This window comes from Rhodococcus rhodnii NBRC 100604 (assembly GCF_001894925.1).
In the GTDB taxonomy this organism is placed as follows: domain Bacteria; phylum Actinomycetota; class Actinomycetes; order Mycobacteriales; family Mycobacteriaceae; genus Rhodococcus_F; species Rhodococcus_F rhodnii.
Genome location: NZ_BCXD01000013.1, coordinates 1 through 115343, shown reverse-complemented (window position 1 = coordinate 115343; position 115343 = coordinate 1). Strand labels below are relative to the sequence as shown.

Below are 115343 nucleotides of genomic sequence, written 5' to 3'. Positions count from 1 at the left end.
GGCATCTGCGTGCCGCCGTCCCGGAGCGTGCTCATGCCGCCGCCTTTCGTCGGGCGGGCCGGCGCGACCACACCGTGGCCAGCACCAGTCCTGCGATGATGTCCCAGATTCCCCACCAGCCGGCGACGACGGCCATGCCGCCGAGGCCGTCGAAGAATGTGAACACGAGGCCGAGGCCGAGCCCTGCATTGCGGATGCCGACCTCGAACGACACCGCGCGTCTGCTGTACTCGGGCAGTCCGGTCGCCCAGCCGCACAGGTAGCCCAGCCCGAGCGCGATCGTGTCGTGGAGGAAGACCGCGACGAGCACCACCCCGACGTAGGCCGCGAAGTACGACGCATTTCCCGCGAGGGCGGCTGCGATGAAGGCCAGAAGCGCCACGAGGGAGCCGTTCTTGACCCACGGCTGGACGCGTGCCGCGACGGCCGGGAACCGGCTCGCGAGCCAGATGCCGACGACGAACGGGACGCCGATGATGAGAGCGATCTCGGTGATCATGCTCGCCGCGTCGAGATCGACACTCCGCAGCAGTGCGCGCGTGTCGGGATGCAGGCCACCCCAGAACGCGAGGTTGACCGGCATGAGGAAGATCGCGAGCACGTTCGAGACCGCCGTCATCGACACCGACAGTGCGACGTCTCCCCCGGCGCGGTGAGTGAGCACGTTGGAGATGTTCCCCGGCGGGCAGCACGCGACGAGGATCATGCCGAGCGCGATCGACGGCGCGGGATCGAGCGCGAGGGTGAGCACGAACGTCACCGCGGGCAGCAACAGGAACTGGGCGGCGACACCGACCGCCATGGCCTTGGGCTTCGTGAGCGCACGGCGGAAGTCGGCGACCGTCGTGTCGAGCGCGATGCCGAGCATGATCGCGGCGAGGACGATGTTGAGCGCGACGAGCGAGCCCGGCGTGAAGTTCAGTGTCACCGAGTCGATGTCGCTCATGTCCGCGCCCCGTCCGGCACGGGGAGCACGGCATCGCCTGCGAGCCGCTCCGACCAGTCCCGCACCGCGCTCCGGTACGCGTCCTTGTTGACGTAGTACGCCATCCGCCGCAGCCGCAGGTAGCGGTAGCCGCCCGAGAGGTCCGGCGGCGGGCCGTGGACGGCGGCCTCCCAGCGGGCGGCGGCCTCGGGGTCGTTCTTTCGCGCCGCCAGGACGCGGGCGACGAGTTCGGCCTGCTCCGCCCGCCCCTGCCAGCCGAGCCCGGACGCCTCGACCATGCCGAGGACGAACAGCGAATCGTGCACGCGCGAGGCGATGTTGAGGAACAACTCGGGTGCGTCGCCACTCCATCCCAGGTCGGCGGGATCGAGGAAGGGATAGTCCAGCCGGTAGCCCGTCGCGAGGACGACGATGTCGTACGCCGCGCGCTCGCCACCGGCGAAGGCCACGTGGTCGCCGTCGAACCGGTCGATGTCGCCGCGCACGCGGATGTCGCCGTGCCCGAGGTGATGCAGGATCAGCGAGTTGACGATGGGATGCGATTCGTAGATGCGGTGATCGGGCTTCGGGAAGCCGAACCGCACCGGATCTCCCGTGAACTGCCGGAGCAGGAGGGCGTCGACACGCTGTTTGATCCACGGCGGCATCGGCTTTCCCTGATTCAGGGTGTCCGACGGCCGCCCGAACAGGTACTTCGGGACGAACCAGTAGCCGCGCCGCACACTGATGTCGACCGCGTCCGCATGGTGGACGGCGTCGACGGCGATATCGCATCCGCTGTTGCCGGCTCCGACGACGAGAACGCGCTTGCCGCGGAAGATCTCGGGATCGCGGTACTCCGCCGTGTGCATCACCCGCCCGGCGAACTCGCCCGGGAAGCCGGGACGGTGCGGTGTGGCGAGGGTGCCGTTCGCCGCGACGACGCCCCTGTACCGCGCGGTCCGCTCGCCCGCGTCGCTGCGCGTCGTGACGTCCCAGCCGCCCGCCACACGGCGGGCACGCTCGACGCTCGTCCCGAAACGGAAGTCCTCGCGGAGGCCGAAGGCGTCGGCGTAGTCGCGGAAGTACTCGCGCAGCGCGACGTGGCTCGGATAGTCGGCGACGTCACCCGCCATCGGGAACTCGTCGAACTGGGTCGTCGTCTTCGACGAGATCAGATGGGCCGAGCGGTACACGGTGCTGCGGGGATTGCCGATGTCCCACAGCCCGCCGACGTCGCTGTGCGACTCGAATCCGTCGAAGGCGATGCCGTGCCGCTGCAGGGCCCGCGCGGCGGCGAGTCCCGACGGCCCCGCGCCGACGAGCGCGTACCTGTCCTCGGTGCGTCGTTGCATGGAGGGCAGCGTCGCAGATGGTGTGAACAGAGCCGTTCGAATGCAGGATAATTCCACTGTGGCGAGACAAGATACGGAGAACTCACCTCAGATCGATGAAATCGACCTGAGGATAATCAATGCGCTCCAGTGGGAACCGCGCTCCACCTGGCTCGCGCTCGCACGGGCACTCGGCCTCGACGCCGCGACCGTCGCGCGGCGCTGGGCCCGGCTCACCGAGGAACGGCTCGCCTGGGTGACCATCACGCCGGGACCGCGCGTGCTCGATCTGATCTCGACGGCACTGCTCGAGGTGGACTGCGCACCGTCACTGCACGCTGCCGTCGCCGACCGGCTGTGCTCGTTGCCGCATGCCGCGACCGTCGAGACACTCTCGTCCCGGGCGAGCGTTCTCGCGACCGTGGGCGCGCCGTCCTACGCCGCGCTGGTCCGGATCGTCGACGAGGTCCGCGCGATCGAAGGTGTCCACGCCGTGCGGACCGGCGTCGTGACGGAGTGGTTCGCGCAGGGCGGCGACTGGCGGTTGGACGCACTGGCGCCGGACGAACGCGATCGCACACGGGCACCGGCACGCCCCCGGCAGCAGCCCGTGCCGGCGCTCACCGACGAGGACCGGCAGGTCCTCGCGATCCTCGCCCGCGACGGCCGGACCCCGATGCGCGCGCTCGCGGCGTCGGTGGGCGCGGCCCCGCAGGTCCTCGCACGACGGCTCGACCGGCTGCTGTCGTCCGATCTGATCGGAATGCGATGCGAATTCGCCCGTCCGGCAGCGGGTTTCCCCATCCTTGCGACGCTGTGGTGCCGCGTCCCCGCGGTCGACGTCGCCGCCGCGGGCAGGCACGCCGCGCGGCTGCCCGAAGTGCGCACGTGCGTCGCCGTCGTCGGTGCCGACGATCTCGTCGTGCAACTGTGGCTGCACGCCCCGTCCGCACTCGCCGACGTCGAGACGCGGCTCCACTCCGAGCATCCGGCACTCACCGTCACCGACCGTGCCGTCGACCTCCGGCTGCACAAGCTCTTCGGAAGCCTGCTCGACGACGGCGGCAGACGCACCGGCACGATCGCACCGGACGTCTGGGCGCCCTGACGTCCGGCCGCGCACCGAGAAGGTCAGGTGTCAGGCGCGCAGCGCGGCTCCCACCGCATCCGCGGCCGCGGCGACGGCGGTGTCGCGCGCGGCACTCGCCTCGTCCTCGGTGAGCGTGCGGTCGGACGCACGGAAGCGCAGTGCGAACGCGAGCGACTTGTTGCCCTCGCCGACCTGCTCACCCTCGAAGACGTCGAACAGCCGCACGTCCTCGAGCAGCTCACCGCCACCGGCCACGAGCGCCTCACGCACCGACTCCGCGGGGACGTCGCCCGCGACGACGAGCGCGACGTCCTGATGCACCGCCGGGAAGGGCGACACGACGGGCGCCGGCAGGCGCTCGCCCAGCGGAAGCGCGTCCAGGTCGATCTCGAAGGCACACGTCCGCGGCGGCAGTCCCGCCCGTTCGAGCACCGCGGGATGCAGCTCTCCCGCATGCCCGACCAGCGTGTCCCCGCAGTACACGGCGGCGCCGCGACCCGGATGGAAAGGCACGTACTCCGTGGCGCGCAACGACAGTTCCACACCGGCGGCGTCCGCGACGACGCCGACAGCCGCGAACGCGTCCGCTGCCTCTGCCGCCCGTCCCGGACCCCACGGACCGGCGGGCTCACGCAGCCCGGTCAGGACACCCGCGACGTGCACGGGCTGGTCCGGTAGCGACCGCACGAGTTCGGCGATCTCGTCGTCGGTCGGGCGACGATCGACGGGCAGCGCGGGGACGGCGCGCGTCGCGTCGCCCGGCAGCACGACCTCGGCGATCCCGTACAGCGACAGATCCCGCTGACCGCGAGAGACGTTGCGCGCGAGCACGTCCAGCAGTCCCGGCAGCAACGTCGTCGGCAGATCGGGACGATCCGCCTCGAGCGGATTGAGCACCGACGTCGTGCGGCGGCGCGGATCGTCGGCGGCGAGACCCCACACGTCGAAGACGTCGGCGGGCAGGAAGACGGGCGGCAGCACCTCGACGTACCCGTCGTACGCGAGGGCGAGACCGACCGTGCGCTTGCGGCGCTGCGACGGCGTGTACCCGCGGCCTGCGGGCGCCTGCGGCAACACCGAGGGGATGTCCTCGAGGCCTTCGAGCCGCAGCACCTCTTCCACGAGATCCGCGGGCTGCGTCAGATCGGGACGCCACGACGGCGGTGTGGCCGACAGCTGGCCGTGGCCGGTCTCGCTCACCGCGACGTCGACAGCGGCGCCGATCTGGGTCAGCCGCCGTGCCGCCGTCCCGTTCGGGTACTCGACGCCCGCGACCCGATCGGGAAGATCGATGTCCATGAAGATCGGTTCGCGGACCGGGACCTCGCCGATGTCCGTGAGGACGGGCGAGACGGTGCCGCCCGCGATCTCTGCGAGCAGCGCGGCCGCGCGATCGAGAGCGTGCGCCGGGAGCGCCGGATCGACCGAGCGCTCGTACCGCTTGGACGCCTCGCTGCCCAGCTTGTGCCGGCGCACCGTCCGGAAGACCGCCACCGGATCCCATACCGCGGCCTCAAGCAGGACGTCGGTCGTCTCGGTGGACACCTCGGTGCTCGCACCGCCCATGACGCCCGCGAGCGACACCGCGCCCGTCTCGTCGGCGATGACGACGTCCTCGGGATCGAGCGCCCGATCGGCGTCGTCGAGTGTGGTGAGCCTTTCGCCCTCCGCCGCGCGGCGCACGACGAGCTGTCCGCGCAGCGCCGCGGCGTCGAACGCGTGGAGCGGCTGGCCGAGTTCGAGCATCACGTAGTTGGTGACGTCGACGGCGGGCGAGATGGGGCGCACTCCCGACAGCAGCAGACGTCGTTGCATCCACCACGGCGTCACGGCCGTCGCGTCGATACCGGTGACGCGGCGCATCGCGAAGCGGGTGCACAGCGCATCGGCCCGGACGTCGACGTCCCACGCCTCGCCCTCGGCGGGCAGCGCCGGGGCGAGCGCGGGGTCGGCGTACTCGAGGTCGAAACCGTTCGCGAGTTCGCGCGTGAGCCCACGCACCGAGAAGCAGTAGCCGCGGTCCGGGGTGATGTTCAGCTCGACGACGGTGTCGTCGAAGCCGAGCAGTTCCACAGCATCGGCACCGGGCGCAGCCGTTCCCGGCGCGAGCACCATGATTCCCGAATGATCGTTGCCGAGGCCGAGTTCCGACGCCGAGCAGATCATGCCGTCGGACACCCGGCCGTAGGTCTTGCGTGCCGCGATGGCGAAACCACCGGGAAGGACCGCGCCGGGCAGCGCCGTGACGACGAGGTCGCCCTCGGCGAAATTGCGCGCACCACAGACGATCCCCTGCGGCTCGGCGGCACCGACGTCGACGAGGCAGTACCGGATCGGCTTCTTGAACTCGGTGAGTTCCTCGATGCTCGCGACGCGCCCGACCACCAGCGGGCCCTGCACGGCCTCGAGCCGGTCGACCTCCTCGACCTCGAGTCCGACCCTCACGAAGCCCGCATCGAGTTCGTCGGCGGTGACCTGCCACCCGGGGGTCGCGCGCTGCAGGATCTCGGTCAGCCAGGATTGCGCTACTCGCACGTCTGCTCAGCTTTCTCGTTCGTCGTCTCGAAGATCTGGGGTCGGTCAGCCGGTGACGCCGAACGGCAGCGAGAACCGCACGTCGCCCTCGACGATGTCGCGCATGTCCGACAACCCGTTGCGGAACTGGAGCGTGCGCTCGAGTCCCATACCGAACGCGAATCCCGAGTACTCCTCCGGGTCGACGCCGCACGCGACGAGCACCCGCGGATTCACCATGCCGCAGCCGCCCCACTCGACCCAGCCGGCGCCGCCCTTCTTGCGGGGGAACCAGACGTCGACCTCGGCCGAGGGCTCGGTGAACGGGAAGTAGTTGGGCCGCATGCGGGTTCGCGTCTCGGGACCGAACAGCGCCCGCGCGAACGCGTCGAGCGTCCCGCGCAGATGCGCGAGCGTCAGCCCCTTGTCGATCGCGAGCCCCTCGACCTGGGAGAACACGGGAGTGTGCGTCGCGTCGAGTTCGTCGGTGCGGAACGTCCGGCCCGGGCACACGACGTAGATCGGCGGCGTCCGGGTCAGCATCGTGCGCACCTGCACGGGCGAGGTGTGGGTCCGCAGCACCTGACGGGAGCCCTCGGGCGCGATGTGGAAGGTGTCCTGCATCGTCCGCGCCGGGTGATCCGGCAGGAAGTTCAGTGCGTCGAAGTTGAAGTGCTCCGTCTCGACCTCGGGCCCTTCGGCGACCTCCCAGCCCATGCCGACGAAGACGTCGGTCACCTGCTCGGCGATGAGCGTCACGGGGTGGCGGGCGCCGGCGGGACGACGCCGTGCGGGCAGCGTGACGTCGATCGACTCGGCGACGAGGACCGCGGCGTCGCGCTCGGCGAGCAGTACCTCGCGCCGCTCGTCGTAGGCGTCCGCGACCGCGGTGCGGGCGACGTTCACGCGCTTGCCGGCGTCCGCCTTCTCGCTCTTCGGCAGCGAGCCGAGCGCGCGCCGAGCGAGCGCGACCGGCGACTTATCGCCCATGTGCGCCGTCTTCGCGTGTGCGAGCTCGTCGAGCGTCGCCGCCGCAGCGAACGCCTGCTCGGCGTCGGCGACGGCCGCCGTGAGCACCGCCTCGGTCGGTGCGACCTCGGTGGCGCCGGTCGCCTCGTCGGGCGTGGTTGCCTCGTTGTCGGCCACGTTCGGTGCACTCCTCACTCGTTGTCGCCTCACTCGACCCTCGCGCGGCGGGACGGTCGTGCGACGGCGGGTTCGGGTAGTCCATGCTATCGAGCGTGGCCGCGATCCCGGCCACGGGGACTGCCTGCGCTCGGTGGTCGGCGAGGGGGCATCGTGCGCGCCTGTACCCGCGCCGACTGATACAGACAGATCGACGCCGCCGTCGCGAGATTGAGGCTCTCGGCGCGCCCCCGGATCGGGATCGTCACGGCGTGATCGGCCTCCCGCGCGACCTCGGCGGCGAGCCCGTGGGCCTCGCTGCCGAACAGCCACGCGGTGGGGCGCGCGAGCAACTCGTCGGCCTCGTCCAGATCGACGTCGCCGTCGACCGTCGTCGCGAGAACCTGGACTCCCGCATCGCGCAGCGCGTGCACCGCGGCGAGCGGGTCCCGCTCCCGCACGATCGGCACGTGGAAGAGGCTTCCCGCCGACGCGCGGACCACCTTGCCGTTGTGAGGATCGACGGCGTCGCCGGCGAACACGACGCCGTCACCACCCATCGCGTCGGTGACCCGCACGAGGGTTCCGGCGTTGCCGGGCTCACCGATCTCCACCGGAACCGCGAGCAATCGCGGCGTCGCCGCCAGTACGTCGGCCAGCGCGGCGTCGAGAACCTCCGCGACGGCGACGATGCCCGGCGGCGTCACGGTGTCGCTCAGGCCCCGGATCGCGCGATCGGTCACCGGCGCGACGCGGCCACCGGACGCGTCCGCACGCGCGAGGAGCGTCCCGTAGCGGGACGCGGCGCTCTCGGTGTGGAAGACGTCGTGCAGCACCACTCCGGCGTCGAGCGCCGCGGACACCGCGTTCTCGCCCTCCACGAGAAAACGCCCCGTCTTGCGGCGCTCGGCGCCGCGACGGAGCTTGACAGCAGAAACGACCCGCGGCGTGCGCTCGGTGAGCACAGCGTCCGCGGGCCGCTTCGACGGCGTGTGACTCAGGCCGCTTCTCCGGACGGAGCGTTGACGTCCGCCGGCAGTGCGGACTTCGCGACCGCGACGAGCGCGGTGAACGCCGCTGCGTCGGTGACGGCGATGTCGGCGAGGTTCTTGCGGTCGACCTCGACACCCGCGAGACGCAGGCCCTGGATCAGGCGGTTGTACGTGATGTCGTTCGCGCGCGCCGCTGCGTTGATACGCGTGATCCACAGCTTGCGGAAGTCGCCCTTGCGAGCGCGACGGTCACGGTAGGCGTACGTGAGCGAGTGGAGCTGCTGCTCCTTCGCCTTGCGGTACAGGCGCGACCGCTGTCCGCGGTAGCCCTTCGATGCCTCGAGAGTCGAACGGCGCTTCTTCTGGGCGTTGACCGCCCTCTTTACGCGTGCCACTGGAGAAATCCTGTCAATCTAGTCGGACCGAACGCGAGGTCCGATCGGTGGTCGGAAGGGGTCGTCAGATGTCGAGCAGGCGCTTGATGCGGGGAACGTCGGCCTTGGCGACCTCGGTCTTGCCGTCGAGGCGACGGGTGACCTTGCTGGCCTTGTGCTCGAGCAGGTGGCGGCGACCGGCCTTCTGGCGCAGGATCTTTCCGCTACCGGACACCTTGAAACGCTTCGCGGTGCCGCTGTGGGTCTTCGACTTGGGCATGGGGTCCTCGGTTTCCTGTCTACGTTCGTGGCGAACTTCTGTGCCGGCGCTCACGCACTCCCGGATGCCTGCTGGTTCGCGGCATCCGGCTGCGCCTGCGGCGACTGCGTTCGCTTGGCTGCCGCTGCTGCGACACCCTCTTGCGCCTTGGCGCGGGTCTTCTGGCCCCGGTGAGGCGCCAGGACCATGGTCATGTTGCGACCGTCCTGCTTGGGATTGGTCTCGATGTAGCCGAGATCGGCCACATCGGCACCCAGCCGCTGGAGCAGGCGGAAGCCGAGTTCCGGGCGCGACTGCTCACGTCCGCGGAACATGATGGTGACCTTCACCTTGGAACCCGCCTCGAGGAACCGCATCACGTGACCCTTCTTGGTCTCGTAATCGTGGTCGTCGATCTTGGGCCGGAGCTTCTGCTCCTTGATGACGGTCTGTTGCTGGTTGCGGCGCGATTCGCGCGCCTTCTGCGCTGCCTCGTACTTGAACTTGCCGTAGTCCATGATCTTGGCGACCGGCGGACGGGCATCGGGCGCGACCTCGACGAGATCGAGATCGGCCTCGGTGGCCAAGCGGAGTGCATCTTCAACTCGCACGATGCCGACCTGTTCGCCTCCGGGGCCCACGAGGCGAACCTCGGGAACTCGGATGCGTTCGTTGATGCGGGTCTCAGCGCTGATGGGGCCTCCTCGGTAATGCGGCGCTCGGTGACCGCTGGTTTGCGGAACTCGAGCACCGTGGGTTGCGGTACTCGTGACCGCAGGCAGCCCGTACGTCCGATCTCGGCATCCGCGAACTCGCGCCTCTCGCGCCGTCTGCTCACGAGAAAGGCCCCGCTGCGGATGTTCCGCGTGCGGGGCCCGATGCCGACCGATCCGAAGCCGCCGGCGAGAACTCGTCGAAGACCACGCCCCGCATTCCGGCTGACCGGGACGGGGAACCCGATCGGAACGTGACCGCTCCGGGCGGGCGACCGGACCGTGACGCCGCTGTGATGCCGCGTACGGTGGGAGTCGGACTCCACTTGCTGCCTCCGGACATGCCGGAGGCGGTCGTGGTGACAACGGTACCACCGCCGCGCAGGAGGATGCCAATTCCGCACCCGCGCGCCACCGCGCGACTCCGCGATGGGATTCTGTCCCCATGAGCGAGAACACGCACTCCTTCGGCGACCCCGAAGGTCACGCCCCCGCGGCGCCGCTGCCCGGCGAGATCGGCGGGACCGACGACGTCCGCGACCTCGCCGAGGTCCCCGCGGTCGAGGTCATCAGCCGCGCGGCGGTCATGCTCATGAGTTCCGCTGCCGAGAAACTCAGCCTCTCCCACGACGATCCGTACTCGAGCCCGCACTTCGACCTCGACGAGGCACGGCGCATCATCACCGCGCTCGCCGGGCTCATCACGTCGTCGATCGAATGGCTCGGACCGCACGCGGGCCCGATGCGCGAGGGGTTGCAGGCGCTCCAGCGCGCCTTCCGCGAGTCGTCCGCACATCCGGACGAGCCCGGCCAGGGCCCGGGCGAGAAGTACACCGGCCCCGTCTACTGAGCTTCGACCCCGACTGTCGGTGAGCTGCGGCACACTCGTGCCATGACACGACAGCGACACTACGTTCTGGTTCCCGGTTTCTGGCTCGGCGCGTGGGCATGGGACGACATGCTCGGTCTGCTCACCAGTTCGCCGGCCGCGGTCGCGACGGCACTGACCCTTCCCGGCCTCGAGCCGACGGCCACCGCGGAGGAGCGCGCCGCCGTGACGCTCGACGACCACATCGACGCCGTCGTGAACGCCGTGCTCGCGGTTCCGCCCGGTGAGGAGACCGTCCTCGTCGCCCACAGCGGAGGCGGACCGCTCGCGTACGCCGCGAGCGATCGGGTCCCCACCGCGATCTCGCGCATCGTCTACGTCGACACCGGGCCGATCCAGGACGGCGCGACGCTGCGACCCGACGTGGATCCCGACATCGGCGAGTTGCCGCTACCGACGTGGGCCGATCTCGAAGCGGACGGCAACAGTCTCGACGGCCTCGACGGCGAGCGGCTCGCCACGTTCGCCGAACGCGCCGTCCCGCAACCGGCGGGCCCGGCACGTACTCCGTACCGGCTCACCGATCCCCGGCGGCTGACCGTCCCCACGACCCTCGTCTGCACGAGCTTCAGCGCCGCGCAATTGCCGGAATGGGCAGCAGAAGGATTCGGCCCTGCGGTGGAGGCCGGCGCACTCCAGAATGTCGAGTACGTCGACCTCCCCACGGGTCACTGGCCGATGTGGTCGCGCAGCGACGACCTCGCGGCCGTCATCACGACGTGACGGTCACGAACCGACGGTGACGGCCCGGGTCAGCGCACCGGCGAGCCGCTTCGCGAACTCCGCCGGATCCTCGGGTTCGCCGCCCTCGGCGATGACCGCCATCCCGTACAGCAGATGCACCGTGTCGGCGAGCGTGTCGTCGTCGGGACGCTCACCGTGCGCCGCCCGCAGGCCCGCCACGAGCGGGTGATCGGGGTTGACCTCGAGGGTTCGCTTGCTCGCCGGCACCTGCTGTCCCGACGCCCGGTACAGCCGTTCGAGCGCCGGCGTCATACTGAAGGCGTCTCCGACGAGGACCGCGGGCGACGACGTGAGCCGCGTGGACACCTTCACGTCCCGCACCGTCTCGCCCAGCACACCCCGCGCCCACGTGAGGAAGTCCTCGAAGGACTTGTTCCGCTCGTCGCGCTCGGACTTCGCCTCGTCGCTGTCGGCGTCGTCCAGATCGAGCTCACCCTTGGCGATCGAGCGGAAGCTCTTGCCGTCGAACTCCGGAACGCCGTCGACCCACATCTCGTCGACGGGATCGGTGAGCAGGAGCACCTCGAGCCCCTTGGCGGTGAACGCCTCCATGTGCGGCGACGCCTCGAGCTGGCGACGGGACTCGCCCGTGACGTAGTAGATGGTGTCCTGACCCGGCTTCATGCGCTCGACGTACTGCGCGAGCGTCGTGGGCTCCTCCCCCGCCGTCGACTCGAACGACGAGACCGCGAGGATCGCGTCGCGGTTGTCGGTGTCCGACACGAGCCCTTCCTTGAGGGCGCGGCCGAACTGGGTCCAGAACGTCCGGTACTTCTCGGGCTCGTCGCGCTGCATCGTCTTGACGGTCGCGAGCACCTTCTTGGTGAGGCGGCGGCGGATCGCACCGATCTGCCGGTCCTGCTGCAGGATCTCGCGCGAGACGTTCAGCGAGAGGTCCGCGGCGTCGACGACGCCCTTGACGAAACGCAGGTAGCTCGGGACCAGCTCCTCGCAGTCGTCCATGATGAACACACGGCGCACGTAGAGCGAGACGCCGGTGCGGCCGCCCTGCATGAACAGATCGAACGGCGCGACCGACGGAATGAACAGCAGCGCCTGGTACTCGAACGTGCCCTCCGCCTTCATCGGCACGATCTCGAGCGGCTCGTCCCACGCGTGGGAGACGTGGCGGTAGAAGTCGCGGTACTCCTCGTCGGTGACCTCGTCCCGCGGGCGCGTCCACAGCGCCTTCATCGAGTTGAGGGTCTCCGCCTCGAGCGTCGTCTCCTCGGTCGCGTCGTCGCCCTCGCCGACGGTCCTGGTCCGCTCGACCTGCATCCGGATCGGCCACGCGATGAAGTCGGAGTAGCGGCCCACGACGTCGCGGAGAACCCGCTCGTCGGTGTAGTCGCGGAGCTCGTCGTCGGCGGCCGGCTTCAGGGAGAGCGTGACGGACGTGCCCTGCGGAGCGCCGTCGATCTCCTCGATCGTGTAGGTGTCCTCGCCGCTCGACTCCCAGCGCGTCGCGGTCTGCTCGCCCGCCTTGCGGGTGACGAGGGTGACGGTCTCGGCAACCATGAAGCTCGAGTAGAAGCCGATGCCGAACTGGCCGATCAGCTCCTCGGCGGCCGCGCTGGTCTCCGCGTTCTTCGCTGCGGCGAGTGCCGAACGCATCTGCGCTGTACCGGATTTCGCGAGCGTGCCGATGAGGTCGACGACCTCGTCACGGCTCATGCCGATGCCGTTGTCGCGCACGGTGAGCGTGCGCGCCGCCGCGTCGACCTCGAGTTCGACGTGCAGATCCGACGTGTCGACGTCGAGATCCTTGTCGCGGAACGCCTCGAGTTTGAGCTTGTCGAGTGCGTCCGACGCATTGGATACCAACTCACGCAGGAAGGTGTCCTTGTTCGAGTAGATCGAATGGATCATCAGATCCAGCAGTTGCCGTGTCTCCGCCTGGAACTCGCGCTGTTGGGGACCGCCGTGACTCTGGGTGGTCTGGGAATCCGTGCTCATCGCTCCCGATCTCCGTATGGAACTCGTCTGTGGAACTGGTCTCTGCCCGCCGCCGGTCGACCCCGGTGGCGGGCAGAGTCCGATGATAGAACCGGCCGCGTGGTCAGCGGAGCGCGGCCGCCTTGCGGGACGCGCGCTTCGCGGCGGCCTTTGCCGCCGCGGCCTTCGGCTGCTCGGCCGCCGCCTTCGTGGGCTTCGCAGCCTTCGCTGCGCCGTTCTTGGAGCGCGCAGGCTTGGCGGCCGTCCCGGACGACCTCGACTTTCCGGCTCGCCGTTTCGGCGCGGGCTCGAGTACCTCGCGCAGAAACGCGCCGGTGTAGCTCTCGGGAGTCGCGGCGACCTCTTCCGGAGTCCCTTCGGCCACGACGGTGCCGCCGCCGGCTCCGCCTTCGGGGCCCATGTCGACGATCCAGTCCGAGGTCTTCACGACGTCGAGGTTGTGCTCGATGACGATGACCGTGTTGCCCTTGTCGACGAGCCCGCCCAGGACGCCGAGCAGCTTGCGGATGTCCTCGAAGTGCAGGCCCGTCGTGGGCTCGTCGAGGATGTACACCGCGCGGCCGTTCGTGCGCTTCTGCAGTTCGGCCGCGAGCTTGACGCGTTGCGCCTCACCCCCGGAGAGCGTCGTCGCCGGCTGACCGAGCCGGACGTACCCGAGACCCACCTCGACGAGCGTCTTGAGGTAGCGGTGGATCGAGGTGACGGGCTCGAAGAACTCCGCGGCCTCCTCGATCGGCATGTCGAGCACCTCGGCGATGGTCTTGCCCTTGTAGTGGACCTCGAGGGTCTCGCGGTTGTACCGCGCCCCGTGACACACCTCGCACGGCACGTACACGTCGGGCAGGAAGTTCATCTCGATCTTGAGGGTGCCGTCGCCCGAACACGCTTCGCACCGACCGCCCTTGACGTTGAACGAGAACCTGCCGGGCTGATAGCCGCGGACCTTCGCTTCGGTCGTCGCCGCGAAGAGTGTCCTGATCTTGTCGAAGACACCCGTGTAGGTCGCGGGATTCGAACGCGGGGTGCGGCCGATCGGCGACTGGTCCACCTGGACCAGCTTGTCGAGCTGATCGAGCCCCTCGACCCGCGTGTGCCGACCCGGCACCTGCCGCGCGCCGTTGAGCTTGTTCGCCATGACGGTCGCGAGGATGTCGTTGACCAGTGTCGACTTGCCCGACCCGGACACGCCGGTCACCGCGGTGAGGACGCCGAGCGGGAACGCGACGTCGATGCCGCGCAGATTGTTCTCGCGCGCACCGACGACCTTCAGCCGACGCTCCGGATCCACCGGTCGCCGGGACTCGGGCAGCGCGATCGACTCGCGCCCCGCGAGATACGCACCCGTGAGCGATTCGGTGTTCTTCAGCAGTTCGTCGTACGAGCCGCTGTGGACGACGCGGCCGCCGTGCTCACCCGCGAGCGGGCCGATGTCGACGATCCAGTCCGACGCCCGGATGGTGTCCTCGTCGTGCTCGACGACGATCAGCGTGTTGCCGAGATCGCGCAGCCGCGTGAGCGTCTCGATGAGCCGTCGATTGTCGCGCTGGTGCAGCCCGATCGACGGTTCGTCGAGGACGTAGAGCACTCCGACGAGGCCCGAGCCGATCTGCGTCGCGAGCCGGATGCGTTGTGCCTCACCGCCCGACAGCGTGCCCGCGGCACGGGCGAGGGAGAGATAGTCGAGCCCGACGTCGAGAAGGAACCCGAGTCGGGCCTGCACCTCGCGCAGCACCTGGCCCGCGATGGCCTCCTCGCGCGCACCCAGCACGAGATCGTTCAGGAACGCCGAGCACTCGGCGATCGACAGCTCCGCCACGTCGGCGATCGACTTGTCGCCGTAGGTGTCGCTCGCCACGGTGACCGAGAGGATCTCGGGCTTGAGCCGCGCGCCGCCGCAGACCGGGCACGGCACGTCGCGCATGTAGCCGTCGTAGCGCTCCTTCATCTGCTCGGACTCGGTCTGCTCGAGCCGGCGGTGCAGGAACGGCATGACGCCCTCGAACTCGGCGTAGTAGGAGCGGACGCGGCCGTAGCGGTTCTTGTACCGCACGTGGACCTGCTCCGTGCTGCCCTGGAGGATCGCCTTGCGTGCCTTCGCGGGCAACGAGCGCCACGGTGTGTCGAGGTCGAAGCCGAGCGCGTCACCGAGGCCGGAGAGCAACCGCGTGAAGTACTCGGCGCTCTGCCCCATCGACCACGGCGCGATGGCGCCGTCGGCGAGGGTGCGGTCCGGGTCGGGGACGACGAGCTCCGGGTCCACCTCCTTGCGGATACCCAGACCCGCGCACTCGGGGCACGCGCCGTACGGGGAGTTGAAGGAGAACGAGCGCGGCTCGAGTTCGTCGATCGCGAGCTGATGCCCGTTGGGGCATGCGAGCCGCTCGGAGAACCGCCGCTCGCGATCCGCCGCCTCGGGCTCGCGGTCGACGAAGTCGAGCACGACGATGCCGTCGGCGAGGCCGAGCGCGGTCTCGACCGAGTCGGTGAGCCGCTGCTTCGACGTCGGCTTGACAGTCAGGCGATCCACGACGACGTCGATGTCGTGCTTCTCCTGTTTCTTGAGCTTCGGCGGATCCGTGAGCGAGTGGACGGCGCCGTCGACGCGGACACGCGAGTAGCCCTGTGTGTTGAGCTGTTCGAACAGATCGACGAACTCGCCCTTGCGCGTCCGGACGACGGGTGCGAGGACCTGGAACCGGGTGCCGGCCTCCATCTCGAGCACCTGATCGACGATCTGCTGCGGTGTCTGACGCGCGATGAGCTCGCCACACACCGGGCAGTGCGGGGTACCGGCGCGGGCGAACAGCAACCGGAGGTAGTCGTAGACCTCGGTGATCGTGCCGACCGTCGAACGGGGATTGCGATTCGTCGACTTCTGGTCGATGGAGACCGCAGGCGAGAGACCTTCGATGAAGTCGACGTCGGGCTTGTCCATCTGACCCAGGAACTGACGCGCGTATGCGGACAGCGACTCGACGTAGCGGCGCTGCCCCTCCGCGAAGATCGTGTCGAACGCGAGGCTCGACTTGCCCGACCCGGACAGCCCCGTGAACACGATCAGGCTGTCGCGGGGTAGATCGAGATCGATTCCTCGCAGGTTGTGCTCACGCGCCCCGCGCACGATCAGACGATCGGCCACACCCAATTCCCTTCGTTCGTCACGCGCGACTGCCACGCGCGACCGGCACCCACGCGCGCGTCACCGCGCAGCGCTCGGCACCACGTTCCATGCTAGATCCGACCACCGACACCCACGGGTCGCCGCTCGTTCCCGGCGCCCGACGGTAGCCTCCACCACATGACCCAGCAGCCCATCGTGATCGAGGACTCCTACTCCGGGCACGTCGCCGCCGGGAGCGGCGCGGCACGCCGAACCCTCGACGACGCCACGATCGTGAAGATCTCGGTCGGCCCCATGGACAACAACAGCTATCTGGTGCGTTGTTCCACGACCGGCCGTGCCCTCCTCGTCGACGCCGCGAACGACGCGGACCGCATCCTCGGTGCGATCGCTGCCGACGACGCCGCCGTCGAGGCGATCGTGACGACGCACCAGCACGGCGATCACTGGCAGGCCCTCGAGGAGGTGGCCGCCGCGACCGGCGCCCCGACGATCGCCCATCCGCTCGACGCGGACGCGCTCCCCGTCGCACCCGCCCGGCGCGTCGACGACGGCGACGCGATCACCGTCGGCGGTCTCACACTCGGCGTCGTGCATCTCGCCGGCCACACCCCGGGCGGGATCGCGCTCACCCTCACCGAGCCGACCGGACGCGTCCACGTGTTCACGGGCGACTCGCTCTTCCCCGGCGGGATCGGCCGCACCGCCGGTCCGGACGAGTTCGAATCGCTTCTCGGCGACGTCGAACGCAAGCTCTTCGACCGCTTCGGCGACGACACCGTCGTCTACCCCGGGCACGGCGACGACACGACGTTCGGCGCCGAACGCCCGCACCTCGACGAATGGCGCGAACGCGACTGGTGACGTCGCGCCGCACAGCCCGGTCGGCCACCGGGCGATCCCCCCATCACGGCACGGAGCGTCGCTAGGGTGGGTGAGAGCACGAACGCACCCGGTACACGAACACCGCAGGTACACGAACACCGCAGGTACACGAACGTCCGTAGGCAGAAGTACGGAGAGGGAGGCCACTCACATGCTGGTACGGCGAATCGCCCGGCCACTGCTCGGCTCGATCTTCATCAGCAGCGGCATCGCGACGCTGCGCGACGCGCAGGGACCGGCGACCGTCGCCGGGCCGTGGATCGACAAGACGACGGGGGCGTTGCCGGACTCGGTCACCGACTCCGTGCCCACCGACGCCGAGACACTGGTGAAGGTCAACGCGGCGGTCCAGGTCGGTGGCGGCGTCCTGCTGTCGCTCGGCAAGTTCCCGCGGCTCTCGGCACTCGCGCTCGCGGGCAGCCTCGTCCCGACGACCGTTGCGGGTCACGACTTCTGGGCCAAGGAGGACCCGCAGGAACGTGCGATGCATCGCACGCAGTTCTTCAAGAACGCGGGTCTGCTCGGCGGACTCCTGCTCGCCTCCGTCGACACCGAGGGCAAGCCCTCGCTCGGCTGGCGTGGCCGCCGCGCCGCCCGGAAGGCCCAGGAGAACATCTCCTCGGCGCTGCCCGGCGGATCACACGACTCGCCGTCGCTCCCCGAGGTCCCGCCCGCGGTGCACGCGGCGGCCGAGCGCGCACAGGCGGCGAGCGGCGTCGCGGCGGACAAGGGCGCCGCCCTGGTCGGCTCGGCGATCGAGGTCGCGAAGGACCGCGGCCCCAAGCTCGCCGACGCCGCACGCGAACGCGGCGCGGGTCTGGCCGAGGTCGCGAAGGATCGCGGTGCGGAGCTGGCGGAGGTGGCAAAGGACCGCGGCCCCAAGCTCGCGGAGGCCGCGCGCGAGCGCAGTGCGGGTCTGGCCGAGGTCGCCAAGGACCGCGGCCCCGCTCTCGCCGAGATGGCGCGCCAGCGCAGCGAGAAGTGGGCGGCCCTCGCCTCGGACCTCACGGCCGATCAGGGCGAGACGCTGTCGAAGAAGGGCCGCAAGGCACGCGACAAGGCCGAGAAGAAGGCCCGCGCGGCCGTCGCCAAGGCCGACAAGAAGCGCAAGGAGATCGCCGGCTGATCTCGCCGTCGACCCACGTGGGGGCCGCCGATCGTCGATCGGCGGCCCCCACGTCGTCTGTTCACCATCCGTCTCACCTGCGGCTTCTGACGCCACCCCGTGTGTCCGACTAGACTTCTCGGGCACTTTCTCGACGCTCCGCCCACCCCGCGACGGTGGCGGACACCCCTTGGTCAGGAGCACGCGTGACACGATCCGACGAGACCGGCGACGCCACCGCGGAAGCCACCGAGCTCGCGCTCGAACAGCGGTACGTCGATCGGCTCTACGGGCGCCTCGACGATCTGCGCCGCTACGCGCAGGAGCGGCTGCGCACCGTCCTCCTGGAATCCGGTGGGACGCCGCAGGCCCGCAGCGAACGCGAATCGTTCAATCAGCTCTACACCGACGACCTCGCGAAGTACGACGCCGCCGAGAACGGCCTGTGCTTCGGCCGGATCGATCTCGAGCGCGGCGGCGACGGGACCGACGACGGCACCGAGGCGCGCTACATCGGCCGCGTCGGGATCCTCGACGAGCAGGGCGACTTCGAGCCGCTGCTGCTCGACTGGCGCGCCCCGCTCGCGCGGCCCTTCTATCTCGCGACGCCCGCGACCCCCGACGGCGTGACCCGGCGACGGCATCTGCGCAGCCGATCGCGCCGCATCGTCGGCCTCGCCGACGAGTACCTCGACGTCGCCGCCGCCCAGCGCGCCGGAGTCGTCGACGCGTCGACGGGTGCAGCGACCGCGGGCGTCGCCGGTGAGAGCGCGCTCCTGGCGGCCCTCGATGCCGCCAGGACCGGGCACATGAACGACATCGTCGAGACGATCCAGTCGGAGCAGGACGCGATCATCCGGTCCGAGCATCGCAGCGTGCTCGTCGTCCAGGGCGGTCCCGGCACCGGGAAGACCGCCGTCGCCCTGCACCGCGCGGCGTACCTGCTCTACACCTATCGCAAGCAGCTCGACCGCGCCGGTGTGCTCATCATCGGCCCCAACTCGACCTTCCTCGACTACATCGGCCAGGTGCTTCCGTCGCTCGGCGAGACCGGCGTGCTGCTCTCGACGATCGGCGATCTCTACCCGGGCGTCGTCGCGACCGTGGACGATTCGCTGCGCGGCGGCGAGCTCAAGGGATCGCTCGACATGCTCGACGTGTGCAAGCGCGCAGTCCGCGACCGCCAGGAACTGCCGAAGGAACCGGTCCGCGTCGTGTTCGACACGTACGAACTCGTCCTCGACCGCAAGACCGTGAGCACGGCGCGCGGCCGTGCGCGGTCGTCGCGCAAGCCGCACAACATCGCGCGTCCCGTGTTCGTCAAGGCCGTGATCGACGCGCTCGCACGGCAGTTCGCGTCGATCGTGGGCGAGAACCTCGTCGGCGGCGGCAACCTGCTCTCCGGTGAGGATCTCGCCGACATCCGCTCCGAGATGCGCGAGGATCCCGCGATCCTCCGCGAGATCGATCGGCTGTGGCCGACGCTGACCCCGCAGGAGGTGCTCACCGGACTGTGGCGAGATCCGCGCAGGCTCGCCTCCGCGGCCCCCGGGCTCACGGAATCCGATCGCGCCGAACTCGTGCGCACCGGACCCGGCTTCTCCCCCGCCGACGCACCACTGCTCGACGAACTCGCCGAGCTGCTCGGGGTCGACGACTCCGCGGAGCGCGAACGCTCGGCCCGGCGCTGGCGCCAGCAGATCGAGGACGCACAGGGCGCACTCGACATCCTCACCGGCTCGGCGTCACAGGACATCGAGGACGAACTCGACCCCGAGATCCTCATGGCCTACGACATCATGGACGCCGAACAGCTCGCGGAGCGGCAGGACGGCAACCGCAGCCTCACGACCGCCGAACGTGCGGCGGGCGATCGCACCTGGACCTACGGTCACGTCATCGTCGACGAGGCCCAGGAACTGTCGCACATGGCATGGCGGATGCTCATGCGGCGCATCCCGAATCGCTGGATGACGCTCGTCGGCGACACCGCCCAGACCGGCGATCCGGCGGGCACGTCGTCGTGGCAGGAGGTGCTCGAGCCGTACGTCGCGCGGCGCTGGAAACTCACCGAACTCACGGTGAACTACCGCACGCCGTCCGAGATCATGACGATCGCGCACGACGTCCTCGCCGAGATCGATCCGGCACAGCAACTGCCGCGGTCGATCCGTGACTCCGGACATCGGCCCTGGGCACGCCGCGTCTCCGAGGACGGTCTCGACGACGCCGTCGCCGCCGCCGTCGAGGCCGAGACGCAGCTGCCGGGAACCACGGCGGTCGTCGTCCCCCAGGGGATGCGGTCGCGGTTCGCGCACCTCGAATCCGACACCGTGAGTGTCGCGACGGTACGCGACGTCAAGGGGCTCGAGTTCGACGCCGTCCATCTCGTCGAACCGCACGCCGTCGTGGCCGAGTCGCCGCGGGGCACGAGCGATCTCTACGTCGCCCTCACCCGTGCGACGCAGCGACTCGGCGTGCTGCACACCGAGTCGCTGCCCGAGTCGCTGTCCGGGCTCACGCACACCGAATCGCCCGAAGCTGCGAACCCGCGAGGCGGAGAGTAGGTTTCGGTGCACCGACCCGGTGACACCCCGTCCCGGTGAGTGACGACACCGACCCCCGAGGATCATGCGTCCACTTCCGCTCCGCACCAGCAGCCGCGTCCCGACGGTGTGTATCGCGGCGTGTGCCGCCGCCGCACTTCTCGCGGGGTGTTCGGGTCGGGAGTCCTCGGACGCCGCGGCGACGTCGCACACCCCGATCGCGTCCACCGCGGTGCAGAGCGAGGCGGCACCGCAGGGCGGGGCGGCACGCCCGGCCGCCGACCAGGATCCCCGCATCGTGCGGTATCGCTCGCTGCTCTCGGACGCCGGGCTCGCCGTTCCGCCACCCGCCACGCTCACCGCGATCGCGACGGGGGTGTGCGAGCGGCTCGCGGCGGGCGAGCCGCCGGCGACCGTGGCGGCGCACCTGCACGAGTGGGGCGCGTGGGCGGTGCCGGGAACCGGAGATCCCGCTGGGGTCGCGATCACTCTCGTCGACGGTGCGAACGAGACCTACTGCACCGACTGACGCCCCCGCTCGCTCTGCTACCTGACGGTGTGAACGATCAGCACGTCGCACGTCGACTTGCGCGCGGCGTCCGACGGCACCGAGCCGAGCAACCGGCCCGTCAGCGTGTTCAGTCCGCGATTGCCGATGACGAGCAGATCCGCGTCGGTCTCCTCGATGAGCGAGAGCAACGCCTCGACCGGCGAGCCCACCACCGCGCGCTCCGAGATCGACGTCGCGCCACGGTCCGTCGCGCGCTCCCGGGCGCTGCGAAGGATCTCGTAGGTCGGGGTCGAGCCCGTGACCTGGTACGCCTCGTCACCGAGGATGTCGGCCGCCTGCTGGGACTCCTTCGGGTCCGCCGGGTAGTACGCGCACGCGATGACGAGTTTCGCCTCGGCGTCACGGGCGAGTTCGGCCGCCTTGTCCACAGCGCGGAACGACGACTCCGAGCCGTCCGTTCCCACGACCACGGTCCGATAGGCGCTCATTCGTTTCTCCTGTCTGCCACGAGATTTCCCGTGAGACTATCGCCAGCGGGTGCAACGGGGAAAGTACCCGCGCCACACGGCCCGGCGCTGTGACACATCACAACGCCGGGTGGGCTCGTCGCCCGTCTACTTCAGGCCCGCGGCGTCCATGCCGCGCAGCTCCTTCTTGAGATCGGCGATCTCGTCGCGAAGCCGGCCCGCGAGCTCGAACTGCAGGTCGCGCGCGGCGCTCATCATCTGGTCGGTGAGGCTCTGGACGAGGTCCGCGAGCTCGGCGCGCGGCATGGACTTCGTGTCGCGGCCCTCGTAGATGCCCGCCGACACGGCACGGCCCGGCTCGCCCTGGGCACGCCGTCCACGAGAGGAGTTGCGTCCCGACCCACCGACACCGACCTCGCTGTCCTCGGCCTCGACGTACACCTGGTCGAGGATGTCGGCGATCTTCTTGCGCAACGGCCGCGGATCGACGCCCATCTCCTTGTTGTAGGCGATCTGCTTCTCGCGGCGGCGCTCGGTCTCCTCGATCGCGAACGACATCGAGTCCGTCATCTTGTCGGCGTACATGTGGACCTCGCCCGACACGTTGCGCGCCGCACGGCCGATGGTCTGGATGAGGCTCGTCGGGCTCCGCAGGAAGCCCTCCTTGTCGGCGTCGAGGATCGCGACGAGCGACACCTCGGGGAGGTCGAGCCCCTCACGGAGGAGGTTGATGCCGACGAGGACGTCGTACTCGCCGAGCCGCAGCTGTCGCAGCAACTCGACGCGGCGCAACGTGTCGATGTCCGAGTGCAGATACCGCACCTGGATGCCGAGTTCGAGCAGATAGTCGGTGAGGTCCTCCGCCATCTTCTTGGTGAGCGTCGTGACGAGCACGCGCTCGTCCTTCTCGCTGCGCGTACGGATCTCGTGGACCAAATCGTCGATCTGCCCCTTGGTCTCCTTGACGACGACCTTCGGATCGACGAGACCCGTCGGGCGGATGACCTGCTCGACGAACTCGCCACCGGTGCGGCCGAGTTCGTACTTGCCGGGCGTCGCCGACAGGTACACGGTCTGGCCGATGCGACCCGAGAACTCCTCCCACGTGAGCGGGCGATTGTCGACGGCGGACGGGAGCCGGAAACCGAACTCGACCAGATTGCGCTTGCGCGACATGTCGCCCTCGTACATCGCACCGATCTGCGGGACGGTCACGTGCGACTCGTCGATGACGAGCAGGAAGTCCTCGGGAAAGTAGTCGATGAGCGTCGCGGGCGCCGATCCCGCGGCGCGGCCGTCGATGTGGCGGGAGTAGTTCTCGATACCCGAGCAGAAGCCGACCTGTTTGATCATCTCGAGGTCGTACTGGGTGCGCATGCGGAGCCGCTGCGCCTCGAGCAGCTTGCCCTTGTTCTCGAGATCGCCGAGCCGCTCCTCGAGTTCGGTCTCGATGTCGCGGACGGCGCGCTCCATGCGTTCGGGCCCCGCGACGTAGTGCGTCGCAGGGAAGATCCGCAGCGAGTCGACCTGCCGCACGACGTCGCCTGTGAGCGGGTGCAGATAGTAGAGCGCCTCGATCTCGTCGCCGAAGAACTCGATGCGGACGGCGAGCTCCTCGTACGACGGGATGATCTCCACCGTGTCGCCGCGGACACGGAAGCTGCCGCGGACGAACGAGGTGTCGTTGCGGTTGTACTGGACGTCGACGAGCAGCCGCAGCAGGGCGTCGCGCGGCACCTCGACGCCGACCTCGAGCTGGATCGACCGATCGAGGTAGGACTGCGGCGTGCCGAGACCGTAGATGCACGACACCGACGCGACCACGACGACGTCGCGACGCGACAACAGCGCCGACGTGGCCGAGTGGCGCAGCCGTTCGACGTCGTCGTTGATCGACGAGTCCTTCTCGATGTAGGTGTCCGTCTGCGCGATGTACGCCTCGGGCTGGTAGTAGTCGTAGTACGAGACGAAGTACTCGACGGCGTTGTTCGGCAGCATCTCGCGCAGCTCGTTCGCGAGCTGCGCCGCGAGGGTCTTGTTCGGTGCCATCACGAGCGTCGGGCGCTGGACACGCTCGATCATCCAGGCCGTCGTCGCCGACTTGCCGGTGCCCGTGGCACCCATGAGGACGATGTCCTTCTCGCCCGCGCGGATGCGGCGCTCGAGATCGTCGATCGCCGCGGGCTGGTCACCCGCGGGTTCGTACTCGCTGACGACCTGGAACGGAGAGTCGGCGCGCTCGATCTCACCGATCGGCCGGAACTCCGAGTGCGCGACCACGGGATGCTCGGATGCGAATGCCATGACTCCAGGGTAGGCGCAGGTGGCGACACCCCGGGATGCCCGCGCGCCACGACGCCCCCGCAGCGGTAGTTTCCCCGTCATGACGCGTTCGACCGGAACCGCCGGCCACTCGATCCACCCGCCCAAGCACGAGGTGTTCGACCTCGAGGCGATGACGAACACCGACCCCAAGGGATTCGTACGTCCGGTCGCGGAGTACCGGGCCGAGCCGTGGGGCCTCTACATGGCGCGGTCCGCCGACCATCCGTCCTTCGACCACGTGCAGTCCTGGCTGCTTCCCGAGCTCGGTGTGCGGGCGACGATCTTCCGGTTCACCCCCGGCAACGAACGCGACCAGGACCGCTACGTCGACATCGGCCGCTACCGCCCCGGACCGCAGCGGTGGACGTCCGTCGACTTCTACGTCGATCTCGTGGTCCGCACTGGGCGTGAGACGGAGGTTCTGGACGTCGACGAGTTGTTCGACGCGACGGGCAGCGGGCTTCTCGACGCGGAATCCGCGACGTACGCCGTCGAGACGGCGATGCGCGCGACCGACGGCATCGCGGCCCACGGCCACGACTTCGACGCGTGGACGCGGTCGCTCGGGATGCCGATCGACTGGGCGTGAGGCCGCGGCGTCACTCCGGGGCGGCAGCCGCCGTCCACCCCGTCTCGGCCGCCCACTCCCATGCCCGGTGATACGCGAGATCGAACCAGGGCGTCTTCACGTCGAGGTACGCCGTAATCGCCTCGGTGTGATCCGCGAGGTCCGCTGCTGCCGCCGCGGCGCGCTCCTTCACCGCGACGTACTCGTCGCGCGCGGACTCGTCGCTGCGCAGCCAGTCACGGATCAGCAGCGCGAACTCCTGATTCGGCCAGCCGTCGACGCGCAGGTGCACGTTGACCGGCCGCCCCGGGTCCGCCGAACCGTGGAAGCGTTTGGCCCATAGTGCCGGGTCCGTCTCGCCGCCCTGATACGCCGGTTTCGGGTCGTCTCGGTCGATGTCGTCACGCCGCGGGAAGCCGATCTCCGCGAGCGGGATGGCGAGAGCGTCTGCGGCGGCGAGGTCGCGGACGGTGATCTGCACGTCGATCACGTCCTTGGCCGGCACCCCCGGAACCGCGGTCGATCCGATGTGGTCGATGCGCACGGCGGCGTCGCCGCACGCGAGCGCCAGGCGCGCGATCACGCGCCGGGCCTGATCGGGCCATGCCGGGTCGGCCGCCACGAGCACCGGCAGGCTGCGCGCGACGACGCCGTCGCGAAGATTGCGTGCGAACGGCACGAGCCGCTCCGTCCACAGCTCCGCGATCGTGTCGTCGAGAGCACCGGGAGCGCCGCTGTTGTCGAGCCACACGTCGGCGACGGCGCGCCGCTGCTCGTCGCTCGCCTGCGCCGCGATACGGTTCCGCGCGTCGGCCTCGTCCATCCCCCGCAGTGCGACGAGCCGCCGCAGCCGCTCCGCCTCGGGCGTCCACACCACGACGACCAGCGCGAACGCGGGCGCCATCCCGCCCTCGACGAGCAGCGGAATGTCCTGCACGACGACGTCGTCCGGCCCGGCGGCGTCGACGAGTTCCTGCGTGCGCGCCCCGACGAGCGGATGCACGATGCCGTTGAGCGCGGTGCGCGAGTCGTCGTCGGCGAAGGCGATACGGGCGAGGGCGGGCCGGTCGAGCGCCCCTTCGTCGTCGAGGATCTCCGAGCCGAACCGCTCGACGAGCGCCGCCAGTCCCGGTGTTCCCGGCTCGACCACCTCGCGCGCGATCCGGTCCGCGTCCACCACGACGGCGCCGCGCGCCGCGAGCGCGTTCGCCACCGTCGACTTGCCCGATCCGATGCCTCCCGTGAGGCCGATTCTCAGCACGACGTCAGTGTGTCATCACCCGCGTCCGGTCGGCCTCCCGCACTCTCGGTGTGTCCGACTCGCGGGCGAAATGCCAGGACTGCGGCCTCGTCTCGGTTACTGTCGCGGAAATCGGCCCCCGCGAACGGAGCTCGCCATGACCACAGCACCGACTCAGGGACGGCATCGCATCGGCGTCGCCGGCACCGTCTCGTGCCGTGAGATCCCCGAGATCGCGCGGGCTCTGGCCGCCCTCCCCCGATTCTGGTGGGCCGCCCTGCGCAGGCCCGGCCGTCACAGCATCGCGGCGCTCGGCGGATCCGCGGTGCGTCCGCGCACCGCACCGGCGCGCCCGCGCTGGGTGACCGCGCCGGTCGGCTGACGCCGCCTCTGCGACGCCCCCTCGCACGGACGGACCGCCGTAGCGCACAGTCACACCGAACGAACTCCGAACACGAACGAACCCCCTGACCGGCGGCCAGGGGGTTCGTTCGTGGAATCGGAAGATCAGGCGTTGCCCGACAGCTTCTCGCGAAGCGCGGCGAGCTGCGCATCGCTCGCGAGCGAGCCACCCGTCGTCTCGGCCGGCGCGCTGCTGGTCTGCTGCGCGGCACCGGACTCCGAGGAGTAGCCGGCTGCGGCGTTCGCGGCCTCGGCGGCCTCGTCGGCAGCCATCTTCTCCATCTGCGCGGTGTGCATCTTGTGGCGACGCTCCGCCTCGGCGTAGCGGTTCTCCCACTCCTCGCGCTGCTTCTCGTAGCCCTCGAGCCATTCGTTGGTCTCGGGATCGAAGCCCTCGGGGAAGATGTAGTTGCCCTGCTCGTCGTAGCTGTCGGCCATGCCGTACTTCGACGGGTCGAACTCGGCGTTGTAGTCCTCGTTCGCCTGCTTCAGCGACAGCGAGATACGGCGACGCTCGAGGTCGATGTCGATGACCTTGACCATCGCGTCGTCGCCGACGGAGACGACCTGGTCCGGGACCTCGACGTGGCGCTCGGCCAGCTCGGAGATGTGCACGAGGCCCTCGATGCCCTCCTCGACGCGAACGAACGCGCCGAACGGAACGAGCTTGGTGACCTTGCCCGGCACGATCTGGCCGATCGCGTGGGTGCGGGCGAACTGACGCCACGGGTCTTCCTGCGTCGCCTTGAGCGACAGGGAGACACGCTCGCGGTCGAGATCGACGTCGAGAACCTCGACGGTGACCTCGTTGCCGACCTCGACGACCTCGGACGGGTGGTCGATGTGCTTCCAGGACAGCTCGGAGACGTGCACCAGGCCGTCGACACCGCCGAGATCGACGAACGCGCCGAAGTTGACGATCGAGGACACGACGCCCTTGCGGACCTGGCCCTTCTGGAGCTGGTGCAGGAACTCGCTGCGCACCTCGGACTGCGTCTGCTCGAGCCATGCGCGGCGCGAGAGGACGACGTTGTTGCGGTTCTTGTCGAGCTCGATGATCTTCGCCTCGATCTCCTTGCCGACGTACGGCTGGAGGTCGCGGACGCGACGCATCTCGACGAGCGATGCCGGGAGGAAGCCGCGGAGGCCGATGTCGAGGATCAGGCCGCCCTTGACGACCTCGATGACGGTGCCCTTGACGGCCTCGTCCTTCTCCTTGAGCTCCTCGATCGTGCCCCACGCGCGCTCGTACTGCGCCCGCTTCTTCGACAGGATCAGGCGGCCTTCCTTGTCCTCCTTGGTGAGGACCAGGGCTTCGACCTCATCGCCCACGGAAACGACCTCGTTGGGGTCGACGTCGTGCTTGATGGACAGTTCGCGGGAAGGGATGACACCTTCGGTCTTGTACCCGATGTCGAGAAGGACCTCGTCACGATCGACCTTGACGATCGTGCCTTCGACGATGTCGCCATCGTTGAAGTACTTGATCGTCTTGTCGATGGCGGCGAGGAAGTCCTCGGCGGAGCCGATGTCGTTGACGGCTACCTGCGGCGAGGTGACGGTGGTGGAGGGCATGTGGTGAGTTGCTCCGGACACGTTGTAGTCGGTTGATGGAGTTCTGCTGGACGTTGCGCTCGACGGGCGCACGTGCACTGCACACCCGATCGAACCGAGCACACCGATACGAATGCGAAAAAGGTTCCCGCCCGATCGAGGATGCTACGAGTGCGCACGCCGGAAGCCGCAGCACGTCGGAACCCACAGCGGATACACGCCGGTCGACACTCGCGTGACACAGCCTACGCGGTCGTTCTCCGCTCCGGCAAACCACCCCGCACGGCGGTCGCGCCGAGCCGGGCTACTGTCGAGCGATGAGCACCGACCACGGGGCCACGGGCGACCCCGCCACCGGACGGCACCACGAGGCCGAGGTGGCGCTCGGTGAGACGCGCGTCGCGCGGATTCGCGTCGACTCGCGGCAGAGCCGCCGCGCGAGCCGGATGTGGTGGGACGCCGACGCCGGCGACTACCACCGTACGCACGGCGGCTTCCTCGGCGCCGACTCCCCCGAAGGCGAGTTCGTGTGGTGCCCCGAGGGCCTGCACGAGGGCGATCACCATCTGCTGGGCGACGTCGCCGGCAAGCGCATCCTCGAGGTCGGTTGCGGCTCGGCGCCGTGTTCGCGCTGGCTCGCGGCACACGGCGCACACCCCGTCGGCCTCGATCTGTCGATGGGGATGCTGGCGCGGGGAGTCGCCGCGATGCGGCGGGGAGGCCCGCAGGTCCCCCTCGTCCAGGCGGACGCCGAGTCGCTGCCCTTCGCCGACGCGAGCTTCGACGACGCATGTTCGGCTTTCGGTGGAGTTCCGTTCGTCGCGGACCCCGGAGCGGTGATGGCCGAGGTGGCACGCGTCCTGCGCCCGGGCGGGCGCTGGGTGTTCTCGATCAATCACCCGATGCGGTGGATCTTCGCCGACGACCCCGGCCCCGACGGCCTCGTCGCGCGCTTTCCGTACTTCGACCGGTCCCCGTACGTCGAGGTCGACGAGGCCGGCACGCCGGTGTACGTCGAACACCATCGGACGATGGGCGACCGCGTCCGTGACATCGTGGCCGCAGGGCTGGTCCTCGACGACGTCGTCGAACCGGAATGGCCCGAGCATCTCGACCGCGAGTGGGGGCAGTGGAGCCCACTGCGCGGCGCGATCTTCCCCGGCACCGCGATCTTCTGCTGCCACAAGCCCGGCTGACCCGCCGCCGGGCTCTCGCCGGTCGGAGAAATCTGGGTCGGAGAAGTTTCGGTCAGAGAAGCTTCGACAGGAACGCCTTGGTGCGCTCGTGCTGCGGGTTCGACAGCACCTCGCGCGGATCGCCCGACTCGACGACGACGCCGTGGTCCATGAACACGAGTTCGTCGGCGACCTCGCGCGCGAAGCCCATCTCGTGCGTGACGACGACCATCGTCATGCCGTCGCTCGCGAGTTGCTTCATGACGGCGAGCACCTCCCCCACGAGTTCGGGGTCGAGGGCCGAGGTCGGCTCGTCGAAGAGCATGAGCTTCGGGTCCATCGCCAGAGCGCGTGCAATCGCGACGCGCTGCTGCTGACCGCCCGAGAGTTGGGCGGGATAGGCGTGCGCCTTCTCGGCCAGCCCCACGCGCTCGAGGAGTTCCCGTGCGCGTGCTTCTGCCTTCTTGCGGCCGATCTTCTTCACCTGCATCGGCGCCTCGGCGATGTTCTGGAGCGCCGTGCGATGCGGGAACAGGTTGAAGTGCTGGAACACCATGCCGATGTCGCGGCGCTGCTTGGCGGCGGTCTTCGGCGAGAGTTCGTAGAGCTTGCCGTGCTTCTCCTCGTACCCCATGAGGTCGCCGTCGACGTAGAGCCGCCCTCCGTTGACCTGTTCGAGGTGATTGATGCACCGAAGGAAGGTGGACTTGCCCGAGCCGGACGGGCCGACGATGCACAGGACCTCGCCCTTGCCGATCTCGAGGCTGACGCCCTTGAGCACCTTCAGCGCCCCGAAGTTCTTCCACACCCGGTCGGCGAGGACCATCGGGCCGTCGCCCGACGGTGCGGGCACCGTGTCGCCCTTCGCGTTCACTCGCGTCACTTCCGTTCGCCTCCGCGCATGTCGGGCTTGTCGGGGGTGTCGGGCAGGTCGTCCGCTCCGGGCGACGCCACCGGCGTGTTCTGCGCCGCGGCCAGTGCCTTGAGCTGACGCGCGGTGAGCGTCCGGCTCGCACCCTTCGAGTAGTGCCGCTCGACGTAGTACTGGGCGACCATCAGAATGCTCGTCGCCACGAGATACCAGGTGGCCGCGACGAGCAGCAGCGGTACGGGCTGGAAGTTCGCGCCCGAGATGTCACGGACCCGCCCGTACAGGTCCGTCGTCAAGGGCACCGCCGCGACGAGCGAGGTGGTCTTGAGCATCGAGATCAGCTCGTTGCCCGTCGGCGGGATGATCACCCGCATCGCCTGCGGCAGCACCGTCCGCCGCATCGTCTTCGCCCACGACATGCCGAGCGCGATCGACGCCTCCGACTGCCCCTCCGGTACCGAGTTGATTCCGGCGCGCACGATCTCGGCCATGTACGCCGCCTCGTTGAGGCCGAGACCGATCATCGCGAACAGGAACGGCGCCGCCACGAGCGACTGGAGGTCGACGGTGGCGAAGGTCGGGCCGAACGGAATGCCCACGTCGAGCTGGCTGTAGATGACGGGGAACAGACCCCACAGCACGAGCTGCACGTACACGGGCGTGCCGCGGAAGACCCAGATGTAGACCCACGACACGGTCTGCAGCACCGGGTTCGACGAGAGCCGCATGACCGCGAGGATCACGCCCAGCACGACGGCGATGATCATCGCCAGCACCGTCAGCTGCGCCGTCACCGCGATACCCGCCCACACTCTCGTGTCGAACAGGTACTGCACGTACGTGTCCCAGCGGTACGCGGGATTCGTCGCCGCGCCGTAGACGAACAGCGCGACGAGCACGAGGACGACGGTCGCAGCGATCCACCGGCCGGGCCGCCGCAGCGGTATCGCCTCGATCGGCTCCGGCTCGGTGTCTCGGGATGTGGACGGTTCGGTCACGACAGGTGTCACTCGCTTCGGGACGGGTTGTGCGGGGTCGGTCGGCGGATCAGCTGATGGCGCCGTTGATGACCGACTCCTCGATCATGCCGTCCTGGACGCCCCAGTTCTCCGAGATCGTGCGGTACGCGCCGTCGTCGATGAGATGCTGCATGGCTTCCTGCAGGACGGGGGCGAGCGGCGAGCCCTTGGCGACGGGCCACCCGTACGGCGACGCGTCGAAGACGTCACCGGCGAGTTCGAGTTGGTCGCCGCTCTGCTTGACGGCGTAGGCGGTGACGGGCGAGTCGGCCGACATCGCGTCGACCTGGCCGAGCGCGACGGCGTTGGCGGCCTCGTCCTGGCTGTCGTACTTCACGATGTCGATCGGCGGGTTACCGGCGTCGAGGCATGCCTGATTCTTGGCGGGCAGTTCCTCGATGTCCTGGATCGTCGTCGTCTGGACGGCGACGCGGAGCCCGCACGCGTTGTTCGGGTCGACGCTCTCGCCTGCGGGCTGCGCCCACTGCGAGCCGGCCGAGAAGTAGGTGACGAAGTCGACGGTCTCCTCGCGCTCCTTGGTGTCGGTGAACGACGACATGCCGAGGTCGTAGGTGCCGCCCTCGATCGCCGGGATGATCCGGTCGAAGTCGGCTTCGTTGTACTGCGCCTCGACGCCCAGCACGCTCGCGATCGCATCCATGAGGTCGACGTCGAAGCCGACGATCTCGCCCTGTGCGTTCTTGAACTCGTTCGGTGCGTACGGCACGTTCACGCCGACGCGGAGGGTCCCCGACGAGGCGATGTTCTCGGGCAGCTTCGCCGCGATCTCGTCGACCTTCTCGACGGAGACCTCGGTGGCGTCCTCGTTGGGGCCGCCGCCTTCCTCGTTGGTGGTGCAGCCGGCGAGAACGAGAGCGCTGCCGCCGACGAGGGCGCACAGGGCCCGGGCGGTACGCGACCGGGCGAAGAGCGAACGGCTCGACACAGATCCTCCAAAGGGACACGAAGGGAGCGTGACCGCCGCGCGGCCGCGCATCGCGGCGTCACGGACGCCGTCGAACCCCAGAAATGTAGGATACGAAACGCCGCTGCGCGAACCGATGGCGGATTCCGGGCCGCGTCGACGAGCCCGTTGGAGCCCCTCTCACCAGCGCAGCGCGCGCGCCAGCACAGTCTCCGTGAACTCCGTCGTCGACGCCGAACCCCCGAGGTCCGCGGTCGCGACGCCGGACGCGATCGTGTCGCGCACTGCGCGGTCGACGTGGCGTCCCACCACGCGCAACCGGCGGTCGCCGCGCATCTCTCCCAGCCGATCGAACATCATCGCCGCGGAGAGCATGAGCGCCGCGGGATTCGCGACGCCGCGGCCTGCGATGTCCGGTGCGGCACCGTGCGCCGCCTGCGCCATCACCTGCGACGTCGACGCGTTGATCGACGGCGCGAGCCCGAGCGAGCCCGCGAGTTCGGCCGTGAGATCGGACAGGATGTCGCCGAACATGTTCTCGGTCACGAGGACGTCGATGCTCGCACCGTCGCGCACAAGGCGTGCCGCGGCGGCGTCGACATGCATGTCGTCGACGGTGACGTCCGGATAGTCACGGGCAACCTCCCGGCACACATCGCGAAACAGTCCGGTCGTGAGCGTGAGGACGTTCGCCTTGTGGACGATCGTCACACGCCGCCGCCGCTCACGGGCAAGGCCGAACGCGACGCGGGCGATGCGCTCCGTCGCGCGCCGTGTGACGAGTCCCACCGCGAGCGCGACGTCGGGAGTCGGCATGAACTCGCCGCTGCCGGTCGACATGTTGCGGTCGGCGTAGAGCCCTTCGGTGTTCTCGCGAACGACGACGAGGTCCATGCGCGGCGACGTCGCCGCGACACCGGCGAACGCGCGTGCGGGCCGAATGTTGGCGAACAGATCGAAGCGTCGCCGGATCGCACCACCCGGTGCCACCGTGCCGGCGAAGCGTTCCGGATACGAGACGTTGTCGTGCGGCCCGAGGATCCATCCCGGGAGCGCCGCAAGCGAATCCATCGTCTCGTCGGGCAGCGGGGTGCCGTATCGCTCGATCGCGTCGTGGCCGATGTGCAGCGGCACCCACTCGATCCGCAGCGGCTCGGGCTCGTCTCTGTCGGTCGCCTCGATCGCGGCGGCGACGACCTGCAGGGTGGCGGGGACGATCTCGTGCCCGATCCCGTCACCCGTGATGGTGCCGATCCGGATCCGATCCGTTCCCGTCCCCGTGTCGCGCTCGGCAATGTCCCTCGGCTCGGCATGCATGCCAGTCATGATCACCCACATGGTGCACTCGGTGGAACTGCTCCTCGACGACGCGACGGACGCGCACGTCCGCGACCAGTGGGCGACGCTGCAGGAGCACGACATCGCGAGCCTCGCGCGCGTCACCGCCGCATCGAACCGGCCTCACGTGACGCTCTTCGTCACGACCGCACCCGGTCTTCCGCGGGGCGTCGAGGACGAACTCGCGCGGGCGGTGCCGGCGCCCGCCGTCCCGATCCGGCTCGGCGGCCTCGTGTGCTTCGGCCGCCACCATGTGACGCTCGCGCGACTCGTCGTACCGACGACCGAACTGCTCGACCTGCACCGACTCGTCCACGACATCGCGGCGCGTCGGGGCGTTCCGGTCCCCCGGCACATCGCGCCGGGCCACTGGACGCCGCACGTCACGCTGTCACGGCGAATCCCGGTGGGGCGGCTCGGTGAGGCCGTCACGCTCGTCGGAAGCGGCGACGACACCGACGGGACCGGGGTCGCCCTGCGGAGGTGGGACGGCGACGGCAAGCGGGAGTGGCGCGTCTCCGGGTGATCTCGGGCGCGCTCGCCGCGTGACGAGGATCCCCGCCACGACCAGGAGCGCGCCGACCGGTTGATTCCACGTCACGCGCTCCCCCAGCAGCAGCGCGCCGAGCACCACACCGACGACCGGAGTGAGATACGTGACGGTCGAGGCCGCGGTGGGTCCCCATGCCCGCACGACGTTGATGTTCCACACGAACGCGAGGCCCGTCCCGACGGCCCCGAGCCCGATCATCGCGCCGATCACCGCGGGTGTGAGATGCACGGGCGTGGCGGCGACGACGGGAGCCGCGACGGCCATGAGCACGGCGGCGATCGTGATCTGCGCGAACGCGACGGTCGGCGCGTCGAACCCGCGCGGGAGCACGAAGCGCCGGAGATACACGAGGGCGACGCCGTAGCAGGCCGTCGCACCGAGGCACGCGAGTTGCGCGGTGATCGGCCCCGAGAGCGCGAGATTCCAGGGCGCGAGGACGGTGAGCACACCGCCGAAACCGATCGCGAGTCCCGTGGCCTTGGGACCGGTCAGCCGTTCGTCGGCGAGGACGAGTGCGGCGACGGCCGTCGTCATGAGCGGTGTGGTCGCGTTGTAGATGCTGGCGAGGCCCGAGTCGAGGTGGATGCCGGCCCAGGCGAACAGCAGCCACGGCGCGATGCACTGTACGAAGGCGAGCACCGTGAAGTGCGCCCATGCGATTCCCCACGGCGGAAGTCGGCGGCGGGTGATCAGGACCGCGGTGAGTGCCGCCGAGCCCAGCACCAGCCGCGCCACGACGACCTGCGTGAACGAGAGCCCCTCGAGGCCGACCTTCACGAACAGGAAGCTGCTGCCCCAGGCGAGAGCCGTCGCGGTGTACTGGACACCGAGCGGCACCCGCATCACACGGGTGGCCGTTCGTGCGGCACGGACTGCGCGTGGGTGTCGGGGAACCAGTTGGTGTCGGGCCGAACGTGGCCGCGGCGAACTGCTGCGACGACGAGGACATCGACGAGGACGAACGCTGCGAGGAGCACGATCAGAATCATCATGCCTCCCAGCATCTTCCGCTTCCCGACCGGCGAACAGTGGCAGAAACGACCATTTCCGTCGGTTTTCTGCCATACGGGTGGCATACTCGACTCATGCTGCAGAAAGTGGTCACCGTCATGCTCCCGCGCGTCGAGGCGTTCGAGCTGGGCGTCGCATGCGAGGTGTTCGGCGTCGATCGCCGCGACCAGGGGCTTCCGGCGTACGACTTCTCCGTCGTGACGGCGATCCCCGGCGCCGTCACGACCCGGTACGGCTACACCGTCGACGCCCCGCACGATCTCGATCGCATCGACGACGCCGACCTCGTCATCGTCCCCGCAGGCTCCGACAGAGTCGATGCCGAGTTCGCCGTCTGCGACGGCCGAGCACCCGGCCTCGAACCGCTGTACGCGAAGCTCCGCGATGCGCACGCGCGCGGCGCGATGATCGCGAGCGTGTGCTCGGGGGCCTTCGTCCTCGGCGACGCGGGCCTGCTCGACGGGCGGCGCTGCACGACGCACTGGATGCACACCGCCGAACTCGTCGAACGCTTTCCGGCCGCTCTCGTCGACCCCGACGTGCTCTACGTCGACGACGACCGCGTCCTCACGAGCGCCGGGACGGCGGCCGGAATCGACCTGTGCCTCTACATCGTTCGCCGTGAGCAGGGATCGCGGGTCGCCAACACGATCGCGCGCCGGATGGTGGTGCCGCCCCACCGCGACGGCGGGCAGGCGCAGTACATCGCGATGCCCCTCGTCGAGTGCACCGACGAATCGCTCGCCCCGCTCCTCGACTGGGTGCGTGCCCACCTCGACCGCGAGTTCACCGTCCCCGAACTCGCCCGGAAAGCGAACATGTCCGCGCGGACGTTCGCCCGCCGCTTCCAGGCCGAGACCGGAACCACCCCGGCCCGGTGGATCAACGATCAGCGGGTTCTCGCCGCGCAGGATCTGCTCGAGAGCAGCGACCTCCCCGTCGAGACGATCGCCACGCGCGTCGGCTTCAGCGGTGCGGCCGTGCTCCGGGCACATTTCCAGCGGTTGCGCCGCACCAGCCCGCAGCAGTACCGCAGCGTGTTCCGCAGATCGGATGCAGCCGATCTCGCGCGTGAGGCAACGGCATGAGTCCGCGAGACGACACGCGGGAACAACTCACCGCCGACTACCGTTGCACGCGGCAAGAGGAGTTCGGGCTCGACCGAGTTCGAGCGCAACGAAAGGATTGCCCGTGGCCACTCAGACCCTGACCCAGCAGAACTTCGACGACGTCGTCACCGGTAACGACGTCGTGCTCGTCGACTTCTGGGCCTCGTGGTGCGGACCGTGCAAGTCGTTCGCGCCCACGTACGAGGATTCGTCCGACAAGCACCCCGACGTCGTGCACGGCAAGGTCGACACCGAAGCCGAGCAGGGCATCGCCGCTGCCGCGAACATCCGTTCGATCCCCACGATCATGGCGTTCCGCGAGGGAGTTCTGGTGTTCAACCAGCCCGGCGCGCTGCCGCCTGCCGCCCTCGAGGACCTCGTGAGCCAGGTCAAGGCACTCGACATGGACGAGGTGCGCAAGCAGATCGCCGAGCAGAACAGCGACGCGGAGTAGACGACACCGACGTCCTGACGCAGGACGTACCGGCACCACGTGAGAGGGGCGAGCCCAGTCGGGCTCGCCCCTCTCACATGTTTCTGCCGGGCCTCGAGCGCGCCTGCTACTCTTCGGCGAACGACAGCACCGGGGGCGAGATCGCTGTGGGGGACATGCTGCAGGCCGACGTGGATGCGCTGCACGCGCTCTCGGCCACGTTGTCGGGCATCGCGGACGCGATCACCGGCATCGCGATCGACGGGTCGGTCACGATGCCGGGTTCGCCGGTGTCGGCGATCACCGATACGTGCCGCAGCGCCGTCGAGAACGCCTACGGGCAACTACAAGCAGCCGAGACAGGCTGAATCAAAATGCTGTCCGCGCGATTACGAATCATCACGGCAACTCTGGTTGTCGTCACGAGCCTCACAGGATGTGGAGCATTGGCGAACCCGTATGAGACCACCGGGCCAGAAGACACCGCGCGCGCGGCAGAACGTCTCGCGGATCTCCCTTCCTTGGAGAGCACCGAAGCCGACGGTCAGCGAATCGCTGAAGAACTCGGCACCTACATCACCGGGCTGGCACCGCGCTTGGCCTGGGAATGGGTCGGCAACCGAAGGCAACGGGGATGCTCCCAACCTTTCGACCAGACGCCGGCGAAGAACGTCAAACTCAGGGATTACCTTGCACTCGGTCCGTTGCCCGACCGAAACAGATCGGAAGTGCTCGAACGCGCGCGCGAGCTGGCCGCAGAAGTCGGCGCTACGAACACGGAGAGCTTTCATGACGAACCGGGGAATCTGGACATTCGCTTCTACAGCAACGAAGGAACTGCCCTGACTCTGATGATCGGCGACAACACTCTGATCGGCATCGATACCGGCTGTCGCCTCCCCCAAGCCGCCTTCGATCCTGTTACTCCGAATCCACCGACACCAACGCCATGACACCGACAGCGCGATACGAGGAACTGGGTGCCAAGGTCAGGCGCGCGCGTTCGACAATCGAGTCGATCCGCGGCACAGGACGATCCGGCGACGTCACCGTCGAGGTGGCCGCCGACAACACCATCACCTCGATCACCGGGCCCCCTTCAGTGGCCCCCGGGAGCGTTGTGGCCGCCTACCGGGCCGCAGTACGCGACAAACAACCTCGCGTCGATGCCGCCATGCGCGATGTCCTCGACGACGAACAGGTCTCCCGAATCGCCACCTTCACCGAGGCTCACGCCCCGAGTCCCTCGACGGCGCCGGTTCGCGGGTCGACGGACGACGAAGACGACGTGTGGGCGGTGATCCAGCGAGACCCCCTCGGACGCCGTACGCGCCGATGAACACCTACGCCCCGTCGAGTCGAGCACGAACGACAGCGATCCTCCTCGTACTGGCCGCTCTCGCCACCGGGTGCGGCGCATCGACGAACCCGTATGAGGCCACCGGGCCCGAAGACACAGCGCGCGCGGCAGCACGTCTCGAGAATCTCCCGTCGCTCGAGAAGAGCGAAGCCGCGGGCAGGCGCAGCGTGGAAGAGCTGGGCGCGTACATCACCGGCTTGGTTCCCGACCTCCGATGGGAATGGGTCGACGAACGAAGGCAGTCCGGCTGTCACAGGCCCTACGATCAGACACGAGGAAAGCGAGTCAAGCTGCCGAACTATGTCGCGGCCGGCTCGATTCCCGAGCGTGTGCGCGCCGATGTGGTCCAGCGCGCTCGTGAACTCGGCGCCGAATTCGGTGCCGACGAAGGCCACGCTTTCCAAGACGAACCCGGGAGTCTGGATATTCGGTTCTCTGGCGATGCGGGCACCTCGTTGACCCTGATCGATGCCGGAAACACCGTGATCACCGCGAATACCGGTTGCCGCCTCCCCCAAGCCGCCTTCGATCCTGGTACTCCGAATCCACCGACACCAACGCCCTGACACCGACGGCGCGATACGAGGAATCGGGGCCAGGTCGACGCGCTCGACCGGCGGCCGGACGCCGACGCTCACGGCCCGAACCACCGACCCCGATCCGGCGTCCTCAGTGGGCAGCGGCATCCCAACTGCGTCCCGTACCCACCGACACGTCGAGCGGAACGGACAGTTCGATCGCGCTCGCCATCTCGCGGCGGACGATCTCTTCGACCCGTTCGCGTTCGCCGTCACCGACCTCCACGACGAGTTCGTCGTGGACCTGCAGGAGCATCCGTGACGTCAGACCTTCCGCGACGAGTGCGCGCTGCACCTCGATCATCGCGACCTTGATGATGTCGGCGGCCGTCCCCTGGATCGGCGCGTTGAGAGCCGCACGCTCGGCGTTCTCACGCCGAATCCGGTTGTCGCTGTTGAGATCCGGAAGGTAACGCCGACGGCCGTAGAGCGTCGCCGTGTACCCGTCCTTGCGGGCCTGCTCGACGACGCGGTGCAGATAATCGCGCACGGCGCCGAATCGCGCGAAGTACGCGTCCATCTGTTCCCGCGCCTCTTCGGTCGAGATCTTGAGCTGAGCGGCGAGCCCGAAAGCACTGAGCCCGTAGGCGAGTCCGTAGGACATCGCCTTGACGCGCCGGCGCAGCTCCGGTGTGACCTCGTCGATGGGCACACCGAACGCACGTGACCCGACGAAGCTGTGCAGGTCCTCGCCCGTGTTGAACGCCTCGATCAGGCCTTCGTCGCCGGAGAGATGCGCCATGATGCGCATCTCGATCTGGCTGTAGTCGGCGGTGAGCAGCGTCTCGAAGCCGTCGCCGACCACGAAGGTGTCGCGGATCTGCCGACCGGCGTCGGTGCGTACGGGGATGTTCTGCAGGTTCGGTTCGGTCGACGACAGCCGTCCCGTCGCGGCGATCGTCTGATTGAACGTCGTGTGGATCCGCCCGTCGTCGGCGACCGTCTTCAGCAGGCCGTCGACGGTGACCTTGAGTCGCGACGCATCACGGTGCGCGAGCAGGTGTTCGAGGAAGGGGTGCCCCGTCTTCTCGAACAGACTCTGCAAGGCGTCGGCGTCCGTCGTGTAGCCGGTCTTGGTCTTCTTCGTCTTGGGCATGCCCAGTTCGTCGAACAGCACGACCTGCAGCTGCTTGGGCGAGCCGAGGTTGATCTGCTTGCCGATGACGCCGTAGGCGGACTCGGCTGCGGCGCTCACCGCGGCGGCGAAGGTGCTCTGCAGATCGTGGAGACGGTCACGATCGACCGCGATACCTGTCGACTCCATGCCGGCGAGGACCGTCGAGAGCGGCAGCTCCATGTCGGCGAGCAGCGGGAGCGACTCGATCTGTTCGAGCTCGGAGTCGAGCGCCTCGGCCAGATCGAGTACGGCTCGCGCCGCGAGGATCTGGGCTTCCGCGGCCTTGACGTCGGAATCGTCCTCGTCGAGCAACGACAGCTGCTGGTCGCTGGTGTCCTCGGCTCGCAGCTCGCGGTGGAGATACCGCAGCGAGAGATCGTCCAGATTGAACGACCGCTGGCCCGGCCGCACCAGATACGCCGCGAGGGCGGTGTCGCTGGAGATGCCGTCGAGCATCCAGTCGCGGCCACGCAGCGCGTGCATCGCCCACTTCGCCTCGTGCAGGGCCTTGGGATACGCGGGATCGGCGAGCCAGCGGCCTATCGCAGCCTCGTCCTCGGGAGTCGCGGACTCGGTCGCGATGTAGGCGCCCTCACCGTCGGCGGCCGCCAGCCCGAGAGCGGTGGTGTCACCTCCGAACGGGGTGCGGCTGCCGACGACGGCGAGCCCCGCGCGCTCCCCCTCGTGCAGATGCTCCTCGATCCACGCCGCCACCTCGCCCGGCGCGAGTGCGCGTCCCTTGACCTCGAAGCCCTCCTCGGCCTCCGGCTCGGCGGGGGCGAGCGTCGAGAACAGCCGGTCGCGCAGCACCTTGAACTCGAGATCGTCGAACAACGCGTGGATCTTCTCGCGATCCCACTGCTGCAGTCCGAGCTGATCGGGCGTGTACGGCAGCGGCACGTCCTTGACCATCTCGGTCAGCTGACGGTTGAGCAGAACGGCGGAGAGGTTCTCGCGCAGCGAATCGCCGACCTTCCCCTTGACCTTGTCGACGTTCTCGACGAGCCCCTCGAGCGAGCCGTACTCGCGGATCCACTTGCTCGCGGTCTTCTCGCCCACGCCCGGGATGCCCGGCAGGTTGTCGCTCGGATCCCCGCGCAACGCGGCGTAGTCCGGATACTGGACCGGCGTCAGGCCGTACTTCTCCTCGACGGCCTCGGGTGTGAAGCGCGTGAGATCGGAGACGCCCTTGCGCGGATAGAGCACGGTCACGTCGTCGTCGACGAGCTGGAGCGAATCCCGGTCGCCCGTGACGACGAGCACGCGGTACCCGAGCGCGCGCGCCTGCCCCGTCATCGTGGCGATGATGTCGTCGGCCTCGAATCCTTCCTCGGCCATCACCGGGATCCCGAGCGCACCGAGAACCTCCTTCGTGACCTCGACCTGTCCCTTGAACTCGTCCGGTGCGGCGGACCGGTTCGCCTTGTACGCGGCGAACAACTCGGCGCGGAAGGTCTTGCGCGAGACGTCGAACGCGGCGCCGATGTGCGTGGGCTTCTCGTCGCGCAGGAGGTTGATGAGCATCGACGTGAACCCGTACACGGCGTTCGTCGTCTGCCCGGACGCCGTCTTGAAGTTCTCCGCCGGCAGCGCGTAGAACGCACGGAACGCGAGCGAGTGCCCGTCGAGCAGCATCAGCGTGGGCCGCTCCCCGTCGGCCACCGCTTCGGCCTGCACATTCGCGGACGCGGCGGCGCCGGGTACGTCGGTCTCGGTGGTCACGGTCTCGGACGTCGCGGGCTCGGAAGTCGATCGGGATGCAGGGCTCACACCGCCAGTCTAGGGAGCGGCGGCGACACTCCCGCGCGAACACCGCCGCGCGCCACACCGGCGCTCCTATTCCGCATCACGCCGAGAAAAGTCGCGGCGATCGGTTTACAGTCTCTGCACCCACGGCGCGAAGGGTCGTCACCCGTCGTGCCCGACAACTGAAACTCTTACTCTTTCGGAGGACCTGCGTGGCTTCATCACGAACGAAGCAGTACGGCCCGATACCACGCGCCCGGCACGTCGTCCGAGCACTGGTCATCGCGTTTCTCGGCATCGTCGCGGCCCTCACGGTCGGCGGCAGCGCTCTCGCTCAGCCCGCCGACCCCCCACCCCCCGATCCCGGCAGCGCGGTCGAGGCTCCCGCTGCGGGCGGCGTGCCGGTGAGCGGCAGTCTCAACAACGGCGGCGAGCGTCTGACCGGCGTGACCGTGCGCGCCGTCGACGCATCCGGCTCGGAGGTGGCGAGCACGGAGTCCGCCGAGGGCGGGCGGTGGGAACTCGTGGTTCCGCCGGGCGCGTACACCTTCGAGATCGACACCGACACCCTCCCCGACGGCGTGAGCGTGCAGGGCGCGGTCGACCGCCAGGTGGCCGAAGGACGCATCAACGCGGTCGTGTTCTCGTTCGGCGAGGTCCGTACCGGGAACGCGGTCCCGCTGTGGGAACAGATGCTGCGACTGCTCGTCGACGGCCTGCGCTTCGGGCTCGTCATCGCGATCGCGGGCGTCGGCCTCAGCCTCATCTTCGGCACCACCGGCCTGACGAACTTCGCGCACGGCGAACTCGTCACACTCGGCGCGGTGTTCGCCTGGGTGTTCAACGTGACGTTCGGGATACAGCTGATCCCCGCCACGATCCTCGCGATCCTCGTCGGCATCGCGATCGGCGCCCTCGCAAACCTCGGCATCTGGAAACCGTTGCGCAAACGGCGAACCGGGCTCATCCCGCAGCTCGTCGTGTCGATCGGGCTCGCGATCGCGCTCCGCTACATCATCCTGATCTTCTTCTCCGACCGCTCACAGCCGTACGCCGACTACCAGGGCCAGGTCCAGCACGAATGGGGACCCTTCGCGATCACGAGCGTCAACCTCGCGACGATCGTCATCAGCACCGTCGTGCTCATCGGTGTCGCGCTGCTGCTCCAGAAGACCCGCATCGGCAAGGCAATGCGGGCGGTCGCCGACAACCGCGACCTCGCGGCGTCGTCGGGGATCGACGTCGAGCGCGTGATCCTGTTCGTGTGGGGCCTCGGCGGCGGCCTCGCGGCGCTCGGCGGCGTGCTCTTCGGGCTGTCCGAACTCGCCGGACGAGTGCAGTGGGAGATGGGCTTCAAACTGCTGCTGCTCATGTTCGCCGGCATCACCCTCGGCGGACTCGGCACCGCGTACGGCGCCCTCCTCGGCTGCATCATCGTCGGCGTCGTCGTCCAGATGTCGACCCTCGTGCTGGATCCGGACCTCAAATACATCGGAGGCCTGCTCATCTTGATCCTCATTCTCATCGTCCGGCCTCAGGGCATCCTCGGCTCGCGGCAAAGGATCGGGTGACGGCAGATGGACATCCTCGGTGCTCTCCAGGTCTCGTTCGCACAGCTCATCGGTCCGTCGGCGATCTTCTACGCTCTCCTCGCGATCGGGCTCAACCTTCACTTCGGGTACGCCGGACTGCTGAATTTCGGTCAGATCGGATTCGCGCTCCTCGGCGGGTACGGCGTCGGCATCATGACCGTCACGTATGACCAGCCGCTGTGGCTCGGCATCCTCGTCGGCCTCGCCCTCGCGGGCCTGCTCGCCGTCGTCCTCGGCATTCCGACGCTGCGACTGCGTGCGGACTATCTCGCGATCGCGACGATCGCCGCGTCCGAGATACTGCGACTCGCGTTCCGGTCGACGGCTGCCGACCCCGTCACCGGGTCCACCAACGGCCTGTTCGGCTTCGCCGAGCCGTTCACCCGCATGAGCCCGTTCGACTCGGGCCGGCAGTACAGTCTGCTCGGACTCCGGTTCTACGGCGACGACCTGTGGGCGATGGTGGTGGGCTGGACGCTCGTCCTCCTGCTGTGCGGTCTCGTGTATCTGCTCACCCACAGCCCGTGGGGCCGCGTCCTCAAGGCGGTCCGTGAGGACGAGGACGCCGCGCGTGCCCTCGGCAAGAACGTCTTCGTCTACAAGCTGCAGGCACTCGTCCTCGGCGGCATGATCGGCGGGCTCGGCGGCATCTTCAACGCCCTGCAGACGAAGTCGATCAATCCCGACTTCTACTCGACGGCGCAGACGTTCTTCGCGTTCGGTGCGCTCATTCTCGGTGGCGCGGCGACCGTCTTCGGCCCCGTGATCGGCGCGATGGTGTTCTGGTTCCTGCTCGCGATTCCCGATGCACTTCTCCGACAGGCGATCTCGGGACCCGAGCCGCTCCTCGCGCTGAGCGAGCAGCAGGTGGGTGCGATCCGCTACGTGCTGCTGGGTCTGCTCATCGCTGCACTCATGGTCTTCCGCCCACAAGGGCTCTTCGGCAACAAGCGAGAGGTGCAGCTGAATGCCTGACGACACCCCCCTCCACGGCGGCACCCTCCCGGCGCCGACGCCCGACGGCCGGGTACGGCTCGACGCCGCAGCGCGCACGGCCCTGTTCGCGCAGGTGCCGGGCGAACCCGGAGCCGCGAAACCCGATCCGGTTCTCGTCGCGAGCGGCATCACCCGCACGTTCGGCGGTCTCAAGGCGGTCGACGTCGACCACCTCGAGATCCAGCGCGGATGCATCACGGGCCTCATCGGGCCGAACGGCGCCGGAAAGACGACGCTGTTCAATCTGCTCACCGGGTTCGATCGCCCCGACTCGGGCACGTGGTCGATGGACGGCGCTCCCCTGGGCAAGCTCTATCCGCATCAGGTCGCCCGCAAGGGTGTCGTCCGGACCTTCCAGCTCACGAAGGCGCTGTCGAAGCTCACGGTGCTCGACAACGTCAAACTCGGGGCGACGGGTCAGAAGGGCGAACGTATGCTCGCGACACTCGCTCCGTGGGTGTGGCGCAAACAGGAGCGAGAGATCACCGAGCGCGCACACGATCTGCTCGCGCGGTTCAAGCTCGACGCGAAGTCCGACGATCTCGCAGGCTCGCTGTCGGGTGGCCAGCGCAAGCTGCTCGAGATGGCGCGCGCGCTCATGACGGACCCGACGGTCGTCATGCTCGACGAACCGATGGCGGGCGTCAATCCCGCACTCACGCAGAGCCTGCTCGGCCACATCAAGTCGCTGCGGGACGACGGCATGACCGTCGTCTTCGTCGAGCACGACATGGACGTCATCCGGGACATCAGCGACTGGGTCGTCGTCATGGCGCAGGGTTCGGTCATCGCCGAGTCCACTCCGGACGGCCTCTCGCAGAACGACGCCGTCGTCGACGCGTACCTCGGTGCACACCACGATCAGGCACTCGAGTTCGACGAGCACGGCCGGCCGGTCGGCGAGACCGCGGTGCTCGCCGAGCAGCTCGAGGCCGCCGAGATCGAAACCCTCGAAGCCGGTGGCGATCTCGCCGAGCCCGACATCGGCCACACCACGCAGCACCAGACCCGGCCGCAGCAGGGCCGCCACGCCGCGTCCGCGAGCGACGACGAAAGCAGGGACCGATGAGCGAGAACCCCGATCTCACTCCGGCGGAACTCGCGGCGACCCCCGCCGAGCACGCACGGCTCGCCGACGGCGCGCTCGTGCGAGCGGACGGGCTCGTCGCCGGCTACATCCCCGGCGTGAACATCCTCGAGGACTGCAACTTCTATCTCGGGGACGGCGAGATCGTCGGCATCATCGGACCGAACGGTGCCGGCAAGTCGACGCTGCTCAAGACCCTGTTCGGGCTGATCTCCGTCCGCTCGGGGTCGGTGACACTGCGCGGCGACGACATCACGTCGAAACCCGCACACGTCCTCGTCCAGAAGGGGCTCGGCTACGTTCCGCAGACCAACAACGTGTTTCCGTCGCTGACGATCGCCGAGAACCTCGAGATGGGGATGTACCTGCGCCCCAAGAAGTTCGCGGAGCGGTTCGCGTTCGTGTCGGAGCTCTTCCCGTTGCTGTCCGAACGGCGTGGGGTCAAGGCCGGCGCGCTGTCGGGCGGCGAACGCCAGATGGTGGCGATGGGGCGCGCGCTCATGATGGATCCGTCGGTGCTGCTGCTCGACGAGCCGTCGGCGGGACTGTCGCCGATGTTCCAGGACGAGGTGTTCATCCGCTGCAAGGCGATCAACGCCGCGGGCGTCTCGGTGATCATGGTCGAGCAGAACGCCCGCCGCTGCCTGCAGATCTGCGACCGCGGATACGTCCTCGATCAGGGACGCAACGCCTACACGGACACCGGCCGCAACCTCATGAACGATCCCAAGGTGATCGAGTTGTACCTCGGGACGCTCGCCGGTCGCAGCGAGAAGAAGTAGCCGCTCCCCCGCAACTGCAACGAGAAGAACCCTCGCCCCGAACGATTCGGGGGCGAGGGTTCTTCTCGTGGTGCCGATACTGCTGCCGCTGGTGCGGCCGTCACTCACCGACGACGATGTAGCCTTCGGTGCTGAGCGAGTTGTCCGCGCCGAACTTCATGTGACCGTAGGAGCCGATCGAGGGCTCGCCGGCGTCGTCGAAGTCGAGCTTGCCGGTGATGCCGTCGTAGTCGATGTCCTCGCCGGCCTGGACGAGCGGCAGGCACTCCTGGAACGAGGTGCACACCGTGCCGTCCTTGGTGACGCTGTTGATGTTCGCGGCGATGTCCACACCCGCAGTCGAGCCCGCCTGCTCGGCGGCCAGTGCCGTGATGACGACGGCGTCGTAGGACTCACCCGAGTAGTTGAAGTCGATCAGCGCCGGATTGACGGAGCGGACGCGGTCCTGGAACGCCGCGCCGACGTCGGTGAGCGGCGTGGTTCCCTGCATGCCGTCGAGCAGACCGGGCGCCGACGCCTCGCCGAGCGCGTTGCCCATGTTGCCGTCGACGCCGTAGACGAGCATGCCGTCCGACGGGCCGATGCCGACCTCGTGCATACGCGTGATGATGCGCGAGGACTCGTCGAAGCCGATGACGGCGACGGCGTCGGGACCGAAGTTGTTCACCTGGTCGACCTCGGCGTTGTACGACTGCGCGTTGGGGTCGTACACGATCTTCTGCACCTGGTCGTCGGGCAGGCCGGCGTCGGCGAGGTTCGTGCGGAGATTCTCGGCGAGGCCCGTGCCGTAGGGGTCGTTCATCGCGAGGATCGAGACGCGCTGGGCGCCGTCGTTGGCGATGAGCTGGGCGAGTGCCTGCGCCTGCAGGACGTCTGTCGGGGCGGTGCGGAAGTACTGGCCCTTGTCGGGATAGCAGATGAACTGGTCGGACGTGTTCGCCGGCGAGAACATCACCACACCGGCACTGGTGATCTTGTCGATGACCTTGAGCGACACCGACGACGACGCTGCACCCATGATCGCGGAGACACCGGCTGCGAGTTCACGATCGACGGTCGCGTTGGCGGTGTCCGTCGTCGTGTCACCGGAGTCGCCGGGGATCAATTCGACGGGCTGGCCGAGGACTCCACCGGCTGCGTTGACATCGTTCACCGCGAGCTGGGTGCCCGCGACCATCGGCGGGCCGAGGAACGCGAGGCTGCCGGTGTCGGGAAGGAGCGTGCCGAGCTTGAGCGGGGTGGTCACCGGGTTCGCGCCGGCGGTGGCCTGCTGCGGCTCGCAGTCCGTCTCGACCGTGCTCTCCGCTGCGGCCGCCGAACCGTTCGCGCCGTCACCCGAGGCGGAGTCGTCGCCGTTGGAACTACAGCCTGCGAGGGCGAGGGATGCCGCACCGATCACCGCGGCGGCCCTGACGAGAGACCGTCTAGCCATCCAGATTCTCCTATCCGCTACGCGGGCACGCGATTTCCGCAACCGGAAATGGTGCGCGTTGTCCGCTGTGGGAGAGAACCTAGCGCTATATACGCATTTTCGACTCCCGAGGAGGCCGTCGTGACCGGACTGTGACCTTTTCTCGGGATTGTTAACTCGGACTTAGCAATTCCCGGTCACTGCGGCGGGTCCGCGAGCGTCTCGATGACGATCTCCGCGACGGCCTTCATCGACGACCGGCGATCCATCGCGGCGCGCTGGATCCATCGGAACGCCTCGGGCTCGGTCATCGCCTGGCGCTCCATGAGAATGCCCTTCGCGCGCTCGACGACCTTGCGGGTCTCGAGCCGGCCGGACAGATCGGCCACTTCGCGTTCGAGCGCCGTCACCTCACGGAAGCGGCTCGTCGCGAGTTCGACGGCGGGAACGAGATCGGTGATCGAGAACGGTTTGACGAGATAAGCCATCGCCCCCGCGTCCCGCGCCCGCTCGACCAGCTCGCGCTGCGAGAACGCCGCGAGGATGACGACGGGAGCGATCCGCTTGGTCGCGATCTCCTGCGCGGCGTCGATGCCGTCACGCCGCGGCATCTTGATGTCCATGATGACGAGGTCCGGCGTCAGCTCGGTCGCGAGCTCGACGGCGCGCTGTCCGTCCGCGGCCTCACCGACGACGTCGTAGCCCTCTTCGCGCAGCATCTCGACGAGGTCGAGGCGGATGAGCGCTTCGTCCTCCGCGACGACGACGCGCACAGCCGCGGGCTGCGCCTGGGGAGCATTCATGAACGTTCTCCTTCGTTGCTGCGCGACCGACGTCGGCCGTCGATCGCACCGACACCGTCGCACCACGGCAACGGACGTGCGGTTGAAGGGTACCGGTGGTTGACTGCGGCAGCCGATCTTCTACAGTGGTCGACGCGGATCGCCGCGCGCCCTCGTATCCCAATTGGCAGAGGAAACGGATTCAAAACCCGTCCAGTGTGAGTTCGAGTCTCACCGAGGGCACCCCTCGCACTCCCCTCGTACCCGCTCCGCTCGTTTCGCCGCTCGGCCGACGCGTGAGCGTTGTCGGTGCAAGACTCGCAGCCGTGAGCACGAAACCCACGCCGACGTTCCACGAGTTCCTCGACGGATCCGCCCCGCCGCCACCCGCCGCCGCACTGCTCGGCTGGACGCTGCGCGCACTCGATCCCGAGGCGGGGACCATCGAGGTCGGGTTCTCCGTCGACACGCGATTCACCAACCCCGCGGGGCAGATTCAGGGTGGCTTCCTCGCGGCGATGCTCGACGACACCGTCGGCCCCGCGCTGCTCGCCACTCTCGGCCCCGGCCAGTGGGCCCCGACGGTCTCGCTCCACGTCCAGTATCTCTCCCCGGCATCCCCGGGCAACTTCGTCGGCCGGGGCCGCATCGTCCGCAAGGGCGGCACCATCGCCTTCCTGACCGGCGAACTCGACGACGCCGACGGGATCACGGTCGCCGTCGCCCAGGCCACGGCAAGGATCCGGACACCGCGGAGCGACTAACCGGACCTGCCGACCGGAGCGGCCGTTCCGCGCTACGGAACGGTCGATTTGTGTGACCCACGCCACGGAACAAGATCTAGGCGCAACCAGATGACGCGACGCATCGCGCCCAGATCGAGGAGTACGCATGGAGGATCGTTCCGCGGTATCGCCGCCCGCCGGGTCGACCGTCACACCGAAGGAGTCGCGCCGGGCACTCGTGTCCAGCTTTCTCGGCTCGACCGTCGAGTACTACGACTTTCTGCTCTACGGCGCAGCCGCCGGTCTCGTGTTTCCCGTGCTGTTCTTCCCCGAGACGATGGACCCACGACTCGGGGCGACGCTGTCCTTCGTGATCCTGCTCGCCGGCTACATCTCCCGCCCGATCGGCGGAATCCTGTTCGGCCACTTCGGCGACAAGGTCGGCCGCAAGAGCATGCTCTTCATCACGCTGATGATGATGGGCATCGTCTCGATCTGCATCGGGCTCATGCCCACCTACGAGTCGATCGGGATCGCGGCTCCGCTGATCCTCGTCGCGCTGCGGATCGTCCAGGGCCTCGCGGTCGGCGGCGAGTGGGCCGGAGCGACACTCATGGCGGCCGAGCACGTCAAGGAAGGCAATCGCGGCCTCGCCGCATCGATCGCCGTCACCGGCGGGCCGACGGGATCGGTGCTCGCCACCCTGATCCTCGGCCTGTTCGCGGGGCTTCCCGACGAGGCATTCCTCAGCTGGGGCTGGCGTGTTCCCTTCCTGCTGTCCGCGGCGCTCGTCGTGATCGGCCTGTACCTGCGCTTCCGCGTCACCGAATCGCCCGACTTCGCGGCAGCCCGCGCGGCCGGCGAGGTGCACACCGGCGTCCCGATCATGCGCGTGATCAAGAACTACCCGCTGACGAGCCTCTACGGCATCCTCGCCGCAGCCGGGCCGCTGTTCATGCAGGCGCTGCTCGCGGTGTGGGTCGTGCCGTACGTGGCCGCACAGGGCGTCGTCCCGCGTCAGGACGCGCTGTACATGCTGACCTTCTCGAGCGTGCTGCACATCGCCGCGATTCCGTTCTTCGCGTGGCTGTCCGACCGATACGGCCGGCGTCCGGTGATGCTCGTCGGTGCCGCGGTCTCGGTCTCGCTGGTCTTCCCGATGTTCATGCTGCTGAACTCGGGCAGTTACTGGCTCGTCGCGCTCGGCTTCGTCGTCGGCAACCCGATCATCCAGGCGTCGATGTACGGCCCGATCGGCGCGTTCCTCGCCGAGAAGTTCGAGACCCAGGACCGCTACACGGGCGTCTCGCTCACCTTCCAGGTCGGCTCGGTACTCGGCGCCGGCACTGCACCGCTCATGGCCAACTGGCTCTTCGATCTCGACAACGGCGGCGGCACGAACAACATCGCGTGGTACTTCATCGGGCTGATCGCCGTGTCGGCGCTGGCCGTGTACCTCTCGAAGGAGACTCTCGTCCGCACCACTGCGCGACGAGGGGGACGGCGCACGCAGACCGCCGGCGTCGCTGCGGACTGACACGCGACCGGCACGAACCGGCCCGGGTGGGCGCCTCCGGAGGCGCCCACCCGGACTCGTACGTCAGCCGCCGATGCTCGGCCCGAACTGCCGCAGCTGCGGCAACGTCGACACCACGTGCGCTGTGACGACCTCGCTCAGGCTCTCGTACGTGTAGGGGACGTCGCCGGGAAACCGCACGAAGTCACCCGCCTCCAGCACCACGGGATCCGTCAGCGGGCCCGCCTTCAGACGGCCGTCGATGACGTACACGTGATGGAGGCTGCCGGGCGGCTCCGCGACGCGCGGCCCCGACGTCGTCGCGCCCCGTTCGAGGCGCAGGATGTGGTTGCGGACGTGGCCCGAACCGTAGACCTCGTCGAGCACCCGCTCGGACAGCCCGGCGTCGGTGGACCAGACGTCCTCGGCGCGGCGCTGAACGAACACGGGTGACCCCCATTCGGTGAGCAGTCGCCTCGCCGGAATCTCGAGCGCCGAACCCAGCAATGTGAGCGTCTCGACGGTCGGATTACCCACTCCCTGTTCCACTTTCGACAACGTCTGCTTGGACAGCCCCGAGCGCCGGGCCAGCTCCGCGAGCGAGAGCCCGCGCTCCTGGCGATAGCGGCGCACGTTGCGCGCCACGAGCTGATTGCTGTCGGACATCTCCCCTACCGCCCCTCGCGCGCCGTCACTTATAAGTTGCCTTCGTCAATCTTGACGGACGGCCATCGGCGACGCGAAAATTGTCACGTGCAAGTCGTCGTTTCGTCCACTCTAATGGACGGAGCCGGCTGGACGAGCAGACGAGCGAGCGGAAGGTGCTGTCACCATCATGACCACAGCGTGTGCACGCGACGACCGGGCAGCCATCGACAAAGCGGTCAGCCTGCTCGCGTGTTTCGGCGAGGACGGACTCACCGGCGTCGGCGTGAGTGAACTCGCGCGCCGTGCCGACCTGAGCAAGTCGACCACTCATCGCGTCCTCGCAATGCTCGAGCGCAACGGCGTGGTCGAGCGGGTCGGCACCGACTACCGGCTCGGCAACCGGCTCCACGAGATCGGCCGCACGATGTACGCGCCGGGCCAGGAGGAGTTGCGGGACAGGCTGATTCCGTTCCTGGCCGAGCTGTTCGCAGCGACGCAGGAGACCGTGCATCTCGCAGCGCTCTACGACACCGACGTCGTGTATCTCGCCAAGCTCTACGGCCATCGACAGGTCCCGTCGCCGTCGCGAATCGGTCACCGGATCCCCGCGCACTGCACGGCGGTCGGCAAGGCACTCCTCGCCTACGACCCCGACGCGATGCAGGCAGCACTCGCCGCACCGCTGCGTCGCTACACGGACCGGACGATCGTGGATCCCGTCGCACTCGCCACCGAACTGTCCGCGATCCGGCGGCTCGGGATCGCGGTGGAGAACGGCGAGATCCAGAGCGGGCTGAGCTGCGTCGCGGTCCCCGTCATCGGCCCCTCGGGGCGCCCGGTCGCCGCCCTGTCCGTGTCGGGCGCGACCGACCGGCTCGACGTCCGTACCCACGCCGCGACGCTGCGCCGGGTCGCGAGCGACGCGGCGCGGGTACTGCCCACCCGCCGCCGGCAGGACGTTCGCACCACGCCGCCGCGCGTGCAGCACGCCCTCGCCGGCTGACGGCGTGAGTCAGGTACCCGGAACGCGATCCAGATCGATGTCGACCGCGGTGACCCACTCCGGCTCGGCGACCATGAGCCCGAGTTCCGCCTCCGCCAGATCGACGTCGACGACGTAGCGGAAACCGGCGGCCTCCGCTGCCGCGATGGTCGCGCTCGCGCTCTCGGCGTTCGTGCTCTCGGCGTTCGTGGTCTCGGCGTCGGTGGTCCGCTCGACGGCGAACAGCACCTTCCGGCACTCGGGGTTTACGCGGCGGACAGCGCCGACCACCGACCTCAGGACCGCGGTGAGGTCGTCGGTCGACACGAGGGCGGGCAACCGGACCTCGACGTCGTGGGCGGCGACGGGATACGCGAGCCGAAGCCGGCCCCGCGCGCAGCGGCTCACCTCGGCGGTGACGACGCGGCCTTCGTCGCGTTGCAACGCCACACGTCCGCCGCCGTCGCCCCACGACACGACCTCGGCCGTCCACGGCGCGGCGCTCTCCCCCGCCGGGGTCTGCACGCTCACTGCGTCCGGTCCTCGACGAAGCGCCGAATGGTGAGCTTCTCGAGCTTGCCGGACGCGTTGCGCGGCACCCGGTCGATCACTTCGAGCTTGCGCGGGAGCTTGTAGCGGGCGAGTTGTTCGGCGGCGAACTCACGCACGTCGTCGAGGGTGATCGCGGCGGCGGCATCCAGCGACACGACCGCGACGACGAGCTCGCCCCACGTGTCGTCCGGAACTCCGACCACGGCGACGTCGGTGACTCCCGGCATGGTGGCGAGCACGCGCTCGACCTCCGCGGGATAGACGTTCTCCCCGCCGGTGATGACCATGTCCTTGAGCCGGTCGACGATGAACAAGTAGCCGTCCTCGTCGAGGTAGCCGATGTCGCCGGAATGGAACCAGCCGTCCTCGTCGAACGCCGCTGCCGTCGCCTCCGGGTTCTCCCAGTAGCCGGGCGTTACGTTCGGCCCCCGAACGAGGATCTCGCCGCTGACCATCGGCCCGACGGGCGTGGTCGTGCCGACCTCCACGATGCGGATCTGCGTGTAGGGCATCGGGATCCCGGCCGACCCGATCTTGTCTAGGGTGCGTTCGACGGGCAGATGCGTGGCGAACGGCGCGGTCTCGGTCAGCCCCCACGCCTGCTGCAGCCAGACACCGTGGTCCGCGAACTCGCGGATGAGCGACGGCGGCACCGGCGCACCCGCGACGACGACCGAGCGCAAGTGCGACAGGTCCGTCTCGAAGAGTCCCGGCACCCGGCGCAGGCCGGCGAGCATCGCGGGCACCGCGAACAGCGAGTTGACACGATGGTGCGCGACGTCGGCCAGGAACTCCGCCGGGTCGAACGTGCGGCGCAGAACGACGGTTCCGCCGCGCACGATCGTGCGGACGACGAAGCTGTTCAGCGCCCCCACGTGGAAGAGCGGCGCGGACGCGTACGTGACGTCGCCACGGCGGGCGTCGAGCATCGTGTCGACGTTGACCGAGTTCCACCAGATGTTGCCGTGGGTGAGGACGACTCCCTTCGGGACACCCGTGGTGCCGGAGGTGAACATGAGGATCGCGGGGTCGTCGAACCTGCCGGTGGCGATCTGCTCGGTCGGCTCCGCGGCGTCGAGGAGACCCGACCACCGCTCCCAGCCCGGGACGTCGCCGGCGGGCGGGGTCGTCGGATCGTCGTCGACGAGCAGGTAACGCTTCACCGCGACGGAGTCGCGGACGGCGTCGACGATGTCGCAGTGACCGCTCTCCCCCACGAGCGCGACGGCGCCGCTGCGTTCGAGGACCGTCCTCAGTTCGGGGCCGGCGAGCCGGAAGTTGACGGGCACGAAGATCGCGCCGATCCGCAACGTCGCGAGCAGCGTCGTCAGGAACGCGGGGCTGTTGAGGCCCACGTACGAGACGCGGTCGCCGGGCCCGACGCCGCCATCGGTGAGGACGGCTGCGAGCCGAGCGGTGCGATCGTCGAGGTCGGCGTACGTCACGGCCGTGTCGCCGTAGCGGAGGGCCACCGCGGCCGCATTCCAGCCGGCGTTGCGGGCCACGGCGGCGGCCGGGTTCACGTCGACCGCGACGCCGGAGTTCGCGGGATGTCCGAACGTCATGCGAGGCGTCCGAACGTGGTGTCGAGAGTGCCGGATCTCATGTCGGGATTTCCTTCGTCGTGTTCGGTGGAGAGTCAGAGGTGGTTTCCGCCGGCGTCGGAGGCGAATCCGCGCACACCCATCCCGCCGTCGATCGAGATCGCTTCACCGGTGATCGGGCCCGCCTGCTCGCGGGAGGCGAGCAGCACGTAGGGACCGGTGAAATCGGTGGGATCGATACTCGAATCGTGCAACGGAATCGGCGGCGGAGGCGAATCCGGGCCGCGCTTGGCGAACGATGCCGAGATGGATCGCTCGGTCATCGACAACGACTCCGGGCCGCGCAGGTCGGTGCTCATACCGCCGCACGCGACACCGTTGACCCGCACCTTCGGGGCGAGCTCGTACGCGAGTTCGCGCATGAGCCCGAGGCATGCGTGCTTGCTCGCGGTGTAGACCGGCCCGCCGCCGTTGACGTAGAACGACGTGTTGGACAGCGTCATGACGATGGAGCCCCGCGTCGCGACGAGTTCACGCCACGCCGCCTCGGCCGCGAGGAAGTAGCCCTTGACGTTGACCGAGAACACCTCGTCGACGGTCGCCGCGAGCTCGTCTCCCGTGAACCGCGTCAGCTGCCGCTGGTAGTCCCACACGCCGGCGTTCGCGACGAGCGTGTCGAGTTTGCCGAACCGATCGACCGCCTCCACGACCGCGGCGTGCAGTTGCTCGGAGCTGCGGACGTCCGCCTGGACGGCGTGCATCCGCGACGGGTCCGCCGAGTCCGCGACGACCTTGTCGAGCTGATCCCGGTCGCGGCCGAGGATCGTCACCGAGGCTCCCTCGGCGAGATAACGCTCGGCGACGGCGCGCCCGATCCCGGTGCCGCCACCGGTGATCAGCGCCGAATAGCCGTCCAGCCAGCCGGTCATGCGAGGTTCCCGAGGAAGTCGGTGACGTGGCGCTCGAACTCGGCGGAGCGCTCGAGCTGCACCCAGTGCCCGCAGCGGCCGAAGACGTGCATCTGCACGTCCGGGATCTGCTTGAGCATGATCTGCGCGCCCTCGAGGGTGATCGTGCGATCGTCGCGGCCCCACAGCAGCAGCGTCGGCGCCGTGATGCGGTGGAGGTCCTTCCACAGCGGGTCCATCCCGTGCCGCTTGGCGAAGGCCGCGTTGTAGAGGTGATAGAAGGCGATGTGGCTCTCGTCGAGCGACGCCTCGTAGCGGGCACGCACGACGTCCGCACCGAACTGCTTGTGGTCGAAGACCATCGTGCGGATGAACGAGGCCATCTTCTTCTCGCTGGGCCCGCCCCCGTTGAAGTACTTGAACATCTCCTTCTGGCCCTCGGTCGGGGTGGGACCGAAGGGCAGCCAGCCGCCACCCGGCGCCATGAGCACGAGCCCACTCACCCGGTCGCGATGGGTCTGCGCGAAGGCGATGGCCGCAGCGCCGCCGAGGCTGTTGCCCAGCAGATGGAAGGTGCCGACTCCGAGCGCGTCGAGCGCCTGGGCGAGCGCGTCGACCGTGATCGCGGTGATCGACCGCTCGTCGAGGTCCGCCTCGGTGGGACGGTAGCTCTCGCCGAAGCCCGGCTGATCGGGCAGCAGGATCCGGAAGTGCTGCGAGAGCGCCGCGAGATTCTGGTGATAGTTGCTCACTCCGGACGCGCCGGGCCCGCCGCCGTGCAGCATCACGAGGGTGGGGCCGTCGCCGGGCACCTCTGCGACGGCGATCTCGCCGAGCGTGGTCGGGACACGATGCCGACGGAGTTCGACCTCGGTGGTCGTTGCGGTGGTCACACGATGTCCAATCGGTGTCGGGTACGGAAGAGCGTCGGCGACGGGGAGGGCCGACATCGGAAGTACGACCGTCTAGAAGAAGGTCGAGATGTTCTTCGCGAGCAGGATGTTCTGGTCGAGGAGGATCGTCCGCCGGGCCACCTGCAGGCCCGAGTCCGTCCGGCGCAGCACGTCGGTGCGGCCGCCGGCGAAGACGTTCTCCTCGCGTTCGAGGCGATTGCGGTAGACGAGGAACGCGGACCGCATCGTCAGATCCTCCTCGGTGAATCCCGGATGCTCCTCGGGATCCACGTAGCGCGCGACGACGTTGCCGACGACGTGGCGGGTACGCGACGGCGGGTCCTCGGCCCATGCCATGCCCGAGTCGAAACGCCGGATCCGCCACGCGAGACTGTCCTTCGTCTCGTCGTAGAAGGCGGCCTCGCCGCGCGCGGCGATCGACAGCGCCTGCTGCCGGCGCAGCCGGTTGCTCCGCGTCGGCATCCAGTAGTCCAGATCGTCGGCGAGCAGATCGAGCCAGTCGGTGAAGCGGCCGTCGTCGAGAAGCTCGGCCTCCGCGTAGTAGAACTGCTCCACCTCGAAATGGGTGTCACGGTCGGCGAGCGTGCCCGCCCGCGTCCCGGCCGGGGGTGCTGTTTCGGTGATGCTCACGGTGTCTCGTCCCTTCGGGGGCTGATCGGGCGACGGCCGGCTCAGCCGCGCAGCAACTTTCGGAGGTCGGTGGCAGGATCGGCCACCTTGTGCGGGTCGACGGCGATCGCGCGGTCGATCATCCGGCGAGCGGCCCGGACGGCGTTGGAGTCGTCCACGGCCACCGCCGCGACGACCCGGCCGTCGCGGAAACCGAACGCGCTGAACGCCGCTGCGCCGAGCTCGCCGCGCACCACCGTCGTCTCGGCGTCCGACATGCGGCCGACGCCTTCGACGTGGCGGTCGTGCCGGTCGGTCCAGAACCACGGCGCCGTGTCGGCTGGTGCGGGGGCGCCGAGGAGAGTCGCGGCGGCACGGCGGCCGTCATGCTGAGCCGCCTCCCAGTGCTCGGCGCGCGGCGCGAGCACGCCGCCGCGGCGCACCCGCGTGATGTCGCCGACCGCCAGCACTGCGGGGTTCGACGTCACGTGGTCCGGATCGACGACGACGCCGCGATCGACCTCGAGGCCCGCGGTCTCGGCCAGCCCGGTCTCCGCGACCATGCCGACGCCGACGACGACCGCGTCGAACGACCGCAGATCGTCCTCGCCGTCGATCACGGCGTCGATACCCGAGCCGGTGTCGGTGAAGGACTTCACCTGGGCGGTGAGGGTCGTGATGCCGCGGACCCCGTGGAGCCCGTGCAGCCACGTCGCGACGTCGTCGCCGATGCCCGCGGCGAGCGGCACCGCCACCGGATCCACGAGCACGACGTCGCAGCCGAGCCCGAGTGCCGTCGAGGCCACCTCGGCGCCGATGAGACCGGCACCCACGACGAGCAGCCGCGCTCCCGGAACGAGTGCGCCCCGGAGACGCTCGGCGTCCTCGCTCGTGCGGAGCACGTGGACGCGCTCGCCGTCGGCACCGGGGATCGGTGGCCTCGCCGCGTGCCCACCCGTCGCGAGCACGACGCGGTCCGCGCGCAGCAACTCGCCGCCCGACAGCTCGACGGCGCCCTCGGCCGGACGCAGCGCGGTCACCGACGTCCGGGTGCGCAGCGCGATCGTGTTGTCGTCGTACCACTGCGGCGGCTGCAACGCGATCTGCTCGAGGTTCTTCCCGCCGGCGAGATAGTCCTTCGACAGCGGCGGGCGGTCGTACGGGAACTCGCCCGCGTCGACCAGCGTGAGCTCGCCCTCGAACCCGCCGGACCGCAGCGCCCCGACGGTGCTCACGCCGGCGATACCGCCGCCGACCACCACGACCCGTTCGGGGACGCCGGTCACGGCCGTTCTCCCGGGAAGAGGAAGACCTCGCCGTCACGGATCTCCACGCGGTGCGGGCACGCGTCCTTCGTCGCCGGAAGCCCGTCCACGGCACCGGTCTTCAGACAGAACTTGCTCGAGTGCAGCGGGCACTCGACCTGCCCGTCCTCGACCCACCCCTCCGCGAGGGACGCGTCGGCGTGCGTGCACGTGTCGTCGAGTGCCCACACACTGCCGTCGTCGTCGCGCAGCAGGGCGATGTCGTCGGCGGTTCCGGTGACGGCCTTGTCGACGGCGATGCCCTCGCCCTCCGGGATGTCGTCGAGCGCGGCGACGCGAATGCCGGTGATCATCGCTTCTCCTCGTGCCATGCGGGGGTGTTCATCAGATCGCGCCAGTGGCCGTAGAAGGCACGGCCCGCGGCGTCGCTGTAGAGCTCGCTCGTGGTGCCGGGATGCCGGCCGTCCTCACGCTCGGAGCCCATACCCATCTGATAGTTCAGGGCGACACCGTTGGTGATGAAGCCACGCGAGATCGCCTGGACCTCGCTCCAGTTCTCGCCGTCGTCCTGCTCGAAGATGCCGCTGGGACCGAACGTGCGCAGGTTGTACAGGCGCTGCGCCTCCCGGACCTCGTCGGGCATCGACTTGTCGACGATCGTCCAGGCCCAGACCTCCATCGCGTCGGGTCCCTTGGGGTGCCAGATGCGGATCGAGCCGTTGACCGGCAGGTACGAGAAGTTCGGGAAGACCGTCGCGTGGCCGGTCGTGAGCGGCCCCTCCACCCGCGCGTCGCCGAGGCGTTCGCGGAGCGCGTCGTAGTCCATCCACTCGTGGACGGTGCGGGCGTCGAACCGGTTCTTCGGGTGCACCGGGAAGCCGGCGCCGTGCCCACGCGGGTCGACGTACTGGCGTCCGGTGCGATGCACGATCTCGTCCCGGGGAGCCTTGCCGGACGGCGAGAGCACCGTCAGCGCCGACGCGTGGCTCATGTTCACGTGGTACCAGTCGGTCGCGAACTGCTCGGCCGACAGCTTCCAGTTGCCTTCGAGCACCCACTTGTGGACGCCCCCGACGACGACGGTTCCCTCGTCGTCGTGATCGAGCATCGCGTCCATGTACCACGCCATGTCGCCCAGCGATTCCCGCAGCGAGAGCGGAGCAGGGTTCCAGGTGCCGAAGATCAGCCCGTGGTAGGTCTCGACGTGCGGAACCTCGACGAGGCCCCAGTCCTTGGCGTCGAACGACTCCGGGTAGCCGTCCTTGTTGGGAACGCTCACGAGCGCGCCCTCGAGGTCGTACGCCCAGCCGTGATAGGTGCACGTGAAGTTGCGGGTCGCACCGAAATCTGCGCGGCACACCCGGGCACCGCGGTGACGGCACGAGTTGAGGTAGGCGCGGATCCGCCTGCTCTTGTCCATCGTCACGATGATCGGGTCCTCACCCATGTACGTCGTGAAGAAGTCACCCGGCCGACGGAACTGATCGGTGTGCGCGAGGAACAGCCAGCTCGGCGCGAAGACGCGGCGCAGCTCCTGCTTGTAGAGATCCTCGTCCGTGAAGATCGCGCGGTCCAGCAGACCGCCCTCGGAGTCGACGAGCCCGGAGACGTCGACGTTCCGGGTCAGCTCGGCCGGCCGCCGCAGCGAGCCGCGCGGAGCCGCCGTCGCGGCACCGTTCGGTGGTTCGCAAGCACCGCCGCACGCCCCGGCGCCGGATCGGATGGTGGAAGTCATGTGACCAACACAATCTCGCGCGACGACGCTGTTCCAGGCGCCGTTCCGTACTCCGGCACGCCGCCCGGACGCGTTCCGCAGGACGGCACATCCGCTGGGTGGGCCGTCGCGACGTGGGGAGCATCGGCCCCATGCTCGCTGCCACCGCGCTGTCCCAGAACGCCACCGATCCGCTGTCCGGCCTCGTCCTCCGCGAGGTGCCGAAGCCCGAACCGACACCGGGCTGGTCGCTCGTTCGGGTCGTCGCATCGTCGCTGAACATGCACGACCTGTGGACGCTGCGCGGCGTCGGTCATCCGCCCGAGCGGCTCCCGATCGTGCTCGGCTGCGACGCCGCCGGCTACGACGAGGACGGCAATCCCGTCATCGTCTATCCGGTGATCGCCGACGCGGACGCCGGAATGGGCGACGAGACACTCGATCCCGGCCGGGCGTTGCTCTCCGAACAGCACGACGGCGCGTTCGCCGAGTACCTGACCGTGCCCACCCGCAACCTCGTCCCGAAGCCCGACTGGTTGTCCTTCGACGAGGCCGCCTGCCTGCCCGTCGCCTGGACGACCGCATACCGGATGCTGTTCACACAGGCCCGGATCACCGCGGGCGACCGGGTGCTCGTGCAGGGCGCCGGCGGCGGGGTCGCGTCGGCCGCGATCAAGCTGGCCGCCGCCGCGGGCGCCGTCGTCTACGCCACCAGCCGCAGCGAGACAAAGCGCGCCGAAGCCCTCTCGTGGGGCGCGCGCGCCGTTGTCGGCACCGGTGAGCGCCTGCCGGAGCGGGTCGACGTCGTCGTCGAGACCGTCGGCGAAGCGACGTGGGCCCATTCGATGAAGTGCCTGCGCCCCGGCGGCACGATCGTCATCGCCGGTGCCACCAGCGGCGCCAATCCTCCTGCGGACCTCAACCGCATCTTCTACCTCCAGCAGCGGATCCTCGGATCGACCGGCTGCACCCGCAGCGAGCTCGTCGCGATGCTCAAGATGATGGACGCGACGGGCCTGCGCCCGGTGATCGACCGCACCCTGCCGCTGTCCGAGATCCACAAGGGGTTCCAGCTCATGATCGACGGAACCCTGACCGGCAAGCTCGTCATCCACCCGAACGCCTGAGCAGCAGTAACGTCCGAGCAGCAGTAACGTCCGAGCAGCAGTGAGGAATTCAGCCATGGCCCCCGCCCTCGTCGGGCTCTCGCACTCGCCCCTCATCGGGAAGAACGATCCCGATGCCGACACTCTCGCGCGCATCGAGGCCGCTGTTGCCGGCGCACGCGCCTTCGTCGCGGAATTCGATCCCGAGCTGGTCGTGCTCTACGCGCCCGATCACTACAACGGCTTCTTCTACAAGGAGATGCCGCCGTTCTGCCTCGCCACCGAGGCGACCGCGGTCGGCGACTTCGGCTCGCAGGCCGGTCCGCTCTCCGTCGACACCGAGGCGGCGAAGGCGCTCGCCAAGGGCGTCCTCGATCGCGGTGTCGACCTCACCGTGTCGGCCCGGATGACCGTCGACCACGGCTTCGTCCAGCCGCTCGAGGTGCTCTTCGACGGCATCGATCGCGTGCCGGTCGTTCCCGTGTTCGTCAACGGCGTCGCGACGCCGCTGTGCCCCGTGAGCCGGATTCGCGCGCTGGGCACCGCCGTGGGCGAGGCCGCAGCCGAGCTCGACAAGCGCGTGCTCTTCCTCGCGTCGGGCGGTCTGTCGCACGATCCGCCGGTGCCGACCCTCGACGGCGCGCCCCCGCGCGTCGCGGACGCCCTCATCGAGGGCCACCCACCGACGCCGCAACAGCGGGCCAAGGGCGAGGAGCGCGTCGTGCAGGCCGGCCGCGACTACGCCGCCGGATCTACGACGATGATCCCGATCAATCCGACGTGGGACAACCTCGTTCTGGACACCTTCGAGAGCGGTGCCCTCGCCGACGTCGACGACTGGTCCGTCGAGTGGATGGGCGCCGAGGGCGGTGGATCGTCGCACGAGGTGCGGACGTGGGTCGCCGCCTACGCGTCGCTCGCGGCGACGGGCCCCTACTCGATGGCCTCGCGCTTCTACGAGGCCGTACCCGAATGGATCGCAGGATTCGCCGTCACGACCGCGACGCCGCGCTGACGCGCGACCGGGTGAGGCTCTCGTAACTCGCGTGCCACACCCATTCCAGCGGACCGCGATCGAACCGCGCGAGCCAGAGTCGCGAGGCGATCGTCATCGCCGCGGCGACGAGCAGGAACAAGCCGACCGTGACCGGGACGACGGTGGTGCCGTCGAGTCGGCCCGCGATGCCGAGGCCCCAGCCGTAGCAGAGGGCGCCGGCGAGTGCGTTCTGCAGCACGTAGCAGCTCAGCGCGGTCCGCCCGACCGGCGCGAGCGCGCGTCCCACGACGCCCGCGGCACGGCCGTTGCTGTAGAACTCGGCGACGGCGGCCAGTATCCCGAGCGCGACGAACGGAGCGATCCCGTACCGCCCCAGAACCAATCCTGCCGAGCCGCCGAACGATCCGACGAGCAGGTCGAGCGGCAGGGCCACCCCGAGCCCGCCGATCATCAGCCGCCGGCGCAACCGCCGCGCGGTCGGCTCGAGGATTCCCGCACGGAACAGTGCAGCGCCCGCCAGGAAGAGCGCGATCGACATCGGAAGGATGAAGACGATCTCGAGGCGGAACAGCAGCACGTTGTCGAGACGGAACGCGACGAGATCGAGGAAAGACCCGTCCCGGTAGGGATTCGGCGAGAGCGCCGAGCCGGGCGGCGTCGCCGAGGCCGTGGCGAGCGCCAGCACCACGACACCCAGGATCAGCGCGTGGACCCCACAGGCGACGGCGGCCGCGAGTCGTTGCCGCCGGATGCTCGCGGACAGGATGTACGCGACGACGAGGCCCGTCACCGCATAGCCCATCAGAACGTCGAACTCGGTGAAGAGCACGTAGTTGATCACGCCGTCGACGAAGAGCAGCCCCGCGCGCACCGGATACGCGCCCGGCCAGCGGGCCGCGCGACGGAGCGCGGATCGTTGCTGGATGGCGAGTCCGATGCCGAACATGACGGTGAGCAGGCCTAGGAACTTGCCCTGCGCGAGTTGCTGGAGCACCACCTGCACCGGCTCCCAGGCGCCGGTCGCGCGGCGCTCGCCCACGATGTATCCGACGAGGCCTTCGACGTCGGTGAAGATCCAGATGTTGGTCGCGAGCGTTCCGAGGACGGCGATCCCTCGCAGTACGTCGAGCGCGGTCGAACGCCGAGTCGTCACCACCCACTCCTTCGTTTTGGTAGCACACCTGTGCCGCCACACAAGCTAGCACAGCTGGGCTACCATGAGCGGGATGCCGAAACTCATCGACCACGACGCCCGCCGCACGCAGATCGCCGAAGCACTGTGGCGGGTGGTGCTGCGCAGCGGGGCGTCCGGCGTCTCCATCCGCGACGTCGCGGCGGAAGCCGGAATCTCCGCCGGCTCACTGCGACACGTGTTCCCCACGCGGGAAGCACTGCTCGAGTTCTCGATGCTCCTCATCCAGGAGCGCGTCGGCGAACGGGTGCGTGCGCACACCGCCGTGCGAGATCCGCTGCGGCGTGCGGAGAAGATCCTCGCCGAGGTGCTGCCCTACGACGACGCCCGCCGCGTCGAGATGCACGTGAATCTGGCGCTCGTCACCGACGCCGCGGGCCGGCCCGGACTCGAGGAGATCTCGCTGGGCGCCCACGACGGGCTGCGCGCACTGTGCCGGGCACTGCTCGTCGATCTGCGGAAACACGGCCTCGTGCACGCCGACCGAGACGTCGACGACGAGGCGATGCATCTCCATGCCCTGATCGACGGCCTCGCCGTCCACCTGCTCGTCGGCCGGACCGACCCGCCCGCGCAGGTACGGCGACTCGTCCGCGGACACCTGGAATCGTTGTCCGCGAACTGATGTCGAATCTCAGCCTTCGACCGGAGTGTGCCGCACGACGACGGCGGGCGATCCCGCGGCCACGACGTGATCGGGTACGTCCCGGAGCACGACGCTGCCCGCACCGATCACGGCGTTGCGTCCGATGGTCACTCCCGCCCCCACCGTGACGGCGGCACCGAGCCACGCGTTCTCCCCGATCGTGATCGGCGCGGCACGCTCCCACCCCTCACGGCGGCGTGCGTGATCGTCCACGGGATGCAGGGCCGTCATGAGCTGCGCGCCGGGTCCGATCCGCACGTTCGGCGCGAGGGTGATCGGAGCATCGTCCATGAAGAACGCTCCGGCGTTGACGAACACACCGTCGCCGAGCCGGATGTTGTCGCCGTAGCTGCACCGGAAGCGCGGCACGACGACGACGCCGTCACCGACCTCGCCGACGACGGCGCGTAGCACCTCGGATCGCGCTCGATCGTCCTCCGCCGGAACGGAATCGAAGGAGTCGAGGAGACGCGCGCACCGCCGTCGCCGGTCCTGGAGTTCGGCGTCGTCGAGATACCACTCGCCTCGCGCCAGGCGTCGTGCGTCCTCTCCCATGTGCCGATCCTCGCAGACGCGATCCGGGCGTCAGGCGGCCGTGGCGATCCCGAGGCTCGGGAAGAACACGCACGTCGCGTCGCCCTTGTTCACGGTGCCGTAGATCGCGGACAGCACGGTGCCCTGTCCGGTGTCGACGAGGCCACCGCGCACCCCGTTCTGCGGGATGCGGTTCAGCACCGGGCGCAGCGTCGAGTCGACGAGACGATTGGCGACCACCGCCACCCCCGGGGCGAGTCCCTCGATCCGCTTGACGACGGCGTCGAGGATGACATCGGAGATGCCGCCCATCGGCTCACCGAAACCACCCTGGAAGGTGTTCACGTTGAACCACGCGACCTTCATTCCCGACTTGTCGGCGGAATCGTTGCGCACCCCGGTGGGCACGAATCCGTAGAGGACCTCGCCGCGCCGCACGGCGTTGAGGTCGATCTCGCTCCCGAACAGCGAAAAGGAAAGGTCACCGATCGGCGGGGTCGCCGGGCCCGGCACGGCGCCCGCGACGGCCAGCGGGAACGACAGATCGGTGCACGCACCCACGGTCGGCGTGAACGGGGTGATGCCGAACTGATCGAGGATCGCGTTCGCGATCTCGATGCTCTCCACGATCGCGGAGACGTCCTGCGGGGCGGACGTGATCCCCTCGAGCGCCACCTGCGCGTCGCGTGCGTCACCGGCCGGCTCCGCGCCGGCCACGGGCGCGGTCAGCGCACTTCCGGCTCCCGCGATCGCCACCGCCGCGACGACCGCCGTCGCTGCTCGTCGGAACTGCCGAGTCCGGCCGATATTGCGCACGTCGATCTCCTTTTGTGTGATCCAACCCACTCTCGGGCGATCAAGAAATATCACGGCTCCACGACCCCGATCGACGGGGGTACCTGCACCGATCGCCCCGCTTCGGCGGCGCCGTCATAATGGAGATTCCGGACCCGCACTCCCGACGAGAGGTGACACCCGCATGATGCTCTACGCACCGATCGTCGTCGGCCTCGTCGTCGTGGTGGTGCTGCTTCTGCTCGCTCCACCGCACGCAGCGCCGCCTCCCCCGCCCCAGCGCGCGGCCCCTGCCCGTCGCCGCCGGAACGCGACACTCGTGGGCGCGTTCGGCGCCGTGGCAGCGACCGGAACCGTCCTCACGATCGTCTCGATCGTCGCAGCCGCACAGGGCATGGCGCTGCTCTGGAGCGGCGTCGTCCTCGTCGGGCTCGTCGGCCTGCTCGCTGCGACGCGCCGCGACACGCGCGCCCGCGAGCAGTCGGCGCGCGCCGCGACCGAACGTGAGATCGCGGCGCGCGCCGAGCGCCAGCACCGGCGCTATCTGGACGACGACCCGTACGGGACGTTCGGGGACTACCCGCCGGACGGCACGCCGAGATCCTGACGCGCGAGATCCTGAGCCGCGATGTAGCCGTACACGAGGCCCTGTCCGATCGTCGCGCCCGCACCGGGGTACTTGTCCCCGAACGCATTGGCCGCCGTGTTGCCGATCGCGTACAGGCCCGCGATCGCCGAACCGTCCTCCCGCAGCACCCGGGCGCGGTCGTCGGCGACGAGCCCACCGCACGTTCCCAGATCGCTGAGCACCATCTTCACGGCGTAGAGCTGCCCGCTCAGCGGCCGGAGGTTCGGGTTCGGGCCGATCGTCGGGTCGCCGTAGTACCGGTCGTACGCGCTGCCGCCACGATCGAAGTCGTGATCGACACCCGCCGCGGCCTGCGCGTCGAACCGCGCGAGCGTCTCGGTGAACGTCTTCTCCGAGACTCCCATCGACCGCGCGAGCGACGCGGCGTCGTCGGCACGATGCGCGATCCCGTTCGCGTACCAGGACTTGGGCAGCGGCTGCCGCGGGAAAAGCCCGCCCGCGAGGATGTAGCTGTCGCGGTACCGCTGATCGAAGACGAGCCACATCGACCCGACGGGGTCGCCCGCCTGCTCGCGGGCGAGGATCTTCTGCCCGAAGCTCATGTAGTCGCTCGCCTCGTTGACGAAGCGTGATCCCGAGGAGTCGACGACGAGCGACCCCGGCAGCGCACGCTCGGCGAGCAGCACCGACGGCGCGCCGCCGGGAACGGGCGCGACTGCAGGGAACCACCACGAGCGATCCATCCCCGCGACCGCGGCCCCGTACCGCTCGCCCAGCACGATCGCGTCGCCCGTGTTGCCCTCGGCTCCGAGGCTCTCGTTGTCTCCCAAGGACTCCGACTGGTACTTGTGCCGCATCGCCATGTCGTGATCGAAGCCGCCCGCCGCGAGCACGACACCCTTGCGGGCCGCGACGGTGACGTCGACGCCGCCGCGGCGCAGGACCGCGCCCGTGATGCGGCCGTCCTCCTCCACGAGGTCGGTGAGGCTCGTCTCCGTCCACACCGGGATTCCGGCACGGATCACTCCGGCGAACAGTCCCGCCGCGAGAGCCTGCCCGCCCGCGGTGTATTCGCGGCCGCGCAGCTTCCCGCCGAGTCCCTTCGCGAGCGCCTTGATCGCCCGCGGCAAGGACTTCGCCGGCGTCCGCATCACGAGATTGAGCCACTTGTAGTCGGCGCCGGTGACCGGCATCGGCAGCGACGACGCCATGAGACCGGGACGGAAACGTGCGCGCTCCTCGCCGAGCTGCGCGAGATCGAACGGCGTGCTCTCACACGTGCGACCGACGGCCGAGCCACCCGGCTTCTCGGGGTGGTAGTCCGAATAGCCCTTGGCCCAGAAGAACTCCAGCGGCGTCGTCCGCTCGATCATCGCGACCGCCTCGGCGCCGTTGTCGAGATACGCAGCGCGGCGCTCCTTCGGCGCGCTCTCCCCCACCACGGCGTCGAGATAGGTGGCGGCGATCGCGCGCGTGTCCTCGGGCACGTCCGCCTGCAACACCGGATTGGCCGGAATCCAGAACGCACCACCGGATCTCGCGGTGGAGCCGCCGACGTACTCGGTCTTCTCGACGACGAGGACGTCGAGTCCCTTCTCGTGCGCGGCGAGCGCGGCCGCGAGGCCGGTGCCGGAACCGATGACGACCACGTCGACCGTGGTGTCGGCTGCAGTGGTGTCGGGGGACGCGGTGGTGCTCATCGAGTCGTCCTTTCGTCGTCGCGCACGCCCAGGACGTCGCGGGTGAGGCCGGCGATCCGGTCCAGCGCGGGACCGACGTGCGACAGCGTGGGAAAAGCGAGGAATCCGTGGAAGAGCCCGTCGAAACGATGTGTCCGCACCGGGATTCCGGCATCGGCGAGCTGCTGTGCGTAGCGATGCCCCGAATCGCACAGCGGATCGAACTCCGCCGTGACGACGACCGCGGGCGCGACGCCCGCGAGGGACGGCGCCCGTGACGGTGCGACGGTCTCGTCCCGAGCGCCGCCGGGCGCGTAGTGGGACCAGTACCACCGCATCGCGGCCTCGGTGTTGTAGTACCCGGAGCCGTAGGTACGGTACGACTCGGAATCGAAGTCGTCGTCGATCACGGGATAGATCAGTAGCTGCGCGGCCACGACCGGCCCGCCGCGACGGACCGTGGCGATCGCAGCGCAGGCCGCGAGATTGCCGCCGGCGCTGTCGCCCGCCAACACGAGCCGGTCCGGATCACCGCCCCAGTCGGCGGCACGGGCGTGCGCCCAGTCGAGCGCCGCGGAGACGTCGTCCGCTGCGGCGGGACCGGGATGCTCGGGCGCGAGCCGATAGTCGACCGACACGACGACGGCACCGACGCGCTGCGCGAGTTCGCGGCACAGCCCGTCGTGGCTGTCGAGATCGCAGAACACGAATCCGCCGCCGTGTGCGAACACGACGACGGGCAGTACGCCGTCCGACTCCGGGCGGTACACCCGCACCGCCGGGCCTCCGGGGACGCGAGTGTTCTCGACCGATCGCATCGGGGGTTCCGTGCTCGCCGGGCCGCGACGGGCACCGACGAGCTCACGCATCTGCTGCGGCGTGTGCGCCGTGACGTCGGGGAAGCCCGAGTCGAGTGCCGCGAGCATCGTCGCGACCTCGGGGTCGATGCTCCGTACTGTCACGAAGGCTCCTCTCACCTGTGGGAGCCGTCACACTAGCGTGCATAGGCGGGCACCGAGCCGAACATTCCCGGTGGCCGGAACGCCCCCACCCACCCCCTAGCCTCGTGCCGCAATGTCACAGCATGTGCATCGAGCGCACACGCTGTGACATTGCGGCACAGGGGGTTTCGGGTAAGAACGGACTATTCCGACGCAGTGCCGCCGGGGGCTGCACCCGCCCGCGACGGGAAGTGCCGCACCACGCCCTCCTGGACGACGGTGGCGACGAGGGTGCCGTCGGTACCGAAGTATCGCCCGGTCGCGAGGCCGCGCGAGCCGGCGGCGACGGGCGACTCCGTCGCGTAGAGCATCCAGTCGTCGAACCGCGCTGGCCGGTGGAACCAGATCGAATGGTTCACCGTCGCCGCGACGATCCGGTCGTGTCCCCACGACAATCCGTGCGACGTGATGATCGAGTCGAGGATCGTCGTGTCGGACGAGTACGCGAGGGTCGCCGCATGGATCATCGGCTCGTCGGGCAGGGTGCCGTCGGCACGCATCCACACACGATTGTGATCGAGCGTCCCGCGACCCTTGAGGATCCACGCAGGGTCGTTCGTGTAACGCATGTCGATCGGCTTGAGCGCCCGCGCGAACATCGGCACGGTGTCCTCGAACCCGGTGAGCAACTCCCCGATCGTCGGCAGGGCCTCGGGATCGGGGACCACGGGCGGTGCGACGGCATGCTCGAGTCCACGCGCGAAGCCCTGGAACGCGACGAGCGCGACGCACAGTTCCTTGCCGTCCTGCATCGCGGTCACCTGACGGTTCGCGAACGCCCGCCCGTCCCGATGCCGCTCGACGTGGTACTCGATGGGCGCCTTGACGTCCCCGCCCCGCACGAAATGCGCGTTGAGCGCATGGACGGGCCAGTCGGCGCCCACCGTGCGCCCCGCCGCCACCAGCGCCTGCGCGACGAGCTGCCCGCCGAAGGTGCGAGCACCCACCTGCGGCGGGTGCTCGCCGACGAAGACGTCCTGCGCCTTCTCGCGCAGGTCGAGCAGTACCTCGAGATCAGCGGATCCGCTCACCGTGTCAGCGATCTTCCTCGCCGATGCGGTGCACGTGGATGAGGTTCGTCGACCCGACCGTTCCGGGAGGCGCACCCGCGACGATGACGACGAGATCGCCGCGGCTGTACCGGCCGATCTCGAGCAGGGCGTGATCGACCTGCTCGACCATCTCGTCGGTGCTCGCCACCCGCGCCACGATGAACGTCTCGGTACCCCACGTCAGCGACAGCTGGCTGCGCACCTCGGGGACCGGCGTGAACGCGAGCAACGGCAGGTGCGTGTGCAGCCGCGCGAGTCGCCGCACGGTGTCGCCCGACTGCGTGAACGCCACGAGGGCCTTCGCGTCGAGCCGCTCGCCGATGTCGCGTGCGGCGTACGAGATGACGCCGCGCTTCGTCCGCGGAACGTGGGTCAGCGGCGGGACCCGCGTCGAATCCGATTCGACCGCCTCGACGATGCGCGCCATCGTGCGCACCGTCTCCATCGGATACTTGCCGACCGACGTCTCCCCCGACAGCATGACGGCGTCGGTGCCGTCCATGACGGCGTTCGCGACGTCCGACGCCTCCGCACGCGTCGGACGCGAGTTCTCGATCATCGACTCGAGCATCTGCGTCGCGACGATCACGGGCTTCGCGTTCTCGCGGGCGATCTGGATCGCCCGCTTCTGCACGAGCGGGACCTGCTCGAGCGGCAACTCGACGCCGAGATCGCCACGCGCGACCATGATGCCGTCGAACGCGAGGACGATCGCTTCGAGATTGTCGACGGCTTCCGGCTTCTCGAGCTTCGCGACGACCGGGATACGACGGCCGACGCGGTCCATCACCTCGTGCACGAGTTCGACGTCGGCGGGCGAGCGCACGAACGACAGCGCGATGAAGTCGACACCGAGCTTCAGCGCGAACTCGAGGTCGGCGATGTCCTTCTCCGACAGCGCCGGCACCGACACGCTCATGCCCGGCAGCGACAGGCCCTTGTTGTTGCTGACGGGGCCGCCCTCGGTGACCCGCGCCACGACGTCGTTGCCCTCGATGGCGGTGACGACGAGTCCGACCTTGCCGTCGTCGACGAGCAGCCGGTCGCCGGGGGTGGCATCGTTCGCGAGATTCTCGTACGTCGTCGAGACGCGGTCGTGAGTGCCTTCGACGTCGTCGACGGTGATCCTGACGGTCTCCCCCGTCGCCCAGAATGTCTTGCCTTCGGTGAACCGGCCCAGGCGGATCTTCGGTCCCTGCAGGTCGGCCAGAATACCGACGGCCTTTCCGGAGGCGTCCGACGCCTCACGGACCTTGGTGTAGTTCTCTTCGTGGTCCTTGTGCTCACCGTGGCTGAAGTTGAGTCTCGCGACGTTCATGCCGCTGTCGACGAGTTCCCGAATTCGATCACCACCCGCGGTGGCGGGCCCGAGCGTGCATACGATCTTGGTGCGTCGATTCACGACTCGAGCCTAGACAACCAGCACCGCCAACTCCATCTACCGACCGGTAGTGCGGTTTCGCGTCGCGGTCAGTCGGTGAGCTTGCGGCCCTCGCCGTCGTCGACGTCGCCGCTGAACATCCGGATCGCGTCGACGAGGTTCCAGATCCAGATCGCGGGCACGACGAGGAACCCGATGAGCAACAGCATCAGGGCGTAGCCCGCGAACATGAGCACGAACTGGGCGAGCCCGATCGCGATCGAGCCGGTGTAGAGCCTGCCGACACCGCACACGCCCACGAAGCTGGGCAGCAGCTGCAGCAGCCCCGCCGTGGTGCGGCTCTTGTTCGACAACGGCTGCCCGGTACGGGGATCGCGGCCGTAGGGCGCCGCGGGGTCGGCGTAGAACGGCCCCGGATACATGCCGGGTTGCGGGGGTGGCGGCTGCTGCACCGGACCCTGCTGCGGGGGACGCTGCTGTGGCGCGCTCTGCTGCGGCGCGCCGGACCCGTAGCCGGGCGCCTGCGCCCCGAACGCGGGATCGGGAGCACCGAAGGTCGGGCCGTCGTCGAGTCCGTACTGCTGGATCGGGCCGGTGTAGTCGGGGCGCGTCGTCTCGTCGGGCCCGGCGGTGTCGTTCGGCACGGGGTAGGTGGGCGTCGTGCCCCATCCCGGTCCGTTGCCGACGCCCGCGAACGTGTCCCAGCCGGGGCCGGCACTCGCCGAACCCGGCGCGGGCGTTCCGGAGGACGTGCTGTCCGACAGCGACGCCTCCGCGGTGGCGCCGTAGTCGTATGCGCCGGTGTCCTGGGAGTACTCGCCGCCCTCGGGCTGCTGGTCGGGTTTCGCGGACTTGTCGGTGTCTCGCTCGTCGGTCATGTCGCGTCGTCCTTCCGTTCGGACGTCGGGGTGTCCGACTCTCGGGGAGTATCGGTCGTGCGTGCCGCGTCGTCACCGGCTGCGACGGTGGCGGTGGGCGTCTCGTCCGGACCGGTCCGGTCCGAACCACCGGTCTCCGGGTCGTCCGTGCCGCCGCGACGCGAGCGCAGTGTCGCCGGGTCCTCGCGGCCCTTGCGCGCGAGGACGACGTAGGCGATGGCAGCGACGAAGACGATCGCGGACGTGAACGAGTTGACCCGGATCCCGAAGATCTCGTTCGCGTGGTCGGTGCGCATGAGTTCGATCCAGAACCGGCCGAAGCAGTAGCCGGCGACGTAGAGCGCGAAGAGGCGGCCGTGCCCGATGCGGAACCGGCGGTCGATCACGACGAGCGCGATCACGACCAGCACGCTCCAGAGCGCCTCGTACAGGAACGTCGGGTGCACGACCGCGTACACCTCGCCGGTGGACACGCCGTCGACGAGGCCGGGACCGACCTGCCCGGTCTCCGTGCGGCGCTCGTAGATCTCGAGGCCCCACGGGACCGTCGTCTCTCGTCCGTACAGCTCCTGGTTGAACCAGTTGCCGAACCGTCCGATCGCCTGGGCCAGCAGAATGCCGGGGGCGATCGCGTCACCGAACGCGGGCAGCGGAATGCCGCGGCGGCGGCAACCGATCCACGCCCCGACGCCGCCGAGAGCGACGGCGCCCCAGATGCCGAGGCCGCCCTGCCAGATCTTCAGCGCGTCGACGGGATCGCCGCCCTCGCCGAAGTAGGTCGGCCAGTCCGTCAGGACGTGATAGAGCCTGCCGCCGACGAGCCCGAAGGGCACCGCCCAGATCGCGATGTCGAGGACCGTGCCCTCGTCGCCACCGCGGGCGACCCAGCGGCGGTCGCCCCACACGATCGCGACGACGATGCCGGCAATGATGCACAGCGCGTACGCGCGGAGCGCGAACGGCCCGACATACCAGACGCCCTGCGGCGGACTGGGGATCGCGGCGAGGACGTCGACGGCGTGCGGCGTTGTCATCACGACGACACGGTAGCCGAGCGGACGCCCTCGGCGAGTTCGGTCGTGAGCGCACCCACGGCGGACTGTCCCTCGGCGGCCGCGGACACCAGTGCGGACCCGACGATCACGGCGTCGGCGTACGACGCGATCTCGGCGGCCTGCGCACCGGACCGGACTCCGAGTCCGACGCCGATGGGAATGTCCGAGTGGACACGGATGCGGGCGCACAGTTCGGGTGCGACCGAATCGACGGTGTCACGGGCGCCGGTGACACCCATCGTCGACGCGGCGTACACGAATCCCGACGTGACATCGAGGGTCGACGCGAGCCGCTCCTCGGTGGACGACGGCGCGACGAGGAAGATCCGGTCGAGCTCGTGGGCGTCGGAGGCCGCCATCCACTCGCCGGCCTCCTCGGGGATGAGGTTCGGGGTGATGAGGCCGAGCCCGCCCGCGTTCGCGAGATCGCGGGCGAAGGCGTCGACGCCGTACTTGAGGACGGGATTCCAGTACGTCATCACGACGGCGCTGCCGCCGGCGGCGCTCACGGACTCGACGACGCGGAAGATGTCGCGCACCCGCACGCCGTTCGCGAGCGCGGTCTCGGCGGCGGACTGAATCGTCGGCCCGTCCATGACGGGATCCGAGTACGCGAGGCCGACCTCGACGATGTCGCAGCCGGCGTCGACCATCGTGCGCAGCGTCTCGATCGACCCGTCGACGGTCGGGTATCCGGCGGGCAGGTATCCGACGAGTGCTGCGCGGCTCTCAGCCCTGCACCGGTCGAAGACGGGCTGCAAACGCGAACTGGTCACTGGTCGGAGCCTTCCGTGTCGGTCGTGTTCGCGGTGTCGGAGTTCGTGCCGTCCGCGGCGTCGTCGAACAGGCCGAACCACTTCGCGGCGGTGTCCATGTCCTTGTCGCCGCGGCCCGACAGGCTCACGACGACGATCGCGCCCTCGCCGAGCTCGCGGCCCAGCCGCAGCGATCCCGCGACGGCGTGCGCGGACTCGATGGCCGGGATGATGCCCTCGCGCTCCGACAGGAGCCGCAGCGCATCCATCGCCTCAGTGTCGGTGACGGGCTCGTACGTCGCGCGGCCGGTCTCCTTGAGCAGCGCGTGCTCGGGGCCGACACCCGGATAGTCGAGGCCCGCGGAGATCGAGTGCGAGTCGATCGTCTGGCCGTCCTCGTCCTGCAGCAGGTACGAGTACGCGCCCTGGAAGGCGCCCGGGGTTCCCGCGGTGAAGGTCGCGGCGGTGCGGCCGGTCTCGACGCCGTCGCCGCCCGCCTCGTAGCCGACGAGCCGCACGTCCGGATCGTCGAGGAATGCGTGGAAGATCCCGATCGCGTTCGACCCGCCGCCGACGCACGCCGTGACGGCGTCGGGGAGCCGGCCCGTCAGCTGCCGGATCTGCTCGCGCGCCTCGAGCCCGACGACGCGCTGGAAATCGCGGACGAGCATCGGGAACGGGTGAGGTCCGGCGGCGGTGCCGAAGCAGTAGTAGGTGCCGTCGGCGTTGGTCACCCAGTCGCGCAGCGCCTCGTTGATCGCGTCCTTGAGCGTGCGCGAACCGGTCTGCACCGAGACGACACGGGCGCCGAGCAGGCGCATCCGCGCGACGTTGAGTGCCTGCCGCTCCGTGTCCACCGCACCCATGTAGACGACGCAGTCGAGCCCGAGCAGCGCGCAGGCCGTCGCCGTCGCGACGCCGTGCTGGCCCGCGCCGGTCTCGGCGATGATGCGCTGCTTGCCCATGCGCTTCGCGAGGAGCACCTGGCCGAGGACGTTGTTGATCTTGTGCGATCCGGTGTGGTTGAGGTCCTCACGCTTGAGGAACAGCCGCGCACCGCCCGCGTACTCGCTCATCCGCGTCGCCTCGAACAGCGGCGACGGGCGGCCGGTGTAGTCGCGCTGGAGGCGGTCCAGTTCGGCGAGGAAGCCGTCGTCGATGCGGGCCTTCGCGTACTCGGCGGTGACCTCTTCGATCACGGCCATGAGGGCCTCCGGCACGTGCCGGCCGCCGAAGATCCCGAAATGCCCGGTCGCGTCCGGATCGTGCGTCGTGCGGTCGACGATGCCCGCGCTGGTGGGCGGGAGCGGCATGATGCCCGGATACGAAGAAGTCACCACTCCAGTCTGCCCCAACTCACCGCGACGGTGCCGTCCGGGTGCAGGCAGCGCACCCGGGCACCGACACGATCACCGCGACGGCTTGGGGCACGACGGATGCGCGCCCGCGTTCACGAGATCGGCGACGGCCTTGCGCGGGTCACCGCTGGTGACGAGACCCTCGCCGACCAGCACCGCGTCGGCTCCGGCGCCCGCGTAGGCGAGCAGATCGGCAGTCCCCTTGACCCCCGACTCGGCGATCTTGACGGTCTCGGTCGGAAGCCCGGGTGCGATGCGCCCGAACGTCTCGGGATGGACCTCGAGGGTCTTGAGATCGCGGGCGTTGACGCCGATGACCTTCGCGCCCGCGGCGAGCGCGCGATCGGCCTCGTCCTCCGTGTGGACCTCGACGAGGGCGGTCATGCCGAGCGACTCGGTGCGGTCGATGAGCGATTCGAGAGCGCTCTGCTCGAGCGCTGCGACGATGAGCAGAATGACGTCCGCGCCGTGGGCCCGCGCCTCGTGGATCTGGTACGGCCCGACGATGAAGTCCTTGCGCAGGACCGGGATGTCGACGGCGCGCCGGACGGCGTCGAGGTCCGCGAGCGAGCCACCGAAACGGCGGCCCTCGGTGAGCACGCTGATCACGCGCGCACCGCCCGCCTCGTAGGCGGCGGCGAGTTCGGCCGGATCGGGGATGTCGGCGAGCGCACCCTTCGACGGGCTCGAGCGCTTCACCTCGGCGATGACCCCGATGTCGGGTGCGCGCAGGGCTGCGGCGGCGTCGAGAGGGGCGGGCGCGGCGGCGGCCGCGGCCTTCACGGCGGCGAGATCGACGACCGACTCGCGGACCGCGACGTCGGCCCGTACGCCGTCGAGAATCGAATCGAGAACGGTCATCGTGGCCTGAGCCCTTTCCTGACGGAAGCTCGTGCTCTGCACCGGGTTCGATGCAGGTCCCCTTGCAGCGACGCCCTCGCGAGCGCCGCGGAGCCCTCTGTGAGAAAGCTCATCTGGACATCGCCAGCGTAGTGCGATGTGCTCATGCGTTTGCCACCGGGGTCAGCGCGTGGGGTCTTCGCCCCGGTCACGGCCGGCGTCTCCGCTGGTCGGGTCCTCCCCGGCATCGAGCGCGTCCCACAGCATCCGCTCGGTGACCTCGTCGCCCTCGGCCTCGCTCACCGCCTTGGCGCGGCGGGTCGCGGGAGCGTCGTACTTCGACGACAGCCCACCACCCGCAGGTGCGCGCAGCAACGCGACGGCCGCGACGAGCGCCACCACCGAGCCCACGACGGCGACGACGGCTCCCGCCGGCTGGACCGACACCGCCGTCACGACGGCGCGCGTGGGCAGCCCGGCGATCGATCCGGCACGGTCTCCGTCGGCCCCGTCGACGAGCAACCGGACGGGCCCGATCGCGGAGCCGACGGCGACGATCGCGACCACGACCGCCACGAGGGCGACCAGCCTGCCGCGCACCGCGAACACCGCCGCGATGGCAGCGACGAGTGCCAGCGCGAGCGGCGTGCTCGTCGGCGACCACGTCGCACCGAGGACGTCGGTGGTGCGGTCGGCACCGAGGCCGTCGCTCGACTCCACGACGACCCACGTCAGCCGCGAGGACGCCCACAGGACTGCCGCCGCGAGGGCGAGCAGCGCGACCGCGATCGCACGCGGCGAGCGCGACCGCCGTGCCGGTGCGGGCGCCTCCTGCTGGTCCGCCCGGGCGGTGCCGGCGGGTTCGGGTTCGGTCGTCATGACGTCGCTCCTGCCTCGCCGGGATCGACCGGCGTGAGGGTGGCCGCCGCGGCGACCGCGCGCAGCACCGCCATCGCCTTGTTCCGCGACTCGTCGTCCTCGTACTCCGCAACCGAGTCCGCGACGATCCCCGCTCCGGCCTGGACGTATGCCGTCCCGTCCTTGACGAGGGCCGTCCGGATCGCGATCGCGGTGTCGGCGTCGCCCGCGAAATCGAGATAGCCGACGATGCCGCCGTACACACCGCGGCGGGTCGGTTCGAGCTCTTCGATCAGCTGCATCGCCCGCACCTTCGGCGCTCCCGAGAGCGTCCCGGCAGGGAAGCAGGCCGTCACGGCGTCGAGTGCGCTGCGCCCTTCGGCGAGCCTGCCCGTCACCGTCGACACGAGATGCATGACGTGGCTGTACCGCTCCACGTGCCGGTAGTCGTGCACCTTCACCGTGCCCGGCGCGCAGACGCGGCCCAGATCGTTGCGGCCGAGATCGACGAGCATGAGGTGCTCGGCGTTCTCCTTCTCGTCCGCGAGCAGATCCTTCTCCAGCAGCACATCGTCCGCGTCGGTCTCGCCGCGCCAGCGGGTCCCGGCGATGGGGTGCGTCGTCGCGACGCCCTCCTTCACCGTGACGAGCGATTCGGGACTCGACCCGACGATCGAGAACGCCGTGCCGCCGTCGTGATCAGGAATGTGCATGAGGTACATGTACGGACTCGGGTTCGACGCGCGCAGCATCCGGTACACGTCGAGCGGCCTGGCGTCGGTCTGCATCTCGAAGCGCTGCGACAGCACGACCTGGAACGCCTCGCCCGCCTCGATCTCGCCGACGAGGTGCGTGACGCCGGCACCGAACTCCTCGCTCGTGCGCTGCCGCCGGAAGTCGGGCGCCGGGCGCGAGTACGTCGAGACCGTCGACGGTGCGGGAGCCGCCAGCGCCGTCGTCATCTCGTCGAGCCGGGCGATGGCGTCGTCGTAGGCCTCGTCGACCCGCTCGTCGGAGCCGTCCCAGTTGACGGCGTTCGCGATGAGCCAGATCGTGCCCTCGTGGTGATCGACGGCAGCGAGATCGGTCGCGAGCAGCATCACGGTCTCGGGCACGCCGAGATCGTCGTCGGTGTCGTCACCGATCCGTTCGAGCCGGCGCACGGCGTCGTATCCGAGATAGCCGACCATGCCGCCGGTGAGCGGCGGCAGGCCCTGCATCCGCTCGGTCTTCAGCAGTTCGAGCGTGCGGCGAAGCGCCTCGACCGGGTCGCCGCCCGTCGGCGCACCCGCCGGGACGTCACCGAACCATGCCGCTTCGCCGTCGCGCACCGTCAGCGCGCCACGCGAGCCGACCCCGACGAACGACCAGCGAGACCACGATCGGCCGTTCTCGGCGGACTCGAACAGGAACGTTCCCGGCCGGTCTCGTGCGAGCTTCGTATAGGCCGACAACGGAGTCTCCGCGTCGGCGAGCAGCGTGCGAGTCACCGGAACGACGCGATGCTCCGCAGCAAGGGCTCGGAACTGCTCGCGCGTCGTCGTGCCGTCGGCGGTGTTCGCCGCGAGGGTGCTGGATTCGGCGGGCATGGCTCGATTGTCCCAGGCGCCACTCGGTGCGATCGGGCGCCCCGTCCGTCGGGGGTGGCCGACCGCGCCCGGTCGTTCACGGTGGCAACGATCTGCAGACGCTAGGGTTTTCGACATGGACGATGTGCAGTGGCTCGACGACGAGGAACGCGAGGCGTGGCTCGCGCTGATCGCTCTGATCACCCGGCTGCCGTCGGCGCTCGACACCCAGCTCCAGCGCGATTCGGGGATGACGCACTTCGAGTACTCCGTCATGGCACAGCTGTCCATGGCCGACGGCGGACGGCTCCAGCTCGCCGTCCTCGCCCGCAGATCCAACGCGTCGCTCTCGCGGCTCTCGCACGTCGTCACGAAGCTGGAGCGGCTCGGCTGGGTCGTCCGCGACGCGATTCCCGAGTCACGCGCGTCCGATGCCGTCCTCACCGAAGCGGGGCGAGAGAAGATGGCGGACGCGGCGCCCGGACACGTCGCCGCGGTCCGGTCGCTCGTCTTCGACGGGCTCTCCCCCGCTCAGACCCGTCAGCTCGCCAAGGTCAGCCGGCTCGTCACGACCCAGCTGGACATCGGCATCGCTGCGGACGCCGCCGACGGAGCGAGGAACCGCACGTCGATCACGTGAGCGGCGCGCCGCCGACTCCCCAACTCGCACGGGGGATCTCGGTGATGGTCACCCACACCGACGCCGGGTTCTTCCCCGTCGCCTCGGCGTACGCGGCCGTCACCGCCTCGATCGTGCGGCGCTTGTCGTCGTCGGAGAGTCCTGGCGTCTGGCTGATCTGAATGAGCGGCACGTCCGTCAGTCTCGCAGAAGCGAGACCACACTCGTCGGCGTGCACGTCGACGGCGGAGGAAGGGCCGGCGCCGACCTCCCGGATTCAGTCCCGGTCGTCGGGTGCGAGCAGGACGTCGGCGTCGAAGCAGGTGTGATCGCCGGTGTGGCACGCGCCGTCGACCTGATCGACGACGAGCAGCACGGCGTCGCCGTCGCAGTCGAGCCGCACCTCGTGCACGTGCTGGGTGTGTCCGGACGTCTCGCCCTTGACCCAGTACTCGCGGCGCGAACGCGACCAGTACGTCGCTCGCCGCGTCGCGAGGGTGCGGGCGAGCGCTTCGTCGTCCATCCACGCCACCATGAGGACGTCGGACGTCGCGCGCTCCTGCACGACGGCCGTGAACAGCCCGGCGTCGTTGCGGGTGATGCGCGACGCGATCGCCGGATCGAGTGACGTGCTCATCGGACCGTGATCCCCTCGTCGCCCATCGCCTTCTTCACCTCGGGGATCGTGAGATCACCGAAGTGGAACACGCTCGCGGCGAGCACGGCGTCCGCCCCCGCGTGGACGGCGGGAGCGAAGTGCTCGACCGCCCCCGCACCACCGCTCGCGATGACGGGCACCGTCACCGCCGCGCGGACGGCCTCGATCATCGCGATGTCGAACCCGGCCTTCGTGCCGTCGGCGTCCATCGAGTTGAGCAGGATCTCCCCCACACCCAGTTCCTGGCCGCGCACGGCCCACTCGACGGCGTCGAGACCGGTCCCGCGCTTGCCACCGTGCGTCGTGACCTCCCACCCGGACGGCGTGGTCTCCTGCCCCTCCGGGACGGTGCGCGCGTCGACCGACAGGACGATGCACTGCGATCCGAACCGCTCGCTCATCTCGCGCAGCAACTCCGGCCGGGCGATCGCGGCGGTGTTGACGCTCACCTTGTCGGCACCCGCGCGCAGCAGGCGGTCGACGTCCTCCGTCGTGCGGACGCCGCCGCCGACGGTCAGCGGAATGAACACCTGCTCGGCCGTGCGCGTCACGACGTCGAGCATCGTGGCGCGTTCGCCGCTGGACGCCGTGACGTCGAGGAAGGTGAGTTCGTCGGCGCCCTGCGCGTCGTAGAGGGCGGCCAGTTCGACGGGGTCACCTGCATCGCGCAGATCGCGGAAGTTGACACCCTTGACGACGCGGCCTGCGTCGACGTCGAGGCACGGGATCACCCGGGTCGCCACGGACATGTGTTCTGTGCTCCTGCTCGTCGCCGGTGTACTCGTCAGCGGTTCTGGTCGCGGTGGTTCTGGTCGCGGACTGCGTCCAGGATATCGAGGATCTCGCCGTGGACTCCCGGCGCCGCCGCGAGCAGGGACGACGACGCGGCCGTCCACGGCGAGCCCGTGAGGTCGGTGACGACGCCGCCGGCGGCGCGCACGAGCGCGACGCCCGCGGCGTTGTCCCACACGTTGTGGCCGAAGACGACGGCGGCGCCCAGCACGCCCGCAGCCGTGTAGGCGAGGTCGAAGCCGGTCGAGCCGTGGATGCGGACCCGCAGCGCGGACCTGCTGAGTTCGGTGAACAGCGCGACCCGCACCGGGCCGGGCGTGACACCGCGGCTGTCGGGTGAGAGCGGCCCGCTCGCCACCATCGACGCTCCGAGCGAGACCGGTTCGAGCGGCGGCAGGCTCGCCTCGCCGTCGGTCACCGGCCCGTCGCCGACGACGGCCACGTACCGGCGCCCCAGCAGCGGGAACCAGCTGAGGCCCGCGACGGGTACGCCGTCGTCGAGCAGGGCGAGGAGGATGCCGCACGTCGGCAGCCCTGCCGAGTAGTTGAGCGTCCCGTCGATCGGGTCGACGACCCACACCCGGCCGTCGACGGGGTCGGCGCCGCCGTACTCCTCGCCGTGGACCGGGATACCCGTCCGTGCCTCGAGTTCGCGGGAGACGGTCCGTTCGATGTCCAGATCGACCTCGGTCGCGAAGTCGCGGCTCCCCTTCTCGTGAGCGCTCGGCGCGCCGAGCCCCGCGACGAATCGGGGTGCGACCGAGTCGAGGACGCCCGCGGCGATCCGTGCGAGTTCGCGCGGCGACGTCACGCGGGCGGCCCCCGTCATCGCACCGCGGCCAGCGCCTCGGGCAGGGTGAAGCGTCCCGCGTAGAGCGCCTTGCCCACGATCGCGCCTTCGACGCCGCGGTCGGTCAGGCCCGCGATCGCGGTGAGATCGCCGAGTTCGGAGATGCCGCCCGACGCGACGACGGCGGCGTCGGTGGCATCGCACACCTGCGCCAGCAGATCGAGGTTCGGTCCGGTGAGGGTGCCGTCCTTGGAGATGTCCGTCACGACGTAACGCGCGCAGCCGTCGCGGTCGAGCCGGGCGAGCGTCTCGAAGAGATCGCCGCCCTCGCTGACCCAGCCGCGGCCGCGGAGCCGGTACGACTCGCCGTCGAGGCGGACGTCGAGTCCGACGGCGATGCGATCGCCGAAGCGTGCGATCGCGCGTGCGCACCACTCCGGGTTCTCGATCGCCGCGGTGCCGATGTTCACGCGCGCACAGCCCGTCGCGAGGGCGGCCTCGAGCGACTCGTCGTCGCGGATGCCGCCGGAGAGTTCGACGTTCACGTCGAGTTCGCCGACGACGCCGGCGAGCAGTGCGGAGTTGGAGCCGCGACCGAACGCGGCGTCGAGATCGACGACGTGGATCCATTCGGCGCCGGCGTTCTGCCACCCGAGGGCGGCGTCACGCGGCGAACCGTACGACGTCTCGCTGCCCGCCTCCCCTTGAACGAGGCGAACGGCTTCGCCTCCGACGACATCGACAGCGGGCAACAGAACCAGGCTCACGTGCGACAACCCTACTGGTTTGCACCGACTACGGACGCTGCGGCCCGCGCGTGCCCGGCTCGTCGCTCGCAGGCCCGGGATCGCCGTCGTCCGGAAACGCGCGGCGCGTCATCCGGACCGAGACGACGCCCATCGCGACGATCGCGAGGGCGATGCCACCGAGACCGATCGCGAGGCCGGCGACGGGGCCCGGCTGCACGAGGACGAGCACGAGCGCCACGACGACCAGCACCGCCATCGCGGCGCCGAGAGCGCTGATCGCGAGGACGGCGTAGCTCAACCGCCGCGGCGGCGGGGTCACAGGTGCGAGACCCAGTTCTGCAGCAGCTGCGCCCCGGCGTCACCGGACTTCTCGGGGTGGAACTGGGTGGCCGAGAGCGGCCCGTTCTCGACGGCCGCGAGGAACGGCCCGCCGTGATCGGCCCAGGTGAGCAGCGGCGGCCGGAAGTGCTCGGACTCGGGAAGCTCCCACGCCTGCGCCGCGTACGAGTGGACGAAGTAGAACCGCGTCTCGGCGTCGAGACCCGCGAACAGGACGCTGTCGCCGGGCGCGGTGACGGTGTTCCAGCCCATGTGCGGGAGCACGCGCGCCGGCAGCCGATCGACGGTGCCGGGCCACTCGCCGCACCCATCCGCCTCGACGCCGAACTCGACGCCGCGATCGAAGAGGATCTGCATGCCGACACAGATGCCGAGGACGGGCCGTCCGCCGGCGAGCCGCTGCCCGATGATCCGGTCGCCGCGGACCGCGCGCAGACCCTCCATGCACGCCGCGAACGCACCGACGCCGGGCACGACGAGACCGTCCGCCGCGAGGGCGGTATCGGGATCCGCTGTCACCTCGACCTCGGCTCCCGTCCGCGCGAGCGCGCGGGCCGCCGAGTGCAGATTGCCCGATCCGTAGTCCAGGACGGCGATGGTCGTCATGCACCCATCGTATCGGGCGGCCGAACGCCGTCCCGCGCCCTCACCCGCGGCCGCGGCGCCCGCGCCCCAGCAGCGACGAGGCCGCCAGGACGAGCGCCGGAACCGTCACGGCGACCGCGGCGGACGTCGCGAAGACGGCGCCGTATCCCGCTGCCGCGGCGACGACGCCGAGCGCGAACGCTCCGAGCCCGGTTCCCGCATCGAAGCCGATGTTCCACACCGCGCTCGCCTGGCCCGATCTGCCGGAGCCCGCGGCCGCGAAGATCGACACGAGCGAATCGTTCTGCACCGCACCGAAACCGAATCCGAACACGACGACACCGAGAACGAGTGCGGCGTCCAGTCCGTCGGCGACACCCCATGCCACCGCGGCGAGGCCCAGGGCGGAGACGACGAGGCCCGGCGGCGAGACGCGTCCCGGCCCGAGCCGATCGGACATCACGCCCGACAGATAGCGGCCCGCGATCATCGCCGCGCTCGTGAGGGCGAGGAGGACGGCCGCGGACACTCCGGGATTGTCGTCGACCGCGATCGGCAGCAGGCTCGTGACACCACCGTTCGCGACGGCGGCGGCGCCGATCGCGGCGAGGGGGACGGCGATCGGCAGGAGGACCAGCCGGCCGCGCGGGACGGCGCTGCCCGGTGGCGTCGTGATCTTCGGGAGCCTGCCGATCGCGACGAGCGCCAGGACCGGGACCACGGCGCCCGCGACGATCGGGGCCCACGAGCCGAACGCGCCGAGCAGCGCGAGACCGGCGGGGAGCGCGACCATCTGGGTCGCGGCGATCGCGATTCCCTGCAGTCCGCTCGCGCGGCCGATCTGCGCCCGCGGCACGAGTTCGGCGACGAGCGCGGCACTCGCGACGGTGAGCAGCCCGAAACCGATACCCCGGACCGCCGACACCGCCAGCACGCCCACGATCCCTGCGCCACCCGCGTCGGGCATCGTCGCCGGGAGCAACAGCAGCGACGGCAGGCCGAGCAGCAGACAGCCGGTCGCGAGCACGAGTCGGTGCCCGAACCGCAGCAGCAGCGCCGGGGCGCCGAGTTGGGTCGCGACCGTCGCGGCCATGAAGGTCGCCGTCGTCGCCCCCGCGATCGCGTCACCGGCACCCGACTGCGCGATGACGAGCGGCACGACCGGCAGCAACAGCCCGAACCCACCGAACGCCGCCGCGGCCATCGCCATCGCCGTGAGCATCCCCGGGGTGCGCAGCACGTTCACCATGCGCACCTCGCGAGCCGGGCCCGCGCGCCGCCCGTCATTCGACGAACTGCAGGATGCCGCCGACCGCGGCGAGCACCGCGATCACCGCCAGTACCGCCGAGGCCACCTTGTTGAACTTGAGCATCGAGTAGGCGCCGCCGAGCGCGATACCGGCGACGATGAACAGCGCGTAGACGAGAACGGTGTTCACAGGCTGCCCTTCGTCGACGGGACGCCGTGCACGCGCGGGTCCGGTTCGACGGCCTGCCGCAGGGCGCGCGCGACGGCCTTGAACTCGGCCTCGGTCACGTGGTGCTGATCGCGTCCGTAGAGCACCCGAACGTGCAGCGCGATCCGGGCGTTGAGCGCGATCGACTCGAACACGTGCCGGTTGATCACGGTCGCGTACGGCACACCGGGGTAGCCGCCGATGACGGCACCGAGCATGTGCTCGGGCTCGCCCGTGTGGACGCAGTACGGCCGTCCCGAGACGTCGACGACGGCGTGCGCGAGCGTCTCGTCCATCGGGATGTACGAGTCGCCGAAACGGCGGATGCCCTTCTTGTCGCCGAGCGCCTGCCCGAGCGCCTGCCCGAGCACGATCGAGGTGTCCTCGACGGTATGGTGCGCCTCGATCTCGACGTCGCCCTGCGCGCGGACGGTGAGGTCGAAGCTCGCGTGGCTGCCGAGCGCGGTGAGCATGTGGTCGAAGAACGGGACGCCCGTCGAGACGTTCACGACGCCGGTGCCGTCGAGGTCGAGTTCGACGGCGATGTCGGATTCCTTCGTGGTGCGTTCGATGCGCGCGACCCGTCGCGCCGCGCCCGTCGCCGTGCCGTCGTCGGTGCCGGTCATGCCGTTCCCCTCTCGTCGGGTGTTGCGGGCGCGAGTTCGGTCGCGGCGAGTTCCGCGCTCGCGGCGAGGAATGCGTCGTTCTCCGCTGCCAGTCCGATCGTGACACGGAGGTGCTCGGGGATGCCGACATCGCGGATGAGCACGCCGCGATCGAGGTAGGCCTGCCAGGCGCGAGCCGCATCGGTGAACCGGCCGAACAGCACGAAGTTCGCGTCGCTCGGGATCACCGTGTAGCCGGCCTCGGCGAGCGCTGCAGACACGCGATCGCGTTCGCGTGCCAGCTTCTCGACGCTCGCGAGCGTGTCGTCGGCGTGCCGGAGCGCGGCCCGGGCCGCGGCCTGCGTCTGCACCGACAGGTGATACGGCAGCCGGACGAGCAGCAGCGCCTCGACGAATGCCGGTGCGGCGGCGAGGTATCCGAGCCGGCCGCCGGCGAACGCGAACGCCTTGCTCATCGTCCGCGACACGACGAGCTTCGCCGGGTACTCGTCGATCAGTGTGATCGCACTCGGCGCCGCCGAGAACTCGGCGTACGCCTCGTCGACGATCACGATGCCCGGCGCGGCGTCGAGGATCCGCCGGAGCGCGTCCAGCGGGATGCTGTGGCCCGTCGGGTTGTTGGGGCTCGTGACGAACACGACGTCGGGACGCTGCTCGGTGATCGCGGCGACGGCGGCGTCGACGTCGAGCGTGAAGTCGCCGGCGCGGTACACCGGCAGCCACTCGGTGTCGGTTCCGTCGGAGATGATCGGGTGCATCGAGTACGACGGCACGAAGCCCATCGCGCTGCGTCCCGGCCCCGCGAACGCCTGCAGCAGTTGCTGCAGGATCTCGTTGGAGCCGTTGGCCGCCCACACGTTGTCGACGGTGAGCGCGACACCGGTGCGGCCACTCAGATACTCCGCGAGGTCGGTGCGCAGTGCGACGGCGTCGCGATCCGGGTACCGGTGCAGCTCCCGTGCGGCCTCGAGCACCGACTCGGCGACATCCTCGACGAGCGCGTCCGTCGGCGGGTGCGGGTTCTCGTTCGTGTTGAGCTGCACCGGGACCGAGAGCTGCGGCGCGCCGTAGGCGGATGCCCCGCGCAGGTTCTCGCGCAGCGGCAGGTCGGCCGTCGTGACGGCGCCTCCGGGCGCGCTCATCGCTCGTCCTCGGGCAGGAGTTCCTCGAACCGCAGCCGGACGGCCTCGCCGTGCGCGGGCAGATCCTCGGCGTTCGCGAGCGCGACGACGTGCTTCGCGACGTCGGCGAGCGCGTCCTGCGAGTAGTCGACGACGTGGATGCCGCGCAGGAAGGTCTGCACCGACAGGCCCGACGAGTGCCGGGCGCAGCCGGCCGTCGGCAGCACGTGGTTCGATCCGGCGCAGTAGTCGCCGAGGCTCACGGGAGCCCACGGTCCGACGAAGACGGCGCCGGCACTCGTGACGGACTGCGCGACCTGCGAGGCGTCGGCGGTCTGGATCTCGAGGTGCTCGGCGGCGTACGCGTTGACGACGCGCAGGCCGTCGGCGACGGACGAGACCAGGATGATGCCGGACTGCTCGCCCGAGAGCGCCTCGGCGACGCGCGCGCGGTGCTTGGTGACGGCGAGCTGGCGGGCCAGTGCGTCGTCGACGGCGTCGGCGAGTTCGGGGCTGTCGGTGACGAGCACGCTCGCGGCCATGACGTCGTGCTCGGCCTGGCTGATGAGGTCGGCGGCGACGTGGACAGGATCGGCGGTGCGGTCGGCGAGGATCGCGATCTCGGTCGGCCCGGCCTCGGCGTCGATGCCGACGAGGCCGCGGCACAGCCGCTTGGCGGCGGTGACGTAGATGTTGCCGGGGCCGGTGATCATGTCGACGGGGGCGAGCTCGCCGCCGTCGGTGTCGGTGCCGCCGTAGGTGAGCAGCGCGACGGCCTGGCCGCCGCCGACCGCCCACACCTCGGTGACGCCGAGCAGGGCACACGCGGCGAGGACCGTCGGGTGCGGGAGTCCGCCGAACTCGGCCTGCGGCGGCGAGGTGACGACGAGGGAGCGCACACCGGCCTGTTGTGCCGGGACGACGTTCATGACGACGGACGACGGGTAGACGGCGTTGCCGCCCGGGACGTAGAGGCCGACGCGATCGACGGGAACCCACCGTTCGGTGACGGTCCCGCCGGGAACCACCTCGGTCACGGTGTCGATGCGCCGCTGATCGGCGTGCACCTTGCGGGTGCGCTCGATCGCGACCTCGAGGGCCGACCGCACGTCGGGGTCGAGTTCGCCGAGCGCGCGCTCGAGTTCCGCCGCGGGGACGCGGACCTGCTCGGGCCGGACGCCGTCGAACTGCTCGCCGAACTCGAGCGCGGCCACGGCGCCACGATCACGCACCGCCTCGACCACCGGGCGAACCCGATGCAGCACCGCGTCCACATCCACTCCACCTCGGGGAAGCGCGGCGCGAAGTTCGGCCGTGGATGGGGTGCGACCACGAAGGTCGGTGCGGGCGAGCATGAACGGTTCCTCTCGGCTGGTTCATCCGGCCGCCGGGGTGCCGGCGGAGGGTGTCGAGGCGCGGCGACGCACCCCGGATACACCGATTATCCAGGATAGACGCAGCCCGGGGAGTGACCGGACTCCCCTGCTCACCCCGGCGCGAGCAGCCCCGCGAGGTATTCGATCAGCAACACGCGCGTGACCTCGCGTGGGAGTGCCTCGACGGCGGAGAGGACCGCGGCCATGTCCAGCTCGCCCGGACCGCCCGGTGCGAGCCCCGCCTCGGCCAGCGCTGCGGCGAGCACGGCACTCGGGAGTGCCGTCACGTCGCGGGCCTCGACCTGCCCGGCCTCGAACGCGGCGGCGAGCGTCGCGAGAGCTGCAAGCGGCTGCGCGGGCGGCACTCCCCGCACCTCGGTCGCGGCCTCGCGCAGTGCCACGACCAGTTCGCCGAGCACCGACTCGGTCACGGGGGTCACGGTGAGGTGCGTCGTCGCGGGCAGGGTCGTGCCGTCCGGTTGCGGCAGCGACGGCTGCATCTGCAACGTGAATCCGCGTTCCGCGACGGCCGCCGCCCAGCGGTGCGGATCGACGGCGCGCTCGCCGTGGCCGTCCGCGGCGACGGCGAAGACCGGACCGACCGGGTCGCCGACGACACGCAGTCCGGCCGTCGCGTCCACTGCCTCCCGCAGCACCGTGACGCTGCGTCGAATCCTGCCGACGAGCGCGCGGTAGCCGTCGTCGCCCAGTGCATGTGCGATCGCCCACGCCGACGCCGTCGCCGCGAGCGACTTCGAGCCGAGCAGCGTCGGATTGACGACGGGATAGCCGGGCCAGTCGGTGAGGCCGAAGTACTGCGCGCGGTGCCGGTCACGATCGCGGTGCAGCAGCAGCGAGGCACCCTTCGGGGCGTAGCCGTACTTGTGGAGATCGAGCGAGAGCGTGGTGACTCCGGGCACACGGAAATCCCACGGCGGCAGCGTGTCGTCGCCCGCCCCGGACTCGTCCCACCATGCGAGCGCGAAGCCGCCGAGGCACGCGTCGACGTGCAGCGGCACCCCCGCCGCGCCGGTGACCTCGGCGATCTCGGCGATCGGGTCGAGCGCGCCGAGCGGATAGTTCGGTGCCGACGCCACGACGAGGACGGTGTCGTCGCGCAGTGCGGCCGCGATTCGTGCCGGGTCGACCCGTCCGGTCGACGGATCGACCGCAACGCGAACGACGCCGAGCCCCAGCACGTGCGCGGCCTTGACGAACGCCGCGTGCGCCGTCGTCGGGATCACGATCGAGCCCGCGTCGCCCGCTTCGCCCCCGCGGCCGGCACTGTCACGTGCCGAGAGCACCGCGAGCATGCAGCTCTCGGTGCCGCCGGACGTCACGTTGCCGACGGTGCCGTCGCCGCCGTGGGTCAGCTGCGCGCCCCACGCGACGAGATCGCGTTCGAGCACCCGCGCCGACGGGAACACGGTGGGGTCGAGGCCGTTGACCGGCTGCACGAGTCGCGCGGCCTCCCCGGCGATGCGGTCGAGTTCGGCGATGCCGGGGTCGTAGACGTACGACAGCACGCGGCCACCGTGCGTCGGCGCGTCGGCGGCCCGCAGTGCATGGAGTTCGGCGAGGGCGCTCGCGCCACGTCCGGCGATTCCGTCGAGCCCGAGTGCGTCCTCGTTCATGCCTGCTCCCTCGTGTCGGTCCCCCGGTGTTCCGCGGCCGACTCGGTCGTCGGCCGGAAGCGGTGGAGCACGACGATACTCACCGCGACCAGTGCCGCGGGCACGAGCGAGAATCCGGCCGCGATCGCGGTGATCGCCGAATCCGGTTGCGGCGCGGCGTCGCCGGTCGACGACACGAAACCGCCGAGCGCGAGCATCGCGAGGAAGAGCGCGGGCCCGAACGCGAGGCCGGCCGTCTCGAGTGCCGTCCACACGCCCGAGAGGGTTCCGCCGCGTTCCTCACCGCGAGCCCGCGCGTCGGCCTCGATGACGTCGGGCAGCAGCGCCATCGGGAACGCCTGCATGCCCGCGTACGCGACACCGGCCAGCGCCACGGGTGCGAGCACCCAGCTTCCGGGTGCCCAGATCACCGGAACCAGTGCCAGACACGCGACGACGAACATCGTCGACGCTAGGTACAGGCCACGCCGCTTGCCGTGGCGGCGCGCGTAGCGGTACCACAGCGGCATCACGAGCAGTGCGGGCGCGATGAGCGCGGCGAACAGCAACGTCAGCGCCGACTCGTCGCCGAGGACGTACGTCGCGAGGTACTGCGCCCCCGCGAGCATGACCGCGGATGCGAGAGCCTGGAGCACGAACACCGTGAGGAGGGCACCGAAACGGGCGCGGTCCGCAGTGCCGCCAGCCCCTCGCGCCACAGGCCGGACGCGTCCCCGCCCGTTGCGTCGCTGCGGCGCGGGGAGACCGCGAGATACCGGGCCCGTCCCGAACCACGGCTCGCCCACGCCATTCCGGCACACAGCAGTGCCGCGACGCCGACGGCCATGACGAGGTATCCCCCGCTGCCGCCCCCGGCGGCGTCCCGCAGTGCCGGACCACCCGCACCGACGACGAGGATCGTCAGAGCGAGCACGGCGACGCGCACCGACACGAGGCGGGTGCGCTCGTCGTAGTCGCGCGTGAGTTCGGCCGGCAGCGCGACGAACGGCACCTGGAAGAAGCTGTAGGCGAGGGCAGCCGCGGTGAAGGCGAGCACCACCCAGAGCGCGCCGCCGGCCTCGCGCACCGGCGACGCGAACATCACGACGAAGAACACCGGCATGACGATCGTCCCGAATGCCATGAACCGTGCCCGTGATCCGGTGCGCACGGCGACGCGATCGCTCAGCGCGCCGATCGCCGGTGCGACGGCGACGTCGATGATCTTGGGCGCGAGCACCACGATCGATGCGAGCGCGGCGGCGACGCCGAGTGTGTCGGTGAGGTAGTAGGCCAATACGAGTCCGGGCAGCGTCGCGAATCCCCCGGTCCCCACGCTGCCGGCGGCGTAGGCCGCGACCACCGGACCGCGGATGCGCGTCGCGGAGCCGCGATCACGAGTCGTCATGCGCGACACAGTAGATCGCGGCGGTCCGTCGCGCACCGGTTGCGCTCAGCAGGGCGCCGATCCCGGTGCAATCACATGTCGAGACCGATGTCGAGTACGCGCACCGAATGGGTCAGCGCACCGACGGCGAGGTAGTCGACGCCCGTCGCGGCGTAGTCGGCGGCAGCGTCGAGACTCAGCCCACCCGACGACTCGAGCTTCGTCTCGGGCGAGACGGCGGCGCGGCGCTGCACCGCGATCTGCGTCTGCCACACCGGGAAGTTGTCGAGCAGAACGAGTTCGACGCCCTCGCGCAGCACCTCGTCCAACTGCTCGAGGGTGTCCACCTCCACCTCGCACGGCAGATCCGGCGCGGCCTCGCGCACGGCACGTAGCGCCGCGACGACCGACCCGGCCGCGGCGACATGGTTGTCCTTGACGAGCGCGGCGTCGCCCAGACCCATCCGGTGGTTCACACCACCGCCGACCCGCACCGCGTACTTCTGCAGCGCGCGCAGCCCGGGAAGTGTCTTGCGGCTGTCGCGGATCCGCGCAGTCGTCCCCGCGACGGCCTCGACCCACCGTGCGGTCTCGGACGCGATGCCCGACAGGTGACCGAGAAGATTGAGCGCCGTGCGCTCGGCGGTGAGCAGGCCACGGGTCTGTGCACGGACCTCGAGCACGACGGTTCCCTGCGCGACACGCGTGCCGTCGTCGACCCGCTGCGTCACGGTGTATCCCCCGATGCCGAGCACCTCGTCGAGGACGAGCAGCGCGACGTCGAGACCCGCGACCACGCCCTCCTCACGCGAGACGAAGGCCGCCGTGGTGAACGCGTCCGCGGGGACCGTCGCGAGGGTCGTCACGTCGTCGCCGTAGCGAAGATCCTCGTCCAGAGCGGTGCGTACGAGGGCCCGGGTCTCGTCGGTCAGGATCTCGGCGGTACTCACGATGCGACTCCCAGGTGATCGGTGGACCGGCCGACGACGAGGTCGTCGCCGCGGCGGGCGACCGTGATGCGGTGCGCGAGCGCGTCGTCACGGCCGGGGTGGTCGGTGCGGGCGTGGCACCCGCGGGTCTCGGTGCGTTCGGCTGCGGCGAGCGCGATCGCGTGCGCTGTCGTCGTCAGCGCGGCGTCCTCGGCGCCCCGGAGGGTCGAGATCTCCCGCAGCGGGGCTGATTCCACGACGGCGGCCAGTTCGGCCAGGCCCGACCCGGTCCGGCGCACGCCTGCGAACTCGGTCGCGAGCGACTGCACGAGGGTCCGCGCGAGCACGCGGCGACGCGGCAGTGCGGCATCCGTGACATCGCGCCGGGTCTCGCCGACTGCGGCCAGGCGCTCGGTCGCGGCCCGTCCCGCGCGGCGTCCGACGGCGACGGCCTCGAGCAGACTGTTCGACGCGAGGCGATTCGCGCCGTGCAGCCCCGTGCACGCGACCTCGCCCGCGGCGTACAGCCCACGGACGTCGGTGCGGCCGTGTGTGTCCGCGACGACGCCGCCGCACGCGTAGTGCGCCGCCGCAGCGACGGGGATCGGGTCGGTCGCCGGATCGATCCCGATGCCGCGGCACGCCGCCGTGACCGTCGGAAAGCGCTGCGCCACGTCGTGGACCGCGGTGGCGTCGAGGAGGACGTGACGGGCGCCGGTGCTGTGCATGTGGGCCGTCACCGCGCGTGCGACGACGTCCCTCGGCGCGAGATCACCGAGCGGGTGCACACCCGCCGTGACCCGGGCGCCGTCGAGGCCGACCAGGACCGCGCCCTCGCCGCGCAGCGCCTCGCTCACGAGCGGGCTGCGGCCGCGCGCGTCCGGAACGACCAGTGCCGTCGGATGGAACTGCACGAACTCGAGATCGGCGACGCGTGCTCCCGCGTCGAGGGCGAGCGCGATCCCGTCTCCCGTCGCGGTCTCGGGGTTCGTGCCGACCTCGTAGAGCGCTCCGATGCCGCCGGTCGCGAGCAGCACCGCGGGCGCGTGAACGACGCCGAGGCCGTCGTGCGAGACCGCGAGGACGCCCGCCACTCCCCTCGGACCGGTCAGAACCCGCAGGACGGCGACGTCCTCGACCACGGTGACGCCCTGCGCGGCGTGCGCCGCGGCGCTCAGCGTGCGCTGGATCTCGACGCCGGTCGCGTCGCCGCCCGCGTGGACGATGCGCCGGGCGGAGTGGCCGCCTTCACGCGTGAGGTACGGCGCGAGATCCCCGCCGTCGAAGCGCGCACCACGGCGCACGAGCAGATCCACGACGCTCGCGCCCTCCGCCACGATCGTCCGGACGGCGCCGTCGTCGCAGTGCCCGTCGCCCGCGGCGTGGGTGTCGGCGGCGTGCGACGCGAGCGAGTCGCCAGGATCACCGCCCGGCAGCACGGCGGCGAGACCGCCCTGCGCGAGGCGCGTCGCGGTGTCGCCGGACTTGACGAGGACGAGAACGCGCAGCCCGCGTTCGGCGGCCTCACACGCCGCGGCGAGCCCCGCGGCGCCGCCGCCGACCACGACGAGGTCGGCGGCCCGTTCCCACGCGCACGAGGCGGCGCGTCCGGTCACTCTCCCCCGCCAGGATTTCCGATCTCGATCATGCGCTGCACGGAGGCGCGGGCACGCTCGCCGACCTCACGGTCGACGTGCACCTCGTCGCGTCCCTCGACGAGGCACCGCAGCAGCGCGGCGGGCGTGATCATCTTCATGTAGGGGCACGACGCGCGGTCGTTGACCGGCTGGAAATCGACGTCGGGAGCGGCGCGGCGCAACTGATGCAGCATGCCGATCTCGGTCGCGACGAGCACCTCGCGGGCCCCGGTGGCGCGCGCGGCGTCGAGCATGCCGCCGGTCGAGAGGATCTTGACGCGGTCGTCGGGGACGAAGCCCTCGCCGGCGAGGTAGAGCGCCGACGTCGCGCACCCGCATTCGGGGTGCACGAACAGCTCGGCGTCGGGGTGTGCCTTGGACTTGGAGGTCAGCTCGTCGCCGTTGATGCCCGCGTGAACGTGGCACTCGCCTGCCCAGATGTGCATGTTCTCGCGTCCGGTGGTGCGCTTGACGTGTGCGCCGAGGAACTGGTCGGGCAGGAACAGCACTTCACGATCGGGATCGATCGAGGCGACGACGTCCACGGCGTTCGACGACGTGCAGCAGATGTCGGTGAGGCCCTTCACCTCGGCCGTCGTGTTGACGTACGACACGACGACGGCGTCGGGGTACTCGTCCTTCCATGCGCGCAGGTCGTCGGCGGTGATGGAGTCCGCGAGCGAGCAGCCGGCGCGCTCGTCGGGGATGAGGACGGTCTTGTGCGGCGCGAGGATCTTCGCGGTCTCGGCCATGAAGTGGACACCGCAGAAGACGATCGTGTCCTCGGGTGCTTCCGCGGCGATCCGCGAGAGCGCGAGCGAGTCGCCGACGTGATCGGCGACGTCCTGGATCTCCGGGAGCTGGTAGTTGTGGGCGAGCAGCGTGGCGCCACGCTCGTCGGCGAGCCGCCGGATCTCGTCGGCCCACCGCGCGTCGCCCTCGACGCCCGTGTAGCCCTGCGGCGAGTCCGTGATGCCGGACGTGTCGATGCCGGACGTCGCGGCTGCGCCGCTCATCGTGCTCGTCATGGCCCGCTCCTTCGATCGACCGGAAGTTTCCCTTCCGAGAGGTTTTCGACTTAGGATCGAAAACATGCCCGATACTAGCACCGTTCACGAAGTGCTCACCGCCGGGTTCCGGGTCGGCTACCGCGACGACAGTATCGGCACAGGTGAAACCCGTGATTCGGGTCACCCCGCGCGGCGAGCACGGCTCCGGCCCGAACTCGAGGTACTGCTGTGGCAGCGCGCTCTCGGCCCTTTCGAGGGCGCCTGGGCCCTCCCCGGCGGCGTGCTTCGCGACGACGAGGACCTCACCGCGTCGGCGCGCCGGCAGCTCGCCGAGAAGGTCGATCTGCGCGACGTCGCGCATCTCGAACAGCTGTCGGTGTTCAGCGATCCGGCGCGCGTCCCCGGCAGGCGGACGATCGCGTCGACCTTCCTCGGCCTCGTGCCGGTGACGGCCGACCCGCAACTGCCGCCGGACACGCGGTGGCACCCGGTGTGCTCGCTGCCCGACATGGCCTTCGATCATCGGACCGTCGTCGAGCACGCGCGCGCCCGGCTCGCGGCGAAGATGTCGTACACGAACATCGCGTTCGCGCTCGCCCCCGCGGAGTTCACGATGTCCGAGTTGCGTGACATCTACGAGGCGGGCCTCGGCTACCCCGTCGACACGACCAACCTGCAGCGCGTGCTGACGCGGCGCGGGGTCATCGAGGCGACGGGGCGGGCCGCGAGGTCCGGCCCGGGCGGCGGCCGCCCCGCGGCGGTCCACCGGTTCGCCGAACGGTCGCTGCGGATCACGGACGAGTTCGCGGCGCTTCGCCCTCCGGGATGGTCGGGGCCGGGGGCCGAGGACTCCGACTGATCGTCGCGCTCCGGCCGGATCCGAGGTCGTCGTGCGCGTTGAGCACCGCCGCCACCGCGAGCGCGATCGAGGCGACGAGCGGCGCGAAGAGCAATACGAGCGGAGTGCCCAGTCCGGTTCCCCGCGTGACGATCTCGCCCTCGGTGAGGACGTCGGGCACCTGGAAACGGACGACGCCGACGAGGTCGCCCACCGCTGCCACCACGACTGCACCGAGCACGCACGCGAGCAGGACGCTGCCGACGAGCGCCGGTCCGCGCAACGAGGCACGCGTCCACGCGGCGACCGCCACGACCGCGCCGAGTCCCGCGGTGAAGCACGCGAACATCGCGGCGGCGTCGAACCGGTGCATGCTCTCCGCGGTCAGCGGGATGCCCCCGTCGGGGGCGACGACGAGCAGTTGCTCACCGGGAACCACGAGCCCCCACACCACGCCGACGACGATGCTCGCGACGACCGTCCAGCCGACGATCGTCACGTGGGGACCGCGCGCGAACTCGCGAAGGCGTCTCACCCGCTCGACGCTACCGGGTGATCGGCACCGCTCGGCGTCAGGCCGACTCCGGTGTCGTCGTCCCGTGTGTCGCCGTCCCGGATGTCGTCGTCCCGTGCCGCGAGCATCGTGCCCACCATCCGACGGGATCGATCTGGACGATCATCCGCCGCCCGCAGGACGGGCAGTAGCGGGGCGGTTCGAGCGGGTGCCCGTCGAGTTCGGGGGCGCCGAGTTCCGAGCCGCCGAGTTCCGAGCCGTCGAGCGCGACCCCGGTGAACGGGTCGAAGCGTGGGGCGTCGCCGGGGCCCGCGTCAGAAGGACGCATTGAGCGCCTTGAGCGGCATCTTCAGGTCGACGAGCAGATCGAGGTCGGCCTCGGCGGGGCGGCCGAGCGTCGTGAGGTAGTTGCCGACGATGACCGCGTTGATGCCGCCGAGGATGCCGCGCTGGGCGCCGAGGTCACCGAGCGTGAGTTCGCGGCCACCCGCGAACCGCAGCATCGTTCGCGGCAGGGCGAGCCGGAAAGCTGCGACGGCGGCGAGGGCCTCGTTCGCGGGGAGCACGTCGAGATCGCCGAAGGGCGTCCCGGGCCTGGGGTTCAGGAAGTTCAGCGGGACCTCGTGCGGATCGAGCTCCGCGAGATTCGCCGCGAATTCCGCGCGCTGCGCGAGAGATTCACCCATGCCGAGGATGCCGCCGCAACACACCTCCATTCCCGCGTCGCGCACCATCGCGAGGGTCTCCCACCGTTCCTCCCACGTGTGAGTCGTGACGACGTTCGGGAAGAACGACCGGGCCGTCTCGAGGTTGTGGTTGTAGCGGTGCACGCCCATCGCGGCGAGCCGCTCGACCTGGTCGGCGGTGAGCATGCCGAGCGAACACGCGATCTGGATGTCGACCTCGCCGCGGATCGCCTCGATGCCCGCGGCGACCTGAGCGAGCAGTCGCTCGTCGGGGCCGCGTACCGCCGCCACGATGCAGAACTCGGTCGCGCCGGTCTTCGCCGTCTGCTTCGCCGCTTCGACGAGGCTCGGGATGTCGAGCCTCGCCGAGCGCACGGGGGACGCGAACAGGCCGGACTGCGAGCAGAAGTGGCAGTCCTCGGGGCAGCCGCCGGTCTTGAGGCTGATGATTCCCTCGACCTCGACCTCGGGGCCGCACCACGCCATGCGGACGTCGTGAGCGAGCGCGAGAAGCTCCTCGAGTTCGGACGCGGGCAGCTCGAGAACCTCGAGCACCTGCTGTTCGGTCAACCCCTCCCCGCGCTCGAGGACCTGCTCACGGGCGATGCCGAGGATGTCGGACGACGTACTCACGCTGCCACTCCTGATGATGGATGGACGTCACGACGCCTCTTGAACGCCGTTCAATTGAACACCGTTCAACGTAGGGCGCAGCTGGAGTAGTGTCAATCCTGTGAACCTGAGCCGGTCCGACATCCTCGACGCCGCGACGGCGATCCTCGACGAGTACGGCCTCGCCGATCTCACGATGCGGCGACTCGCGACGTCGCTCGGCGTCCAGCCGGGGGCTCTGTACTGGCACTTCCCCAACAAGCAGACGCTGCTCGGCGCGGTCTCCGACCGCATCCTCGAAGACGTCGACGCACCGCTCACCACTCCGCGCCCCTGGGACGAGCAGGTGCGCGCGCTGGCGCACCGGCTGCGCGACGCGTTGCTCGCTCATCGCGACGGCGCCGAGCTCGTCTCCGCGTCCTACTCGTCGCGGTTGAGCAATTCCCGTGCGCGCGATGCGTTCTCGACCGCCCTGAGCGGGGGTGGTCTGAGCACCGACCACACCGAACTGGCCTCGCACGTCCTGCTGCACTTCGTCCTCGGCCTCACCACCTCCGAGCAGTCGCGAAGCCAGCTGGAGGAGATGAACGCCCTCACGCGCGGCGGCATCTCCCCCGACGCCCCCGCCGTCGATCCCGAGCGCGACAGCGACCTGGTGACGGCGGATCCCGCCGCGCGCTTCGAGTTCGGCCTCGACACCTTCGTCGACGGCATCGGGCAACGGCTCGCCGCCGAGGTTCGCTGACGCACCACGTCGGCCGCGGCTGGATCCGATGGGATCGCAGCCACAGGTGCCATCATCACGTCATGAAGCCCCGCGCCAGGCGAGCGGTCCGAGCCATGTTCGCGCTCACCGCAGTAGCGTCCGCTCTCCCGCTCGCCTGGCTCTATCTCGCGGACCTGATGGCGCTTAACAACAACCCCCAATGGACCTGGTGCACGAATCGATACGGCGATCCCGAGCAGTTCGATTACCTGCAACCAGACCGCACAGAACGCATCGGCGCTGCCGTCGTCGACTTCTGGGGCTGGTACCCGCCTGGGATGACCTGCCGATTCGGCGACAGCCACACCGGCATCACCGTCGTCGTCGGCCCCGAACACTGGCGTGGCCACCTCGCCCTCGCCCTCGCCGCCGTCGTCGCCCTATCGGTCGCCGGCTACATCGTCACAAGGAAGCGCTCGCGGACCCCGAAGCAGCGGGAAACCGAGCGACACCGCAGCGCCGACCGATGAGTTCTGCCGTCCGCCGCGGTCGGAGTCCGTGAACGACCGCTACGAACCTCCACGGAAGGTGATATGCCATGCCCACGATCGACAGTATGTTGCTCAGCAGCACGAAAGTATGTTGCTCAGCAGCACGAACCCCGCCCGTCTCCGTGACTGGTACGTCGCGGTCTTCGGAGTCACCGCCGCGACGACGCCGGACGGCGCCTACGACGTCCTCGGGTTCGGTCCCGATCCGGCACACACCTTCTGGGTCATGATCGACTCCCGTGACGACGTCGGCGAGAGCAACCCCGAGCCGGGCCGCGTCGTCCTCAATGTGGACGTCGACGACGCGCAGGCGACCGCGCACGCCGTCGACGCGTCCGGTGCGCGCCGGCTCGCGCCGCTCGAAAACCGCGACGGCAGCTGGTTCGGGACCGCGATCGACCCCGACGGGAACTACGTCCAGATCGTCCAGCTGAGCGAGGCCATGCGCTCGGAGATGGAGCGGGTGTCATGACCACGATCACGGAAGCGTTCAGCGGCTTCGCCGTCCCCGACCTCGACGCCGCGGACGCGTTCTATCGCGACGTCCTCGGGCTCGCGGTCGAGCGCGACGCGATGGGAATCTCGACGCTCACGCTGCCGGACGGAACGCCGATTCTGGTGTACCCCAAGCCCGATCACCGTCCCGCCGTGTACACGATCCTCAACTTCGTGGTGCCGGACATCGACGCGGCCGTCGCCGACCTGACCTCACGCGGAATCGAGTTGCTGCGCTACGACGGCTTCGATCACGACGAGAAGGGAATCGTCCGCTCCACCGGCGACGGACCGACGATCTGCTGGTTCACCGATCCTGCGGAGAACGTGCTCTCGTTCATCCAGAACTGAGCCTGCTCACGTCCCATCCCGCGGCGAACCAGCCCGGGGCGTCGCGGACGAACTCCGACGGGGCGAGCGCGCCCGCACCCGCGGGGATCGTCCCGACCAGCGAGGCACCGGCGACGTCCGGCAGATCCTCGAGGTTGCAGCGCATCGCGAGATCGGGCTTACGCGGCCACGATCCGACGACGAGCCCCGCGCACGCGACGCCGCGCGCCGCAAGCGTCTCGGTCGTCAGAGCGGTGTGGTTGAGCGTGCCGAGGCCGGGTGCGACGGTGACGACGGCGGGCGCACCGAGATCGCGCGCGACGTCGCACAGCGTGAAGCCGTTCTCGCCGAACCGCACGAGCACTCCGCCGGCGCCCTCGACGAGAACGAGGTCGTGGGAATCGGCGAGTTCCCGCACTGCGTCGGTGACGGTCTCGCGTCGCAGCATCGGCGCACCCTCGCGCCGCGCAGCGGTGTCGGGTGCGAGCGGATCGCGATACCGCACGAGTTCGACGCCGCGGATTCCCGTCAGCCGCTCCACCATCGCGATGTCACCCGGCTCGCCCGGACGGACGCCCGTCTGCGCGGGCTTGCACACCACGACCCTCGCTCCCGCAGCGCGGGCGGCGGCGGCGAGCGCCGCGGTGACGATCGTCTTGCCGACGTCGGTGCCGGTCCCCGCCACGACGACGATGCTCATGCCGCACTCCGGGCGAGGACTCGACCGAGAACGTCACGGACGGTGGCGATGTCGCCGTCGGTGAGCGATGCGCGCGCCGTGAGCCGCAACCGCGCAGTCCCTTCGGGGACCGAGGGCGGGCGGAAGCACCCGACGGCGAGGCCGAGATCGCGGCACGCATCGGCCGCCGCTTTCGCCCGTGCGGCATCACCGAGAATCACCGACACGACGGCGGAGTCGGGCCGCGGCGCACCGGCGAACGCCGCGATCTCGCGTGCGCGGTGGAGGACGGCGCCCGGCAACGTGGGGTCGCCGCGCAGCACCGCGAGCGCCGCGCGGGCGGCCCCGACTGCGGGCGGCGCGAGCGCGGTGTCGAACACGAAGGTGCGGGCGTTGTCGATCAGGTGCGCCCGCACCCGCTCCGCGGCCAGCACGACACCGCCTTGCGCGGCAAGGGATTTCGACAGCGTTGCGGTCACCACCACCCCGGGATCGCCGGCGAGGCCGCACTCGTGCACCCACCCGCGTCCACCGTCGCCGCGAACGCCGAGTCCGTGGGCCTCGTCGACGACGAGCAGCGCGCCGTGGCGCGACGTGACGGCGTGCAGCTCGCGCAGCGGCGCGAGGTCGCCGTCGGCGCTGAACACCGAATCGGTGAGCACGAGCGCCCGCTCCTCGCTGCGCGAACGCAGCACGGCCGAGACCGCCGCGACGTCCGCGTGCGGGACGATCTCGACGCGCGCCTTCGAGAGCCGGCACGCGTCGACGAGCGACGCGTGGACCCCGGCGTCCGAGACGACGAGCGTGCCGCGTCCCGCGAGCGCGGCGACCACGGCGAGATTCGCGGTGTAACCCGACGAGAACACCAGCCCGGACTCCGCGCCCGTGAAGGCGGCGAGGTCGTCCTCGAGTGCGTGATGGTCCGCGGTCGAGCCCGTGACCAGACGCGATCCGGTCGCACCGGTCCCCCACAGCCGGGCGGCGGCGACCGCGCCCGCGACCACCTCGGGATGGCGGGACAGGCCGAGGTAGTCGTTGGACGCGAGGTCGAGCAGCGGCGAATCGGCGGGGCGCGGGGACAGCTCGCGGCGCAGGCCCGCGGCTCGCCGAGTCGACTCGACGCCGTCGAACCAGTGCGCGAAGGCGGAGGGCAGTGGCATGACGTGGACCGTACTTGAACACTGTTCAAGTACCAAGATTGAACGGTGTTCAATGCTCGGGTTACTGTGGCCGCGTGTCCTCGATCACCGCCACCGACCTCGCCACCCGCGACTCCCGCATCCTGTGGCACCCGTACTCGCGAGTGCCTGCCGATGTCCCGCCGCTGGCGGTGCGCGGCGCGTCGGGTGTGCGCCTCGAACTCGACGACGGCCGCACGCTGATCGACGGAATGAGTTCGTGGTGGGCCGCGATCCACGGCTACCGGCATCCGGCACTCGACGCCGCCGCGGCCCGTCAGCTGGGCCGCATGAGCCACGTCATGTTCGGCGGGCTCACGCACGAACCGGCCGTCGAACTGGGCGAACGCCTCGTCGCCCTCACGCCACCCGGCCTGGACCGCGTGTTCTTCTCCGACTCCGGCTCGGTCGCCGTCGAGGTCGCCGTGAAGATGTGCCTGCAGTACTGGCGCAGCCGTGGCAGGCCGGCCAAGCATCGGCTCATGACCTGGCGCGGCGGCTATCACGGCGACACCTTCGCGCCGATGAGCGTGTGCGACCCGGACGGCGGGATGCACGAGTTGTGGCGCGGCGTCGTGACGCCGCAGGTCTTCGCGCCCGTCCCGCCCCGCGAGTACGAGCCCGAGTACACGACGCGGTTCGGCGAGGTCCTCGCAGCTCACCGCGACGAACTCGCCGCCGTGATCGTCGAACCCGTCGTGCAGGGCGCGGGCGGAATGCGCTTCCACTCCCCCGAGTACCTGCGCGACCTTCGCGCACTGTGCGACGAGCACGGCGTCCTGCTGATCTTCGACGAGATCGCGACCGGCTTCGGCCGCACCGGCGAACTGTTCGCCGCGGACCACGCGGCGGTGAGTCCGGACGTGATGTGCGTCGGCAAGGCGCTGACCGGTGGATACGTGACACTCGCCGCGACGCTGTGCAGCGCCGCGATCGCCGACCGGATCGGATCGGGCGACGCGGGCGCACTCATGCACGGCCCGACGTTCATGGCCAATCCGCTGGCCTGCGCGATCGCGTGCGCGTCGCTCGACCTGCTCACGAGCCGCGACTGGCGCGGCGAGGTCGCCGCGATCGAGACGGCGCTCACAGCCGGGCTGGCGCCGCTCGTGGGCAGCCCCGGCGTGCGGGACATCCGCACCCTCGGCGCCATCGGCGTCGTCGAACTCGACGCACCCGTGGACATGCAGGTCGCGACCACGGTCGCCGTCGACCACGGCGTGTGGCTGCGGCCGTTCCGGAACCTCGTGTACGCGATGCCGCCGTTCGTGTGCACGACGCAGGAGACGTCGGCGATCGCGCACGCCATGGCCGCCGTCGCAGCCGGGTGAGGGCCGCGGAACCGTACTAGTGTCGCGGTATGGCAGATCGAGGCGAGCCCAGTTCGACGCAGCCGGTCCCCGCGTGGCCGGGCACCGCCTACCCGCTCGGCGCGACGTACGACGGTGCGGGCACGAATTTCGCGGTGTTCTCGGAGGTCGCGGAGTCGGTGGAGTTGTGTCTCATCGACCGCGACGGCGTCGAGACGCGCGTACCACTCGACGAGGTCGACGGGTACGTGTGGCACGCGTATCTGCCGACGGTCGTTCCCGGGCAACGCTACGGTTACCGAATCCACGGGCCGTGGGATCCGGCGAACGGACTGCGCTGCGATGCGAGCAAACTGCTGCTCGATCCGTACGGCAAGGCCTTCGCGGGGAGTTTCGACGGCGACCGCTCCCTGTTCTCCTATCCATTCGCCGACGACCCCGCCGCCGACGTCGAGGACACCGAGGACGAGAACGACGACGTCCACCCCCTGGCCGGCCACGACTCGCTGGGGCACACGATGACGACCGTCGTCATCAATCCGTACTTCGACTGGCAATCCGATCGCGCGCCGCGCACGCCGTACCACGAGACCGTCATCTACGAGGCCCACGTCAAGGGCATGACCGCGACCCACCCCGGGGTGCCGGAGGAGCTGCGCGGCACGTACGCGGGGCTCGCACATCCCGCCGTGGTCGACCACCTCACCTCGCTCGGTGTCACCGCTATCGAACTCATGCCCGTGCACCAGTTCATGCACGATCAGACACTCATCGACAAAGGCCTGCGAAACTACTGGGGCTACAACACCTTCGGCTTCTTCGCGCCGCACTCCGACTACGCCGCAGCACCGAAACCCGGCGGCGCCGTCACGGAGTTCAAGGCGATGGTCCGCGCGTTCCACGACGCCGGCATCGAGGTCATCCTCGACGTCGTCTACAACCACACCGCCGAGGGCAATCACCTCGGCCCCACGATCTCGTTCCGCGGCATCGACAATCTCGCGTACTACCGCGTCGTCGACGGCGACTGCGCGCATTACATGGACTACACCGGCACCGGCAACAGCCTCAACGCGCGCCACCCGCACACCCTGCAGCTCATCATGGACTCGCTGCGGTACTGGGTCACCGAGATGCACGTCGACGGCTTCCGTTTCGACCTCGCGTCAACTCTCGCCCGCGAGCTGCACGACGTCGACCGCCTCTCGGCGTTCTTCGATCTGGTGCAACAGGATCCGATCGTCAGCCAGGTCAAGCTCATCGCCGAGCCGTGGGACGTCGGCGAGGGCGGCTACCAGGTCGGCAACTTCCCCGGTCTGTGGACGGAGTGGAACGGCAAGTACCGCGACACCGTCCGCGACTACTGGCGCGGCGAGTCGTCGACGCTGGGCGAGTTCGCGTCGCGGCTGACCGGCTCGTCCGATCTGTACGAGAAGACAGGTCGCCGCCCGAGCGCGTCGATCAACTTCGTCACGGCACACGACGGCTTCACGCTCCGAGACCTCGTGTCGTACAACGACAAACACAACGAGGCCAACGGCGAAGGCAACCGCGACGGCGAGAGCCACAACCGCTCGTGGAACTGCGGCGTCGAGGGCCCGACCGACGACCCGCACGTGCTCGCGCTGCGCGCGCGACAGACTCGCAACATCATGGCGACGCTCATGCTCAGCCAGGGCACGCCGATGCTCGCGCACGGCGACGAGTTCGGCCGAACCCAGCTGGGCAACAACAACGTCTACTGCCAGGATTCGCCGCTGTCCTGGATGGACTGGTCGCTCGCGGAAGCGAACGACGACCTGCTCGAGTTCGCGCGGCGTGTCATCGCGCTGCGCGCCGACAACCCGGTGTTCCGCCGCCGCCGCTTCTTCGAGGGCACGCCCATCCGCAGCGGCGACGAGATGCGCGAGATCGCGTGGCTCACGCCGTCCGGCGACGAGATGACCCCCGACGACTGGAACAGCGGCTTCGGCAGGTCGCTCGCGGCGTTCCTCAACGGCGAGGGGATCCCCGAGCCCGATCAGCGTGGTGAGCGGATCGTCGGCGAGTCGTTCCTGTTGTGCTTCAACGCGCACGACGGCGACATCGAGTTCCAGGCACCGTACGACTACGACTGGACGGTGGCACTCGACACCGCGCAGCCGACCGGACTCGGCGAGACTCCCGAGACCGTCGCAGCGGGCGGATCGATCAAGGTCGGCTCCCGCACCCTCGTCGTGCTGCGCCGGAGCGATCGGTGACCCCGACGCGGCGCCCGATCACCTCCACGTACCGGCTGCAGCTCGTCCCGGGCTCGTTCACGTTCGACGACGCGCGCGCGGCGCTCGAGTATCTCGACGATCTCGGCGTCTCGCACCTGTACCTCTCCCCGATCCTCACCGCGACGAGCGGGTCGACGCACGGGTACGACGTCGTCGATCCCACGACCGTGTCCGAGGGACTCGGCGGGCGCGACGGGCTCGTCGCGCTGTCGGCAGCGGCCCGCGAACGCGGCATGGGGCTGATCGTCGACATCGTGCCCAATCACATGGGCGTCGCGAAGCCACGCGAGAACCGGTGGTGGTGGGACGTGCTGCGCCACGGCGAGCAGTCGCCGTTCGCGTCGTACTTCGACATCGACCGCGCTGCCGACAACGGCGCCGACGGCAGGCTCGCCCTCCCGATCCTCGGCTCCGCCGACGACCTCGCCGCGCTCGACATCGACCGTTCGGGCGACCAACCCGAACTCGCCTTTCACGAACACCGCTTCCCGATCGCACCGGGGACCGACGGAGCGGACGCCGCCGAAGTCCACGCGCGGCAGTCGTACCGGCTCGTGCCGTGGGACAGCGGGCTCATCGGCTACCGCCGCTTCTTCGCCGTGAACGAGCTCGCGGCGCTGCGTCAGGAGGACCCGGACGTCTTCGAGGCGACGCACGCCCAGATCGCGTCGTGGTTCGCCGACGACCTCGTCGACGGGCTGCGGATCGATCATCCGGACGGACTGACCGATCCGGCGGGCTACCTCCGCCGATTGCGGGCACTCGTCGGGCCGGACCGGTGGCTCGTCGTCGAGAAGATTCTGGCGTCCGGCGAGGCGCTGGACGCGACGCTGCCGGTCGACGGCACCACCGGCTACGAGGTGCTGGCCCGCATCGACGACGTCTTCGTCGACCGCAGTGGCGAAGCCGGCCTCACCGACCTCTCGCTCGCCTACACCGACGCCGCGGGCGACGCCGCGTGGCTCGAGGAGACCGAGCGCCGGCTCAAACGCACGACCGCCGCGGAGTTGCTGGCGCCCGAGGTCCGGCGGCTGGCCCGCGCGGTCGCGCGGCACAGCGGCGGCGCGGCGTCCGGGCACCCCGACGCGCCCGAGCTCTCCGAGGCGATCGGGGAGGTCGTCGCGAGACTTCCGGTGTACCGCAGCGACTATCGCGGGCTCGAACCGCTGCTCGGCGACGTTCTCGACTCCGCTCGCCGCGCCCGGCCCGACCTCGGGCCCGCGCTCGACACTCTCGCGGCCGCGGTCACCGCGGGCGGCGAAGCGGCGGCGCGGCTGCAGCAGGTCAGCGGCGCCGTCATGGCGAAATCCGTCGAGGACTGCCTGTTCTATCGGACCGCGCGCCTGACGTCGCTGCAGGAGGTGGGCGGTGATCCGGGCCGGTTCGGGGTGAGTCCTGCTCGCTTCCACCTCGATTCGGTGGCGCACGCGCGGTCGCGGCCGGCGTCGATGACGACACTCTCGACGCACGACACCAAGCGCGGCGAGGACGTGCGCGGCCGGATCGGCGTGCTGTCGCAGACACCCGAACTGTGGGCTCGGTGCGTCGCCGAGTGGAGCGAGCACACCCCCGCCCCCGACCCGACGGTCGGGGCGTTCGGCTGGCAGACCTTCCTCGGCGTGTGGCCCGACGACGGCACGCCCGCCGCGGACGTCCCCGACCTGCGGGAGCGGCTGCACGCCTACGCCGAGAAGGCGATGCGCGAGGCCAGCGCGCAGACGACGTGGACCGAGCCCGACGAGCGGTTCGAGGCCGCAGTGCACGAATGGGTCGACACCGTTCTCGACGGTCCCGTCGGGGTGTCGATCGGCCGGCTCGCGCAGCAACTCGCTCCGCACACCCGCTCGGACTGCCTCGGCCGCAAGCTCGTCCAGCTGTGCGGGCCGGGCGTCCCGGACGTGTACCAGGGCACCGAGCTTCCCGAGGACTCGCTCGTCGACCCCGACAACCGCCGCCCCGTCGTCGTAGGCGGCGTCGGTGTGCCGCCCAAACTCCACGTCGTGCGCAATGCGCTGCGCCTGCGCCGCGAACGACCGGAGGTCTTCGCCGGCGCGTACACGGCTCTGGACGCCCGTGGCGAGTGCCGCGAACACGTTCTCGGATTCGTTCGCGGTGACGACGCCGTCGCCGTTCTCGCGACCCGCACGAGCCTGCGCCTCGCCGAACGCGGCGGCTGGGACGACACCACGGTTCCGCTGCCGGACGGGTCGTGGCTCGACGTCCTCACGGGGACGCAGCACAGCGCCGAGGCGCTCGCCGCGGACGTCTTCGCGACGTATCCCGTCGCCCTCCTCGTGCGGCAATCCGGCACGGCCACCGCCGACGGGTGATTGGATCGAATCGAACGGCAGGCCTCGAGAGGGAGTGAGCGCGCAGTGACTCGACGTGTGGTGGCGCAGCGATACGGCGGACCCGAGGTGCTCGCCGTCGTGGACGAGGATCTTCCCGAACTCGCACCGGGGCAGGTCCGCGTCGATCTGCGGGCGATCGGGGTCAACCCGTTCGACTTCAAGAGCTACAGCGGAGCGTTCGGTGACGATCCCGAGAAGCTGCCGCTCTCGATCGGCACCGAAGGCGCGGGCGTGGTCGCGGCCGTCGCCGACGAGGCGGTCTCCCCCGACGGCCTGCTCGCCGTCGGCACCGAGGTGATCGTCTATCCCGGTACGGGCATGTACGCCGAATCCGTCGTGGTCTCGGCCACATCCGTCCTGGTCAAGCCGCCCTCACTCGCGTGGGAGCCGGCCGCGGGGCTGCTGCTCACCGGCGTCACCGCGATGGACACCCTCGACACCGCCGCCACCGGCCCCGACGACGTCGTCCTCGTGCACGGTGCGTCCGGTGGCGTCGGCAGCGCAACCGTCCAGTTGGCTGTGGGACGCGGCGCGACGGTCGTCGGTACCGCGAGCGCCGACAATCTCGACTACGTGCGCGGCCTCGGCGCGATCGCCGTCCCGTACGGCAGCGGTCTGGCCGATCGGGTGCGCGAGGCCGCACCGGGCCCGGTCACCGTCGCGATCGACACCGCGGGCACCGACGAGGCCGTCGACGTGTCGGTTGACCTCGTCGCCGATCGGTCGCGCATCGTCACGATCGCGGCCGGTGCGCACGCCGACGACGCCGGGATCGTGCGGGTGGGTGGGCCGCAGTCCGCTGCTGCGCGGCGGGCGGCGCGCCAGACCGTCGTCGAACTCGCAGGAAGCGGCGCGTTGTCGGTGCGGATCGCACGCACGTTCTCGCTGGACGATGCCGCGACAGCGCATCGCGACCTCGCCCAGCCCCACCCTCCCGGCAAGTTCATCCTGCTTCCGTGACGCTCCTGCGGTTCTGCACCCCTACTTGCACTCTGCACCCCTTCCAGGCGACTGGTAGGGGTGCAGAGTGCGATCAGGGGTGCAGAACCATCAGGGGTGCAGAACCGCAGAGCGGAGGGTGCGGACGACGAACTCCCGGTAATCGGTGACGCTCCAGGCACAGCGCCGACGCAGCATGTCGTGCATCTGCGGCGAGACGACGGCGAACAGGACATCGGCCGCACGGTCGACCGACACCTCCGCGCGGAGCAGATTCGACGCCGCGAGACCCTCGGCGATCGTCGCCGCGTTCTCGCGCGTGTCCCGGATCGTCTCCTCGGCGAACTCCCGCATCACAGGGTCGGCTCCCGACGCCTCGATCGCCGCCGACAGCAACGGCCCGGTTCGCTCCAGCACATCCACGCTGTAGCCGACGACGCGCTCGACCACATCGCCCTCCGCTGCCGGGTCGCGCACCGGTGGCAGTGACGACGCAGCGTCGAGCGCCTCGCGAAAGAGGCCGAACTTGCCGCCCGGGCACGCCGTGTGGACGGTCCGCACGGCGACGCCCGCCTCCCGCGCGATCTCCGCGATCGTCGTCCCCGCGTAGCCCTTGCCGGCGAACAACGCTGCCGCGGCCGCCACGATCGCGTCGCGAGTACGCTGCGCCGCCGCCTCGCGCAGCGGTGAGGTGTACGTGCGACGGGGCGCGATCTCGTTCATTCGTCGCATGCTAGCTGTATCGAATACGCGAGTCCGGCAATCGTTTCGGCGTGGCGTCGGCGGATCGCCGAGCACCCCCACCGTCCAGCGGATTCGCGGCACTCCCGGCATGCTGGAGCCATGAGCGAGGAGATGCGCGAGTTCCGGGTCTGGGCACCGACCCCGTCCGAGGTGCGGCTCGACGTCGACGGCACGATCCACGCCATGACCGCCGACGCGGACGGATGGTGGACCGCGCACGTCGCCGCACCCGCCGACGCCCGCTACGGATTCGTCCTCGACGACGACCCCGCCGTGATCCCCGATCCACGGTCGCCGCGACAGCCGGACGGCGTCCACGAGCGATCCCGGTTGCACTCCCTCGACCCAACGCTGTGGACCGACGAGACATGGACCGGACGTCCACTCGCCGGCGGCGTCCTCTACGAACTCCACATCGGCACCTTCACCCCCGAAGGCACCTTCGACGCGGCGATCGACAGGCTCGACCATCTCGTCGAACTCGGCGTCACGTTCGTCGAGATCATGCCCGTCAACGCTGTCAACGGCACCCACAACTGGGGCTACGACGGCGTGCTCTGGTACGCCGTCCACGAGGCCTACGGCGGCCCCGACGGACTCGCGCGATTCGTCGACGCATGCCACGCGAGCGGCCTCGCCGTCGTCCTCGACGTCGTCTACAACCACCTCGGTCCGTCCGGCAATCACCTCGCGAAGTTCGGCCCGTACTTCACCGAGGGCGCGAACACGTGGGGCCAGAGCCTCAACCTCGACGGCGCGGGCAGCGGTGAGGTGCGCCGGCTCATCCTCGACAACGCACTGCGCTGGTTCTCCGAGTTCCACATCGACGCACTGCGTCTCGACGCCGTGCACGCTCTCGTGGACCACACCGCCGTCCACGTCCTCGAAGAGCTCGCCGTCGAGACCGAGCGGCTCTCGGCGCATCTGCGCCGCCCGCTGACACTCATCGCGGAGTCCGATCTCAACGACCCGAAGCTCGTGACGCCGCGCGCAGCAGGCGGTTTCGGGCTGGACGGGCAGTGGGACGACGACGTCCACCACGCGATCCACGCCGCCGTCTCGGGCGAACGACAGGGCTACTACGGCGATTTCGGGTCGCTCGACGCTCTCGCGACGACGCTGCGTCGCGGCTTCTTTCACGCCGGCACCTACTCGACGTTCCGTGGCCGCGTGCACGGCAAGGCCATCGACCCACGGTTCGTCCCGGCGAGCGCTCTCCTCGCGTACACGACGACGCACGACCAGGTGGGCAACCGCGCGATCGGCGACCGGCCGAGCGCGTATCTCGACGACGGCCAACTCGCGATCAAGGCCGCGCTCGTCCTGCTGAGCCCGTTCACGCCGATGATCTTCATGGGCGAGGAGTGGGGCGCGCGCACGCCGTTCCAGTTCTTCACCTCGCACCCCGAGCCGGAGCTGGCACGCGCGACCGCCGAGGGCCGCATCCGCGAGTTCGCCGAACACGGCTGGTCGAGCGAGGACGTGCCCGACCCACAGGATCCCGACACGTTCCTGCGGTCCAAGCTCGACTGGTCCGAGCCCGCGAGGATGCGGCACGCGAGGCTGATCGCCTGTCACCGCGCGCTGCTGACGCTCCGCCGCGAGCGTCCCGAGATCACCGATCCGTAGCTGACGCACGTGCACGTCGACTACGACGAGGACGAGCGCTGGATCGCGGTGCTGCGCGGCTCGCTGCGTCTGGTGTGCGTGATCGGTGACGAGCCGGTGACCGTTCCCTTCGGCGGACGCCCTGTCCTGGCCTGGGAGACCGTCTCCCAGGACGAGACGGCATCGGCGACGACGGTGCCCGCCCACTCGTTCGTCGTGCTCGACGCGTTCTGAGCGCTCCGGCTTTCGGTCGCTCGGCGTCGGTCACCCGCCCCGGCCGCCGGTAAGGTCCGAGGCATGGCTTCGGACACTCGCGACCGCATCCTGGACGCCCTCGAACGGCTGCTGCTCGACGTCGGGCTCGCGCAGGTGACGATCGAGGGCGTCGCGGACGAGGCGGGAGTGTCCAAAGGCGGTCTGCTGTACCACTTCCCCAGCAAGGAGGCGCTGCTCGGCGCCATGGTGCGCCGGCTCGGTGAGCGTTCGGACGCGCAGATGGACGAGGCCGTCTCCGGCGGCAGCACCGCGGCGCAGTGGTACCTCCAGATCCCCGACTCGAGTTCGATGGATTCCGAGGCCGCGCTCTATCGCTCGATGATCGCCGCGCTGCGCACCGTCGACGGCCAGCACACGGAGGTCCAGAACGCGATGATCGACGTCATGCGCGCGTGGGACTCGCAGCTGCGCGCGGAGATCGACGACCCGGTCCAGGCCGAGATCGTCCGGCTCGTCGGCGACGGCGTGTATCTCGCGGCGCTACTCGGCTTGCCGAAGCCCGAACCCGAGCTCTACCGCAAGGTCGTCGAGCGGCTCCTCGGCGACGACACCGACCGGTGACCGATCTCAGGTGAGATAGCGGTACGCCGGCGAGCCGGGTTCGAGCCGTTCGACCTGCATCGGCGACCGCTCCATCCGTTCGAGCAGTGCCGCGAGGCCCGAGGCGTCACCGAGTTCGATACCGACGAGTGCGGCACCGGTCTCGCGATTGTTCCGCTTGACGTACTCGAAGAGCGTGATGTCGTCGTCGGGCCCGAGCACCTCGTCGAGGAAGCGCCGCAGCGCACCGGGCTCCTGCGGGAAGTCCACGAGGAAGTAGTGCTTGAGCCCGAGGTGCACGAGCGACCGCTCGACGACCTCGCCGTACCGCGAGACGTCGTTGTTGCCGCCCGACACGAGACACACGACGGTCGAGCCGGGCCGCAGCGCCAGTCCCGACAGCGCGGCCACCGACAACGCCGCCGCGGGCTCCGCGATGATGCCCTCGTTCTGGTACAGGTCCAGCATCGCGGTGCACACCGCACCCTCGTCGGCCTGCGTCATGACGCGGGTGCGCGGCTCGACCCGGATCTCCGACGGCCCGGGACGGGCGTACTCGCGCGAGGCGACGTCCACGCCGAGCTCGCTGAGCACCGCATACGGCAACTCCCCCGCACGGCGCACGGCGGCTCCGTCGACGAACGGATCGACGTCACCGAGCGTCACGGGGCCACCCGCGACGAGCGCGGCCGTCATCGACGCCGCGCCCGAGGGCTCGATGCCGACGATCGCGGTCTCGGGCGAGTGAGCGTCCAGATACGTCGCGATGCCCGCGATGCATCCGCCTCCCCCGACCGGAACGACGACGGCGTCGGGTGCCGACGGCAACTGGTCGAGGATCTCTGCCGCGACCGTCCCCTGCCCCACGATCGTGCGCGGATCGTCGAACGGCGGCACCATCGTCGCGCCGGTGACACCCACGTCGTGGCGCGCGGCGTCCGCGGCGGCATCGAAGGTGGTTCCCGTCATGATGAGTTCGACCTGGTCACCGCCGTGCGCGCGGATGCGGTCACGCTTCTGCTTGGGGGTGTTGGTGGGGACGTAGATCCGGCCCCGGATCCCCATGGTCCGGCACGCCAACGCCACGCCCTGCGCGTGGTTGCCGGCGCTCGCCGTCACCACGCCTGCGTCACGCTCATTGGTACCCAGCTGCGCGATGAGATTGAACGCACCACGCAGCTTGTAGGAGCGGACGGCGGTGAGGTCCTCGCGCTTGAGATACACCTCCGCGCCCGTCGCGGCCGACAGCCGCTCGCAGTACTGCAGCGGCGTCGGCGCCACGACGCCGGAAATTCGCTCGGCCGCCGCGTCGATCGCATCCGCGCTGAGCGCGGACGCGGCGAGCAGGGCTGCGGTGTCGAGCGAAGTGGTCACCGATCAATGGTGCCACTGCCACGGCTCCGCGCGGCACCCGGCCCGCCCGCTCTCACGTGCGCGGATCGAACTGCGACGGTCGCGGCATGTTGCGCAGATTCGACTTCGCCATCTGCACGGCCTCACCCACGCCCCCGTTCATGACGACCTTCGACATCGCCCGCGCGAAACCTCCGACCTGACTCCCCGTGATCGTCGGCGGCAGCGACAGCGCACGCGGATCGGTGACGACGTCGGCGAGGGCGGGCCCGTCGTGTTCGAGGACCGCTCGCAGCCCCGACTCGACGTCGCCCGGATCCTCGATCCGCCGCGCGAAGATGCCCATCGCCTGCGCGATCGCGGCGTAGTCCACTCCGGGCACATCGACACCGAAGTCGGGCAGCCCGTCGACGAGCATCTCGAGTTTGACCATGCCGAGCGACGAGTTGTCGAACAGGACGATCTTCACCGGGATCCGGTACATCACGACGGTGAGCAGCTCACCGAGCAGCATCGAGAGCCCGCCGTCACCGGACACCGAGATCACCTGCCGCTGCGGATCCGCGAAGGAGGCGCCGATGGCGTGCGGAAGCGCGTTCGCCATCGACCCGTGCAGCGCCGACTCGACGAGCATCCGCCGCCCGTTCGGCGTGACGTAGCGGGCCGTCCACACGTTGCACATGCCCGTGTCGGCGGTGAACACGGCATCGTCGGCGGCGAGATCGTCGAGCACCGACGCCGCGTACTCGGGATGGATCGGGGTGCGCTGATTCGCCGACTCGGCGTAGCCGCCGACGACCTGCGACATCAGTTTCCGGTGCCGGTCGAGCGTGTCGTCCAGGAAGCTCCGGTCGGATTTTCGGCGCACGAGTGGCAGCAACGCCTCGAACGTCGCACGGGCGTCGCCGTGGACCGCGACGTCGACCGACGTGCGACGCCCGATCCGCTCCGCGGCCGTGTCGATCTGCGCGACCTTCACATCGGACTGCGGCAGGAACTGGTCGTACGGGAAGTCCGTGCCGACGAGCACCAGCAGATCGGCGTCGTGGATGCCGTCGTGCGCCGCGCCGTACCCGAGCAGGCCCGTCATCCCGACGTCGAACGGGTTGTCGTACTGGATCCAGTTCTTGCCGCGCAGCGAGTGACCGATCGGTGCGCCGACGGCGTCGGCGAACGCGAGCACGGCGTCGCGCGCATCGCGTACGCCGTCACCGGCGAAGATCGCGACGTTGCGTGCGTCGTCGACGAGCGCCGCGAGCGCCTGGACGTCCGCGGGATCGGGCACGAGCGTCGGGCGGCCGAGGCGAACCGGCGCCGGTGCGGTGCGCACGGCGTCGTCCTCGGCGACGTCGCCGGGGAGCGTGACGACGGAGACTCCCGAACGCGCGACGGCGTGCGTGATCGCGCTCGCGAAGACCCGTGGCGCCTGCTGCGGCGTGCTCACGAGCTCGCAGTACTGCGAACACTCGACGAACAGCCGATCCGGGTGGGTCTCCTGGAAGTACTCCATCCCGATCTGCGCGCTGGGGATGTGCGACGCGATCGCGAGAACCGGTGCATCCGAGCAGTTCGCGTCGTAGAGGCCGTTGATGAGGTGGAGGTTTCCAGGACCGCACGATCCCGCGCACACCGCGAGTTCGCCGGTCAGCTGAGCCTCCGCCGACGCCGCGAACGCCGCGGCCTCCTCGTGCCGGACGTGCACCCAGTCGATGCCGCCACGGGCCCGGCCGCCGCTGCGGCGCACCGCGTCGACGACCGGGTTGAGACTGTCGCCGACGATCCCGTAGATCCGGCGCACACCCGCGGCGACGAGTTGTTCGACGAGTTGATCGGCGACGGTCCCCACGGGCATCAGTCCTTCGCGTCGTGCGGTTGCTCCGCGCGTTCGACGACGAACAGCGGAATGGTGCGTGACGTCTTGCGCTGATAGTCGGCATAGTCCGGGTACGCCTCGACGGCGCGCTTCCACCAGGTCTCGCGCTCGTCCCCCGTCACCTCGCGGGCGACCCCGTCGAACACCGTGCTGCCGTCACGAAGTTCGACGCGAGGATCGGCCTTGACGTTGTAGTACCAGACGGGGTTCTTCGGGGCCCCGCCGAGCGAGGCCACGATGCCGTACACGCCGTCGTGCTCGACGCGCATGAGCGGAGTCTTGCGCAGCTTCCCGCTCTTCGCGCCGATACTCGTCACGACCACGACGGGCATCCCCCGCAGCGTGTTCCCCTCGGCACCGTCCGACGATTCGATCGTCTCGACCTGCTCTGCGGCCCATTCGGCCGGACTTGCTACGTACTCACCTTTTAATGGCATGGCACCAGTGAACACCTTGTCCGCGGACCCGTGGGAGGGAATCACTCGCGCATCGGAACGCGACGCGACTCACACCCCTCGAAACCCTGGTTTCGGTCGCCCGAACTCTGGAGTCCGAGTAGCCTCGCGGTATGACGTCGATCAGCCACACTCCCGGACGCGCCGCAGGCGGCGCCGGTCGCCGGACGTCCGTGGTCGACATCGCCGGAACGGCGTGGCCCGTCTACAAGCTCGAGGCTCTCGCCGCTGCCGCCGTCGCCCTCGTCGTCGTGTACGCCCTGACGACGACCGCGCAGACCGCAGTCCTCACCGCCGCCGGAGTCGGCCTCGTGGTGTGGTGGGTCCGCAGGGCCGCCCTCGTCCGCCACGACAGCGGGCGCTCCGGCTCGGATCTCATTTCGCGCTGACGATCCGACGGTGCGCGCCGACAACCCGCGCCTGCCGGGGCCTTCGTCGTCTTTGCCCCCTGCGGCACGGGAAGAGGGTGGGACGGGCGGGGTGCGTCAGGCCAGGCAGGTCGGGCCGAGCAACGCCTTGAGGTCGCCCATGAGCGCCGACGACGGTTCCACGCGAAGGCGGTCGTCGACCTTGTAGAGCCGCGGACCACCCCCACCCACGAGCCGCACGTGCACGTCGGACGTGCCCGGGTGGCGAGTGAGGACCTGTTCGAGCGCCCTGACCTTGTCGGGCGTGCACGATCGGGTCGCGAGCGTGACCGCGACGGGCTTCGCGACGCCGATCGCCGACAGATCGGGGACGACGAGATCGTTCGCGATGAGCGACACACGATCGTCACGGATGGACACGCGCGCCTTGACGAGGACGACGGTGTCCTCGGCGACGTCCATGCCGTACACCGAGAACGCCTGCGGGAAGAACAGCACCTCGATGCCACCGGTGAGGTCTTCGAGTTGAGCGGACGCCCACGCGAGACCGTTCTTGTTGATGCGGCGGTTGACCGACGCGAGAATGCCGCCGACGGTGACCTGGGTGCCGTCCTTGATCGCCCCTTCGAGGATCGTCGGGATCGCGGTGTCGGACTGCGCGGCCAGCACGTGCTCGATGCCGTTGAGCGGGTGGCCGGACACGTAGAGGCCGAGCATCTCGCGTTCGAGGGCGAGGCGGTGCTTGCTGTCCCATTCCTCGTCGGGGATCTTGACGTTGAACACGGCGGCGACGGATTCGTCGGCGTCGTCGCCACCGAAGAGGTCGAACTGGCCGATCGCCTCGGCCTTCTTGGTGCTCATCACCGAGTCGATCGCGTCGGCGTGGACGAGCATCAGACCCTTGCGAGGATGGCCGAGGGAGTCGAATCCACCTGCCTTGACGAGGGATTCGGTGACCTTCTTCGAGCACGCGACGGTGTCGATCTTCGCGAGATAGTCGGAGAAGTCGGTGTACTTCCCCTTCTCGGTGCGGGCCGCGATGATCGAGGACACGACGTTGGTGCCGACGTTGCGGACGGCACCGAGCCCGAAGCGGATGTCGGTGCCGACGGACGTGAAGTTGTGGTCGGACTCGTTGACGTCGGGCGGCAGGACCGTGATGCCGAGCTTGCGGCAGTCGGACAGGTAGACCGCGGCCTTGTCCTTGTCGTCGCCGACCGAGGTCAGCAGGCCCGCCATGTACTCCGCCGGATAGTTCGCCTTGAGATACGCCGTCCAGAACGACACCAGGCCGTAGCCCGCGGCGTGCGACTTGTTGAACGCGTACCCGGCGAACGGGAGAATCGTGTCCCAGAGGGCCTTGATCGCGGCCTTGGAGAAGCCGTTGTCCTGCATGCCCTTCTCGAAGCCCTCGAACTCGGCGGCGAGAACTTCGGCTTTCTTCTTGCCCATCGCGCGACGCAGGATGTCGGCCCGGCCGAGCGAGTAGCCGGCGACCTTCTGCGCGATCTGCATGATCTGCTCCTGATACACGATCAGGCCGTACGTGTCGGCCAGGATCTCCTTCAGGGCCTCTTCGAGTTCGGGATGGATCGGCTTGACGGGCTGCCGATTGTTCTTGCGATCGGCGTAGTCGTTGTGCGCGTTCATGCCCATCGGGCCGGGGCGATAGAGCGCGAGCACGGCGACGATGTCCTCGAAGCCCGTCGGCTGCATGCGGCGCAGCAGGTCGCGCATCGCGCTGCCGTCGAGCTGGAAGACGCCGAGGGTGTCGCCGCGCGCGAGGAGTTTGTAGGTCTCCTC

Annotated in this window: 111 protein-coding genes, 1 tRNA gene and 3 pseudogenes (1 of these 115 running past the window's edge); 41 read left to right on the top strand and 74 right to left on the bottom strand. The window is 69.8% G+C overall.

Annotated features, from left to right (window positions below; all coding sequences use genetic code 11):
- The 3 genes in view from RR1_RS11810 to RR1_RS11800 are tightly spaced (each overlapping or abutting the next) and all read right to left on the bottom strand, a layout consistent with a single transcriptional unit that may run on beyond the window.
- Positions 1–35, bottom strand: the 5' end (the start) of a protein-coding gene (locus RR1_RS11810) for an SDR family oxidoreductase (protein WP_010836113.1). 982 nt of this gene lie to the left of the window's left edge; 35 of the gene's 1017 nt are visible here — the first part of the coding sequence; the start codon lies at positions 33–35; its stop codon lies beyond the left edge, outside the window.
- Positions 32–946, bottom strand: a complete 915-nt coding sequence (locus RR1_RS11805) for a bile acid:sodium symporter family protein (protein ID WP_010836114.1) — start codon at positions 944–946, stop codon at positions 32–34. The genes RR1_RS11810 and RR1_RS11805 overlap by 4 nt, the downstream gene beginning before the upstream one ends.
- Complete coding sequence (locus tag RR1_RS11800; RefSeq protein WP_010836115.1) at positions 943–2280, bottom strand: flavin-containing monooxygenase; 1338 nt, start codon at positions 2278–2280, stop codon at positions 943–945. Before RR1_RS11800 ends, RR1_RS11805 begins: the two co-directional genes overlap by 4 nt.
- Before the next feature lie 58 nt (positions 2281–2338).
- Here RR1_RS11800 and RR1_RS11795 point away from each other — a divergent pair, with 58 nt between their 5' ends.
- On the top strand, positions 2339–3367 hold the full coding sequence (locus RR1_RS11795) for an Lrp/AsnC family transcriptional regulator (protein WP_010836116.1): 1029 nt from the start codon (positions 2339–2341) through the stop codon (positions 3365–3367).
- A gap of 30 nt (positions 3368–3397) precedes the next feature.
- On the opposite strand, the gene pheT is transcribed toward RR1_RS11795, so the two are convergent.
- The 6 genes from pheT to infC form a co-directional block, all read right to left on the bottom strand.
- Positions 3398–5884 (bottom strand): phenylalanine--tRNA ligase subunit beta, encoded by a 2487-nt coding sequence (gene pheT / locus RR1_RS11790; RefSeq protein WP_010836117.1) that lies wholly within the window; start codon positions 5882–5884, stop codon positions 3398–3400.
- 45 nt (positions 5885–5929) lie between these two features.
- Positions 5930–7009 (bottom strand): phenylalanine--tRNA ligase subunit alpha, encoded by a 1080-nt coding sequence (gene pheS / locus RR1_RS11785; protein WP_010836118.1) that lies wholly within the window; start codon positions 7007–7009, stop codon positions 5930–5932.
- Between the two features lie 86 nt (positions 7010–7095).
- On the bottom strand, positions 7096–7953 hold the full coding sequence (locus tag RR1_RS11780) for a TrmH family RNA methyltransferase (RefSeq protein WP_081634042.1): 858 nt from the start codon (positions 7951–7953) through the stop codon (positions 7096–7098).
- Between the two features lie 32 nt (positions 7954–7985).
- Positions 7986–8375, bottom strand: coding sequence for a 50S ribosomal protein L20 (rplT, locus tag RR1_RS11775; protein ID WP_010836119.1), 390 nt, complete (start codon positions 8373–8375; stop codon positions 7986–7988).
- A 64-nt stretch (positions 8376–8439) separates the two neighbouring features.
- A complete protein-coding gene (gene rpmI / locus RR1_RS11770) occupies positions 8440–8634 on the bottom strand; it encodes a 50S ribosomal protein L35 (protein ID WP_010836120.1) in 195 nt (64 codons plus the stop codon).
- 50 nt (positions 8635–8684) lie between these two features.
- The gene (infC, locus tag RR1_RS11765; protein ID WP_040771988.1) at positions 8685–9308 is read right to left on the bottom strand and encodes a translation initiation factor IF-3; all 624 of its coding nucleotides are present in this window, start codon (positions 9306–9308) and stop codon (positions 8685–8687) included.
- A 463-nt stretch (positions 9309–9771) separates the two neighbouring features.
- On the opposite strand from infC, the gene RR1_RS11760 reads away from it, so the two are divergent.
- Positions 9772–10176, top strand: a complete 405-nt coding sequence (locus tag RR1_RS11760; RefSeq protein WP_010836122.1) for a hypothetical protein — start codon at positions 9772–9774, stop codon at positions 10174–10176.
- Between the two features lie 42 nt (positions 10177–10218).
- A complete protein-coding gene (locus tag RR1_RS11755) occupies positions 10219–10938 on the top strand; it encodes an alpha/beta fold hydrolase (RefSeq protein ID WP_010836123.1) in 720 nt (239 codons plus the stop codon).
- Positions 10939–10941: 3 nt separating this feature from the next.
- Here RR1_RS11755 and htpG read toward each other — a convergent pair whose 3' ends face one another.
- Both htpG and uvrA read right to left on the bottom strand, forming a co-directional pair.
- Positions 10942–12915: a molecular chaperone HtpG gene (gene htpG / locus RR1_RS11750; RefSeq protein WP_010836124.1), complete on the bottom strand. Its 1974-nt coding sequence runs from the start codon at positions 12913–12915 to the stop codon at positions 10942–10944.
- Between the two features lie 103 nt (positions 12916–13018).
- Entirely contained in the window at positions 13019–16054 is a 3036-nt protein-coding gene (gene uvrA, locus RR1_RS11745; protein ID WP_010836125.1) for an excinuclease ABC subunit UvrA, read from the bottom strand.
- A gap of 159 nt (positions 16055–16213) precedes the next feature.
- On the opposite strand from uvrA, the gene RR1_RS11740 reads away from it, so the two are divergent.
- The 4 genes from RR1_RS11740 to RR1_RS11725 all read left to right on the top strand — a co-directional run bounded on the left by RR1_RS11740 (position 16214) and on the right by RR1_RS11725 (position 21101).
- Positions 16214–16900 (top strand): MBL fold metallo-hydrolase, encoded by a 687-nt coding sequence (locus tag RR1_RS11740; protein ID WP_010836126.1) that lies wholly within the window; start codon positions 16214–16216, stop codon positions 16898–16900.
- A 172-nt stretch (positions 16901–17072) separates the two neighbouring features.
- Positions 17073–18047: a DoxX family protein gene (locus RR1_RS11735; protein ID WP_010836127.1), complete on the top strand. Its 975-nt coding sequence runs from the start codon at positions 17073–17075 to the stop codon at positions 18045–18047.
- 185 nt (positions 18048–18232) lie between these two features.
- Positions 18233–20593 carry a HelD family protein gene (locus RR1_RS11730; RefSeq protein WP_010836128.1) on the top strand — a complete coding sequence of 787 codons (2361 nt, stop codon included), beginning with the start codon at positions 18233–18235 and terminating at the stop codon, positions 20591–20593.
- Positions 20594–20657: 64 nt separating this feature from the next.
- Positions 20658–21101 carry a DUF732 domain-containing protein gene (locus RR1_RS11725; RefSeq protein ID WP_010836129.1) on the top strand — a complete coding sequence of 148 codons (444 nt, stop codon included), beginning with the start codon at positions 20658–20660 and terminating at the stop codon, positions 21099–21101.
- A 17-nt stretch (positions 21102–21118) separates the two neighbouring features.
- Here the strand turns inward: RR1_RS11725 and RR1_RS11720 are convergent, their stop codons facing one another.
- On the bottom strand, positions 21119–21571 hold the full coding sequence (locus RR1_RS11720; protein WP_010836130.1) for a universal stress protein: 453 nt from the start codon (positions 21569–21571) through the stop codon (positions 21119–21121).
- 126 nt (positions 21572–21697) lie between these two features.
- Positions 21698–23854 carry an excinuclease ABC subunit UvrB gene (gene uvrB / locus RR1_RS11715; protein WP_010836131.1) on the bottom strand — a complete coding sequence of 719 codons (2157 nt, stop codon included), beginning with the start codon at positions 23852–23854 and terminating at the stop codon, positions 21698–21700.
- A 79-nt stretch (positions 23855–23933) separates the two neighbouring features.
- Between uvrB and RR1_RS11710 the strand changes: the two genes are divergently transcribed.
- Positions 23934–24464 (top strand): ribonuclease FAU-1 family protein, encoded by a 531-nt coding sequence (locus tag RR1_RS11710; RefSeq protein WP_010836132.1) that lies wholly within the window; start codon positions 23934–23936, stop codon positions 24462–24464.
- A 10-nt stretch (positions 24465–24474) separates the two neighbouring features.
- On the opposite strand, the gene coaE is transcribed toward RR1_RS11710, so the two are convergent.
- Positions 24475–25704: a dephospho-CoA kinase gene (gene coaE, locus RR1_RS11705; protein ID WP_010836133.1), complete on the bottom strand. Its 1230-nt coding sequence runs from the start codon at positions 25702–25704 to the stop codon at positions 24475–24477.
- A 136-nt stretch (positions 25705–25840) separates the two neighbouring features.
- Between coaE and RR1_RS11700 the strand changes: the two genes are divergently transcribed.
- Complete coding sequence (locus tag RR1_RS11700) at positions 25841–26065, top strand: hypothetical protein (protein WP_010836135.1); 225 nt, start codon at positions 25841–25843, stop codon at positions 26063–26065.
- A gap of 125 nt (positions 26066–26190) precedes the next feature.
- Here RR1_RS11700 and rpsA read toward each other — a convergent pair whose 3' ends face one another.
- On the bottom strand, positions 26191–27660 hold the full coding sequence (gene rpsA, locus RR1_RS11695; protein WP_040771965.1) for a 30S ribosomal protein S1: 1470 nt from the start codon (positions 27658–27660) through the stop codon (positions 26191–26193).
- Positions 27661–27956: 296 nt separating this feature from the next.
- Here rpsA and RR1_RS11690 point away from each other — a divergent pair, with 296 nt between their 5' ends.
- Positions 27957–28835 carry a class I SAM-dependent methyltransferase gene (locus RR1_RS11690; RefSeq protein ID WP_010836137.1) on the top strand — a complete coding sequence of 293 codons (879 nt, stop codon included), beginning with the start codon at positions 27957–27959 and terminating at the stop codon, positions 28833–28835.
- A gap of 52 nt (positions 28836–28887) precedes the next feature.
- Here the strand turns inward: RR1_RS11690 and RR1_RS11685 are convergent, their stop codons facing one another.
- From RR1_RS11685 to RR1_RS11670, 4 genes are all read right to left on the bottom strand, one after another.
- The gene (locus tag RR1_RS11685; protein WP_040771991.1) at positions 28888–29640 is read right to left on the bottom strand and encodes an amino acid ABC transporter ATP-binding protein; all 753 of its coding nucleotides are present in this window, start codon (positions 29638–29640) and stop codon (positions 28888–28890) included.
- Positions 29641–29693: 53 nt separating this feature from the next.
- Entirely contained in the window at positions 29694–30683 is a 990-nt protein-coding gene (locus RR1_RS11680) for an amino acid ABC transporter permease (protein ID WP_040771966.1), read from the bottom strand.
- A 49-nt stretch (positions 30684–30732) separates the two neighbouring features.
- On the bottom strand, positions 30733–31650 hold the full coding sequence (locus RR1_RS11675) for an ABC transporter substrate-binding protein (RefSeq protein ID WP_010836140.1): 918 nt from the start codon (positions 31648–31650) through the stop codon (positions 30733–30735).
- Between the two features lie 159 nt (positions 31651–31809).
- Positions 31810–32946, bottom strand: coding sequence for an isocitrate/isopropylmalate dehydrogenase family protein (locus RR1_RS11670; protein ID WP_143153804.1), 1137 nt, complete (start codon positions 32944–32946; stop codon positions 31810–31812).
- Here RR1_RS11670 and RR1_RS22635 point away from each other — a divergent pair.
- A pseudogene (locus RR1_RS22635) lies at positions 32873–33310 on the top strand (2'-5' RNA ligase family protein); the annotation flags it as partial. The gene RR1_RS11670 and the pseudogene RR1_RS22635 overlap by 74 nt on opposite strands.
- Positions 33311–33358: 48 nt before the next feature.
- Here RR1_RS22635 and RR1_RS11660 read toward each other — a convergent pair.
- On the bottom strand, positions 33359–34363 hold the full coding sequence (locus RR1_RS11660) for a DMT family transporter (RefSeq protein WP_010836143.1): 1005 nt from the start codon (positions 34361–34363) through the stop codon (positions 33359–33361).
- Positions 34363–34512, bottom strand: a complete 150-nt coding sequence (locus RR1_RS22315; RefSeq protein ID WP_169847042.1) for a hypothetical protein — start codon at positions 34510–34512, stop codon at positions 34363–34365. The genes RR1_RS11660 and RR1_RS22315 overlap by 1 nt, the downstream gene beginning before the upstream one ends.
- Before the next feature lie 93 nt (positions 34513–34605).
- On the opposite strand from RR1_RS22315, the gene RR1_RS11655 reads away from it, so the two are divergent.
- The 5 genes from RR1_RS11655 (at position 34606) to RR1_RS11630 (ending at position 37999) form a co-directional block, all read left to right on the top strand.
- Positions 34606–35619 carry a GlxA family transcriptional regulator gene (locus RR1_RS11655; RefSeq protein ID WP_040771968.1) on the top strand — a complete coding sequence of 338 codons (1014 nt, stop codon included), beginning with the start codon at positions 34606–34608 and terminating at the stop codon, positions 35617–35619.
- A gap of 103 nt (positions 35620–35722) precedes the next feature.
- Positions 35723–36094, top strand: coding sequence for a thioredoxin (gene trxA, locus RR1_RS11650; RefSeq protein ID WP_010836145.1), 372 nt, complete (start codon positions 35723–35725; stop codon positions 36092–36094).
- 77 nt (positions 36095–36171) lie between these two features.
- Positions 36172–36441: a hypothetical protein gene (locus RR1_RS11645; protein WP_010836146.1), complete on the top strand. Its 270-nt coding sequence runs from the start codon at positions 36172–36174 to the stop codon at positions 36439–36441.
- 6 nt (positions 36442–36447) lie between these two features.
- Positions 36448–37026, top strand: a complete 579-nt coding sequence (locus RR1_RS11640; protein ID WP_010836147.1) for an LppA family lipoprotein — start codon at positions 36448–36450, stop codon at positions 37024–37026.
- Between the two features lie 382 nt (positions 37027–37408).
- On the top strand, positions 37409–37999 hold the full coding sequence (locus RR1_RS11630) for an LppA family lipoprotein (protein ID WP_010836149.1): 591 nt from the start codon (positions 37409–37411) through the stop codon (positions 37997–37999).
- A gap of 103 nt (positions 38000–38102) precedes the next feature.
- Here RR1_RS11630 and polA read toward each other — a convergent pair whose 3' ends face one another.
- Complete coding sequence (polA, locus tag RR1_RS11625; RefSeq protein ID WP_051110979.1) at positions 38103–40763, bottom strand: DNA polymerase I; 2661 nt, start codon at positions 40761–40763, stop codon at positions 38103–38105.
- A 323-nt stretch (positions 40764–41086) separates the two neighbouring features.
- On the opposite strand from polA, the gene RR1_RS11620 reads away from it, so the two are divergent.
- The 4 genes from RR1_RS11620 to RR1_RS11605 are packed head-to-tail and all read left to right on the top strand — an operon-like array spanning position 41087 to position 45331.
- Positions 41087–42445, top strand: coding sequence for a branched-chain amino acid ABC transporter permease (locus RR1_RS11620; RefSeq protein WP_010836151.1), 1359 nt, complete (start codon positions 41087–41089; stop codon positions 42443–42445).
- 6 nt (positions 42446–42451) lie between these two features.
- The gene (locus RR1_RS11615; RefSeq protein ID WP_010836152.1) at positions 42452–43441 is read left to right on the top strand and encodes a branched-chain amino acid ABC transporter permease; all 990 of its coding nucleotides are present in this window, start codon (positions 42452–42454) and stop codon (positions 43439–43441) included.
- Complete coding sequence (locus tag RR1_RS11610; protein ID WP_010836153.1) at positions 43434–44531, top strand: ABC transporter ATP-binding protein; 1098 nt, start codon at positions 43434–43436, stop codon at positions 44529–44531. Before RR1_RS11615 ends, RR1_RS11610 begins: the two co-directional genes overlap by 8 nt.
- Positions 44528–45331, top strand: a complete 804-nt coding sequence (locus tag RR1_RS11605) for an ABC transporter ATP-binding protein (protein ID WP_010836154.1) — start codon at positions 44528–44530, stop codon at positions 45329–45331. Before RR1_RS11610 ends, RR1_RS11605 begins: the two co-directional genes overlap by 4 nt.
- 100 nt (positions 45332–45431) lie before the next feature.
- Here the strand turns inward: RR1_RS11605 and RR1_RS11600 are convergent, their stop codons facing one another.
- Both RR1_RS11600 and RR1_RS11595 read right to left on the bottom strand, forming a co-directional pair.
- A complete protein-coding gene (locus RR1_RS11600) occupies positions 45432–46763 on the bottom strand; it encodes an ABC transporter substrate-binding protein (RefSeq protein WP_040771969.1) in 1332 nt (443 codons plus the stop codon).
- 176 nt (positions 46764–46939) lie between these two features.
- Positions 46940–47545: an ANTAR domain-containing response regulator gene (locus RR1_RS11595; protein WP_040771970.1), complete on the bottom strand. Its 606-nt coding sequence runs from the start codon at positions 47543–47545 to the stop codon at positions 46940–46942.
- A 148-nt stretch (positions 47546–47693) separates the two neighbouring features.
- Here RR1_RS11595 and RR1_RS11590 point away from each other — a divergent pair.
- The 3 genes from RR1_RS11590 to RR1_RS11580 all read left to right on the top strand — a co-directional run bounded on the left by RR1_RS11590 (position 47694) and on the right by RR1_RS11580 (position 49786).
- Positions 47694–47767 (top strand) — tRNA-Leu (locus RR1_RS11590).
- An 83-nt stretch (positions 47768–47850) separates the two neighbouring features.
- Complete coding sequence (locus tag RR1_RS11585; RefSeq protein ID WP_010836157.1) at positions 47851–48288, top strand: PaaI family thioesterase; 438 nt, start codon at positions 47851–47853, stop codon at positions 48286–48288.
- Positions 48289–48415: 127 nt separating this feature from the next.
- The gene (locus RR1_RS11580; RefSeq protein ID WP_010836158.1) at positions 48416–49786 is read left to right on the top strand and encodes an MFS transporter; all 1371 of its coding nucleotides are present in this window, start codon (positions 48416–48418) and stop codon (positions 49784–49786) included.
- A gap of 63 nt (positions 49787–49849) precedes the next feature.
- On the opposite strand, the gene RR1_RS11575 is transcribed toward RR1_RS11580, so the two are convergent.
- Positions 49850–50431 (bottom strand): helix-turn-helix domain-containing protein, encoded by a 582-nt coding sequence (locus RR1_RS11575; RefSeq protein WP_010836159.1) that lies wholly within the window; start codon positions 50429–50431, stop codon positions 49850–49852.
- A gap of 169 nt (positions 50432–50600) precedes the next feature.
- Between RR1_RS11575 and RR1_RS11570 the strand changes: the two genes are divergently transcribed.
- Complete coding sequence (locus RR1_RS11570) at positions 50601–51416, top strand: IclR family transcriptional regulator (protein ID WP_010836160.1); 816 nt, start codon at positions 50601–50603, stop codon at positions 51414–51416.
- A 9-nt stretch (positions 51417–51425) separates the two neighbouring features.
- Here the strand turns inward: RR1_RS11570 and RR1_RS11565 are convergent, their stop codons facing one another.
- From RR1_RS11565 to RR1_RS11530, 8 genes are all read right to left on the bottom strand, one after another.
- The gene (locus RR1_RS11565) at positions 51426–51926 is read right to left on the bottom strand and encodes a hypothetical protein (protein ID WP_010836161.1); all 501 of its coding nucleotides are present in this window, start codon (positions 51924–51926) and stop codon (positions 51426–51428) included.
- Positions 51923–53512 carry an acyl-CoA synthetase gene (locus tag RR1_RS11560; protein ID WP_010836162.1) on the bottom strand — a complete coding sequence of 530 codons (1590 nt, stop codon included), beginning with the start codon at positions 53510–53512 and terminating at the stop codon, positions 51923–51925. Before RR1_RS11560 ends, RR1_RS11565 begins: the two co-directional genes overlap by 4 nt.
- 74 nt (positions 53513–53586) lie before the next feature.
- The gene (locus RR1_RS11555) at positions 53587–54420 is read right to left on the bottom strand and encodes a 3-(cis-5,6-dihydroxycyclohexa-1,3-dien-1-yl)propanoate dehydrogenase (RefSeq protein ID WP_010836163.1); all 834 of its coding nucleotides are present in this window, start codon (positions 54418–54420) and stop codon (positions 53587–53589) included.
- Complete coding sequence (locus tag RR1_RS11550; RefSeq protein WP_010836164.1) at positions 54417–55349, bottom strand: alpha/beta fold hydrolase; 933 nt, start codon at positions 55347–55349, stop codon at positions 54417–54419. The genes RR1_RS11555 and RR1_RS11550 overlap by 4 nt, the downstream gene beginning before the upstream one ends.
- Before the next feature lie 15 nt (positions 55350–55364).
- The gene (locus tag RR1_RS11545; protein WP_010836165.1) at positions 55365–55943 is read right to left on the bottom strand and encodes a 3-phenylpropionate/cinnamic acid dioxygenase subunit beta; all 579 of its coding nucleotides are present in this window, start codon (positions 55941–55943) and stop codon (positions 55365–55367) included.
- A 41-nt stretch (positions 55944–55984) separates the two neighbouring features.
- On the bottom strand, positions 55985–57208 hold the full coding sequence (locus tag RR1_RS11540; RefSeq protein WP_010836166.1) for an NAD(P)/FAD-dependent oxidoreductase: 1224 nt from the start codon (positions 57206–57208) through the stop codon (positions 55985–55987).
- Positions 57205–57540, bottom strand: a complete 336-nt coding sequence (locus RR1_RS11535) for a non-heme iron oxygenase ferredoxin subunit (RefSeq protein ID WP_040771971.1) — start codon at positions 57538–57540, stop codon at positions 57205–57207. The genes RR1_RS11540 and RR1_RS11535 overlap by 4 nt, the downstream gene beginning before the upstream one ends.
- Positions 57537–58922 (bottom strand): aromatic ring-hydroxylating dioxygenase subunit alpha, encoded by a 1386-nt coding sequence (locus tag RR1_RS11530; RefSeq protein ID WP_010836168.1) that lies wholly within the window; start codon positions 58920–58922, stop codon positions 57537–57539. The genes RR1_RS11535 and RR1_RS11530 overlap by 4 nt, the downstream gene beginning before the upstream one ends.
- Positions 58923–59053: 131 nt before the next feature.
- Here RR1_RS11530 and RR1_RS11525 point away from each other — a divergent pair, with 131 nt between their 5' ends.
- Together RR1_RS11525 and RR1_RS11520 are read left to right on the top strand one after the other, a co-directional pair.
- A complete protein-coding gene (locus RR1_RS11525; RefSeq protein ID WP_072713633.1) occupies positions 59054–60028 on the top strand; it encodes a zinc-binding dehydrogenase in 975 nt (324 codons plus the stop codon).
- Positions 60029–60083: 55 nt separating this feature from the next.
- Positions 60084–61022 (top strand): 3-carboxyethylcatechol 2,3-dioxygenase, encoded by a 939-nt coding sequence (locus RR1_RS11520; protein WP_010836170.1) that lies wholly within the window; start codon positions 60084–60086, stop codon positions 61020–61022.
- Here the strand turns inward: RR1_RS11520 and RR1_RS11515 are convergent.
- Complete coding sequence (locus RR1_RS11515; RefSeq protein WP_010836171.1) at positions 61000–62160, bottom strand: DUF418 domain-containing protein; 1161 nt, start codon at positions 62158–62160, stop codon at positions 61000–61002. The two genes, RR1_RS11520 and RR1_RS11515, sit on opposite strands and share 23 nt — an antisense overlap.
- A gap of 70 nt (positions 62161–62230) precedes the next feature.
- Between RR1_RS11515 and RR1_RS11510 the strand changes: the two genes are divergently transcribed.
- On the top strand, positions 62231–62821 hold the full coding sequence (locus RR1_RS11510) for a TetR/AcrR family transcriptional regulator (RefSeq protein WP_010836172.1): 591 nt from the start codon (positions 62231–62233) through the stop codon (positions 62819–62821).
- Between the two features lie 9 nt (positions 62822–62830).
- Here the strand turns inward: RR1_RS11510 and RR1_RS11505 are convergent, their stop codons facing one another.
- Positions 62831–63397 carry a sugar O-acetyltransferase gene (locus RR1_RS11505; protein ID WP_010836173.1) on the bottom strand — a complete coding sequence of 189 codons (567 nt, stop codon included), beginning with the start codon at positions 63395–63397 and terminating at the stop codon, positions 62831–62833.
- Positions 63398–63427: 30 nt separating this feature from the next.
- Positions 63428–64192, bottom strand: a complete 765-nt coding sequence (locus tag RR1_RS11500; protein WP_040771972.1) for a hypothetical protein — start codon at positions 64190–64192, stop codon at positions 63428–63430.
- Between the two features lie 163 nt (positions 64193–64355).
- Here RR1_RS11500 and RR1_RS11495 point away from each other — a divergent pair, with 163 nt between their 5' ends.
- A complete protein-coding gene (locus RR1_RS11495) occupies positions 64356–64778 on the top strand; it encodes a hypothetical protein (RefSeq protein ID WP_010836175.1) in 423 nt (140 codons plus the stop codon).
- On the opposite strand, the gene RR1_RS11490 is transcribed toward RR1_RS11495, so the two are convergent.
- The 11 genes from RR1_RS11490 to RR1_RS11440 form a co-directional block, all read right to left on the bottom strand.
- Positions 64748–66460: a 3-ketosteroid-delta-1-dehydrogenase gene (locus RR1_RS11490; RefSeq protein WP_010836176.1), complete on the bottom strand. Its 1713-nt coding sequence runs from the start codon at positions 66458–66460 to the stop codon at positions 64748–64750. The genes RR1_RS11495 and RR1_RS11490 overlap by 31 nt on opposite strands.
- Positions 66457–67401: an alpha/beta hydrolase gene (locus RR1_RS11485; protein WP_010836177.1), complete on the bottom strand. Its 945-nt coding sequence runs from the start codon at positions 67399–67401 to the stop codon at positions 66457–66459. Before RR1_RS11485 ends, RR1_RS11490 begins: the two co-directional genes overlap by 4 nt.
- A 182-nt stretch (positions 67402–67583) precedes the next feature.
- On the bottom strand, positions 67584–68471 hold the full coding sequence (locus RR1_RS11480) for an acyl-CoA thioesterase (protein WP_010836178.1): 888 nt from the start codon (positions 68469–68471) through the stop codon (positions 67584–67586).
- Positions 68472–68475: 4 nt separating this feature from the next.
- Complete coding sequence (pyk, locus tag RR1_RS11475; protein ID WP_010836179.1) at positions 68476–69894, bottom strand: pyruvate kinase; 1419 nt, start codon at positions 69892–69894, stop codon at positions 68476–68478.
- Between the two features lie 68 nt (positions 69895–69962).
- A complete protein-coding gene (locus tag RR1_RS11470; RefSeq protein WP_010836180.1) occupies positions 69963–70751 on the bottom strand; it encodes a hypothetical protein in 789 nt (262 codons plus the stop codon).
- A complete protein-coding gene (lgt, locus tag RR1_RS11465; protein WP_040771973.1) occupies positions 70748–71785 on the bottom strand; it encodes a prolipoprotein diacylglyceryl transferase in 1038 nt (345 codons plus the stop codon). The genes RR1_RS11470 and lgt overlap by 4 nt, the downstream gene beginning before the upstream one ends.
- The gene (gene trpA, locus RR1_RS11460; RefSeq protein WP_010836182.1) at positions 71785–72582 is read right to left on the bottom strand and encodes a tryptophan synthase subunit alpha; all 798 of its coding nucleotides are present in this window, start codon (positions 72580–72582) and stop codon (positions 71785–71787) included. Before trpA ends, lgt begins: the two co-directional genes overlap by 1 nt.
- Complete coding sequence (gene trpB / locus RR1_RS11455; protein WP_051110976.1) at positions 72579–73874, bottom strand: tryptophan synthase subunit beta; 1296 nt, start codon at positions 73872–73874, stop codon at positions 72579–72581. The genes trpA and trpB overlap by 4 nt, the downstream gene beginning before the upstream one ends.
- 96 nt (positions 73875–73970) lie before the next feature.
- The gene (gene trpC, locus RR1_RS11450; RefSeq protein WP_010836184.1) at positions 73971–74780 is read right to left on the bottom strand and encodes an indole-3-glycerol phosphate synthase TrpC; all 810 of its coding nucleotides are present in this window, start codon (positions 74778–74780) and stop codon (positions 73971–73973) included.
- Between the two features lie 162 nt (positions 74781–74942).
- On the bottom strand, positions 74943–75638 hold the full coding sequence (locus RR1_RS11445; protein ID WP_010836185.1) for a TIGR02234 family membrane protein: 696 nt from the start codon (positions 75636–75638) through the stop codon (positions 74943–74945).
- Positions 75635–77206: an anthranilate synthase component I gene (locus tag RR1_RS11440; RefSeq protein WP_010836186.1), complete on the bottom strand. Its 1572-nt coding sequence runs from the start codon at positions 77204–77206 to the stop codon at positions 75635–75637. The genes RR1_RS11445 and RR1_RS11440 overlap by 4 nt, the downstream gene beginning before the upstream one ends.
- A gap of 115 nt (positions 77207–77321) precedes the next feature.
- On the opposite strand from RR1_RS11440, the gene RR1_RS11435 reads away from it, so the two are divergent.
- A complete protein-coding gene (locus tag RR1_RS11435; RefSeq protein WP_010836187.1) occupies positions 77322–77825 on the top strand; it encodes a MarR family winged helix-turn-helix transcriptional regulator in 504 nt (167 codons plus the stop codon).
- Here RR1_RS11435 and RR1_RS11430 read toward each other — a convergent pair.
- The 17 genes and pseudogenes from RR1_RS11430 to nadA form a co-directional block, all read right to left on the bottom strand.
- The gene (locus RR1_RS11430) at positions 77818–78042 is read right to left on the bottom strand and encodes a tautomerase family protein (RefSeq protein WP_010836188.1); all 225 of its coding nucleotides are present in this window, start codon (positions 78040–78042) and stop codon (positions 77818–77820) included. The two genes, RR1_RS11435 and RR1_RS11430, sit on opposite strands and share 8 nt — an antisense overlap.
- Positions 78043–78081: 39 nt before the next feature.
- A complete protein-coding gene (gene hisI / locus RR1_RS11425) occupies positions 78082–78441 on the bottom strand; it encodes a phosphoribosyl-AMP cyclohydrolase (RefSeq protein ID WP_010836189.1) in 360 nt (119 codons plus the stop codon).
- Positions 78438–79211, bottom strand: a complete 774-nt coding sequence (gene hisF / locus RR1_RS11420; RefSeq protein ID WP_010836190.1) for an imidazole glycerol phosphate synthase subunit HisF — start codon at positions 79209–79211, stop codon at positions 78438–78440. Before hisF ends, hisI begins: the two co-directional genes overlap by 4 nt.
- A 35-nt stretch (positions 79212–79246) precedes the next feature.
- Entirely contained in the window at positions 79247–80083 is an 837-nt protein-coding gene (locus tag RR1_RS11415; protein WP_040771974.1) for an inositol monophosphatase family protein, read from the bottom strand.
- A complete protein-coding gene (gene priA / locus RR1_RS11410; RefSeq protein WP_010836192.1) occupies positions 80080–80811 on the bottom strand; it encodes a bifunctional 1-(5-phosphoribosyl)-5-((5-phosphoribosylamino)methylideneamino)imidazole-4-carboxamide isomerase/phosphoribosylanthranilate isomerase PriA in 732 nt (243 codons plus the stop codon). The genes RR1_RS11415 and priA overlap by 4 nt, the downstream gene beginning before the upstream one ends.
- Before the next feature lie 28 nt (positions 80812–80839).
- The gene (locus RR1_RS11405) at positions 80840–81112 is read right to left on the bottom strand and encodes a hypothetical protein (RefSeq protein ID WP_010836193.1); all 273 of its coding nucleotides are present in this window, start codon (positions 81110–81112) and stop codon (positions 80840–80842) included.
- On the bottom strand, positions 81109–81738 hold the full coding sequence (gene hisH / locus RR1_RS11400; protein ID WP_010836194.1) for an imidazole glycerol phosphate synthase subunit HisH: 630 nt from the start codon (positions 81736–81738) through the stop codon (positions 81109–81111). Before hisH ends, RR1_RS11405 begins: the two co-directional genes overlap by 4 nt.
- A gap of 40 nt (positions 81739–81778) precedes the next feature.
- Entirely contained in the window at positions 81779–82966 is a 1188-nt protein-coding gene (locus RR1_RS11395) for an MFS transporter (protein WP_010836195.1), read from the bottom strand.
- 34 nt (positions 82967–83000) lie between these two features.
- Complete coding sequence (locus RR1_RS22310; protein ID WP_010836196.1) at positions 83001–83156, bottom strand: CG2302 family histidine operon protein; 156 nt, start codon at positions 83154–83156, stop codon at positions 83001–83003.
- Positions 83153–83800, bottom strand: coding sequence for an imidazoleglycerol-phosphate dehydratase HisB (gene hisB, locus RR1_RS11390; RefSeq protein WP_010836197.1), 648 nt, complete (start codon positions 83798–83800; stop codon positions 83153–83155). The genes RR1_RS22310 and hisB overlap by 4 nt, the downstream gene beginning before the upstream one ends.
- A complete protein-coding gene (locus tag RR1_RS11385) occupies positions 83797–84942 on the bottom strand; it encodes a histidinol-phosphate transaminase (RefSeq protein ID WP_010836198.1) in 1146 nt (381 codons plus the stop codon). The genes hisB and RR1_RS11385 overlap by 4 nt, the downstream gene beginning before the upstream one ends.
- The gene (hisD, locus tag RR1_RS11380; RefSeq protein WP_010836199.1) at positions 84939–86276 is read right to left on the bottom strand and encodes a histidinol dehydrogenase; all 1338 of its coding nucleotides are present in this window, start codon (positions 86274–86276) and stop codon (positions 84939–84941) included. Before hisD ends, RR1_RS11385 begins: the two co-directional genes overlap by 4 nt.
- Before the next feature lie 131 nt (positions 86277–86407).
- Positions 86408–87931 carry a pyridoxal phosphate-dependent decarboxylase family protein gene (locus RR1_RS11375; protein ID WP_010836200.1) on the bottom strand — a complete coding sequence of 508 codons (1524 nt, stop codon included), beginning with the start codon at positions 87929–87931 and terminating at the stop codon, positions 86408–86410.
- Positions 87928–89318: pseudogene (locus RR1_RS23115) on the bottom strand (MFS transporter). The gene RR1_RS11375 and the pseudogene RR1_RS23115 overlap by 4 nt, the downstream one beginning before the upstream one ends.
- A gap of 71 nt (positions 89319–89389) precedes the next feature.
- Complete coding sequence (gene nadC, locus RR1_RS11365; protein ID WP_010836203.1) at positions 89390–90247, bottom strand: carboxylating nicotinate-nucleotide diphosphorylase; 858 nt, start codon at positions 90245–90247, stop codon at positions 89390–89392.
- Positions 90244–91842, bottom strand: a complete 1599-nt coding sequence (gene nadB / locus RR1_RS11360) for an L-aspartate oxidase (RefSeq protein ID WP_010836204.1) — start codon at positions 91840–91842, stop codon at positions 90244–90246. The genes nadC and nadB overlap by 4 nt, the downstream gene beginning before the upstream one ends.
- Positions 91839–92879, bottom strand: a complete 1041-nt coding sequence (gene nadA / locus RR1_RS11355) for a quinolinate synthase NadA (protein ID WP_143153808.1) — start codon at positions 92877–92879, stop codon at positions 91839–91841. The genes nadB and nadA overlap by 4 nt, the downstream gene beginning before the upstream one ends.
- Before the next feature lie 76 nt (positions 92880–92955).
- Here nadA and RR1_RS11350 point away from each other — a divergent pair, with 76 nt between their 5' ends.
- Positions 92956–93732 carry an NUDIX hydrolase gene (locus tag RR1_RS11350; protein WP_010836206.1) on the top strand — a complete coding sequence of 259 codons (777 nt, stop codon included), beginning with the start codon at positions 92956–92958 and terminating at the stop codon, positions 93730–93732.
- Here the strand turns inward: RR1_RS11350 and RR1_RS11345 are convergent.
- From RR1_RS11345 to bioB, 3 genes are read right to left on the bottom strand one after another with little or no spacing between them, the layout of a single operon-like run.
- Entirely contained in the window at positions 93665–94246 is a 582-nt protein-coding gene (locus RR1_RS11345; protein WP_071990672.1) for a DUF2567 domain-containing protein, read from the bottom strand. The two genes, RR1_RS11350 and RR1_RS11345, sit on opposite strands and share 68 nt — an antisense overlap.
- Before the next feature lie 37 nt (positions 94247–94283).
- A complete protein-coding gene (gene bsaP / locus RR1_RS11340; RefSeq protein WP_051110977.1) occupies positions 94284–94553 on the bottom strand; it encodes a biotin synthase auxiliary protein BsaP in 270 nt (89 codons plus the stop codon).
- The gene (gene bioB / locus RR1_RS11335; protein WP_010836208.1) at positions 94540–95544 is read right to left on the bottom strand and encodes a biotin synthase BioB; all 1005 of its coding nucleotides are present in this window, start codon (positions 95542–95544) and stop codon (positions 94540–94542) included. Before bioB ends, bsaP begins: the two co-directional genes overlap by 14 nt.
- A 100-nt stretch (positions 95545–95644) precedes the next feature.
- Between bioB and RR1_RS11330 the strand changes: the two genes are divergently transcribed.
- From RR1_RS11330 to RR1_RS11315, 4 genes are all read left to right on the top strand, one after another.
- On the top strand, positions 95645–96268 hold the full coding sequence (locus RR1_RS11330; protein ID WP_010836209.1) for a TetR/AcrR family transcriptional regulator C-terminal domain-containing protein: 624 nt from the start codon (positions 95645–95647) through the stop codon (positions 96266–96268).
- A 62-nt stretch (positions 96269–96330) separates the two neighbouring features.
- Entirely contained in the window at positions 96331–96759 is a 429-nt protein-coding gene (locus tag RR1_RS11325) for a hypothetical protein (protein WP_143153801.1), read from the top strand.
- A 109-nt stretch (positions 96760–96868) separates the two neighbouring features.
- The gene (locus tag RR1_RS11320) at positions 96869–97252 is read left to right on the top strand and encodes a VOC family protein (RefSeq protein ID WP_010836211.1); all 384 of its coding nucleotides are present in this window, start codon (positions 96869–96871) and stop codon (positions 97250–97252) included.
- Positions 97249–97626 carry a VOC family protein gene (locus tag RR1_RS11315; protein ID WP_010836212.1) on the top strand — a complete coding sequence of 126 codons (378 nt, stop codon included), beginning with the start codon at positions 97249–97251 and terminating at the stop codon, positions 97624–97626. Before RR1_RS11320 ends, RR1_RS11315 begins: the two co-directional genes overlap by 4 nt.
- Here the strand turns inward: RR1_RS11315 and bioD are convergent.
- Together bioD and RR1_RS11305 are read right to left on the bottom strand one after the other, a co-directional pair.
- Entirely contained in the window at positions 97613–98305 is a 693-nt protein-coding gene (gene bioD, locus RR1_RS11310) for a dethiobiotin synthase (RefSeq protein ID WP_010836213.1), read from the bottom strand. The genes RR1_RS11315 and bioD overlap by 14 nt on opposite strands.
- Positions 98302–99444, bottom strand: coding sequence for an 8-amino-7-oxononanoate synthase (locus RR1_RS11305; RefSeq protein WP_010836214.1), 1143 nt, complete (start codon positions 99442–99444; stop codon positions 98302–98304). The genes bioD and RR1_RS11305 overlap by 4 nt, the downstream gene beginning before the upstream one ends.
- Before the next feature lie 74 nt (positions 99445–99518).
- Between RR1_RS11305 and RR1_RS11300 the strand changes: the two genes are divergently transcribed.
- Genes RR1_RS11300 through RR1_RS11285 form a run of 4 tightly spaced genes read left to right on the top strand, consistent with a single transcriptional unit; the run spans position 99519 to position 106344 of the window.
- Positions 99519–100793, top strand: a complete 1275-nt coding sequence (locus tag RR1_RS11300) for an adenosylmethionine--8-amino-7-oxononanoate transaminase (protein WP_010836215.1) — start codon at positions 99519–99521, stop codon at positions 100791–100793.
- Between the two features lie 29 nt (positions 100794–100822).
- On the top strand, positions 100823–103012 hold the full coding sequence (gene glgX, locus RR1_RS11295; protein WP_010836216.1) for a glycogen debranching protein GlgX: 2190 nt from the start codon (positions 100823–100825) through the stop codon (positions 103010–103012).
- Positions 103009–105363: a malto-oligosyltrehalose synthase gene (gene treY / locus RR1_RS11290; protein ID WP_010836217.1), complete on the top strand. Its 2355-nt coding sequence runs from the start codon at positions 103009–103011 to the stop codon at positions 105361–105363. The genes glgX and treY overlap by 4 nt, the downstream gene beginning before the upstream one ends.
- 45 nt (positions 105364–105408) lie before the next feature.
- The gene (locus tag RR1_RS11285; protein ID WP_071990673.1) at positions 105409–106344 is read left to right on the top strand and encodes an NADP-dependent oxidoreductase; all 936 of its coding nucleotides are present in this window, start codon (positions 105409–105411) and stop codon (positions 106342–106344) included.
- Positions 106345–106434: 90 nt separating this feature from the next.
- On the opposite strand, the gene RR1_RS11280 is transcribed toward RR1_RS11285, so the two are convergent.
- Positions 106435–107046, bottom strand: coding sequence for a TetR/AcrR family transcriptional regulator (locus RR1_RS11280; RefSeq protein ID WP_010836219.1), 612 nt, complete (start codon positions 107044–107046; stop codon positions 106435–106437).
- A 132-nt stretch (positions 107047–107178) separates the two neighbouring features.
- Between RR1_RS11280 and treZ the strand changes: the two are divergent.
- A pseudogene (gene treZ, locus RR1_RS11275) lies at positions 107179–108909 on the top strand (malto-oligosyltrehalose trehalohydrolase).
- 63 nt (positions 108910–108972) lie between these two features.
- Positions 108973–109512: a TetR/AcrR family transcriptional regulator gene (locus RR1_RS11270; RefSeq protein WP_010836222.1), complete on the top strand. Its 540-nt coding sequence runs from the start codon at positions 108973–108975 to the stop codon at positions 109510–109512.
- 6 nt (positions 109513–109518) lie between these two features.
- Here RR1_RS11270 and ilvA read toward each other — a convergent pair whose 3' ends face one another.
- From ilvA to RR1_RS11255, 3 genes are read right to left on the bottom strand one after another with little or no spacing between them, the layout of a single operon-like run.
- Positions 109519–110865, bottom strand: a complete 1347-nt coding sequence (gene ilvA, locus RR1_RS11265; protein WP_010836223.1) for a threonine ammonia-lyase IlvA — start codon at positions 110863–110865, stop codon at positions 109519–109521.
- 52 nt (positions 110866–110917) lie between these two features.
- A complete protein-coding gene (locus RR1_RS11260; protein ID WP_040771978.1) occupies positions 110918–112696 on the bottom strand; it encodes a pyruvate dehydrogenase in 1779 nt (592 codons plus the stop codon).
- Positions 112696–113154, bottom strand: coding sequence for a nitroreductase family deazaflavin-dependent oxidoreductase (locus RR1_RS11255; RefSeq protein ID WP_040772012.1), 459 nt, complete (start codon positions 113152–113154; stop codon positions 112696–112698). Before RR1_RS11255 ends, RR1_RS11260 begins: the two co-directional genes overlap by 1 nt.
- A 131-nt stretch (positions 113155–113285) precedes the next feature.
- On the opposite strand from RR1_RS11255, the gene RR1_RS11250 reads away from it, so the two are divergent.
- Positions 113286–113561 (top strand): hypothetical protein, encoded by a 276-nt coding sequence (locus RR1_RS11250; RefSeq protein ID WP_010836226.1) that lies wholly within the window; start codon positions 113286–113288, stop codon positions 113559–113561.
- Between the two features lie 96 nt (positions 113562–113657).
- On the opposite strand, the gene dnaE is transcribed toward RR1_RS11250, so the two are convergent.
- Positions 113658–115343 (bottom strand): DNA polymerase III subunit alpha (gene dnaE, locus RR1_RS11245; protein WP_143153800.1); only part of this gene is annotated, 1686 nt, incomplete at its 5' end.

Coding starts and splice junctions, on each gene's coding strand:
- RR1_RS11805 (WP_010836114.1), bottom strand. CDS start 946: ATGAGCGACATCGACTCGGTGACACTGAACTTCACGCCGGGCTCGCTC.
- RR1_RS11800 (WP_010836115.1), bottom strand. CDS start 2,280: ATGCAACGACGCACCGAGGACAGGTACGCGCTCGTCGGCGCGGGGCCG.
- rpmI (WP_010836120.1), bottom strand. CDS start 8,634: ATGCCCAAGTCGAAGACCCACAGCGGCACCGCGAAGCGTTTCAAGGTG.
- RR1_RS11760 (WP_010836122.1), top strand. CDS start 9,772: ATGAGCGAGAACACGCACTCCTTCGGCGACCCCGAAGGTCACGCCCCC.
- RR1_RS11755 (WP_010836123.1), top strand. CDS start 10,219: ATGACACGACAGCGACACTACGTTCTGGTTCCCGGTTTCTGGCTCGGC.
- htpG (WP_010836124.1), bottom strand. CDS start 12,915: ATGAGCACGGATTCCCAGACCACCCAGAGTCACGGCGGTCCCCAACAG.
- RR1_RS11740 (WP_010836126.1), top strand. CDS start 16,214: ATGACCCAGCAGCCCATCGTGATCGAGGACTCCTACTCCGGGCACGTC.
- RR1_RS11735 (WP_010836127.1), top strand. CDS start 17,073: ATGCTGGTACGGCGAATCGCCCGGCCACTGCTCGGCTCGATCTTCATC.
- RR1_RS11725 (WP_010836129.1), top strand. CDS start 20,658: ATGCGTCCACTTCCGCTCCGCACCAGCAGCCGCGTCCCGACGGTGTGT.
- RR1_RS11720 (WP_010836130.1), bottom strand. CDS start 21,571: ATGAGCGCCTATCGGACCGTGGTCGTGGGAACGGACGGCTCGGAGTCG.
- uvrB (WP_010836131.1), bottom strand. CDS start 23,854: ATGGCATTCGCATCCGAGCATCCCGTGGTCGCGCACTCGGAGTTCCGG.
- RR1_RS11710 (WP_010836132.1), top strand. CDS start 23,934: ATGACGCGTTCGACCGGAACCGCCGGCCACTCGATCCACCCGCCCAAG.
- RR1_RS11700 (WP_010836135.1), top strand. CDS start 25,841: ATGACCACAGCACCGACTCAGGGACGGCATCGCATCGGCGTCGCCGGC.
- rpsA (WP_040771965.1), bottom strand. CDS start 27,660: ATGCCCTCCACCACCGTCACCTCGCCGCAGGTAGCCGTCAACGACATC.
- RR1_RS11690 (WP_010836137.1), top strand. CDS start 27,957: ATGAGCACCGACCACGGGGCCACGGGCGACCCCGCCACCGGACGGCAC.
- RR1_RS11685 (WP_040771991.1), bottom strand. CDS start 29,640: ATGGTCCTCGCCGACCGGGTGTGGAAGAACTTCGGGGCGCTGAAGGTG.
- RR1_RS11670 (WP_143153804.1), bottom strand. CDS start 32,946: ATGCATGCCGAGCCGAGGGACATTGCCGAGCGCGACACGGGGACGGGA.
- RR1_RS11660 (WP_010836143.1), bottom strand. CDS start 34,363: ATGCGGGTGCCGCTCGGTGTCCAGTACACCGCGACGGCTCTCGCCTGG.
- RR1_RS22315 (WP_169847042.1), bottom strand. CDS start 34,512: ATGATGATTCTGATCGTGCTCCTCGCAGCGTTCGTCCTCGTCGATGTC.
- RR1_RS11655 (WP_040771968.1), top strand. CDS start 34,606: ATGCTGCAGAAAGTGGTCACCGTCATGCTCCCGCGCGTCGAGGCGTTC.
- RR1_RS11645 (WP_010836146.1), top strand. CDS start 36,172: ATGTTTCTGCCGGGCCTCGAGCGCGCCTGCTACTCTTCGGCGAACGAC.
- RR1_RS11640 (WP_010836147.1), top strand. CDS start 36,448: ATGCTGTCCGCGCGATTACGAATCATCACGGCAACTCTGGTTGTCGTC.
- RR1_RS11630 (WP_010836149.1), top strand. CDS start 37,409: ATGAACACCTACGCCCCGTCGAGTCGAGCACGAACGACAGCGATCCTC.
- polA (WP_051110979.1), bottom strand. CDS start 40,763: ATGCTGCTCGACGGGCACTCGCTCGCGTTCCGTGCGTTCTACGCGCTG.
- RR1_RS11615 (WP_010836152.1), top strand. CDS start 42,452: ATGGACATCCTCGGTGCTCTCCAGGTCTCGTTCGCACAGCTCATCGGT.
- RR1_RS11610 (WP_010836153.1), top strand. CDS start 43,434: ATGCCTGACGACACCCCCCTCCACGGCGGCACCCTCCCGGCGCCGACG.
- RR1_RS11605 (WP_010836154.1), top strand. CDS start 44,528: ATGAGCGAGAACCCCGATCTCACTCCGGCGGAACTCGCGGCGACCCCC.
- RR1_RS11600 (WP_040771969.1), bottom strand. CDS start 46,763: ATGGCTAGACGGTCTCTCGTCAGGGCCGCCGCGGTGATCGGTGCGGCA.
- RR1_RS11595 (WP_040771970.1), bottom strand. CDS start 47,545: ATGAATGCTCCCCAGGCGCAGCCCGCGGCTGTGCGCGTCGTCGTCGCG.
- RR1_RS11580 (WP_010836158.1), top strand. CDS start 48,416: ATGGAGGATCGTTCCGCGGTATCGCCGCCCGCCGGGTCGACCGTCACA.
- RR1_RS11575 (WP_010836159.1), bottom strand. CDS start 50,431: ATGTCCGACAGCAATCAGCTCGTGGCGCGCAACGTGCGCCGCTATCGC.
- RR1_RS11570 (WP_010836160.1), top strand. CDS start 50,601: ATGACCACAGCGTGTGCACGCGACGACCGGGCAGCCATCGACAAAGCG.
- RR1_RS11560 (WP_010836162.1), bottom strand. CDS start 53,512: ATGACGTTCGGACATCCCGCGAACTCCGGCGTCGCGGTCGACGTGAAC.
- RR1_RS11555 (WP_010836163.1), bottom strand. CDS start 54,420: ATGACCGGCTGGCTGGACGGCTATTCGGCGCTGATCACCGGTGGCGGC.
- RR1_RS11550 (WP_010836164.1), bottom strand. CDS start 55,349: ATGTCGGCCCTCCCCGTCGCCGACGCTCTTCCGTACCCGACACCGATT.
- RR1_RS11535 (WP_040771971.1), bottom strand. CDS start 57,540: ATGATCACCGGCATTCGCGTCGCCGCGCTCGACGACATCCCGGAGGGC.
- RR1_RS11530 (WP_010836168.1), bottom strand. CDS start 58,922: ATGACTTCCACCATCCGATCCGGCGCCGGGGCGTGCGGCGGTGCTTGC.
- RR1_RS11525 (WP_072713633.1), top strand. CDS start 59,054: ATGCTCGCTGCCACCGCGCTGTCCCAGAACGCCACCGATCCGCTGTCC.
- RR1_RS11520 (WP_010836170.1), top strand. CDS start 60,084: ATGGCCCCCGCCCTCGTCGGGCTCTCGCACTCGCCCCTCATCGGGAAG.
- RR1_RS11510 (WP_010836172.1), top strand. CDS start 62,231: ATGCCGAAACTCATCGACCACGACGCCCGCCGCACGCAGATCGCCGAA.
- RR1_RS11505 (WP_010836173.1), bottom strand. CDS start 63,397: ATGGGAGAGGACGCACGACGCCTGGCGCGAGGCGAGTGGTATCTCGAC.
- RR1_RS11495 (WP_010836175.1), top strand. CDS start 64,356: ATGATGCTCTACGCACCGATCGTCGTCGGCCTCGTCGTCGTGGTGGTG.
- RR1_RS11490 (WP_010836176.1), bottom strand. CDS start 66,460: ATGAGCACCACCGCGTCCCCCGACACCACTGCAGCCGACACCACGGTC.
- RR1_RS11470 (WP_010836180.1), bottom strand. CDS start 70,751: ATGACCGACGAGCGAGACACCGACAAGTCCGCGAAACCCGACCAGCAG.
- lgt (WP_040771973.1), bottom strand. CDS start 71,785: ATGACAACGCCGCACGCCGTCGACGTCCTCGCCGCGATCCCCAGTCCG.
- trpB (WP_051110976.1), bottom strand. CDS start 73,874: ATGCCGCTCCCGCCCACCAGCGCGGGCATCGTCGACCGCACGACGCAC.
- trpC (WP_010836184.1), bottom strand. CDS start 74,780: ATGACCGTTCTCGATTCGATTCTCGACGGCGTACGGGCCGACGTCGCG.
- RR1_RS11445 (WP_010836185.1), bottom strand. CDS start 75,638: ATGACGACCGAACCCGAACCCGCCGGCACCGCCCGGGCGGACCAGCAG.
- RR1_RS11440 (WP_010836186.1), bottom strand. CDS start 77,206: ATGCCCGCCGAATCCAGCACCCTCGCGGCGAACACCGCCGACGGCACG.
- RR1_RS11435 (WP_010836187.1), top strand. CDS start 77,322: ATGGACGATGTGCAGTGGCTCGACGACGAGGAACGCGAGGCGTGGCTC.
- hisI (WP_010836189.1), bottom strand. CDS start 78,441: ATGAGCACGTCACTCGATCCGGCGATCGCGTCGCGCATCACCCGCAAC.
- hisF (WP_010836190.1), bottom strand. CDS start 79,211: ATGTCCGTGGCGACCCGGGTGATCCCGTGCCTCGACGTCGACGCAGGC.
- RR1_RS11415 (WP_040771974.1), bottom strand. CDS start 80,083: ATGACGGGGGCCGCCCGCGTGACGTCGCCGCGCGAACTCGCACGGATC.
- hisH (WP_010836194.1), bottom strand. CDS start 81,738: ATGACGACCATCGCCGTCCTGGACTACGGATCGGGCAATCTGCACTCG.
- RR1_RS11395 (WP_010836195.1), bottom strand. CDS start 82,966: ATGGTGAACGTGCTGCGCACCCCGGGGATGCTCACGGCGATGGCGATG.
- hisB (WP_010836197.1), bottom strand. CDS start 83,800: ATGACCGGCACCGACGACGGCACGGCGACGGGCGCGGCGCGACGGGTC.
- RR1_RS11385 (WP_010836198.1), bottom strand. CDS start 84,942: ATGAGCGCGCCCGGAGGCGCCGTCACGACGGCCGACCTGCCGCTGCGC.
- hisD (WP_010836199.1), bottom strand. CDS start 86,276: ATGCTCGCCCGCACCGACCTTCGTGGTCGCACCCCATCCACGGCCGAA.
- RR1_RS11375 (WP_010836200.1), bottom strand. CDS start 87,931: ATGAACGAGGACGCACTCGGGCTCGACGGAATCGCCGGACGTGGCGCG.
- nadA (WP_143153808.1), bottom strand. CDS start 92,879: ATGAGCGGCGCAGCCGCGACGTCCGGCATCGACACGTCCGGCATCACG.
- RR1_RS11350 (WP_010836206.1), top strand. CDS start 92,956: ATGCCCGATACTAGCACCGTTCACGAAGTGCTCACCGCCGGGTTCCGG.
- bsaP (WP_051110977.1), bottom strand. CDS start 94,553: ATGCGTCCTTCTGACGCGGGCCCCGGCGACGCCCCACGCTTCGACCCG.
- RR1_RS11325 (WP_143153801.1), top strand. CDS start 96,331: ATGAAGCCCCGCGCCAGGCGAGCGGTCCGAGCCATGTTCGCGCTCACC.
- RR1_RS11320 (WP_010836211.1), top strand. CDS start 96,869: ATGTTGCTCAGCAGCACGAACCCCGCCCGTCTCCGTGACTGGTACGTC.
- RR1_RS11315 (WP_010836212.1), top strand. CDS start 97,249: ATGACCACGATCACGGAAGCGTTCAGCGGCTTCGCCGTCCCCGACCTC.
- bioD (WP_010836213.1), bottom strand. CDS start 98,305: ATGAGCATCGTCGTCGTGGCGGGGACCGGCACCGACGTCGGCAAGACG.
- RR1_RS11305 (WP_010836214.1), bottom strand. CDS start 99,444: ATGCCACTGCCCTCCGCCTTCGCGCACTGGTTCGACGGCGTCGAGTCG.
- glgX (WP_010836216.1), top strand. CDS start 100,823: ATGGCAGATCGAGGCGAGCCCAGTTCGACGCAGCCGGTCCCCGCGTGG.
- RR1_RS11280 (WP_010836219.1), bottom strand. CDS start 107,046: ATGAACGAGATCGCGCCCCGTCGCACGTACACCTCACCGCTGCGCGAG.
- RR1_RS11270 (WP_010836222.1), top strand. CDS start 108,973: ATGGCTTCGGACACTCGCGACCGCATCCTGGACGCCCTCGAACGGCTG.
- RR1_RS11260 (WP_040771978.1), bottom strand. CDS start 112,696: ATGCCCGTGGGGACCGTCGCCGATCAACTCGTCGAACAACTCGTCGCC.
- RR1_RS11255 (WP_040772012.1), bottom strand. CDS start 113,154: ATGCCATTAAAAGGTGAGTACGTAGCAAGTCCGGCCGAATGGGCCGCA.
- RR1_RS11250 (WP_010836226.1), top strand. CDS start 113,286: ATGACGTCGATCAGCCACACTCCCGGACGCGCCGCAGGCGGCGCCGGT.